At 72.1% G+C, this 115,343-nt stretch carries 88 protein-coding genes and 1 riboswitch (1 of these 89 running past the window's edge); of the genes, 56 read left to right on the top strand and 32 right to left on the bottom strand.

The features are described from left to right. The 9 genes from pyrH to ACH4C6_RS00425 form a co-directional block, all read left to right on the top strand. On the top strand, nt 1-240 hold the 3' end of the coding sequence (gene pyrH / locus ACH4C6_RS00465) for a UMP kinase (protein ID WP_398106329.1). Its footprint begins 519 nt before the window's first position; only the last 240 of its 759 coding nucleotides appear in the window; its start codon lies beyond the left edge, outside the window; its stop codon occupies nt 238-240. Nucleotides 241-402: 162 nt separating this feature from the next. Next, nucleotides 403-960 (top strand): ribosome recycling factor, encoded by a 558-nt coding sequence (gene frr / locus ACH4C6_RS00460; RefSeq protein WP_006136598.1) that lies wholly within the window; start codon nt 403-405, stop codon nt 958-960. Beyond that, on the top strand, nt 960-2,111 hold the full coding sequence (locus ACH4C6_RS00455) for a phosphatidate cytidylyltransferase (protein WP_398106327.1): 1,152 nt from the start codon (nt 960-962) through the stop codon (nt 2,109-2,111). Before frr ends, ACH4C6_RS00455 begins: the two co-directional genes overlap by 1 nt. A gap of 118 nt (nt 2,112-2,229) precedes the next feature. Continuing rightward, nucleotides 2,230-2,682 (top strand): SRPBCC family protein, encoded by a 453-nt coding sequence (locus ACH4C6_RS00450; protein ID WP_398106326.1) that lies wholly within the window; start codon nt 2,230-2,232, stop codon nt 2,680-2,682. A 203-nt stretch (nt 2,683-2,885) separates the two neighbouring features. Then, the gene (rlmN, locus tag ACH4C6_RS00445) at nt 2,886-3,992 is read left to right on the top strand and encodes a 23S rRNA (adenine(2503)-C(2))-methyltransferase RlmN (protein ID WP_398106325.1); all 1,107 of its coding nucleotides are present in this window, start codon (nt 2,886-2,888) and stop codon (nt 3,990-3,992) included. A gap of 24 nt (nt 3,993-4,016) precedes the next feature. Continuing rightward, nucleotides 4,017-4,121, top strand: a riboswitch (TPP riboswitch). Between the two features lie 76 nt (nt 4,122-4,197). Continuing rightward, a complete protein-coding gene (locus ACH4C6_RS00440; protein ID WP_398106324.1) occupies nt 4,198-5,283 on the top strand; it encodes a thiamine ABC transporter substrate binding subunit in 1,086 nt (361 codons plus the stop codon). Beyond that, on the top strand, nt 5,259-6,923 hold the full coding sequence (locus ACH4C6_RS00435; protein ID WP_398106323.1) for an ABC transporter permease: 1,665 nt from the start codon (nt 5,259-5,261) through the stop codon (nt 6,921-6,923). Before ACH4C6_RS00440 ends, ACH4C6_RS00435 begins: the two co-directional genes overlap by 25 nt. Next, nucleotides 6,923-7,942, top strand: coding sequence for an ABC transporter ATP-binding protein (locus tag ACH4C6_RS00430; RefSeq protein ID WP_398106322.1), 1,020 nt, complete (start codon nt 6,923-6,925; stop codon nt 7,940-7,942). The genes ACH4C6_RS00435 and ACH4C6_RS00430 overlap by 1 nt, the downstream gene beginning before the upstream one ends. Before the next feature lie 24 nt (nt 7,943-7,966). Continuing rightward, nucleotides 7,967-8,764 carry a maleylpyruvate isomerase family mycothiol-dependent enzyme gene (locus tag ACH4C6_RS00425; protein WP_398106321.1) on the top strand — a complete coding sequence of 266 codons (798 nt, stop codon included), beginning with the start codon at nt 7,967-7,969 and terminating at the stop codon, nt 8,762-8,764. A gap of 57 nt (nt 8,765-8,821) precedes the next feature. Here ACH4C6_RS00425 and ACH4C6_RS00420 read toward each other — a convergent pair whose 3' ends face one another. From ACH4C6_RS00420 to ACH4C6_RS00390, 7 genes are all read right to left on the bottom strand, one after another. Further along, nucleotides 8,822-9,538, bottom strand: a complete 717-nt coding sequence (locus ACH4C6_RS00420) for an LAETG motif-containing sortase-dependent surface protein (protein ID WP_398106320.1) — start codon at nt 9,536-9,538, stop codon at nt 8,822-8,824. 147 nt (nt 9,539-9,685) lie between these two features. Beyond that, nucleotides 9,686-10,807, bottom strand: a complete 1,122-nt coding sequence (locus tag ACH4C6_RS00415; RefSeq protein ID WP_398106319.1) for an LOG family protein — start codon at nt 10,805-10,807, stop codon at nt 9,686-9,688. A gap of 85 nt (nt 10,808-10,892) precedes the next feature. Next, on the bottom strand, nt 10,893-11,300 hold the full coding sequence (locus tag ACH4C6_RS00410) for a VOC family protein (protein WP_398106317.1): 408 nt from the start codon (nt 11,298-11,300) through the stop codon (nt 10,893-10,895). A 124-nt stretch (nt 11,301-11,424) separates the two neighbouring features. Beyond that, complete coding sequence (locus ACH4C6_RS00405) at nt 11,425-12,912, bottom strand: hypothetical protein (RefSeq protein WP_398106316.1); 1,488 nt, start codon at nt 12,910-12,912, stop codon at nt 11,425-11,427. Further along, nucleotides 12,894-13,643 (bottom strand): ABC transporter ATP-binding protein, encoded by a 750-nt coding sequence (locus ACH4C6_RS00400; RefSeq protein ID WP_398106315.1) that lies wholly within the window; start codon nt 13,641-13,643, stop codon nt 12,894-12,896. The genes ACH4C6_RS00405 and ACH4C6_RS00400 overlap by 19 nt, the downstream gene beginning before the upstream one ends. Before the next feature lie 204 nt (nt 13,644-13,847). Continuing rightward, nucleotides 13,848-15,215, bottom strand: coding sequence for an aspartate aminotransferase family protein (locus ACH4C6_RS00395; RefSeq protein WP_398107094.1), 1,368 nt, complete (start codon nt 15,213-15,215; stop codon nt 13,848-13,850). 13 nt (nt 15,216-15,228) lie between these two features. Further along, a complete protein-coding gene (locus ACH4C6_RS00390) occupies nt 15,229-15,768 on the bottom strand; it encodes an Lrp/AsnC family transcriptional regulator (RefSeq protein ID WP_306930355.1) in 540 nt (179 codons plus the stop codon). 163 nt (nt 15,769-15,931) lie between these two features. Between ACH4C6_RS00390 and ACH4C6_RS00385 the strand changes: the two genes are divergently transcribed. Together ACH4C6_RS00385 and ACH4C6_RS00380 are read left to right on the top strand one after the other, a co-directional pair. Next, entirely contained in the window at nt 15,932-17,371 is a 1,440-nt protein-coding gene (locus ACH4C6_RS00385; RefSeq protein WP_398106314.1) for a gamma-aminobutyraldehyde dehydrogenase, read from the top strand. Between the two features lie 110 nt (nt 17,372-17,481). Next, a complete protein-coding gene (locus tag ACH4C6_RS00380) occupies nt 17,482-18,006 on the top strand; it encodes a hypothetical protein (protein WP_398106312.1) in 525 nt (174 codons plus the stop codon). Between the two features lie 55 nt (nt 18,007-18,061). Here ACH4C6_RS00380 and ACH4C6_RS00375 read toward each other — a convergent pair whose 3' ends face one another. Next, nucleotides 18,062-18,763 (bottom strand): glycerophosphodiester phosphodiesterase, encoded by a 702-nt coding sequence (locus tag ACH4C6_RS00375; RefSeq protein WP_398106310.1) that lies wholly within the window; start codon nt 18,761-18,763, stop codon nt 18,062-18,064. Beyond that, nucleotides 18,760-19,878 (bottom strand): adenosine deaminase, encoded by a 1,119-nt coding sequence (locus ACH4C6_RS00370; protein WP_398107093.1) that lies wholly within the window; start codon nt 19,876-19,878, stop codon nt 18,760-18,762. The genes ACH4C6_RS00375 and ACH4C6_RS00370 overlap by 4 nt, the downstream gene beginning before the upstream one ends. A 154-nt stretch (nt 19,879-20,032) precedes the next feature. Here ACH4C6_RS00370 and ACH4C6_RS00365 point away from each other — a divergent pair, with 154 nt between their 5' ends. Next, on the top strand, nt 20,033-20,701 hold the full coding sequence (locus tag ACH4C6_RS00365; protein WP_398106309.1) for a DUF4190 domain-containing protein: 669 nt from the start codon (nt 20,033-20,035) through the stop codon (nt 20,699-20,701). Nucleotides 20,702-20,770: 69 nt separating this feature from the next. Further along, nucleotides 20,771-21,235: a DUF4190 domain-containing protein gene (locus ACH4C6_RS00360; protein ID WP_398106308.1), complete on the top strand. Its 465-nt coding sequence runs from the start codon at nt 20,771-20,773 to the stop codon at nt 21,233-21,235. Between the two features lie 71 nt (nt 21,236-21,306). On the opposite strand, the gene ACH4C6_RS00355 is transcribed toward ACH4C6_RS00360, so the two are convergent. Next, a complete protein-coding gene (locus ACH4C6_RS00355) occupies nt 21,307-21,882 on the bottom strand; it encodes an NADAR family protein (RefSeq protein ID WP_398106307.1) in 576 nt (191 codons plus the stop codon). Between the two features lie 200 nt (nt 21,883-22,082). Here ACH4C6_RS00355 and ACH4C6_RS00350 point away from each other — a divergent pair, with 200 nt between their 5' ends. The 7 genes from ACH4C6_RS00350 (at nt 22,083) to ACH4C6_RS00320 (ending at nt 29,828) form a co-directional block, all read left to right on the top strand. Next, nucleotides 22,083-23,618 carry a gamma-aminobutyraldehyde dehydrogenase gene (locus tag ACH4C6_RS00350; protein ID WP_398106306.1) on the top strand — a complete coding sequence of 512 codons (1,536 nt, stop codon included), beginning with the start codon at nt 22,083-22,085 and terminating at the stop codon, nt 23,616-23,618. A 58-nt stretch (nt 23,619-23,676) separates the two neighbouring features. After that, on the top strand, nt 23,677-24,924 hold the full coding sequence (locus ACH4C6_RS00345) for a spermidine/putrescine ABC transporter substrate-binding protein (RefSeq protein WP_398106305.1): 1,248 nt from the start codon (nt 23,677-23,679) through the stop codon (nt 24,922-24,924). Nucleotides 24,925-24,929: 5 nt separating this feature from the next. Further along, a complete protein-coding gene (locus ACH4C6_RS00340) occupies nt 24,930-26,075 on the top strand; it encodes an ABC transporter ATP-binding protein (protein ID WP_398106304.1) in 1,146 nt (381 codons plus the stop codon). Beyond that, nucleotides 26,075-27,004 (top strand): ABC transporter permease, encoded by a 930-nt coding sequence (locus ACH4C6_RS00335; RefSeq protein ID WP_398106303.1) that lies wholly within the window; start codon nt 26,075-26,077, stop codon nt 27,002-27,004. The genes ACH4C6_RS00340 and ACH4C6_RS00335 overlap by 1 nt, the downstream gene beginning before the upstream one ends. Beyond that, entirely contained in the window at nt 27,005-27,811 is an 807-nt protein-coding gene (locus tag ACH4C6_RS00330; protein ID WP_398106302.1) for an ABC transporter permease, read from the top strand. A gap of 12 nt (nt 27,812-27,823) precedes the next feature. After that, nucleotides 27,824-29,242 (top strand): NAD(P)/FAD-dependent oxidoreductase, encoded by a 1,419-nt coding sequence (locus ACH4C6_RS00325; protein WP_398106301.1) that lies wholly within the window; start codon nt 27,824-27,826, stop codon nt 29,240-29,242. Between the two features lie 130 nt (nt 29,243-29,372). After that, nucleotides 29,373-29,828 carry a hypothetical protein gene (locus tag ACH4C6_RS00320; protein WP_369193470.1) on the top strand — a complete coding sequence of 152 codons (456 nt, stop codon included), beginning with the start codon at nt 29,373-29,375 and terminating at the stop codon, nt 29,826-29,828. Here ACH4C6_RS00320 and ACH4C6_RS00315 read toward each other — a convergent pair. Together ACH4C6_RS00315 and gabT are read right to left on the bottom strand one after the other, a co-directional pair. Further along, on the bottom strand, nt 29,825-30,538 hold the full coding sequence (locus tag ACH4C6_RS00315) for a phosphatase PAP2 family protein (protein ID WP_398106300.1): 714 nt from the start codon (nt 30,536-30,538) through the stop codon (nt 29,825-29,827). The two genes, ACH4C6_RS00320 and ACH4C6_RS00315, sit on opposite strands and share 4 nt — an antisense overlap. Before the next feature lie 454 nt (nt 30,539-30,992). Continuing rightward, on the bottom strand, nt 30,993-32,327 hold the full coding sequence (gene gabT, locus ACH4C6_RS00310) for a 4-aminobutyrate--2-oxoglutarate transaminase (protein ID WP_398106299.1): 1,335 nt from the start codon (nt 32,325-32,327) through the stop codon (nt 30,993-30,995). A gap of 341 nt (nt 32,328-32,668) precedes the next feature. Between gabT and ACH4C6_RS00305 the strand changes: the two genes are divergently transcribed. From ACH4C6_RS00305 to ACH4C6_RS00295, 3 genes are all read left to right on the top strand, one after another. Beyond that, on the top strand, nt 32,669-35,065 hold the full coding sequence (locus ACH4C6_RS00305; protein ID WP_398106298.1) for an ATP/GTP-binding protein: 2,397 nt from the start codon (nt 32,669-32,671) through the stop codon (nt 35,063-35,065). A gap of 166 nt (nt 35,066-35,231) precedes the next feature. Continuing rightward, nucleotides 35,232-36,902 (top strand): PucR family transcriptional regulator, encoded by a 1,671-nt coding sequence (locus ACH4C6_RS00300; RefSeq protein WP_398106297.1) that lies wholly within the window; start codon nt 35,232-35,234, stop codon nt 36,900-36,902. Between the two features lie 121 nt (nt 36,903-37,023). Continuing rightward, the gene (locus ACH4C6_RS00295) at nt 37,024-38,469 is read left to right on the top strand and encodes an aldehyde dehydrogenase family protein (RefSeq protein WP_398106296.1); all 1,446 of its coding nucleotides are present in this window, start codon (nt 37,024-37,026) and stop codon (nt 38,467-38,469) included. A gap of 37 nt (nt 38,470-38,506) precedes the next feature. On the opposite strand, the gene ACH4C6_RS00290 is transcribed toward ACH4C6_RS00295, so the two are convergent. Then, nucleotides 38,507-41,431: a glycoside hydrolase family 3 C-terminal domain-containing protein gene (locus tag ACH4C6_RS00290; protein WP_398106295.1), complete on the bottom strand. Its 2,925-nt coding sequence runs from the start codon at nt 41,429-41,431 to the stop codon at nt 38,507-38,509. Nucleotides 41,432-41,765: 334 nt separating this feature from the next. On the opposite strand from ACH4C6_RS00290, the gene ACH4C6_RS00285 reads away from it, so the two are divergent. The 7 genes from ACH4C6_RS00285 to ACH4C6_RS00255 all read left to right on the top strand — a co-directional run bounded on the left by ACH4C6_RS00285 (nt 41,766) and on the right by ACH4C6_RS00255 (nt 52,686). Next, nucleotides 41,766-43,448 carry an extracellular solute-binding protein gene (locus tag ACH4C6_RS00285; protein ID WP_398106294.1) on the top strand — a complete coding sequence of 561 codons (1,683 nt, stop codon included), beginning with the start codon at nt 41,766-41,768 and terminating at the stop codon, nt 43,446-43,448. 26 nt (nt 43,449-43,474) lie between these two features. Next, on the top strand, nt 43,475-44,512 hold the full coding sequence (locus ACH4C6_RS00280; protein WP_398106293.1) for an ABC transporter permease: 1,038 nt from the start codon (nt 43,475-43,477) through the stop codon (nt 44,510-44,512). Then, the gene (locus tag ACH4C6_RS00275; RefSeq protein WP_398106292.1) at nt 44,509-45,459 is read left to right on the top strand and encodes a carbohydrate ABC transporter permease; all 951 of its coding nucleotides are present in this window, start codon (nt 44,509-44,511) and stop codon (nt 45,457-45,459) included. The genes ACH4C6_RS00280 and ACH4C6_RS00275 overlap by 4 nt, the downstream gene beginning before the upstream one ends. 109 nt (nt 45,460-45,568) lie before the next feature. Beyond that, nucleotides 45,569-47,773, top strand: a complete 2,205-nt coding sequence (locus tag ACH4C6_RS00270; protein WP_398106291.1) for a 1,4-beta-glucanase — start codon at nt 45,569-45,571, stop codon at nt 47,771-47,773. Then, nucleotides 47,773-49,740: a beta-galactosidase gene (locus tag ACH4C6_RS00265; protein ID WP_398106290.1), complete on the top strand. Its 1,968-nt coding sequence runs from the start codon at nt 47,773-47,775 to the stop codon at nt 49,738-49,740. Before ACH4C6_RS00270 ends, ACH4C6_RS00265 begins: the two co-directional genes overlap by 1 nt. Beyond that, nucleotides 49,737-51,932: a glycosyl hydrolase family 95 catalytic domain-containing protein gene (locus ACH4C6_RS00260; protein WP_398106289.1), complete on the top strand. Its 2,196-nt coding sequence runs from the start codon at nt 49,737-49,739 to the stop codon at nt 51,930-51,932. The genes ACH4C6_RS00265 and ACH4C6_RS00260 overlap by 4 nt, the downstream gene beginning before the upstream one ends. Nucleotides 51,933-51,972: 40 nt before the next feature. Continuing rightward, nucleotides 51,973-52,686: a hypothetical protein gene (locus ACH4C6_RS00255; protein ID WP_398106288.1), complete on the top strand. Its 714-nt coding sequence runs from the start codon at nt 51,973-51,975 to the stop codon at nt 52,684-52,686. Nucleotides 52,687-52,737: 51 nt separating this feature from the next. Here the strand turns inward: ACH4C6_RS00255 and ACH4C6_RS00250 are convergent, their stop codons facing one another. Then, nucleotides 52,738-54,789, bottom strand: a complete 2,052-nt coding sequence (locus ACH4C6_RS00250) for a TIM-barrel domain-containing protein (protein ID WP_398106287.1) — start codon at nt 54,787-54,789, stop codon at nt 52,738-52,740. Between the two features lie 94 nt (nt 54,790-54,883). Continuing rightward, on the bottom strand, nt 54,884-55,897 hold the full coding sequence (locus ACH4C6_RS00245; protein WP_398106286.1) for a LacI family DNA-binding transcriptional regulator: 1,014 nt from the start codon (nt 55,895-55,897) through the stop codon (nt 54,884-54,886). A gap of 336 nt (nt 55,898-56,233) precedes the next feature. Here ACH4C6_RS00245 and ACH4C6_RS00240 point away from each other — a divergent pair, with 336 nt between their 5' ends. From ACH4C6_RS00240 to ACH4C6_RS00210, 7 genes are all read left to right on the top strand, one after another. Continuing rightward, entirely contained in the window at nt 56,234-58,174 is a 1,941-nt protein-coding gene (locus ACH4C6_RS00240; RefSeq protein WP_398106285.1) for an acyl-CoA dehydrogenase family protein, read from the top strand. Nucleotides 58,175-58,275: 101 nt separating this feature from the next. Beyond that, complete coding sequence (dxr, locus tag ACH4C6_RS00235) at nt 58,276-59,532, top strand: 1-deoxy-D-xylulose-5-phosphate reductoisomerase (RefSeq protein WP_398106284.1); 1,257 nt, start codon at nt 58,276-58,278, stop codon at nt 59,530-59,532. An 8-nt stretch (nt 59,533-59,540) separates the two neighbouring features. Then, nucleotides 59,541-60,833 carry a M50 family metallopeptidase gene (locus tag ACH4C6_RS00230; RefSeq protein WP_398107092.1) on the top strand — a complete coding sequence of 431 codons (1,293 nt, stop codon included), beginning with the start codon at nt 59,541-59,543 and terminating at the stop codon, nt 60,831-60,833. Nucleotides 60,834-61,001: 168 nt separating this feature from the next. Further along, nucleotides 61,002-62,159 (top strand): flavodoxin-dependent (E)-4-hydroxy-3-methylbut-2-enyl-diphosphate synthase, encoded by a 1,158-nt coding sequence (gene ispG / locus ACH4C6_RS00225; protein ID WP_398106283.1) that lies wholly within the window; start codon nt 61,002-61,004, stop codon nt 62,157-62,159. 189 nt (nt 62,160-62,348) lie between these two features. After that, nucleotides 62,349-63,197: a GNAT family N-acetyltransferase gene (locus ACH4C6_RS00220; protein WP_398106282.1), complete on the top strand. Its 849-nt coding sequence runs from the start codon at nt 62,349-62,351 to the stop codon at nt 63,195-63,197. A gap of 80 nt (nt 63,198-63,277) precedes the next feature. Next, a complete protein-coding gene (locus ACH4C6_RS00215; protein WP_398106281.1) occupies nt 63,278-63,808 on the top strand; it encodes a GNAT family N-acetyltransferase in 531 nt (176 codons plus the stop codon). A 107-nt stretch (nt 63,809-63,915) separates the two neighbouring features. Then, a complete protein-coding gene (locus ACH4C6_RS00210; RefSeq protein WP_398106280.1) occupies nt 63,916-65,616 on the top strand; it encodes a proline--tRNA ligase in 1,701 nt (566 codons plus the stop codon). Nucleotides 65,617-65,652: 36 nt separating this feature from the next. Here the strand turns inward: ACH4C6_RS00210 and ACH4C6_RS00205 are convergent, their stop codons facing one another. From ACH4C6_RS00205 to ACH4C6_RS00195, 3 genes are read right to left on the bottom strand one after another with little or no spacing between them, the layout of a single operon-like run. Next, the gene (locus tag ACH4C6_RS00205; RefSeq protein WP_398106279.1) at nt 65,653-66,555 is read right to left on the bottom strand and encodes an aminoglycoside phosphotransferase family protein; all 903 of its coding nucleotides are present in this window, start codon (nt 66,553-66,555) and stop codon (nt 65,653-65,655) included. A 47-nt stretch (nt 66,556-66,602) separates the two neighbouring features. Further along, nucleotides 66,603-67,067, bottom strand: a complete 465-nt coding sequence (locus tag ACH4C6_RS00200; RefSeq protein ID WP_398106278.1) for a ferritin-like domain-containing protein — start codon at nt 67,065-67,067, stop codon at nt 66,603-66,605. Then, nucleotides 67,064-67,663 (bottom strand): hypothetical protein, encoded by a 600-nt coding sequence (locus ACH4C6_RS00195; protein WP_398106277.1) that lies wholly within the window; start codon nt 67,661-67,663, stop codon nt 67,064-67,066. The genes ACH4C6_RS00200 and ACH4C6_RS00195 overlap by 4 nt, the downstream gene beginning before the upstream one ends. Nucleotides 67,664-67,870: 207 nt before the next feature. On the opposite strand from ACH4C6_RS00195, the gene rimP reads away from it, so the two are divergent. From rimP to ACH4C6_RS00150, 9 genes are all read left to right on the top strand, one after another. Then, the gene (gene rimP / locus ACH4C6_RS00190) at nt 67,871-68,368 is read left to right on the top strand and encodes a ribosome maturation factor RimP (protein WP_398106276.1); all 498 of its coding nucleotides are present in this window, start codon (nt 67,871-67,873) and stop codon (nt 68,366-68,368) included. A gap of 2 nt (nt 68,369-68,370) precedes the next feature. Continuing rightward, on the top strand, nt 68,371-69,369 hold the full coding sequence (nusA, locus tag ACH4C6_RS00185) for a transcription termination factor NusA (RefSeq protein ID WP_398106275.1): 999 nt from the start codon (nt 68,371-68,373) through the stop codon (nt 69,367-69,369). Between the two features lie 102 nt (nt 69,370-69,471). After that, nucleotides 69,472-69,768: a YlxR family protein gene (locus ACH4C6_RS00180; RefSeq protein WP_398106274.1), complete on the top strand. Its 297-nt coding sequence runs from the start codon at nt 69,472-69,474 to the stop codon at nt 69,766-69,768. 145 nt (nt 69,769-69,913) lie between these two features. Then, nucleotides 69,914-72,991: a translation initiation factor IF-2 gene (infB, locus tag ACH4C6_RS00175; RefSeq protein WP_398106273.1), complete on the top strand. Its 3,078-nt coding sequence runs from the start codon at nt 69,914-69,916 to the stop codon at nt 72,989-72,991. Between the two features lie 185 nt (nt 72,992-73,176). After that, nucleotides 73,177-73,470, top strand: a complete 294-nt coding sequence (locus ACH4C6_RS00170; protein WP_369193440.1) for a DUF503 domain-containing protein — start codon at nt 73,177-73,179, stop codon at nt 73,468-73,470. A 44-nt stretch (nt 73,471-73,514) separates the two neighbouring features. Beyond that, nucleotides 73,515-73,967, top strand: coding sequence for a 30S ribosome-binding factor RbfA (gene rbfA / locus ACH4C6_RS00165; protein ID WP_398106272.1), 453 nt, complete (start codon nt 73,515-73,517; stop codon nt 73,965-73,967). Beyond that, nucleotides 73,964-74,869 (top strand): tRNA pseudouridine(55) synthase TruB, encoded by a 906-nt coding sequence (gene truB / locus ACH4C6_RS00160; protein WP_398106271.1) that lies wholly within the window; start codon nt 73,964-73,966, stop codon nt 74,867-74,869. The genes rbfA and truB overlap by 4 nt, the downstream gene beginning before the upstream one ends. A gap of 255 nt (nt 74,870-75,124) precedes the next feature. Beyond that, nucleotides 75,125-78,547, top strand: a complete 3,423-nt coding sequence (locus tag ACH4C6_RS00155; protein ID WP_398106270.1) for a trypsin-like peptidase domain-containing protein — start codon at nt 75,125-75,127, stop codon at nt 78,545-78,547. A gap of 169 nt (nt 78,548-78,716) precedes the next feature. Continuing rightward, a complete protein-coding gene (locus ACH4C6_RS00150; protein ID WP_398106269.1) occupies nt 78,717-79,679 on the top strand; it encodes a bifunctional riboflavin kinase/FAD synthetase in 963 nt (320 codons plus the stop codon). A gap of 40 nt (nt 79,680-79,719) precedes the next feature. Here the strand turns inward: ACH4C6_RS00150 and ACH4C6_RS00145 are convergent, their stop codons facing one another. The 8 genes from ACH4C6_RS00145 to eccE all read right to left on the bottom strand — a co-directional run bounded on the left by ACH4C6_RS00145 (nt 79,720) and on the right by eccE (nt 92,180). Continuing rightward, nucleotides 79,720-80,748, bottom strand: a complete 1,029-nt coding sequence (locus tag ACH4C6_RS00145) for an ABC transporter ATP-binding protein (RefSeq protein ID WP_398106268.1) — start codon at nt 80,746-80,748, stop codon at nt 79,720-79,722. Then, nucleotides 80,745-81,812, bottom strand: a complete 1,068-nt coding sequence (locus ACH4C6_RS00140) for an ABC transporter ATP-binding protein (protein ID WP_398106267.1) — start codon at nt 81,810-81,812, stop codon at nt 80,745-80,747. Before ACH4C6_RS00140 ends, ACH4C6_RS00145 begins: the two co-directional genes overlap by 4 nt. Then, a complete protein-coding gene (locus tag ACH4C6_RS00135) occupies nt 81,809-82,720 on the bottom strand; it encodes an ABC transporter permease (RefSeq protein WP_398106266.1) in 912 nt (303 codons plus the stop codon). Before ACH4C6_RS00135 ends, ACH4C6_RS00140 begins: the two co-directional genes overlap by 4 nt. Further along, complete coding sequence (locus ACH4C6_RS00130) at nt 82,717-83,763, bottom strand: ABC transporter permease (RefSeq protein ID WP_398106265.1); 1,047 nt, start codon at nt 83,761-83,763, stop codon at nt 82,717-82,719. Before ACH4C6_RS00130 ends, ACH4C6_RS00135 begins: the two co-directional genes overlap by 4 nt. Nucleotides 83,764-83,781: 18 nt before the next feature. After that, nucleotides 83,782-85,635: an ABC transporter substrate-binding protein gene (locus tag ACH4C6_RS00125; RefSeq protein WP_398106264.1), complete on the bottom strand. Its 1,854-nt coding sequence runs from the start codon at nt 85,633-85,635 to the stop codon at nt 83,782-83,784. A 297-nt stretch (nt 85,636-85,932) separates the two neighbouring features. Then, nucleotides 85,933-89,580 carry an SCO5717 family growth-regulating ATPase gene (locus ACH4C6_RS00120; protein ID WP_398106263.1) on the bottom strand — a complete coding sequence of 1,216 codons (3,648 nt, stop codon included), beginning with the start codon at nt 89,578-89,580 and terminating at the stop codon, nt 85,933-85,935. Nucleotides 89,581-89,967: 387 nt separating this feature from the next. Then, nucleotides 89,968-90,774 (bottom strand): hypothetical protein, encoded by an 807-nt coding sequence (locus tag ACH4C6_RS00115; RefSeq protein ID WP_398106262.1) that lies wholly within the window; start codon nt 90,772-90,774, stop codon nt 89,968-89,970. Between the two features lie 68 nt (nt 90,775-90,842). Continuing rightward, nucleotides 90,843-92,180 (bottom strand): type VII secretion protein EccE, encoded by a 1,338-nt coding sequence (gene eccE, locus ACH4C6_RS00110; RefSeq protein ID WP_398106261.1) that lies wholly within the window; start codon nt 92,178-92,180, stop codon nt 90,843-90,845. Nucleotides 92,181-92,364: 184 nt separating this feature from the next. On the opposite strand from eccE, the gene eccB reads away from it, so the two are divergent. Together eccB and mycP (ACH4C6_RS00100) are read left to right on the top strand one after the other, a co-directional pair. After that, nucleotides 92,365-93,888, top strand: coding sequence for a type VII secretion protein EccB (gene eccB, locus ACH4C6_RS00105; RefSeq protein ID WP_398106260.1), 1,524 nt, complete (start codon nt 92,365-92,367; stop codon nt 93,886-93,888). Between the two features lie 66 nt (nt 93,889-93,954). Next, entirely contained in the window at nt 93,955-95,193 is a 1,239-nt protein-coding gene (gene mycP, locus ACH4C6_RS00100) for a type VII secretion-associated serine protease mycosin (RefSeq protein WP_398106259.1), read from the top strand. A 27-nt stretch (nt 95,194-95,220) separates the two neighbouring features. Here the strand turns inward: mycP (ACH4C6_RS00100) and ACH4C6_RS00095 are convergent, their stop codons facing one another. Beyond that, nucleotides 95,221-95,514 carry a DUF397 domain-containing protein gene (locus ACH4C6_RS00095; RefSeq protein ID WP_398106258.1) on the bottom strand — a complete coding sequence of 98 codons (294 nt, stop codon included), beginning with the start codon at nt 95,512-95,514 and terminating at the stop codon, nt 95,221-95,223. Between the two features lie 230 nt (nt 95,515-95,744). Here ACH4C6_RS00095 and ACH4C6_RS00090 point away from each other — a divergent pair, with 230 nt between their 5' ends. Further along, complete coding sequence (locus ACH4C6_RS00090; protein ID WP_369193425.1) at nt 95,745-96,077, top strand: WXG100 family type VII secretion target; 333 nt, start codon at nt 95,745-95,747, stop codon at nt 96,075-96,077. A gap of 35 nt (nt 96,078-96,112) precedes the next feature. Next, a complete protein-coding gene (locus ACH4C6_RS00085) occupies nt 96,113-96,424 on the top strand; it encodes a WXG100 family type VII secretion target (protein WP_398106257.1) in 312 nt (103 codons plus the stop codon). 1,074 nt (nt 96,425-97,498) lie between these two features. On the opposite strand, the gene ACH4C6_RS00080 is transcribed toward ACH4C6_RS00085, so the two are convergent. From ACH4C6_RS00080 to eccCa, 5 genes are all read right to left on the bottom strand, one after another. Further along, nucleotides 97,499-99,688 carry a hypothetical protein gene (locus tag ACH4C6_RS00080; RefSeq protein ID WP_398106256.1) on the bottom strand — a complete coding sequence of 730 codons (2,190 nt, stop codon included), beginning with the start codon at nt 99,686-99,688 and terminating at the stop codon, nt 97,499-97,501. 1 nt (nt 99,689) lies between these two features. Beyond that, on the bottom strand, nt 99,690-100,106 hold the full coding sequence (locus ACH4C6_RS00075; protein ID WP_398106255.1) for a hypothetical protein: 417 nt from the start codon (nt 100,104-100,106) through the stop codon (nt 99,690-99,692). Between the two features lie 44 nt (nt 100,107-100,150). Beyond that, complete coding sequence (gene mycP / locus ACH4C6_RS00070) at nt 100,151-101,548, bottom strand: type VII secretion-associated serine protease mycosin (RefSeq protein ID WP_398106254.1); 1,398 nt, start codon at nt 101,546-101,548, stop codon at nt 100,151-100,153. Between the two features lie 1,635 nt (nt 101,549-103,183). Next, nucleotides 103,184-103,747 (bottom strand): hypothetical protein, encoded by a 564-nt coding sequence (locus ACH4C6_RS00065; RefSeq protein WP_398106253.1) that lies wholly within the window; start codon nt 103,745-103,747, stop codon nt 103,184-103,186. A 60-nt stretch (nt 103,748-103,807) separates the two neighbouring features. Then, nucleotides 103,808-107,764: a type VII secretion protein EccCa gene (gene eccCa / locus ACH4C6_RS00060; protein ID WP_398106252.1), complete on the bottom strand. Its 3,957-nt coding sequence runs from the start codon at nt 107,762-107,764 to the stop codon at nt 103,808-103,810. Between the two features lie 162 nt (nt 107,765-107,926). Between eccCa and eccD the strand changes: the two genes are divergently transcribed. The 6 genes from eccD to ACH4C6_RS00030 all read left to right on the top strand — a co-directional run bounded on the left by eccD (nt 107,927) and on the right by ACH4C6_RS00030 (nt 115,198). Next, complete coding sequence (gene eccD, locus ACH4C6_RS00055; protein WP_398106251.1) at nt 107,927-109,396, top strand: type VII secretion integral membrane protein EccD; 1,470 nt, start codon at nt 107,927-107,929, stop codon at nt 109,394-109,396. 340 nt (nt 109,397-109,736) lie between these two features. Beyond that, nucleotides 109,737-110,024 carry a 30S ribosomal protein S15 gene (rpsO, locus tag ACH4C6_RS00050; protein WP_286065081.1) on the top strand — a complete coding sequence of 96 codons (288 nt, stop codon included), beginning with the start codon at nt 109,737-109,739 and terminating at the stop codon, nt 110,022-110,024. A gap of 327 nt (nt 110,025-110,351) precedes the next feature. Further along, on the top strand, nt 110,352-112,571 hold the full coding sequence (locus tag ACH4C6_RS00045; protein WP_398106250.1) for a polyribonucleotide nucleotidyltransferase: 2,220 nt from the start codon (nt 110,352-110,354) through the stop codon (nt 112,569-112,571). Continuing rightward, entirely contained in the window at nt 112,568-113,947 is a 1,380-nt protein-coding gene (locus ACH4C6_RS00040) for a M16 family metallopeptidase (RefSeq protein WP_398106249.1), read from the top strand. Before ACH4C6_RS00045 ends, ACH4C6_RS00040 begins: the two co-directional genes overlap by 4 nt. Nucleotides 113,948-113,976: 29 nt before the next feature. Beyond that, nucleotides 113,977-114,729 carry a 4-hydroxy-tetrahydrodipicolinate reductase gene (gene dapB, locus ACH4C6_RS00035; RefSeq protein WP_398106248.1) on the top strand — a complete coding sequence of 251 codons (753 nt, stop codon included), beginning with the start codon at nt 113,977-113,979 and terminating at the stop codon, nt 114,727-114,729. Nucleotides 114,730-114,742: 13 nt separating this feature from the next. Further along, nucleotides 114,743-115,198, top strand: a complete 456-nt coding sequence (locus tag ACH4C6_RS00030; protein ID WP_398106247.1) for a hypothetical protein — start codon at nt 114,743-114,745, stop codon at nt 115,196-115,198. Nucleotides 115,199-115,343: the final 145 nt, after the last annotated feature.

Below are 115,343 nucleotides of genomic sequence, written 5' to 3'. Positions count from 1 at the left end.
GACGGGGTCTACGACTCCGACCCGAAGACCAACCCGGACGCGGTGAAGTTCGACCACCTCGGGTACGGCGAGGTCATCACCCGCGACCTCAAGGTCGCCGACGCCACGGCCGTGACGCTGTGCCGCGACAACAGGCTCCCGATCGTGGTCTTCGAGCTGCTCGCGGAGGGCAACATCGCGCGGGCCGTCAAGGGTGAGAAGATCGGCACGCTGGTGGGGGACGCCGGCAGCCGGGACTGAGGTCCCCGAGAACAACCCCGTCCGGGGGACGGACGGGACGGAGCCGGGCCGGGGGATGGACAATGTCCCGCCGGTCGGGAACCGTGCAGAAGAAGACGCGACGCAGCCGGCCGCCGCCCCTGAGGAAACGCAGCCGGGCCTACTCACACGCAGGAGCAAGTGGTGATCGAAGAGACCCTCCTCGAGGCCGAGGAGAAGATGGAGAAGGCCGTCGTGGTCGCCAAGGAGGACTTCGCCGCGATCCGCACCGGCCGTGCGCACCCGGCGATGTTCAACAAGATCGTGGCCGACTACTACGGCGCGCCGACCCCGATCAACCAGCTGGCCTCGTTCTCGGTGCCGGAGCCGCGCATGGCCGTGGTGACCCCGTTCGACAAGAGCGCGCTGCGCAACATCGAGCAGGCGATCCGCGACTCCGACCTCGGCGTCAACCCGAGCAACGACGGCAACATCATCCGTGTGGTGTTCCCCGAGCTGACCGAGGAGCGCCGCCGCGAGTACATCAAGGTCGCCAAGGGCAAGGGCGAGGACGCGAAGATCTCGATCCGCTCCGTGCGCCGCAAGGCGAAGGAAGCCATCGACAAGCTGATCAAGGACGGCGAGGTCGGCGAGGACGAGGGCCGCCGTGCGGAGAAGGAGCTCGACGACACCACCGCGAAGTACGTCGCGCAGGTGGACGAGCTCCTGAAGCACAAGGAAGCGGAGCTGCTCGAGGTCTGATGAACGACTCTTCCTGGGGGGCGCCGCCACAGGCCGGGTACTGGGGACCCACCGACCGGGGCCAGGGCCACGGGCCCGTGCAGGGCCCCGGTCATGGGTACGCCTACGGTCCCGGCCACGGACACGCCCCGGGGGCCGCTCCGGCGGGTCCCGCATACGATGCGTATGAAGCGCCTCAGACTCGCCCCATGCCCATCGTTCCCGGCGTGACCGAATCCGGCGGAAACCAGGACGACGACCGGGGGATCGCTCGGCCGAGCGGCCTCCCGGTCCGCGACGAGACCCATCCGGAGCCCATGCCCGACGCCTCGCAGCCGGCCCCCAAGCCGCAGAAGAAGAGCGCGGGTCGCGACCTGAGTGCCGCGATAGGGGTCGGGGTCGGTCTCGGAGCGGTGATCGTCGCGTCGCTGTTCATCGTGAAGGCCGTCTTCGTCGGCGTCGTCGCGGTCGCCGTCGTGGTGGGCCTGTGGGAGCTGACCAAGCGCCTCGACGAACGCAAGGGCATCCGGGCACCCCTCGTGCCGCTCGCGCTCGGCGGGGCCGCGATGGTCGTCGCCGGGTACGTCCGGGGCGCCGAGGGTGCCTGGGTCGCCATGGCGCTCACGGCGCTGGCGGTACTGGTCTGGCGCATGACGGAACCGCCGGAGAACTACCTCCGGGACGTCACAGCCGGTGTCTTCGCGGCGTTCTACGTGCCGTTCCTGGCGACGTTCGTGACGATGATGCTCACCGCGGACGACGGTCCGCAGCGGGTGCTCACCTTCCTGCTGCTCACCGTCGTCAGCGACACGGGCGCCTACGCCGTCGGCTGGCGGTTCGGCCGGCACAAGCTCGCGCCGCGCATCAGCCCCGGCAAGACCCGCGAGGGTCTGCTCGGCGCGGTCTCCTTCGCCATGGTGGCGGGCGCGCTGTGCCTGCAGTTCCTCATCGACGACGGGGCGTGGTGGCAGGGACTGGTCCTCGGCCTCGCGGTCGCCGTCAGCGCCACGCTGGGCGACCTCGGTGAGTCCATGATCAAGCGGGACCTCGGCATCAAGGACATGGGCACGCTGCTGCCGGGGCACGGCGGCATCATGGACCGGCTCGACTCGCTGCTGCCGACCGCTCCGGTGGTGTGGCTGCTGCTGGTGCTCTTCGTGGGTTCCGGCTGAGGCGAGCGGTACGACTCGGTGGGCCTCCGTCCGGCAGGGCGGGGGCCCACCGCCGTTCCGGGCGACTTCGCGGACCCGAGGTGGGACGATGCACCTGTACCTCCCGAAGGAGGCCGCCATGGCCGTCATCCGAGAGAGCATCGACGTGGACCGCCGTCCCGAGGAGGTGTACGCCTACGTCACGGACGCCCCGCGCATGCCGGAGTGGCAGCTGAGCGCCGTGTCCGCCGAGTGGCTGGACGAGGGGCCGGTGGGGGTGGGGACCCGGGTCCGGGTCAGGCGGCACGTCGGCCGCGACCGGATCGTGCCGATGACCATGGAGGTCACCGAGTACGACCCTCCGCACAGCTGGGGCATGCGCACGGTGGACGGCCCGGTCCGGGCCCGCGTGCACGGCGAGGTCGAGCCGCTCGACGAGGGGCGCCGCTCCCACGTCACGATCGACGTCGACTTCGAGGGCCACGGCATGGGCAAGGTCCTGGTCCCGCTCGTCGTCCGCGCCCAGGCCCGCAAGGAACTCCCGCGCAACGAACGGCTGCTCAAGGACCGGCTGGAGCGGCCCGGGGCGTGAGACGTCCCACGGCCCCGGCACCGCCGTGACCGCTCGCCGGGCGGGGCCGGGGACGCCCGTGCCCGGCCCTGGGCCGTCACCGGGCCGCCCGGGCCGTCCGGACCGCCCGGGCCGGCCGCCACCGGCGGTCGCCACCTGCGGATGAGTGCCCCCAGCCCGCTCGGGCCCGGCAACGGGAATCGATCTGCGACACTGGGGGAGTTATGCCTGCACCCGGAGAACTCACTTTCGTCGCCCCCCGCGGAGCCAAGAAGCCGCCGCGGCATCTCGCCGATCTCACTCCTGCCGAGCGCAAGGAGGCCGTCGCCGCGGTCGGGGAGAAGCCGTTCCGTGCCAAGCAGCTGTCGCAGCACTACTTCGCGCGGTACGCGCACGACCCGGAGCAGTGGACCGACATCCCCGCCGGCAGCCGTGACCGGCTGCGGGAGGCGCTGCTGCCCGAGCTGATGACCGTCGTGCGGCACCTGTCCACCGACGAGGGCACCACCCGCAAGACCCTGTGGCGGCTGTTCGACGGGACGCTCGTCGAGTCCGTGCTGATGCGCTACCCGGACCGGGTGACCATGTGCATCAGCTCCCAGGCCGGGTGCGGGATGAACTGCCCGTTCTGCGCGACCGGGCAGGCCGGTCTCGACCGGAACCTGTCCACCGCCGAGATCGTGCACCAGATCGTCGACGGCATGCGCGCCCTGCGGGACGGGGAGGTCCCCGGCGGTCCCGCCCGGCTCAGCAACATCGTGTTCATGGGCATGGGCGAGCCGCTCGCGAACTACAACCGGGTCGTCGGCGCCATCCGCCGCCTCACCGACCCCGAGCCGGACGGGCTCGGGCTGTCGCAGCGCGGCATCACCGTCTCCACCGTCGGCCTCGTCCCGGCCATCCACCGCTTCGCCGACGAGGGCTTCAAGTGCCGGCTGGCGATCTCCCTGCACGCCCCGGACGACGAGCTGCGCGACACGCTGGTGCCGGTCAACACCCGGTGGAAGGTGCGCGAGGTGCTGGACGCCGGGTTCGAGTACAGCGCCAGGTCCGGGCGGCGGCTGTCCATCGAGTACGCGCTGATCCGGGACATCAACGACCAGGCCTGGCGTGGTGACCGGCTCGGCCGGCTCCTTCGGGGCAAGCCGGTGCACGTCAACCTGATCCCGCTGAACCCCACGCCGGGCTCCAAGTGGACCGCCTCCCGGCCCGAGGACGAGAAGGCGTTCGTGGAGGCCATCGCCGCCCACGGTGTGCCGGTGACGATCCGGGACACCCGGGGTCAGGAGATCGACGGGGCGTGTGGTCAGCTCGCGGCCACCGAACGGTAGTCTGATCGCCGTATCCACATCTGCATATTCCGACAGGGGAGCGCCACAGCGCTGAGAGTGCGGCACGGCCGCAGACCCTCCGAACCTGGCCCAGGTCATTCTGGGTAGGGAGATCGGTCACCACTCGAGCTGTTGCGCCCTGCCCGGGACCACGGAAGTCCCGGGCAGGGCCGCGTCTTCTCCTGGTCACTCCAGGAGGAATGAAGTGAGCATCAACGCGAAGCGCCTGACGGCCGCGGTCGTCGGGCTCGGCCTGGCCGGCACGCTCGTGGCGTGCGGGTCCTCGGACGGGGGTCAGGGGTCGGGCGACTCCAGGACCGTCACGCTCGTCAGCCACGACTCGTGGGCCGCCTCCAAGGACGTCCTCGCGGCCTTCGAGAAGCAGTCCGGCTACCGGGTCAGGGTCCTGAAGGACGGCGACGCCGGGCAGGCCGTCAACAAGGCCATCCTCACCAAGGACAACCCGCAGGGCGACGTCTTCTTCGGCGTCGACAACACCCTGCTCTCCCGCGCCCTCGACAACGGCCTGTTCCAGCCGTACGAACCGAAGGGCTCGGACCGCATCGCTCCCGAGTACCGCGTCGACCGGGACGAGCACCGGGTCACCCCCGTCGACACCGGCGACGTCTGCGTCAACTACGACAAGAAGTACTTCGCCGAGCACGACCTCCGGCCGCCGCGGACCCTCGACGACCTGGCCGACCCCCGGTACAAGGACCTGCTGGTCACCGAGAACGCCTCGTCGTCCTCGCCCGGCCTCGGCTTCCTGCTCGGCACCGCCGCGAAGTACGGCGACCGGGGCTGGGAGGGCTACTGGAAGAAGCTCAAGGCCAACGGCGTGAAGGTCGTCGACGGCTGGGAGCAGGCCTACAACGAGGAGTTCTCCGGCTCGGCCGGCGGCCGGAAGGCCAAGGGCGACCGGCCGCTCGTCGTCTCCTACGCCTCCTCCCCGCCCGCCGAGGTCGTCTTCGCCGACCCGAAGCCGGACACCGCCCCGACCGGCGTCGCCGAGGGCACCTGCTTCCGGCAGGTCGAGTACGCGGGCCTGCTCGGCAACGCGCGGAACGCCGAGGGCGGCAAGGCGTTCCTCGACTTCCTCGTCGGCAAGCGGTTCCAGGAGGACATGCCGCTCAACATGTTCGTCCACCCGGTGCGCGAGGACGCCCAGGTGCCGCCGGAGTTCGAGAAGTACGGGCCGCAGGCGAAGGACCCGCAGACCATGGACCCGGCGAAGATCGCCGACCACCGTGACCAGTGGGTCAAGTCGTGGACCTCGCTCGTACTGAAGTAGCCGCCCGCAGGCGGGGCGCGGCGGCACGGTTCGGTCTGCTGGCCGTGCCCGTCGCGTTCTTCGCGGTCTTCTTCGCCTACCCCGTCGCCGCGATCGTCGCGCGCGGTCTGAAGACCGGCGGGGCCTGGCACCCGGCGCGGATCGGGGAGGTGCTCGGGCAGTCCGACGTGCGGCACGTGCTGTGGTTCACCACCTGGCAGGCGCTCGTCTCCACCGCGCTCACGCTGCTGATCGCGCTCCCCGGCGCGTACGTCTTCGCGCGCTTCGACTTCCCGGGCAAGCAGGTGCTGCGGGCGGTGGTGACCGTGCCGTTCGTGCTGCCGACGGTCGTCGTCGGGACGGCGTTCCTGGCGCTGGCCGGGCGCGGCGGGCTGCTCGACGAGCTGTGGGGCGTGCGGCTGGACACCACGGTGTGGGCGATCCTGCTCGCCCACGTCTTCTTCAACTACGCCGTCGTCGTGCGGACGGTGGGCGGGCTCTGGGCGCAGCTCGACCCGCGGCAGGAGGAGGCCGCGCGGATGCTCGGCGCCTCCCCGGCGACCGCCTGGCGGAAGGTGACCCTGCCCGCCCTCGCCCCGGCGGTGGCCGCCGCCGCGTTGATGGTCTTCCTGTTCACCTTCACCTCCTTCGGTGTCGTCCAGATCCTCGGCGGGCCCACCTTCTCCACCCTGGAGGTGGAGATCTACCGGCAGACGTCCGAGATCTTCGACCTGTCCACGGCGGCCGTGCTCACCCTGATCCAGTTCGCCGCGGTGGGCGCGGTCCTCGCCCTGCACGCCTGGACGGTGCGGCGGCGGGAGACGGCCCTGCGGCTCGTGGACGCGGCGGTGACCGCGCGCCGCCCGCGCGGGGCCGGGCAGTGGTCGCTGCTGGCCGGGGCGCTGGCCACCGTCGCCGTACTGATCGTGCTGCCGCTGGCCGTGCTGGTGCAGCGCTCCCTCGGCACCCCCGGGTTCGGCTACTACCGGGCGCTGACCCGCCAGGACGGCGGCATGTTCCTGGTCCCGCCGATCGAGGCGGTCGGCAACTCGCTGTCCTACGCCGTCGCCGCCACCGCCATCGCCGTGCTGGTCGGTTCGCTGGCCGCCGGCGCGCTGACCCGCCGGGACGCCGGGCGGTTCGTGCGCGGCTTCGACGCGCTGCTGATGCTGCCGCTCGGGGTGTCCGCGGTGACCGTCGGCTTCGGGTTCCTGATCTCCCTCGACGAGCCGCCGCTGGACCTGCGGTCCTCGTGGATCCTGGTGCCGCTCGCGCAGGCGCTGGTCGGGGTGCCGTTCGTGGTGCGCACCATGCTGCCGGTGCTGCGGGCGGTGGACGTGCGGCTGCGGGAGGCGGCCTCGGTGCTGGGGGCCTCGCCGTGGCGGGTGTGGCGGGAGGTGGACCTGCCCATCGTGCGGCGGGCCCTGCTGATCGCGGCCGGCTTCGCCTTCGCCGTCTCCCTCGGGGAGTTCGGGGCGACGGTCTTCATCGCGCGGCCCGACAACCCGACCCTGCCGGTGGCGGTGGCGCGACTGCTGGGACGGCCCGGTGACCTCAACTACGGCCAGGCGATGGCCCTTTCGACGATTCTGATGGTGGTGTGCGCCGTGGCCCTGCTGGTGCTGGAGAGGCTGCGCACCGATCGGACCGGGGAGTTCTGATGCTGCTGGCTCTGCACGAGGCGACGGTCCGTTTCGGCGGGCGGGCCGTGCTGGACGCGGTCGGCCTGGGGGTCGCCGAGCACGAGGTCGTGTGCGTGCTCGGGCCCAGCGGCAGCGGCAAGTCGACGCTGCTGAGGGCGGTCGCCGGGTTGCAGCCGCTGGACGCCGGGCGGATCCTGCTCGACGGGCGGGACCAGGCGGGGGTGCCGGCGCACCGGCGGGGCGTCGGGCTGATGTTCCAGGACCACCAGCTGTTCCCGCAGCGGGACGTCGGTGGGAACGTGGCGTTCGGTCTGCGGATGCACGGTGTGTCGAAGGCGCAGCAGGCCGAGCGGGTAAGGGAGTTGCTCGACCTCGTCGGTCTGCCGGGCGCGGCCCGGCGGTCCGTTGCCGCGCTGTCCGGCGGGGAGCAGCAGCGGGTGGCCCTGGCCCGGGCGCTGGCGCCCAACCCCCGGCTGCTGATGCTGGACGAGCCGCTGGGGCAGCTCGACCGGTCGCTCCGCGAGCGGCTCGTCGTCGAACTGAGGGAGCTGTTCGGCCGGTTGGGCACGACCGTGCTCGCCGTGACGCACGACCAGGGGGAGGCCTTCGCGCTGGCCGACCGGGTCGTGGTGATGCGGGACGGGCGGATCGCCCAGTCCGGTACGCCGCTGGAGGTGTGGCAGCGGCCGGCCGACGCGTTCGTGGCCCGCTTCCTGGGCTTCGAGAACGTCGTCGCGGCCACCGTCGGCGCCGAGGCCGCCGACACGCCGTGGGGCAAGGTGCCGGTGCCGCCGGACGCACCGCAGGGCAGCCGGACGCTGCTGGTGCGGCCCGCCGGTGTGCGGCTGGTGCCCGCCGGCCAGGGCCTGCCCTGCACGGTGGCCGCCCGTACCTTCCGGGGGACCCATGTCGCCGTCCACCTCCAGCCCGAGGACGCCCCGCGTCTGGAGGCGGCGTGCGCGCTGCGGGCGGCGCCCGCCGTGGGGGAGCGGGTCGGGGTGGAGTTCGACGGGGCGGAAATCGTGGTGCTCGACTGAACGCCGGCGCCTAGGGTCGTGGGCATGACGCCACTTCCGCACGAGCGCTACTGCGACGAAATCGCCTGTCAGGTGGGCCTGTTGAGGTCGGTGGTGACCTCCGGTACCGACCTGTCCGCCGCCGTGCCGACCTGTCCCGACTGGTCGCTGGAGGACCTGGTGCGGCACACCGGAGGCGCCCTGCGCTGGGCGGAGCTGCTGGTGCGCACCCGGGCCGAGGACGACGTCCCCGAGGAGCGGGTGCAGGGCGGCGGCGGACCCGGGCCGGCGGGGGACACCGCCGCGCTGGACGCCTGGCTGGCGGAATCCGGGGAGCGGCTCGTCGCCACCCTGCGCGAGGCCGGGCCCGACGCCAAGGTCTGGGGCTGGGCGGGGATCCTCACCTCGGGGTTCTGGGCCCGTCGCATGACCCACGAGATCACGGTGCACCGGGCGGACGCGGCCCTCGCGGCCGGGCTGCCCTACGAGGTCGCCCCCGACGTGGCGGCCGACGCGATCGACGAGTGGCTGGAGATCCTGCGCCACGCTCAGCGGACGCAGCCGGACGACCAGGTGGCCGACCTGCGCGGCGGAGGCCGGAGCATCCATCTGCACGCCACCGACACCGGGCCGGAGCTGAACGCCGAGTGGCTGATCGAACTCGCCGGGGACGGCGTCCGCTGGCGTCGGGGCCACGCGAAGGCCACGGTCGCCCTGCGCGGGCCCCTCACCTCCGTGCTGCTGGCCTTCTACCGCCGGCTTCCGCTCGACACACCGGAGGTGGAGGTGCTCGGCGACCGGGCGCTGCTGGAGTTCTGGCTGGAGCGGGCGAGCTTCCGCTGAACGGGCCGTGGCCCGCCCCCGGTCGGGGACGGGCCACGGCGTCGCGGTCTGCGGGCGTCAGCTGTCGCTCTTGGCCCGGCGGCGCATGCCGAGGAACACCGCGCCACCACCCACGACGACCAGGGCCGCCGCGATGCCGGCGATGAGGCCGGTGTGGGAGTCGGCGCCGGTCTCGGCGAGGTTGGACTCACCGGCCGGGGCGGGCGCGTTGCCCGCGGGCACGGGGCTGTCGCTCTCCGAGGGGTTCGGAGCCGGAGCCTCGGACTCCTCGGCCGGCTTCGAGGGGGAGGCCGACGGGGCCGACGGGCTCGGAGTGGCCGTGGCCGGCGTGGTCGCCGGGGGCTTCTCCTCCTCCTTCTTGCAGGCGGTGGCCGGGGTCACGAGGTTGGGCTCGATGTCCTCGTCGACGTAGGAAGCCGCCTTGACGTGGATGCGGTACTCGGCGTTCGGCTTCCACTCCTCGGCGAAGGTGATCGTGGTGCCCTTGCGGGTGCCCTTGACCACCTGCTCGCCGACCTTCTTCGCGTCGGCGCCGTTGTTCTGCAGGTACACGGTGACCGTGGCCGGTATGCCGGCGGGGTCGACGTCGGTGACGGCGATGACGCCCTTGTCACCGTCGCACTTGGCCTCGGCCGAGAACTCGTTGATGTTGCAGGCCAGCGCGTTGCCGGCGGCGCCGAACGCGAGCGTGGCGGAGGCCGAGACGACACCGAGGACACGCACGGTGCGTGCGCGGCGCGGGGACGTACGGCGGGATACGGACAGAACTGCCACGTTTGTCCTTTACAGGGTGCGTAAAGAGGGGGGTGGTGGGCGGTGTTGACTGAGCATCAGCACCACCGGGAGGCTCACAGGTCTATAAGCGGCTCATCAGCAGTGTCAACGCATATGCCACGTGCGGGGACCGGCTTTGCCTTCTTATTAACCGCCCAGACGTTTCAACGCCTCGGGTGCCTCCTCGATCCGCTCCACCAGAGCGATCCGCGACTCCATCGAGCGGCCCTCGGCCAGCGTGCGCAGCAGGGGCCAGGCGGGCAGCCTCCGCGTCCAGTGGTCCCGGTCGACGAGCACCATGGGCGTGGGCTCGCCGCGCGACTCGTAGTAGTTGGGCGTCGCGTTGTCGAAGATCTCCTGAAGGGTCCCGGCGGCGCCGGGCAGGAACACCACGCCCGCGTTCGAGCGGGCCAGCAGCCCGTCCTCCCGGGTGGCATTGGCGAAGTACTTGGCGATGTGGGAGGCGAACGCGTTCGGCGGTTCATGGCCGTAGAACCACGTCGGGATGCCGACGGAGCGGCCGCCGCGCGGGTGGCGGGAGCGGACCTCGAAGGCGGCCGTCGCCCATCGGGTGATCGACGGAGTGAAGTGCGGTTCCTTGCCGAGGAGTTCGAGCGACTCGGTGAGCATGCCGTCGTCGAACGGGGCGGCGTACGCACCGAGGTTGGCCGCCTCCATGGCGCCGGGGCCGCCGCCGGTGGCGACGGTGAACCCGGCCCGGGCCAGCTCCCGGCCGAGCCGCGCGGCGCCCGCGTACCTCTCGGTGCCGCGGGCCATCGCGTGGCCGCCCATCACGCCCACCACCCGGGCGCCGGTGAGGAGTTCGTCGAGCGCGTCCGAGACGGAGTCGTCGTGGACGGCGCGCAGCATCGAGGCGTGGATGTCCCGGTCGGCCCTCGTCCGCTGGAACCAGGCGTAGGCGAGGGCGTCGGGCGTGGCCTCGTAGCCGTCGGCCAGGGACGCGAACAGTTCCTCCGGCGAGTACAGCAGGCCGCGGTAGGGGTCGAAGGGCAGGCCCGGGACCGGCGGGAAGACCAGGGCGCCGTCCGCGCGGACCTTCGCCGCGGCGTCCTCGCGCATCGCGCAGCCGAGGAACACGGCCCCCGTCGTGTCCGTGCCGAGCAGTTCGCGCGTACGGTCCGTCAGGTCCACGGCCTGCACGCGGTGTCCCGCGAGGGTGCCGCGCGCCGAGACGGTCGCGTCGAACTCCTCGAGGGTCTCTATCTCACGGTCGTCGTGGTGGGCCGCATGGGCGGGCATCGTCTGCACCCTGCCCATGCTGGCACAGCCCCGGTCAGCCCTGGACGGCCGCCGTCAGCCCTGGACGGCCGCCGTCAGCCCTGGACGGCCGCCGTCAGCCCTGGACGGCCGCCGGATCCATCCACACGACCTCGAAGGTGTGGCCGTCCGGGTCGTCGAAGGCCCGGCCGTACATGAACCCGTGGTCCTGGGTCTCGCCGGAGACCGAACCGCCCGCCGCGACCGCCTTGTCGACCAGTTCGTCGACCTTCGCGCGGCTCTCGGCGCTCAGCGCGATCAGCACCTCGCTGGTCCGGGTCGCGTCCGCGATCTCCTTCTGGGTGAACTGGGCGTACTTCTCCTTGGTGTGCACCATCACGACGATGGTGTCGCTGATGACGACCGAGGCGGTCGAGTCGTCGCTGAACTGCTCGTTGATCGCGTAGCCGAGCTCGGTGAAGAACTTCTTGGAGGCGCCGAGGTCGGCGACGCACAGGTTCACGAAGATCATCTGCTGGTACATGCGAAGTCTCTCCCCGCGGGTTCGGTGGGTCGTTACGCGGGGATAGACCGGGGCCCGGTGCCGAACTCATCGCCGCGCGGAGACCTTTTTTCACGGGTTCTGCGACCGGCGCCCCCCGCGGCGGTCAGTGCGCCAGAGGCAGGGCCGCGAGCTCCGCGACCGTGAGGGTGAGCGGGCCGAACAGGGCGAGCAGGGCGCCGGCCCGCACCGCGGCGGCGCTGCGCAGCGTCGAGGCGGAGGCACCCAGCCGTTGCAGGGCCGCGGTGGTCTCGGCCCGGTCCTGCCGGGCCTCGACCGCGGCGGTCATGAGCGTGGCCAGTGTGCAGCCGGTCACCAGGGCCACGCCGAGGAGCGTCAGCGGACCGAGCGACAGCCCGTCCGGGGCGTGCAGCAGGGCCATGGCCCACAGGGCGGACATGACCGCGCAGACGACGCCGAGGGGACGGCCGATGCGGCCGGCCTCCGCCATGAGGATGCGCCCGGCCAACAGCCGCAGGGCGCCGGGGCGGGCCGACTGGAGGAGCCGTCCGCACAGGTGCGTCAGGCCGGGACCGGCCAGGGCCAGCCCCACGGCGGCCAGCACCCAGCCCGCCAGGACGCCGGGGGAGGCACCGGAGAAGGTGAGGTCGGGGGGCGCCGGGGCGGTACGGCTCGTGTAGGTCTCCACGGCCAGACCCGCGGCCAGCACGGTGATGCCCCAGGGCAGCCCCGAGGGCGCGGCGGTCGCCGGGCGCACGGGAGCGGGACGGTCCGGCAGGACCGCGTCGAGCGCGGCGCCGCCGGCGGCGGCCGCGGCCGGGGCGGCGGCCGGGTGCTGCACGGTGATGTCGCCGGCCGGCACGGCCGGCTGCGGGGGCTCGGCCAGCGCGCTCACCGCGCCGCCGCCGTTGCTCGCGGCGGCCGCCGCGACGGCCGGCTCGCCCGACCGGGCGGCGGGCGGGCCGCTCGGGGCGGCGGACCCGGGTGTGGAGGGGCGCGTGGGCCGGACGATCTGCCGGCCGAACCGGCCGTAGGCGCCGAAGGTCTCCCGTGCGGCGGTGCGGCGGTACGCGCCGAAGCGGCCGTAGGTCCGGGCCGCCCGGGTCCCCTCGGGCGGCGGGGTCTCGCGCGGGCGCAGCGTCAGCGCCGCCGCCACCGAGGCCGCGACGGGCACGATCGCCAGCAGGGTGAGGGTGCCCGGCAGGGGCAGCGGCCGGTTCCCGCCGAGGGACGCGGTGGCGGCGCCGTCGAAGGGCATGCCCGACAGGTCGCCCCGCAGGTGCAGGAAGACCAGCAGCGCCAGCATCGAGCCGAGGGTGCACGACAGGGCGGTGGTCGCCGTCGACACGGCCATCAGGCGCAGCGGGCCGAGGCCGATCGCGGAGAGGCCGGTGCGGGGCCGGGTGCCGGGGTCGGTGCGGGCCACGGCGACCGCGAAGTACACCGTCGAGGCCAGCGGGGCCGCGCACCAGGCCAGGCGCATCACCGAGTCACCGGTGGCCCCGGGGTGGGCCAGCGCGTGGCCCAGCGCGCACAGCAGCAGGAAGCCCGTGCCCGCCGAGGCGGCCGCGACCAGCAGACGGCGCAGTTGCAGGGCCGGGCGGGCGCCGCGGCTCAGACGGAGAGCGAGCACGCCGCCCGGCCTCCCGGCTCGGCACCCTCGCCCACGGGCGGCAGGTGCACGGTCTGGACCCGCCGCCCGTCGAGCAGGGAGACGGTGCGGTCGGCGAGGGCCGCGGTGTCCGGGTCGTGGGTGGCCAGCACCACGGTGATGCGGTGGGAGCGGGCCGCCGTGGTCAGGGTGCGCAGGACGTGCGCGCGGTCGGCGCGGTGCAGGGGCGCCGTGGGCTCGTCGGCGAACAGGACCGAGGGTGCGGGCGCCAGGGCGCGGGCGATGCAGACCCGCTGCCGCTCGGCGTGCACCAGCTGGTGCGGGCGCTTGCGGGCGCCGTGCCCGATGTCCAGGCGCTCCAGCCACTCCAGGGCGGCGGTCTTGGCCCGGCGCCGGCTGACGCCGCGCAGCATCAGGGGCAGGGCGGTGTTCTCCCAGGCGTTGAGCTCCGGGACCAGGGAGGGAAAGGGGTCGATCCAGGTGAAGCGGTCGCGGCGCAGCCGCTCCCGGGTGAGGGGACCCATGGTGTGCACGGGCACGCTGTTGAACCAGACCTCGCCGCGCCGGACGGGCACCAGTCCGGACAGGCACCGCAGCAGGGTGGTCTTGCCGCTGCCGCGCGGGCCGCCGACGGCGAGGATCTCGCCCTCCCGGACGCCGAGCGAGACACCGCAGAGCGCGGGTGAGCCGTCGTCGTGCTGGAAGTGCAGGGCACGTGCCCAGAGCACGTCGTTGTCCGGCGGGGCCTCCATGGGCGTACACCTCGGTTCAGATCCGTAGTTCCCGTGCCATCCCCCGTGCGGGGGAACGAAGGCAGGGCCGATCGGTCACTGGGCACGCTAGGCAGAAGGCGGCGGGACGCCGGACAGCACGCGGCCCCGGGCCGCCGTTTCTCACTCGAACGGGCGGCACCGGGGCCGGTGTTGATCATCCAGGCAGACGATCGGAGCGACGGGTCAGAGCTTGGTCCACGCCTCCGTGAGGGTGGCGCGCAGGATCTGCTCGATCTCGTCGAACGTCGACTGGTCCGAGATCAGCGGCGGGGCGAGCTGCACGACCGGGTCGCCGCGGTCGTCGGCACGGCAGTACAGGCCGTTGTCGTACAGCGCCTTGGAGAGGAAGCCGTACAGGACGCGCTCGGTCTCCTCGTCGTTGAAGGACTCCTTGGTGTTCTTGTCCTTCACCAGCTCGATGCCGTAGAAGAAGCCGTTGCCGCGGACGTCGCCGACGATCGGCAGGTCGTGCAGCTTCTCCAGGGTGGAGCGGAACGCGCCCTCGTTGTCCAGGACGTGCTGGTTGAGGTTCTCGCGCTCGAACAGGTCGAGGTTGGCCAGGCCCACGGCCGCGGAGACCGGGTGGCCGCCGAAGGTGTAGCCGTGCAGGAAGGTGTTGTCGCCCTTGTAGAACGGCTCGGCCAGGCGGTCGGAGATGATGCACGCGCCGATCGGGGAGTAGCCCGAGGTCATGCCCTTGGCGCAGGTGATCATGTCCGGCACGTAGTCGAACTTGTCGCAGGCGAAGTAGGTGCCCAGGCGGCCGAAGGCGCAGATGACCTCGTCGGAGACGAGCAGCACGTCATACTGGTCGCAGATCTCGCGCACGCGCTGGAAGTAGCCGGGCGGGGGCGGGAAGCAGCCGCCGGCGTTCTGCACGGGCTCCAGGAAGACCGCGGCGACGGTGTCCGGGCCCTCGAAGAGGATCTGCTGCTCGATCTGGTCGGCGGCCCAGCGGCCGAACGCCTCCGGGTCGTCGCCGAAGATCGGGGCGCGGTAGATGTTGGTGTTCGGCACCTTGTGCGCGCCCGGCACCAGCGGCTCGAAGGGGGCCTTCAGGCCCGGCAGGCCGGTGATGGACAGGGCGCCCTGCGGGGTGCCGTGGTAGGCGACCGCGCGGGAGATCACCTTGTGCTTGGTGGGCTTGCCGACCAGCTTGAAGTACTGCTTGGCGAGCTTCCAGGCGGTCTCGACGGCCTCACCGCCGCCGGTGGTGAAGAAGACCTTGTTCAGGTCGCCCGGGGCGTGGTGGGCGAGGCGCTCGGCCAGCTCGACGGCCTTGGGGTGGGCGTAGGACCACACGGGGAAGAACGCGAGCTCCTGCGCCTGCTTGAACGCGGTCTCGGCGAGCTCCACGCGGCCGTGCCCGGCCTGCACCACGAACAGCCCGGCGAGGCCGTCCAGGTAGCGCTTGCCCTGGTCGTCGTAGATGTAGGTGCCCTCGCCCCGGACGATGGTGGGGACGGGGGCCTTCTCGTACGACGACATGCGCGTGAAGTGCATCCACAGGTGGTCGTACGCGGACTGGGAGAGGTCCTTGCTCACGGCTATCGGGTCCTCACGATTATCGGGTTCCCCACATGTAGGTCTGCTTCTTGAGCTTGAGGTAGACGAAGCTCTCGGTGGAGCGCACTCCGGGCACCGCCCGGATGCGTTTGTTGATGACGTCCAGCAGGTGGTCGTCGTCCTCGCAGACGATCTCCACCATCAGGTCGAAGGACCCCGCGGTCATCACCACGTACTCGCACTCGGACATGGCCGACAGCGCGTCCGCGACCGACTCCACGTCGCCCTCGACGTTCACGCCGACCATCGCCTGCCTGCGGAAGCCCACGGTGAGCGGGTCCGTGACGGCGACGATCTGCATCACGCCCTGGTCGAGCAGCTTCTGGACGCGCTGGCGCACGGCCGCCTCGGACAGGCCCACGGCCTTGCCGATGGCGGCGTACGGCCGGCGGCCGTCCTCCTGGAGCTGCTCGATGATGGCGAGGGAGACGGCGTCCAGCTGCGGCGAGCTGCCGTTCCTGGACTCGCGGGAGGGCTCGCGGTGCTCCCGCGACCCCTTCTGGTCTGCGCTTCGACTGGCCACGAGGTCACTGTGCACGAGGTATCGACACTTCCGCAAGCCTGGATCGATGAAATCCGTTGTTTGAGTCCCCGAGTCCTGCGGATTCCGCACGAACGACGGGAGTGGGGGTGTTGAAAACGTGGGTCCGCCGACTAGGGTGGTGTCTCAATCAATGGACATCCGAACTGGAGGGCCGGCAGTGAGCACCGAGCTGCGTCGTCTGCGCAACTACATCGGCGGTGAGTTCCGGGACGCCGCCGACGGACGGACCACCGAGGTGGTCAACCCCGCGACGGGCGAGGCGTACGCGACCGCTCCGCTGTCCGGGCAGGCCGACGTGGACGCCGCGATGGCGGCGGCCGCCGAGGCGTTCCCCGGCTGGCGCGACACCACGCCCGCCGAGCGCCAGAAGGCCCTGCTGAAGATCGCGGACGCCTTCGAGGAGCGCGCCGAGGAGCTGATCGCGGCCGAGGTGGAGAACACGGGCAAGCCCGTCGGGCTGACCCGCTCCGAGGAGATCCCTCCGATGGTCGACCAGATCCGCTTCTTCGCGGGTGCGGCGCGGATGCTGGAGGGCCGCTCGGCCGGCGAGTACATGGAGGGCCTCACCTCCATCGTGCGCCGCGAGCCGGTCGGCGTCTGCGCGCAGGTCGCGCCGTGGAACTACCCGATGATGATGGCCGTGTGGAAGTTCGCCCCGGCCCTCGCCGCGGGCAACACGGTCGTGCTGAAGCCGTCCGACACGACCCCGGCCTCGACGGTCCTCATCGCCGAGATCATCGGCTCGATCGTCCCCAAGGGTGTCTTCAACGTCATCTGCGGCGACCGCGAGACCGGCCGCATGATGGTCGAGCACCCGGTCCCGGCGATGGCCTCCATCACCGGCTCGGTGCGCGCCGGCATCCAGGTGGCCGAGTCCGCCTCCAAGGACGTCAAGCGCGTCCACCTGGAGCTGGGCGGCAAGGCCCCCGTCCTGGTCTTCGAGGACACCGACATCCCCAAGGCCGTCGAGGACATCTCCGTCGCCGGCTTCTTCAACGCCGGCCAGGACTGCACCGCCGCGACGCGCGTGCTCGTCCACGAGTCCATCCACGACGAGTTCGTGTCCGCCCTGGCCAAGGCCGCGTCCGAGACGAAGACCGGGCAGCCGGACGACGAGGACGTGCTCTTCGGCCCGCTCAACAACCCCAACCAGCTCAAGCAGGTCGAGGGCTTCATCGACCGGCTCCCGGCGCACGCGCGCGTGGAGGCCGGTGGCAAGCGGGTCGGCGACAAGGGCTACTTCTACGCGCCGACCGTCGTCTCGGGCCTGAAGCAGGACGACGAGATCGTGCAGAACGAGGTCTTCGGCCCGGTCATCACCGTGCAGTCCTTCCGCGACGAGGACCAGGCGGTCGAGTGGGCCAACGGCGTCGAGTACGCGCTGGCCTCCTCGGTGTGGACCAAGGACCACGGCCGGGCCATGCGGATGTCGAAGAAGCTCGACTTCGGCTGCGTGTGGATCAACACCCACATCCCGCTGGTCGCCGAGATGCCGCACGGCGGCTTCAAGAAGTCCGGCTACGGCAAGGACCTCTCCTCGTACGGCTTCGACGACTACACCCGCATCAAGCACGTCATGACGTCGCTGGACGCGTAGGCACGCGGTACTCCCTCACGGCCCCGGGCGGCACGCGGCCTCGCCCGGGGCCGTTCCGCTGCCCGGAGACCTGTTTTTGAACATGTTCAACACAGGCGTAGAGTGCGGTCATGAGCGACAGAGCCGCCCTGGTGAGGGGCATCCGTGCCTGGTTGGTGTTCTTCGTCGTGTGCCTGGTGCTGAGCGGCGCCACGGCCTTCCCCCTGGTGCACGAACTGCGCTGGACCGAGGACCTGCTGCACGCGCTGTCCGTGGACCGGTACCTGCCCGGGCTGACGGACTGGATCGAGCGCGTGCGCGCCGGCCTGGACCGGGCCGACGCCGAGTACCCCTTCCTGCTCTACGGCACGGACTGGCTGGCCTTCGCGCACCTGGTGATCGCGGTCGCCTTCTACGGGCCCTACCGCGACCCGGTCCGCAACATCTGGGTCGTGGAGTTCGGGATGATCGCCTGCGCGGGCATCGTCCCGCTCGCCCTGATCTGCGGCCCGGTGCGCGGGATCCCGGTGTGGTGGTCGGTGATCGACATGGCCTTCGGGGTGTTCGGGGTCGTTCCGCTGTACGTCGTGCGGCGCAGGATCAAGCGGCTGGAGGCACTGACCGCTCCGGCGGCCACCCCGGTGCCCGCCGTCTGACGCCCGCCGGCCCGCCCCGGCTTTCCGGCCCTGGCCGGAAAGGCCCGGGCCGGGCCTACGACGGTGCGGTGGCCTCCGCGCGGGCGGCGCACAGGACGTCGACGCGGTTGGTCGTGATGGAGTCGACGCCCACCGCGAGCAGCCGCCGCATCGCACGGCGGGTGTCGGGCGTCCAGACGGACAGCAGACGGCCGTCGCGGTGGACCCGCTCGGCGAGTGGCCGGTCCACCAGCGTGAAGCGGTAGTTGAGCCAGCGCGGGCGGATCGCCTCCAGCAGGACGGGCCGGGGCGGGGCCAGGGTCGTCCGGGTGAGGGCGATCTCCGCGTCCGGGTCCGCCGCGCGCACCGCGAGCATGGCGTCGGCGCCCGCGCAGTAGTACACGCGCTCCGCCGCCCCCGCCTCCCGCACGACCCCCATGACGCGGCGCACCGCCCGGACGTCAGGCGAGCCGGGCAGGTCGATCATGACCCGGTGCCCCTCGGTCGCGGCCAGCGCCTCGGCCAGGTCCGGCACCCCGCCGCCGGTCAGCCCGTGCACCTCCTCCCACGACAGCGCGTGGACGGGCCGCTCGTGCCTCCAGAGCCTGCGCAGCGTCGCGTCGTGCAGCAGCACGGGCACGCCGTCGCGGGTGAGCCGCACGTCGATCTCCACGGCGTCCGCGCCCCGCCGGAGAGCGGAACGCAGCGAGGCCACGGTGTTCTCGCGCACCCGGTACGGGTCGCCGCGGTGGGCCACGGCGACCGGAGCGGGCGTCACCGCGTGAGCCACTGCGCGGTGTACGTGTCGATCTCGCCGGCGATCCGGGCCTTGCCCGCCGCGTCCAGGAAGGACGCCTCGACGGCGTTCTTCGCGAGCTCGGCCAGGCCCCGCTCGTCGAGGTCGAGGAGCCGGGCGGCGACCGCGTACTCGTTGTCGAGGTCGGTGCCGAACATCGGCGGGTCGTCGGAGTTGACGGTGACGACGACGCCCGCCCGCACGAACTCCCTGATCGGGTGCTCGTCGAGGGTGGCGACCGCGCGGGTGGCGATGTTCGAGGTCGGGCACACCTCCAGCGGGATGCGGTGCTCGGCCAGGTGCGCGAGCAGCTCGGGGTCCCGGGCGGACGACGTGCCGTGGCCGATGCGCTCGGCCCGCAGGTGCGTCAGCGCGTCCCACACCGTCTGCGGCCCGGTGGTCTCGCCGGCGTGCGGCACCGAGTGCAGACCGGCCGCGATCGCCCGGTCGAAGTAGGGCTTGAACTGCGGGCGCGGCACGCCGATCTCGGGGCCGCCCAGGCCGAAGGAGACCAGGCCCTCCGGCCGCAGCCGGTCGTCGGTCGCCAGCCGGGTCGTCTCCTCGGCGGCCTCCAGTCCCGCCTCGCCGGGGATGTCGAAGCACCAGCGCAGCACGGTCCCGAACTCCGCCTCGGCCGCCTTGCGGGCGTCCTCGATCGCCTCCATGAACGCCCGTTCGTCGATCCCGCGGCGCGTGGAGGAGAACGGCGTGATGGTCAGCTCCGCGTAGCGCACCTGCTGCCGGGCCAGGTCCCGTGCCACCTCGTAGGTCAGCAGCCGGACGTCCTCCGGGGTGCGGATCAGGTCGACGACCGACAGGTACACCTCGATGAAGTGGGCGAAGTCGGTGAAGGTGAAGTACTCGGCCAGGGCCCCGGGGTCGACCGGCACCTTCGAGTCGGGGTGCCGCGCGGCCAGTTCGGACACGATCCGGGGGGAGGCGGAGCCGACGTGGTGCACGTGCAGTTCGGCCTTGGGCAGTCCGGCGACGAACGCCGTGAGGTCGCGCGGGGCCTGGGGATCGACGAGGTGCTCGGTCAAGGGTTCCTCCCGGAACGGCGCCCCTGCCGGCGCGTGGCGCGGGCGGGCGCGGGTGATCGGCTGATCGGTGACGCGGACATCATCCTAGGCGGTGGCCCCGCGCCCCCGAGGAGCGCACGGACCCGGCGGCCGGCCGGTGCGGACCCGCACGGCGGCCCGCTCGGGGCGGCCCGTAGCATGGCGGGACGAACGACCCAGGGGGGATGCACAGATGACGGACCCGACGCAGCCCGGCGGCCACGACCCGTGGGCGCCCCCGGAGAGCAAGCCGTCGCTCGACAAGAACCAGCCGCCCGCCCAGGGGCCCGGCTCCGTGCACGACCAGGCGACGGTCACCTCGATGCCCGGATTCACCCCGCCCGCCGGCACGCCGCAGTACGACACCTCCGGCGCGGGAGCGGTCCCGCCGCCGCCCGTGGCCCCCACCGGCCCGGGCACCGCCGGGGGCTACGGCTACCCCGGCTACGGCCAGCCGGGACCCGACCAGTCCGCCTACGGCTCCCCGGGGTACGGCCAGTCGGGATACGGCTGGCCCGGCATGCCCCCGGCCCCGCAGAACGGCATGGGCGTCGCCGCGATGGTGCTCGGCATCGTCTCCTGCACGCTGTTCTGCCTGTACGGCGTGGTCTCCCTGGTGACCGGCATCCTGGCGATCGTCTTCGGCATCAAGGGCCGCAGGCGCGCCGAGGCCGGCGTGGCCACCAACCACGGGCAGGCCCAGGCCGGCCTGATCATGGGCATCATCGGGATCATCCTCGGCATCGCCGTCATCGTGCTGATCGCCGTCGGCATCACGGCCGCGATCAACAGCGACGAGCCGTACGACGACCCCTACTACGGTGCCGGGGTGCCCGCGGCCACCGCGCCGTTCCAGGGCTGAAACTCCCGCACGCCGGGCCTGACTCGGCCACTACGATTCCCTGGTCTGACAACGGAGGGGAGATCGTCCATGTCCAACACCAATCCCGCGCCCGGTGGCTTCGGCCCGCCGTCCCAGCCCCCGCAGCAGCCGGCGCCCGGCTACGGCTTCCCCCAGCAGACCGGCCCGGGTTACGGCTACCCGCAGGGCGGCCCCGGATACCCGGCCGCCCCGCCCGTGGGCTACCCCCAGGCGCCGGGCTATGCGATGCCCGCGCAGCCGAGCAACGGCATGGGCACCACGGCTCTGGTGCTGGGCATCATCGGCGTGGTGTGCAGCGTGACCTTCCTGCTGTGGTTCTTCGGCGTGATCCTGGGCATCCTGGCGATCATCTTCGGCGCGATCGGCCGCGGGAAGGCCACCCGCGGCGAGGCCACCAACAAGGGCGCGGCGACCGGCGGTCTGGTCTGCGGCATCATCGCCACGGTCATCCTGCCGCTGTTGGGCTTCCTGCTCTTCGCGAGCATCATGGGCGGGCTCGGCGCGGCCTCCTGAGCCAGGCGCGGCCTCCTGAGCCAGGCCCTGTTTTCCCCGTGGAGGGGCCGGTCCGCGGACCGGCCCCTCCCTCATGCCCCGGCCGAGCGCAGCCGCTCGCGCGCCTGCATGAGGGCGAAGCCCAACAGGTTCGGCCCACGCCACCGCTGCGGATCCAGTGCCGCGTCGTCGTCCGCGGCCAGGCCGATGCCCCACACCCGGTCCACGGGGCTCGCCTCCACCAGCACCCGGTCCCCGGTGCCCAGCAGGTATCCGCGCAGCTCGGGGTGGGCCGCGAACTTGTGGACACTGCCCTCGACGACGATCCGGAACCGTTCGCGGGCCCAGGTCGCCTCGTCGAAGGCACGCACCAGCCGCCCCGCCTTCTTGGCCTCGGCGGGATGCCCGGCGGCCAGGGCGGCGCGCTCCGCGTCCTCGTCGCCGAACAGGCGGGCCTTGGCCGCCATCATCCAGTGCTCGGCCGTCGCGTACTCCACGCCGTCCACCGTGAACGGCGCGGGCCACCACTGACTCAGGCAGCTCGGCCCGACCCGCCCGTCGGGACGGGGGCGGTGACCCCAGAAGAGCAGGTACTTCACCTGCGCCCCGGCGGCGACCGCCCTGATCAGGGCGTCCTGCGAGTCGAGCGTCCCCGTGATCTCCTTCATGCACGCGAGTCTGGCACGCACCACGGACACAGCGTCCTGCCTTTTCCCGGTGGACTCGACACCTGGTCGACAGATTCCGTCGCGTAACCAAAAATCAACAACGGAATCACTTGTTGGCGTGCCGTCCCTCTGTCAGGATCGGCACTCAAATCGAGCCTGAGCCACGCCGGCCCCCTTCGCGGGACACGGAGGAGAGCGACATGCACAATCCGGGCACTGCCCCCCCGGACCGATTCCCGGCCGAGGAGCGCTTCGCGCAGGGCGCGCAGTTCGTCGCGGGGCGCCTGACCCACGGCACCTCCGGCCGCACGCACACCGTCGTCGACCCGGCGTCGGGCGAAGAGGTCCTCACCTACGAGCTCGCGGGGACGGCCGACGTCGACCGGGCGGTCGCCGCCGCAGCAGCCGCCTTCCCGGGCTGGGCGGGAGCCACCCCGGGCGAGCGGTCCGACGCCCTGCACCGGTTCGCCGCGGTCCTGGCCGACCGGGCCGAGGACTTCGCCCGCGCGGAGTCGCTCCAGTGCGGCAAGCCGCTGAAGCTCACCCGCGAGTTCGACGTCCCGGGCACCATCGACAACACGGCCTTCTTCGCCGGGGCCGCACGCCACCTCCAGGGGCAGTCCGCGGGCGAGTACTCCGGGGACCACACCTCCTACGTCCGGCGCGAGCCCATCGGCGTCGTCGGGTCGATCGCACCCTGGAACTACCCGCTGCAGATGGCCGCCTGGAAGATCCTCCCGGCGATCGCCGCGGGCAACACCATCGTCCTCAAGCCCGCCGAACTCACCCCGCTGACCTCCCTGCTGTTCGCGCAGGCGGCCACCGACGCCGGGATCCCCGACGGTGTGGTCAACATCGTCACGGGCACCGGCCGGGAGGCGGGTGAGCACCTCGTCGGCCACCCCGACGTGGCGATGACCTCCTTCACCGGCTCCACCGCCGTCGGCAAGCGCGTCGCCGAGGTCGCCACCGCCACCGTCAAGCGCCTCCATCTGGAGCTGGGCGGCAAGGCGCCCTTCGTCGTGTTCGACGACGCCGACCCCGAGGCCGCCGCCCAGGGCGCGGTCGCCGGCGCCCTCATCAACACGGGGCAGGACTGCACGGCCGCCACGCGCGCGTACGTGCAACGACCGCTGTACGACGCCTTCGTCGAGCGGACCGCCGCACTCATGGAGACGGTCCGGCTCGGCGACCCCTTCGCCGCCGGCACCGACCTCGGCCCGCTGATCTCGCACGTGCAGCGCGACCGCGTGGCCGGGTTCGTCGACCGGGCACGGGCCTACGCGCGCGTGGTCACCGGCGGCGAGGCACCCGGGGGCGAACTCGCCAAGGGCGCCTACTACCGGCCGACGCTCATCGCGGACGCCGCCCAGGACAGCGAGGTCGTCCAGTCGGAGATCTTCGGCCCGGTCCTGGTCGTGCTGCCGTTCGACTCCGACGACGAGGGCATCGCCCTGGCCAACGACACCCCCTACGGCCTCGCCGCCTCCGCGTGGAGCCGCGACGTGTACCGGGCGAACCGGGCCACGCGCGAGATCAAGGCCGGCTGCGTGTGGGTCAACGACCACATCCCGATCATCAGCGAGATGCCGCACGGCGGCCACAAGTCCTCCGGCTACGGCAAGGACATGTCCGCGTACTCCTTCGAGGAGTACACCCAGATCAAGCACGTCATGTTCGACAACACCGCGGTGGCCGCCAAGGACTGGCACCGCACCGTCTTCGGGGACCGATAGCCGCACCCTCAGGCCGCCCGACCAACGGCCGCCCACCCCTCGAAAGGGCACCACGCGCATGGAGCAGTACGAGCCCGACCGCCTGTCCGCGGCCCAAGTGGCCGCCATGCGGCGCAGTCTCACCAACGGCAGGGCCGCCCTCACCCGGCGGTCCCTGCTGCGCGCCTCCACGGGCGGCGCGCTGGCGATCGGCGGACTGGGGACGCTGAGCGCCTGCGGCATCCCGGCGGCGGGTCGGTCGCAGGGCGGCGTCTCCGCCGAGGACCACTCGGCCAAGGAGAAGACGGTGAACTTCTCCAACTGGACCGAGTACATGGACGTCGACGACAGCGGCAAGCACCACCCGACCCTGGAGCAGTTCGCCCGGCGGACCGGCATCAAGGTCAAGTACAGCGAGGACATCAACGACAACAACGAGTTCTTCGGCAAGATCAAGCCGCAGCTCGCCGCGGCCCAGGACACCGGCCGCGACCTGATCGTCCTCACCGACTGGCTGGCCGCCCGCCTGATCCGCCTGGGCTGGGTGCAGAAGCTCGACCCGAGCAACCTGCCGCACGCCTACGCCAACCTGTCCGCCCAGTTCCGCAACCCCGACTGGGACCCGGGCCGCGCCTACTCCTACGTGTGGCAGGGCATCTCGACCGTCATCGCGTACAACAAGAAGGCCCTCGACGGCGTCGAGGTGAAGTCGGTCTCCGACCTGCTGGACAACCCCAGACTCAAAGGCAGGGTCGGCTTCCTGTCGGAGATGCGCGACAGCGTCGGCATGACCCTGCTCGACATGGGCAAGGACCCGGCCGACTTCACCGCCGACGACTACGACGCCGCCATCGCCCGGCTGCAGAAGGCCGTCGACAAGGGCCAGATCCGCCGCTTCACCGGCAACGACTACACCTCTGACCTCACCAGCGGCGACTTCGCCGCCTGCGTCGCCTGGGCCGGGGACGTCGTCCAGCTCAAGGCGGACAGCCCCGACATCGACTTCCTCATCCCGGACAGCGGCTACGTCACCTCGACCGACAACCTGCTGATCCCCAACAAGGCCCGTCACAAGACGAACGCCGAACGGCTCATCGACTTCTACTACGAGCCGAAGGCGGCCGCCGAACTCGCCGCGTACATCAACTACGTGTGCCCGGTCGACGGCGTGAAGACCGAACTCGCGAAGATCGACGAGGACGCGGCGAACAACCCGCTGATCCTCCCCGACAAGGCCATGGCCGCCAAGTCGCATGCCTTCCGCTCGCTGAGCTCGAAGGAAGAGACCGAGTTCGAGGCGAAGTTCGCGAAGCTGACGGGGGCGTGACCACCATGACGAACAGGAAAGACCCCAGCGGCGACGTCCGGCTCACCGGCATCGCCAAAAGCTACGGCTCCTTCACCGCCGTCCACCCGCTGGACCTGACCGTGCCGCAGGGCTCCTTCTTCGCCCTGCTCGGCGCGTCCGGCTGCGGCAAGACCACCACCCTGCGCATGATCGCCGGCCTGGAGGAACCCTCCGCCGGCACGGTGTTCCTCGGCGACCAGGACGTCACCGCGCTGCCGCCCTACAAGCGCCCGGTCAACACCGTCTTCCAGTCCTACGCGCTCTTCCCGCACCTGGACATCTTCGAGAACGTGGCCTTCGGGCTGCGCCGGCGCGGCCTGAAATCGGTGAAGAAGCAGGTCGACGAGATGCTGGAGCTCGTCCAGCTCGGCGAGCAGGCCCGCAAGAAGCCGCACCAGCTCTCCGGCGGCCAGCAGCAGCGCGTCGCCGTCGCCCGCGCGCTCATCAACCACCCGCAGGTGCTGCTCCTCGACGAGCCGCTCGGCGCCCTGGACCTGAAGCTGCGCCGCCAGATGCAACTGGAGCTCAAGCGCATCCAGACCGAGGTCGGCATCACCTTCGTCCACGTCACGCACGACCAGGAGGAGGCCATGACCATGGCCGACACCGTCGCCGTGATGAACGGGGGCCGCGTGGAGCAACTCGGCTCCCCGGCCGAGCTGTACGAGAACCCGCGCACCACCTTCGTCGCCAACTTCCTGGGCACCTCGAACTTCATCGAGGCCGAGGTCGACTCCAGGAGCGGAGGCGAGATCGTGCTGCGGGCGGGCGGCGGCAAGCTCGTGCTGCCCGAGAGCCGGTGCTCCGCGCCCGCGGACACCGGCGGCAAGGTGCTGGCCGGCGTCCGCCCGGAGAAGATATCCCTCACCCACGCGGACGACGCCGGCGAGATACCCACGGGCCGCAACCGCATCACCGGCCGCATCGCCGACTCCAGCTTCATCGGCGTCTCGACGCAGTACGTCGTCGACAGCCCGGTCTGCTCCGACTTCGAGGTCTACGCCCAGAACATCGACCGCGACCCCAGGCTGGTGCCCGGCGCCGAGGTCGTCCTGCACTGGAACCCGGCACACACCTTCGGCCTGGACGCCGCCCAGGACGCCGGCGCGGGCGTGGAAGAGGCGGCCTGATGCCGACACTCACCGAGGCGCCACCGCCCCTCGCGCCCCCCGCGCCCGAGGCCGCACCCCGCAGGCGCCGGGGCCGCTGGACGCCGTACTGGCTGCTGCTGCCCGGCATGCTGTGGCTGGTCGTCTTCTTCGCGCTGCCGATGGTCTACCAGGCCTCCACGTCCGTGCAGACGGGCTCCCTGGAGGAGGGCTACAAGGTCACCTGGCACTTCGCGGCCTACTGGGACGCCCTGTCCGCGTACTGGCCGCAGTTCGTCCGCTCGGTGCTCTACGCCGGCACGGCGACGATCCTGTGCCTGCTGCTCGGCTACCCGCTGGCCTATCTGATCGCCTTCCGCGCGGGCCGCTGGAAGAACCTGATCATGATCCTGGTGATCGCGCCGTTCTTCACCAGCTTCCTGATCCGCACCCTGGCCTGGAAGACGATCCTCGCCGACGGCGGGCCCGTCGTCGGCGCGCTCAACACGCTGCACGTCCTGGACGTCACCACCTGGCTCGGCATGACCGCCGGCGACCGCGTCCTCGCCACCCCCCTCGCGGTGGTGTGCGGTCTGACGTACAACTTCCTGCCGTTCATGATCCTGCCGCTCTACACCTCCCTGGAGCGCATCGACGGCCGGCTGCACGAGGCGGCCGGGGACCTGTACGCCCGGCCCTGGACGACCTTCCGCAAGGTCACCTTCCCGCTGTCGATGCCCGGGGTCGTCTCCGGGACGCTGCTCACCTTCATCCCGGCGGCCGGCGACTACGTCAACGCCGACCTGCTCGGCTCGACCGACACCCGCATGGTCGGCAACGTCATCCAGACGCAGTTCCTCAGGGTGCTCGACTACCCGACGGCAGCCGCGCTCTCCTTCATCCTCATGGCGGCCATCCTCGCCATGGTCACCCTCTACATCCGCAGGTCCGGGACGGAGGATCTGGTCTGAATGCCCTTCGTCAACTGGCTCAAGAGAAACCTCGTCGTCATCGCGGGACTTCTGACCCTCGGCTATCTTCTCCTGCCGAACGTCGTCGTCACCGTCTTCTCCTTCAACAAGCCCAAGGGCCGCTTCAACTACGAGTGGCAGCAGTTCTCCCTGGACGCCTGGAAGGACCCGTGCGGGGTCTCCGGGCTCTGCGGCTCGCTGTCCCTGAGCCTGCAGATCGCCTTCTGGGCGACGCTGGGGGCCACCCTCCTGGGCACCCTGATCGCCTTCGCCCTGGTCCGCTACCGCTTCCGCGCCCGTGGGGCCGTGAACTCGCTGATCTTCCTGCCGATGGCGATGCCCGAGGTCGTCATGGCCGCCTCGCTGCTCACCCTGTTCCTCAACATGGGCGCGCAGCTGGGCTTCTGGACGATCCTCATCGCGCACATCATGTTCTGCCTGAGTTTCGTGGTCACGGCCGTCAAGGCACGGGTGATGTCGATGGACCCGAAGCTGGAGGAGGCGGCGCGGGACCTGTACGCGGGCCCGTTCCAGACCTTCGTCCGGGTCACCCTGCCCATCGCGGCGCCGGGCATCGCCGCCGGCGCGCTGCTCGCCTTCGCCCTGTCCTTCGACGACTTCATCATCACGAACTTCAACGCCGGCTCGACCGTCACCTTCCCCATGTTCGTGTGGGGATCGGCCCAGCGCGGCACGCCCGTCCAGATCAATGTCATCGGCACGACGATGTTCGCCGTCGCCGTCCTGTTCGTCCTGGTCTCCATGGTGGTCGGAAACCGTCGCAACAGGCAGAAGGCACACCCGTAGGGAGTTGACATCATGGCCGCTGGAGCCATGAACCGGTTCACCCGCTCACTGTCCGACGCCCAGCCGGTCCCGTACTGGCTGGACGACCCCGGCCGGCCCCGTCCCGAACCCGCCCTCACCACCGCCGAGAGCTGCGACCTGCTGGTCGTCGGCGGCGGGTACAGCGGACTGTGGACCGCGCTGATCGCCAAGGAACGCGACCCGCAGCGCGACGTGGTGCTCGTGGAGGGCCGCGAGGTGGGCTGGGCCGCCTCCGGCCGCAACGGCGGATTCTGCGCCGCCTCCCTCACCCACGGCCTGCCCAACGGCCTGACGCGCTGGCCCGACGAGATCCACCGGCTCCAGCAGCTGGGCGACCGCAACCTCGACGAGATCGAGGCGGCGGTCGCCCGGCACGGCATCGACTGCGACTTCGAGCGCACCGGCGAGATCGATGTCGCCACCGAGCCGTACCAGGCCCGGGAACTGCGCGAGTGGCACGAGGAGACGACCCGCCTCGGGCTGGCCGAGGGCGTCGAGTTCCTGGACGCCGACGCCGTGCGCGAGCAGGTCGACTCACCCACCTTCCAGGCCGGCCTGTGGGACCGCCGGGGCGTGGCCATGCTGAACCCCGCCAAGCTCGCCTGGGGCCTGAAGCGGGCCTGCCGGGAGCTGGGTGTGCGCGTGCACGAGAACACGCCCGCGCTCGACCTCAAGCCCTACGGCGCGGGCATGGCCGTGCGCACCCCCTACGGCCGGATCCGCGCCCGCCGGGTCGCCCTCGGCACCAACATCTTCCCGAACCTGGTCAGACGGGTCCGCTCGTACACCGTCCCGGTCTACGACTACGCGCTGATGACCGAGCCGCTGACCGCCGATCAACTGGCCTCGATCGGCTGGAAGAACCGCCAAGGCCTCGGCGACAGCGCCAACCAGTTCCACTACTTCCGCCTGTCCGCCGACAACCGCATCCTGTGGGGCGGCTACGACGCGATCTACCCCTACGGCGGCCGCGTCCGCGCGGAGTACGACGACCGGCCGGAGACCTACGCCAAGCTCGCCGGGCACTTCTTCGGCTGCTTCCCGCAGCTGGAGGGCGTGCGCTTCTCCCACGCCTGGGGCGGCGCGATCGACACCTGCTCCCGCTTCTCGGCGTTCTTCGGCACCGCCCACCAGGGCAAGGTGGCCTACGCGGCCGGGTACACCGGGCTGGGGGTGGGCGCCACCCGGTTCGGCGCCGAGGTGATGCTGGACCTGCTGGCGGGGCAGCGCACCGAGCGGACCGAGCTGGAGATGGTCCGCAGGAAGCCGCTGCCGTTCCCGCCCGAGCCGTTCGCCTGGACCGGCATCGCCCTCACCAAGTGGTCCCTGGCCCGGGCGGACGCGCGGGGCGGGCGGCGCAACCTGTGGCTGCGGACGATGGACCGGCTCGGCCTCGGCTTCGACAGCTGACCCGCGGGTGTGAGCCGGTTCACTCCAACGGGGTGCCGGAACCCGCGTAATGACCCCCGGGAGTCCCCCTTCTCCCTCGTGACGTGCCGCGCGTGCGCGAGGCGCACGAGACAGAAGGGGGACTTCTTCGATGACAGGGGCGAAGACGGCGGTCGAATGGCTCGCGTCCGTGGCACCGGACCCGGAGGCCTGCCGCTGGGAGTGGGAGCGCAACCCGCTGGGTGTCGCACTGCTCCCGGCCGGCAGCGCCTGGGACGTGCTCATCCTGCCCGGCGACCTCGGGTACGCCACGCTGGACGTGCTCAGCCGCTTCCTGGACCAGCCCGGGCCCGTGCTCGTGGACTTCGGCGACGCGCGCATGGGCTTCTTCGTGCCGCCGGGCACCGCGGCCCGCTGGCTCGGCACGGGCATCCGCACGGCGGGCGCCGGCACCTGGATCGTCGTGCCGTACCCGGGGCGCGCCTCACCGGGCGGGGTGCGCTGGCTGGTTCCCCCGGACGGTACGGGCCTGCTGACCGACCCCGCCCTGCTGGAGCTCGCGATGCACGAGGCGGCCGCGGGCCTGGCGACGGAGCGCGGTGACTAGGAGCGCGGCCGGGCCGGTGACCGCGAGTCCTGGCGGGCCCTGCCCGCTGCGGGCCTGCCCCGCTGGAACAGCCACAGCGACGCCAGCAGCACCGCGCACAGGCACCAGCTGGCCACCACGTCCAGCGGCCAGTGGTAGCCGCGTCGGACCAGGCCGTAGCTCGCGCCGAGCACCAGCGCGGCGCAGACCCCGGCCAGGGCGCGGCGGGCGAGTGCGGTGGCCAGGCGGGGGAGGAGCAGCAGGGTGGCCGAGCCGTAGGCGACGGCGGCCGTGGCGGTGTGGCCCGAGGGGTAGTAGCCGGTGCCGGGCGGGACGGCCGCGGTGCCCGGGCGGTCGGTGAGTTCCTTGAGCGGCACGATCAGCGCCGGGACCAGGGCCATCAGCAGCACCGCCGCGGCCACCGGCGGCCACCGTCGCCCGTCACCGCCCGTGCGCACGACGACGTACCCGAGGACGAGGGCCAGGACCGGGACGGCGACCTGGACGTTGCCCAGATCGGCCAGGACCTCGGAGAGCCGGTCCGGGTGGACGAGCGCACGGCTGACGTCCTCGTCGAGCCCGACGAGCGGACCGTCGGTGACGACCTGCCAGGTGATCAGGGCGAAGAGCGCCGCGGGCAGGCCGAGCAGGAGGGCGGGCAGACCCGGGCCCGTCCGCCGCCGGCCCCGGACGGCGGGCTCGGTGGGTTCCTGGTGCGCGGGGATCGGCATGGGCCACAGCCTGCCACGGACGCGGACGCCCCCGGTCCCGCGGAGTGGCCGCACGGGAGGCGAGGGCGTGGAGAGAGGTCGGCCGCCCCGGAACAGGGGGGGTGGTTCCGGGGCGGCCGGCCGGACCGGAACGTCGCGCGCCCCGGGGGGTTTGGGGCGGGCGACCGTCCGATCGGTGAGGAGATCCGGAGCTCAGGCTCCGGTGGTGTGCGCGAGGGCACGACCAGGTCGAAGCCGGGGAAGCCGCGGCCTGGTGTCACCCACAGTCCCCTGCGGGCGGGGTGTATCTCTCATCTGGGTAGAACCTACGGCAGCAGCCGGGCGGAGGACAGGCCGCGGGGCCCGCTGTCATCCACCTCGCACACCTTCTTCACACGCTCTGCGAGCCGCAGGTGCGGACCGGAACCGGGGCGCGCGCCCCGCCCGACGGGAGCCGGACGCGCGCCCGGGCGGCTCAGATGCGGGAGAAGGCCTGCTCGATGATGTCGAGGCCCTCGTTCAGGAGGTCCTCACCGATCACCAGCGGGGGCAGGAAGCGGAGGACGTTGCCGTAGGTGCCACAGGTCAGGACCAGCAGGCCCTCGGCGTGACAGGCCTTGGCGAGCGCGCCGGTCGCCTCCGGGTGGGGCTCCTTGGTGGCGCGGTCCTTGACCAGCTCGATGGCGATCATCGCGCCGCGGCCGCGGACGTCGCCGATGATCTCGAACTTCTCCGCCATGGCGCCGAGGCGGGCCTTCATGATCGCCTCGATGTTCTTCGCCTTGGCGTTGAGGTCGAGCTCCTTCATCGTCTCGATGGAGCCGAGCGCGCCCGCGCAGGCGACAGGGTTGCCGCCGTAGGTGCCGCCCAGGCCGCCCGCGTGCGCGGCGTCCATGATCTCGGCGCGGCCGGTGACGGCGGCGAGCGGCAGACCGCCGGCGATGCCCTTGGCCGTCGTGATGAGGTCCGGGACGATGCCCTCGTCCTCGCAGGCGAACCACTGGCCGGTGCGGCAGAAGCCGGACTGGATCTCGTCGGCGACGAAGACGATGCCGTTGTCGTTGGCGAACTTCACGATCGCCGGCAGGAAGCCCTTGGCGGGCTCGATGAAGCCGCCCTCGCCGAGGACCGGCTCGATGATGATCGCGGCGACGTTGTCGGCACCGACCTGCTTGGTGATCATGTCGATCGCCTGCTGCGCGGCCTCGGGGCCGGCGTTCTCGGCGCCGGTCGGCCAGCGGTAGCCGTAGGCCACCGGCACCCGGTAGACCTCGGGGGCGAACGGGCCGAAGCCGTGCTTGTACGGCATGTTCTTCGCCGTCAGCGCCATGGTGAGGTTGGTGCGGCCGTGGTAGCCGTGGTCGAAGACGACGACGGCCTGGCGCTTGGTGTACGCGCGGGCGATCTTGACCGCGTTCTCCACGGCCTCGGCGCCCGAGTTGAACAGCGCGCTCTTCTTGGCGTGGTCGCCGGGGGTCAGCTCGGCGAGCGCCTCGGCGACCTCGACGTAGCCCTCGTACGGCGTGACCATGAAACAGGTGTGGGTGAAGTCGGCGAGCTGCGCGGACGCGCGGCGGACGACGGCCTCGGCGGAGGCGCCGACGGACGTCACGGCGATGCCCGAGCCGAAGTCGATCAGTCGGTTGCCGTCGACGTCCTCGATGATCCCGCCGCCGGCGCGCGCCGTGAACACGGGCAGCACGGAGCCCACGCCCTGCGCGACCGCGGCGGTGCGGCGGGCCTGCAGCTCCTGCGACTTCGGGCCGGGGATGGCGGTGACGACGCGACGCTCCTGCGGCAGTGCGCTCATGCGGGGCTCCTGGGGGGTGGTGCGGAGGGACTTGTACCGACCGTTGACTTCTTCTCTCGCAGGCTAGGGCGGGCGGAGGGGGGTGGGCATGCTCCATGTGGGCGTTGTCGGCGTGTCGTGTTGTCCGTGGTGGACATGGCGATGCGGGTGCGGCTCGAAGGAACAGGCGCGGACTGAGGAACGCCAGTCCGCGTCGGCCAGTGCCGCTTCCTGGCGGACGAGCAACGCGGCAATACCGGCTCTGCCTTCATCACGGCCGCGTAAGCGGTGAACTCCCCTTGCCTGCGCGTTAGATTGGCTGGCTGATGGTGGACGGAACGGCTGGTCAGGGGAAGAGGGCGATGAACAGCGACGGCACTCAGGACGCGAGGGGCACGCACGCCACTCCAGTGCCGCGCCCGGCGGCACCGCCGGACGCGCCCGCGGCACCGCCACGGCCCGCACACGCTCCGGGCATGTCCGTGGCCGACTGGCTCAACGTGGACCGGCCGGAGACCAGGCCCGGTATCTGGCGTTTCGGATACACGACGCCGAAGGCCGCGTCCGAGGGGGAGCGGATCCGTCCCGCGACCATCGTCGGCATGTTGATTCCCCTGGCCCTGGCTTTGGTGGTCTGGTCGTTCTGGCGGCGGGGCGCCATCCCGTATCAGTTCACGCTGCTGCGGCTCTTCACCCCGAATGACTGGTGGTGGGGCGGCACCCTTGCCAACCCCGCAAGGTTCGAGGGCCAGGCCATCGAGCAGCCAGGCAGCGAGGCTTTGGAGGTATACAGCGGCCTCTTCTTCGCTGCGCTCGTCTACACGGTCGGTCGGCTGGGGGGTTGGCCTGCTGTCATCCGCCACTTCCTGCACCGGAAACCTCAGCCCGCGCGTGCCCTGTATGCCGCAGTCGGCAGTCTCGTCACTCTGAGTTTCGTCTTCCCGGATGCGTTCCCCGGTGTCCACTGGGACGCCCTGCCCGTGGTGCAGCCGTTGTTCTCCCTTATCGCGCTGATGAGTGGGGGATACGAGATTTATGAATCCGCCTGGGCCACGAACCTGCTTTATGCCCTCGTGACCGCTCTTGTGCTCTGGCCCTTCACCCGGGTGGGAGGCTGGTGGGGCATCGCCAGAAGCCGGCTCGCCTCCCACGGCGGCGCAGTGCAGCCCGGGGGTGCTCAGCCCGTCGTCGCTCAGCTTCGGGCGCACTGGCCGGCGCTGCGCGAGGTGGGGCAGCAGCAGGTGGCGGACCTGCTCACCGGGGAAGTTCTTGCGCGGCGGATGAATGATGTGGATTGTGCACGCATCGAAGACAGCTGGAAACGGGCCCGTGCCAAGAATTGCGTCTCCGAGTTCGCCGACACGGTGCTGCGTCAGGGCGCCGCGGCCTTCCTCCACCCTTCCGGTTCCCGGGACCTGGAACGCCGCACCGTTCGTCATGACCTGCTCACTGGCCAGGTGCGCATCGGGCAGTGGGCTGCCGCTGAGCGCACACCGCCCGCATACGGCGGCGCCGGCGCGGCAATCGGACCGGAAACGCTGGCCACCTCGTTGCTAGTCGTCGGACCGTCGGGCTCCGGCAAGACCCGGCACGTGATCACTCCCGCGGCCGAGTCACTCACGCTGCAAGCCCTGACCAACAGGTGTGCCGTGGTCGTGGTGTGCAGCGCGGGTGCGGAGGTCGGGGAGGACTCGTCGTACGACGTGATCGTGCGCCTCGGCAATTCCGCGTCCGCCCATGATCTCGACCCCTATGCCGACTCCGACGATCCGGACGAGGTGGCGGGCTTCCTCGCCGAGGCACTGGCCGGTGACCTCGACACGGTGGGGTCCGAGCGCGCGACCACGACCCTGGCCCAACTGCTCGGTCCCTACAAAGCCGCGTACGGCCGCTTCCCCACCTTGCCCGTCCTGCGGAAGCTCCTGGAAGGGGACTCATCAGCACTTTCCGACCTGCGCGAGCGGCTCGTGGACGACAGGCATTCGGTATGGCGCCGCGAACTGGACGCCCGTACGCGGCACACCGGTACCCCCGGTGACGCCGCTCCGGTGCTCGCCGACCGGCTTGCACTGCTCGACCGGCCTGCCTTCTCCGACTTCTTCGGCGTGAACAGCGAGACCGTCCGCCCGTTCTCGCTCCGCGCCGTCTCCAGCCACCCCCTGCGTGTCCGCATCGACCTGCCGGAGCGTGCCCACGAGGAGGCATCTCGCCTCCTCTCGCGCTTGGTGCTGGCCCAGTTCACCGCGATCGTGCGGGACAGACCGCGAGCCCACTTCGCCAGCCTCGTCCTCGACGATGCCACGGGCACGGTTACCCAGGAATCCGTACGTCGCATCCAGCGGCTGCGTTCGCACAACGCCGGTGTCGTTCTCGCCCTGCGCACGGTGGCTGATGTTCCCGAGCCCCTCCACGGGCCCCTGTACGGAGCTGTCGGCTGCCGGATGGCCATGTCGGGAGTGACGACCTGGGACGGCAGCCGCTTCGCTGACACGTGGGGTACCGAGTGGGTGGAGATCAAGGACTTCGCTCAGCACACGGTGTTCGCTGATCAGCCCATGACCAGGGCAATGCATGCACTTCGGAAGTTGGTGACCGGCAAAGCGGCGACCACGGAGGCCGTCACCGTGCGGCAGGTGGAGCGCGAGCGGTGGTCCGCTTCCGAGCTGGCGCACGGGGTGCCGGCCGGGCACGCGGTGCTGTCCCTGACCACCGTGCAGGGCGAGCACGCGCCCCCGCTGCTGGTCGATCTGCGCAGCTGAGGGCGCCGGGGGCGGGGGCGGCCGGGCCCGCGCCCTCGTCGGGGCTGCCGGGGCACGCCGGTTCCGGTACGCCGGGACCGTACGGTGAGGCAGAATCGTCACAGGTCGTTCATACGCGGCGGCCAAATGACCACAGTGATCACACCGCCCCGACGCAGAAGGCCCCATGCCCCCGACGCTCGCCTCGCTCGTCCACCACTCCGCGCTGAAGCTGACCGTGCGGGCCGGCGGCGACCGCCTCGACGTGCCGGTGCGCTGGGCCCACGTCAGCGAGCTCGCCGACCCCGTCCCCTACATGGAGGGCGGGGAACTGCTGCTGATCACCGCCCTCAAACTGGACGCCGAGGACCCGGAGGCGATGCGGCGCTACGTGCGGCGGCTGGCCGGGGCCGGAGTGGTCGGGCTGGGCTTCGCCGTGGGCGTGAACTACGAGGAGATCCCCGAGGCGCTCGTCGACGCGGCGCGGGAAGAGGGCCTGCCGCTGCTGGAGGTGCCGCGCCGGACGCCGTTCCTCGCCATCAGCAAGGCCGTGTCCGCCGCGATCGCCGCCGACCAGTACCGGGCCGTCACGGCCGGTTTCGCCGCCCAGCGGGAGCTGACCCGCCAGGCCCAGACCGGCGGCCCGGAGGGGCTGCTGGCCGCCCTGGCCGCCCAGGTCGACGGCTGGGCGGCGCTGTACGACGCCTCCGGCGCCGTCGTCGCCACCGCACCCGAGTGGGCCGGCCGGCGTGCCGCGCGGCTCACCGGCGACGTGCAGCGGCTGCGGGACCGTCCCGCGCCCGCCTCGTCCGTGGTCGGCGGCCCGGAGAACGAGGACCGCGTCGAACTGCACACCATCGGCACCGGCCGGCGGCCCCGGGCGGCCCTCGCCGTGGGCACCGCCGCGGCCCTGGGCACCGCCGAGCGGTACGCCGTGCACGCGGCCATCGCGCTGCTGACCCTGACCACGGAACGCTCCCGCTCCCTGCAGGCCGCCGAGCAGCGGGTCGGCGCGGCCGTGCTGCGCATGCTGCTGGCCGGGGAGCCGGACCACGCCCGCGCCGTCGCCGGGGACCTGTACGGCGGGCTGCTGGACGCGCCGTTCCGGATGATGGTCGCCGAGCGGGCGCCGGTGTCGGCGTCGGCCGCCCTGGCCCGTGCCGAGGCCCGGCCTGCCGCCCCCGCCGACCGGCCGTCGGCCGCTGCGCTCGCCACGGCCGACACCGCCGGCGACCCGCTCGCGGCGCTCGCCGACGTCGTGGAGTCCGCCGCCGCCCGGGCCGGCGAGGCCGTGCTCGTTGTGCCGGAGGGGGAGCGGCTGGTGGTGCTGGCCGCGGACGGCGGCGCCGCCGCGGCCGCCTGCGCGCGGTACGCGGCCGCCCTGGAGGCGGCCCGCTCGGGTGCTCGCGAGAAGACGCCCGGCGGCGACGAGGACGACCTGGTCGTCGGCCTGTCGGCACCGGCCGGGCCGATCGCCGCGTCCGCCGCGTACAAGCAGGCCGAGCAGGCCCTGTCGGTGGCACGGCGCCGGGGGCGGGTGCTCGTGGAGCACGAGCAGATGGCGGCCGGTTCCGTGCTGCCGCTGCTCGCGGACGACGCCGTGCGGGCGTTCGCCGACGGCATGCTGCGCCCGCTGTACGAGCACGACGCCACGGGCCGCGGCGACCTGGTCGCCTCCCTGCGCGCCTGGCTGTCCAAGCACGGCCAGTGGGACGCGGCGGCGGCCGACCTCGGCGTCCACCGGCACACCCTGCGCTACCGCATGCGCCGCGTCGAGGAGATCCTCGGCCGCTCCCTGGACGATCCGGACGCCCGGATGGAGCTGTGGCTGGCTCTCAAGGCGACCGCCTCGGAATAGCCAATCCGTAGTGTCCCGGTCCGCCACTGCTACGTGCCGGACAAACACCGTCGGGCCGTGCCGCGCCTACCGTTGATCCGTCACACAGGATCACCCCCGACGCCGAAGGGCCGGAACCCACATGACCTCCACCCACGCCTTCTGGCTCGCCGGCCGCCAGGCCACCGGCGAGGACACCTTCGACGTCAGCTCCCCGTGGGACGGGCGGCTCGTCGGCAAGGTGAGCGTGCCGACGGACGCGCAGGTCGAGGAGGCCGTCGCCGCCGCGTACGCCGTGCGGGACGAGTTCGCCGCCACCCCCGCGCACGTGCGGGCCGCCGCCCTCGACCACGTCAGCAGGCGCCTCGCGGAGCGCACCGAGGAGATCGCGCTGCTGATCTCCGCCGAGAACGGCAAGCCCATGAAGTGGGCGCGCGGCGAGGTCGGCCGTGCCGTGTCGGTCTTCCGCTTCGCGGCCGAGGAGGCCCGGCGGTTCAACGGCGGCGAGGCCCAGCGCCTGGACACCGACCTCGGCGGCCAGGGCCGGCTCGCCCTCACGCGCCGCTTCCCCAAGGGCGTCGTGCTGGGCATCGCGCCCTTCAACTTCCCGCTGAACCTCTGCGCCCACAAGGTCGCCCCGGCCATCGCCGCCGGCGCCCCGATCATCCTCAAGCCGGCCCCCGCGACCCCGCTGTCCGGCCTGATCATCGGCGACCTGCTGGCCGAGACCGAGCTGCCCGCCGGCTCCTGGAGCATCCTGCCGGTCGCCAACGACAAGATGCCCGCCCTCGTGCAGGACGAGCGCCTGCCCGTGATCTCCTTCACCGGCTCCGAGAAGGTCGGCTACGCGATCATGGACTCGGTGCCGCGCAAGCACTGCACCCTGGAGCTGGGCGGCAACGGCGCGGCCGTCGTCCTCGCCGACTGGGCGAGCGAGGAGGACCTGGACTGGGCGGCGAACCGCATCGCCACCTTCTCCAACTACCAGGGCGGCCAGTCCTGCATCTCCGTCCAGCGGGTCATCGCCGACGCCTCGGTGTACGACCGGCTGCTGCCGCGCATCGTCGCCGCGGTCGAGGCCCAGGTCACCGGTGACCCGAGCGACGACAAGACGGACGTCGGCCCGCTGGTCAGCGAGGAGGCCGCCCGGCGCGTCGAGACGTGGGTCCGCGAGGCCGTCGACGCCGGAGCCCGGCTGCTCACGGGCGGCGAGCGTGACGGCGCCACCTACGCGCCGACCGTCCTGGCCGAGGTTCCGGCCGAGGTGACGATCTCCTGCGAGGAGGTCTTCGGGCCGGTCCTCACCGTGCAGAAGGTGGACGGCGAGGCCGCGGCCTTCGCCGCCGTCAACGACTCCAAGTACGGCCTCCAGGCGGGCGTGTTCACGCACGACCTGCAGACCGCCTTCCGGGCCCACCGGGCTCTGGAGGTCGGCGGCGTGGTCGTCGGCGACGTCCCCTCCTACCGTGCCGACCAGATGCCCTACGGCGGCGTCAAGCAGTCCGGTGTGGGCCGCGAGGGCGTGCGCTTCGCCATGGAGGACTACACCTACGAGCGCGTGATGGTCCTCACCGGCCTCAGCCTCTAGCCCGTTCCGGCTCCCCTCTGGCTCATGGGAACCATTTTCATATAGGGTCCGTGGAGAGGTCCGGCACCGATGCCTTCCGGAGCCGGGCCTCTTCCGTGCGCCCGGCCGCCCCGGACCCCCGGCCGGAGAAGCCGACGCGCGCGAGCCGCAGCGGACCGCGCAGCCTCAGGTGCACGTCGTGCACGCCCTGTGCCGCGACGGGCGCGCCGAGGCGGACGTAGTCGTACGGGCCCGCGGTGGGCTCCGTCGTCGACAGCACCGCGACGGCCGGACCGTCGTCCAGGCGCAGTTCGACCGTGCCCGCCCCGGACACCTCCACCGTCACCCCGGACGCCCCCGGCCCGAAGTCGCAGTCCCGGTAGAGCAGTTCGGCCGTACGGCCGCCCGCCGGCGTCACGGCGTCGCCGGACCGCTTCGTGCGGTCGACGATCTCGGCACCGCGCTGCTCGTCGAACGCGGCCGCGGCCAGCCCCCGCGCGAGGACCGCGCGGGGCAGGGCGGGCTCGCCGGCCGGCGTGAGCGTCGTCCGCAGCCGCACGTCCTCGCTGGAGGCGCCGGCCAGCAGCTCGTACGGGCCCGGCTCCACCCGCCACCGGTCCCGGGAGACGTCCCAGAACGCGAGGGCGGACAGCGGGACGCGGAAGTCCAGTCGTGCCGTCTCGCCCGGGGCGAGCGTGATCCGCCGGTGGCTCAGCAGCTCCCGGCGCGGCCGGGGCCGGGACGGGGCGACGGCCCGGCCGTAGAGCTGGGCGACCTCGTCGGCCGTGACCGCCCCGGTGTTGGTGACCGAGAAGGAGACCCGCACCTCCTCGCCCTCGGCCACCGCGCTCAGGCCGGTGTAGGAGAACGAGGCGTAGGACAGGCCGTGCCCGAAGGGGAACAGCGGGGTGCCCGCGAAGTAGAGGTAGGTCTGGCGGCTGCCGATGACGTCGTAGTCCAGCAGGTCCGGCAGGTCGGCGTCGGTGGCGTACCAGGTCTGCGGCAGGCGCCCGGCCGGGGAGACGTCGCCGGCCAGGACCCGGGCCAGCGCGGTACCGGCCGCCTGCCCGCCGTGCGCGCTCCACAGCACGGCGGGCAGCTCGTGCGGGTCGACGGCGTACGGATAGGCCGAGACCAGCGCAAGGACGGTGGCCGGATTGGCCGCGCGGGCGGCCCGCAGCAGCCGCTCCTGGTGCTCCGGCAGGCGCAGCGTCGTGCGGTCCTCGGTCTCGCGGCCGTTGATGTGCGGGTCGTTGCCCGCGACGACCACCACCACGTCGGCCGCGGCGGCGGCACGCGCCACTGCCTCCTCGCCGCGCTCGGCGACGACCAGGTCGAACACCTCGGGGTCCTCGTCGGCGACCTTCACGCCGTCGGCGCAGACACACACATGGCGACCCGTCCCGAGGTGCTTCAGGAGGTGCCCGTCCCCGTGCGGTTCCAGCCGGAACGTCTCCTGCACGACCCAGCCGCCGGGCCGGTCCGCGGAGGCGCGGAGGTACCCGTCGCCGACGACCGAGAGGTAGCGGCCGTCCGGGGCGCGCAGCGTGAGCACACCACCGCCCCAGTCGGTCAGGGCCAGTTCGGTGCCGGTGCCGGTGGCGTCGGCGGTCAGCGCGGGCAGGTCGGTGCGGCCCGTGAGCAGCGCCGGGTCGAGCGCGCCAGCGGCGTCCGGACCCCCGTACGCGGTGTCCCCGGCCGCCGGCACGCTCAGGAACGCGCCCCGGGAGGTTCTCAGCCGGACCCGGTCCACGCCCTCGGCGAAGGTGACCCGCTCCGCGCCGAACCGCTCGTGCAGCCCTTCCAGCGGGGTCGAGCGGTGCAGCAGTGTGCCGCTGTACCAGTCGAGCTTGCACTCGTCGGCGAGCAGCCCCACCACCGCGATCCGGGTGCCGGACGCCAGCGGCAGGACACCGTCGTTCTTCAGCAGCACGATCGCCTGCTCGGCGGCCTCCCGCGCGAGCTCCCGGTGCGCCGGGGTGTCGAACGCGGCCGTCGCACCGGCCTGTTCGTCCTCCGGGTCGAACTCGCCGAGCCGGAAGCGCACCGACAGCTGGCGGCGGACCGCCGTGTCGAGGTCGGCCTCCGTCAGCAGACCCTGCTCCAGGGCGCCGCGCAGCCGTGCGGTGATCGGCGAGGAATCCGTGCCGTGGTCGGTGAAGCTGTCGACGCCCGCGCGCAGGGAGGCGGCGACGGCCTCCTCGTGGGTGGCGAAGTAGTGCTCGGAGTCGACCAGGTTGCTCGGCGCGCCCGCGTCCGAGCAGACCAGCAGCTCCTGGTCCGTCCAGGTCCGCAGGTGCTCGGCCAGGTACGGGGAGACGTGGTTGGGGCGGCCGTTGACCAGGTTGTACGCCGGCATCACCCCGGCCACCGCACCCGCCTCGACGGTGGCGCGGAACGCCTTCAGGTCGTACTCGTGCAGCACGCGGGGACGCACCGAACTCGACGTCGTGGAGCGGTCGGTCTCGTTGTTGTGGGCCAGCCAGTGCTTCAGCACGGGCGCGGTGCGCCAGCGCGCGGGGTGGTCGCCGCGCAGACCGCGGGTGTAGGCGGTGGCGAGGGCCGAGGTGAGCACCGGGTCCTCGGAGTAGCCCTCCTCGTTGCGTCCCCACAGGGGGTGGCGCAGCAGATTGACCGTCGGGGCCCAGACGTTGAGGCCGACCCGGTCGTCCCGGGTGCGCATCGCGCGGGCCTCCCGGGAGACCGCGTCGCCGACCCGACGCACCAACTCCGGGTTCCAGGTGGCCCCGAGGCCGACCGCCTGCGGGAACACCGTGGCCGGGCCCATCCACGCCACCCCGTGCAGCGCCTCCTGGCCGGTGCGGAACGCGGCGATGCCGAGCCGTTCGACAGCGGGGGTGAACTGGTGCAGGAACGCCACCTTCTCGTCGAGGGTGAGCCGTCCCAGCAGGTCGTCGACGCGCTTCGCGAGCGGCAGCCGCGGGTCGCGGAACGGTGCGGCGGACAGCGGATCTGCGGTCACGTGGGGATCCCCCTGCACTTGATCGGCGCGGCGCTTTCGAAGCGCTTCGATGCTGGGATGAGGTCCGGTCGGGTGTCAAGGGAACGGTCCGCAATGCTCAAGCAGTGCACGCGGAAAGGCGCCCGCCTCGGCGCTGAGGAACTTCGGTGACGACCCTTGTGCGCCTTGGGGTGTTCACCTAACCTCGCAGCAACATCGAAGCGCTTCGACTAGGCACTGCACCGCCCGGCCGCCCGGGTTCGACAGCTCGCTTCCGCTCAGCCAGTTCCACTCGAGACACCGCAGCCGACGGCCTTCCGCCGGGTGTCCTGGTGCGCCATGAAGGGTTGACGCAATGACGCCGAACGCCGCCTCCGCCTCCTCGGGACAGAGCCGGAGAAGTTTCCTCGCCGCCACGGGCCTCGCCACCGCGGCCGTGGCCGGCGGGATGCCGCTGCTCACCGCCTGCGGCGGGTCGGACAGCGGCTCGAAGGACGGCACGACGTCCGGCAGGAGCGCCAGGAAGTTGCTGCCGGCCTACGTCGCGAGCAACGTGGTCTCCCCGGACATCCCGTCCAGGAACGGCTCGGCCATGGGCTTCACCGGCAGGCTCGACCTGGCCGACCTCAAGACCTCGGTCCCGAGGAAGCTCGGCAAGGGCAGCCGCATCAGGATCATGTCGCCGTTCTGGGGGACACCGCCGAAGGGCGACAACGCCTACTACCGGGCCATGAACGACCTGATCGGCGTCGACATCGCCTGGCAGAACCAGGACGGCAACACCTACGACGAGAAGCTGGGCGCGGTGCTCGCCTCCAGCGACCTGCCCGACGTCGTGGTCATCCCCAGCTGGAACATGGGCGGCAAGATACCCAGCGCCATCATCAGCAAGTTCGCCGACCTCGGCCCGTACCTGTCCGGGGACGCGATCAAGACGTACCCGAACCTCGCGGCCGTCCCGAGCGGGGCCTGGCAGTACTCCATCTTCGGCGGCAAGCTGCGCGGCCTGCCCCAGCCCGCCCCCGCCGTCCCCGGCATCGTGCCCTTCTACCGCAAGGACGTCTTCGACAAGGAGGGCTACGAACTCCCCAAGTCCCCGGACGAGTTCCTCGCCCTCGCCAAGGAGATCAGCCGGCCCAAGGCCAAGGTGTGGGCCTGCGACGACATGAAGTGGTCCGCCTTCCAGTTCTTCGGCGTGCTCTCCGGCAGCGAGAAGCCGCTCGGCTGGAACCTGGCCGGCGGGAGGATGGTCTACCGGGTCGAGACCGAGGAGTACCTCGAAGCGCTGGAGTGGGTACGCAAGCTGTACGCGGCGGGTGTGGTCCACCCCGACGCGAGGGCGGTCCAGGGCACCGCGGCGGACCGGTTCACCGCCGGCCAGGTGCTGATCTACAACGACAACATCTCGTCCTGGTGGGGCAAGATGGCCGAACAGGCGGGCCAGAAGACCGACTTCCGCATCTCCGGCATGGACATCTTCGGCGCCGACGGCGGCGACCCCGTCCTCTGGGCCGGCTCACCCGCGGGCATCTTCGCCTTCGTCAACAAGAAGGCCTCCAAGGCCGTCGTCGAGGACGTCCTGGCCGCGGCCAACGTCACCGCCGCCCCGTACGGCACCAAGGAGTACATGCTCACCAACTACGGGGTGGAGGGCACGCACTACACCGTCGAGGACGGGGTGCCCACCAAGAACGACAAGGGCAACCAGGAGGTCATCAACGCCTATGTGATGCTCGCCAGCCCCGCCCCGACCATCGCGCACCCGGACCTGCCGGACATCGCGAAGGAGCAGGTGGAGTGGCAGCAGCGGATGGGCGCCTTCACCAAGAAGTCCACCTTCTGGGGCATGCAGATCACCGAACCGGCGCGCTACACCAACCTCTCCAACGACTTCGAGCAGCTGGAGGACGACACCGTCCGCGGCCGCAAGAAGATCAGCGAGGTGCAGCAGGCCGTCTCCGACTGGAAGAAGCAGGGCGGCGACAAGCTGCGGGACTGGTACCGGAAGCTGCACGACACCAACGGTTCGGCGCAGTGACCCGGCGCTGAGGCAAGGAGAAATCCGTGTCCAACAGCACGGTGCCGCGCAGCAGGGCCGAGGCGGAGACCACCGAGACGGCTTCCCGGGCGGCGGACGCCACGGGGGAGCGGCCGGGCAAGAGCAAACTCTCCGGCAAGCTCAGCCTCCGGCTGCGGTTCCGCCGCGACCGCACGCTGATCCTGATGACCCTGCCGGCCGTCGCGCTGGTCCTGGTCTTCAACTACATACCGATCCTGGGCAACGTCGTCGCCTTCCAGGAGTACGACCCCTACGTCAGCGACAACGGCTTCGTCGCGATGCTGGAGAGCCCCTGGGTGGGCGTCGAGCAGTTCGAGCGGATCTTCGCGGACTCGGCGTTCTGGGACGCCGTACGGAACACGCTCGTGCTGTTCGGCCTCCAGCTGGTGCTGTTCTTCCCCATCCCGATCGTGCTCGCGCTGCTCATCAACAGCGTGCTCAGGCCCCGGATCCGGGCGGTGTCGCAGGCGATCCTCTACCTGCCGCACTTCTTCTCCTGGGTGCTGGTGATCACTGTCTTCCAGCAGATCTTCGGCGGGGCGGGCATCATCGCGCAGACCCTCCGACAGCACGGCTACGAGGGCTTCGACCTCATGACCGACCCGGGGATCTTCAAGTTCCTGGTGACGTCGGAGGGCGTCTGGAAGGACGCGGGCTGGGGCATCATCGTCTTCCTCGCCGCGCTCGCCTCCGTGAGCCCCGACCTCTACGAGGCGGCGGCCATGGACGGGGCCGGGCGCCGGCGCCGGATGTGGCACGTCACGCTGCCCGCGCTGCGGCCCGTGATCGCCCTGCTGCTGGTGCTGCGGGTCGGTGACGCGCTGACCGTCGGCTTCGAGCAGATCCTGCTGCAACGCGACGCGGTGGGACCGGGGGCGGCGGAGGTCCTCGACACCTATGTGTGGTGGAACGGCGTCCGCAACCAGGACTTCAGCTATGCGGCGGCGGCCGGCCTGATCAAGGGCCTGGTGAGCGTGGCGCTCGTCCTCGCCGCGAACAAGGTGGCCCACTTCATGGGCGAGCAGGGGGTGTACAGGAAGTGACCGCCGTCATCGACAGGGCCGCCCGCGACGCGGCGGCGCGCGCACCCCGCTTCTGGGAGGCCCCGCCGCGGCCCGTGTGGGAGGAGGAGCCCAGCAGGGCCGGGGTCGCGGGCAAGGGCATCGTCCTGGCCGGCGCCTGCCTCGCGGTGCTCTTCCCGCTGTGGATCGTCATCGTCACCAGCCTGTCCTCGAAACAGACCATCAACGCGGCCGGCGGCCTCGTGGTGATCCCGAAGGGCATCACCTTCGTCGCCTACCAGGAGCTGCTGAGCGGCGGGCAGGTGACCCGGGCCGCCGTCGTCAGTGTGTGCGTCACCCTCGTCGGCACGGTGTTCTCCATGACGGTGTCGGTGCTGGCCGCCTACGGTCTGTCCCGCAGCGGGTCGCTGGGGCACCGCTGGCTGCTGATGACCCTGCTCGCGACGATGTTCTTCGGGGCCGGTCTCATCCCGACGTATCTGCTGGTGCAGTCGCTGGGGCTGACCGACACCTATCTCGCGCTGATCCTGCCGAGTGCGGTCAGCGTCTTCAACATCCTGGTGCTGCGGGCATTCTTCATGGGGATCTCGCCGGAGCTGGTCGACAGCGCGCGGATCGACGGGGCGGGGGACTGGCGGATCCTCCGGCAGATCGTCCTGCCGCTCTCGCGCGCCGTCATCGCGGTGATCACGCTGTTCTACGCGGTGGGGTACTGGAGCGCCTGGTTCAACGCGTCGATCTACCTGAGCGACCAGGACATGATGCCGCTGCAGAACGTCATGATCCAGCTGGTGCAGAAGCAGGAGGCGCCGGTGGGCGTCAGCCAGGCGATCAAGAAGGGGCAGATCTCCGGGCTCGCGATCCAGATGGCCGTGATGGTGATGGCGCTGCTGCCGGTCGCCGTGGTCTCGCCGTTCGTCCAGAAGCACTTCAAGAAGGGCATGCTCACGGGCGCGGTGAAGGGCTGACCGCAGGCCGGCGCCCGCGCGCTGCGCTCCGTCGCCCGCCGCACGGTCCTCCCGCCCCGGAGGGCACCCACCCACCCCCGCGCAGGAACCGAGGAAACCGAGGTATGTCATGAGCACGTTCGGTTTGAGCAGGCGTTCCGTCCTCGCCGGGACCGTGGTCGCCGCAGCGGCCGCCTCCCTGCCGGCGGCGCAGGGGCGGGCGCACGCCGCCGCGCCCGACGCCCGCGGCGGATATCGCTGGCGCAACGTCGTCCAGGGCGGCACCGGATTCGTCACGGGCGTGCTGTTCCACCCCTCCGTCCGCGGACTGGCCTACCTGCGCACGGACATCGGCGGCGCCTACCGGTGGGAGGACCGGTCCGGCCGGTGGATCCCGCTGACCGACCACCTCGGCTGGGACGACTGGAACCTGCTCGGGGTGGAGGCCATGGCCGTCGACCCGGCCCACCCGGACCGGCTGTACCTCGCGCTCGGCGCCTACACGCAGCCCTGGGCCGGCAACGGGGCCGTGCTGCGCTCCGGGGACCGGGGCGCCACCTGGCAGCGCACCGACCTGACCGTCAGGCTCGGCGCGAACGAGGACGGGCGCGGCTGCGGGGAGCGACTGCTCGTCGACCCGCGCGACAGCGACACCCTCTGGCTCGGGACCCGGCACGACGGCCTGCTCAAGTCGACCGACCGAGGCGCAAGTTGGGCTCCTGCCGGTTTCCCGGCCACCCCCGGTGCCGCCGGGCAGGGCATCACCCTCCTCGTCGCCGCGGGCCGCACGGTCTACGCCGGCTGGGGCGACTCCGACGGCACGGCCGGCCGACCCGCCCTGTACCGCAGCTCCGACGGCACGACCTGGGAGGCCGTCCCCGGACAGCCCACCGGCGCGGCCGCCCGGGTACCGGTCCGGGCCGCGTACGACCGGCACACCCGCGAGCTGTACGTGACCTACGCCGACGCCCCCGGCCCCAACGGCCAGTCGGACGGCAGCGTGCACAAACTGCGCACGACGGACGGGAGATGGACCGAGGTCACGCCGGTCCGGCCCGGAGGCCGCACGGACGACGGGGGCAGGGACACCTTCGGCTACGGCGGCGCCGCCGTCGACGCCCGCCGCCCCGGCACCGTGGTCGTGTCCACCAACAACCGCTGGGCCCTGGTCGACACCGTCTTCCGCACCACCGACGGCGGCCGGACCTGGACGTCCCTGAAGGACCGGGCCGTCCTCGACGTCTCGGAGACGCCCTACCTCGAGTGGGGCGGTGCCGCGCCCAAGTTCGGCTGGTGGATCCAGGCCCTCGGACTCGACCCGTTCGACTCCGGGCACGTCGTCTACGGCACCGGGGCGACCCTCTACGGCACCCGCGACCTCAGGCACTGGGCCCCGCAGATCCGCGGCGTGGAGGAAGCGTCCGTCCGGCAGCTGCTCTCCCCGCCCGCCGGTGAGGCCCATCTGCTCAGCGGCTGCGGGGACGTCGGCGTCATGTACCACGAGCGGCTCACGGCCTCACCGTCCCGCGGCATGGCCACCGACCCGGTGTTCGCCACCTCGACCGGGCTCGCCCTGGCCCCGGCTCGGCCCTCCTACGTGGTCCGGGCCGGGTGGGGCGACCACGGCAACGGCGCCTTCTCGCACGACGGCGGGCAGACGTGGGCGCCCTTCGCCTCCCAGCCGGACGCGGCCCGGACCGCGCCCGGCCCGATCGCCACCGGGGCCGACGGCGGCGTGCTGCTGTGGTCCTTCGGCACCGCCCACCCCGCCCACCGCTCGGCGGACAACGGCCGCACCTGGGCCGAGGTGCCCACCTTCCCCCGGGGCGCCACACCGGTAGCCGACCCGGTCGACCCGGCCCGCTTCTACGCCTTCGACACCACCACCGGCACCCTGCACGCCAGCACCGACGGCGGCCTGACGTTCTCCGCCCGGGCGTCCGCACCGAGCGCCGGCGACAGCGAGTACCAGCTGGCAGCCGCCCCGGGCCGCTCCGGCGACCTGTGGCTGAGCCTGAAGTGGAACGGGCTGTACCGCTCGACCGACGGCGGCACGAGCCTGCGCAAGGTGGACAGCTGCTGGGCCGCCTACACCCTGGGCTTCGGCAAGGCGGCCGAGGGCGCCTCCTACCCGGCGCTCTACCTCGTCGGCGCCACCGGGACGACCACCGCGGTGCACCGCTCGGACGACGAGGCGAGGACCTGGGTGCGCGTCAACGACGACCGGCACCAGTGGGGCTGGATCGGCGCCACCGTCACCGGCGACCCGCGCGTGTACGGCCGGGTCTACGTGGCGACCAACGGGCGGGGCGTGCAGTACGGGGAGCCCGTCTGATGCCCGGCCTGGAGGACGTCACCCGGGGCCGCCTGCTGTTCGGCGGCGACTACAACCCGGAGCAGTGGCCCGAGGAGACCTGGCGCGAGGACGTCCGGCTGATGAAGGCCGCCCGCGTCAACTCGGTCACGCTCGGCGTCTTCTCCTGGTCGAAGCTGGAACCCGAGCCGGGCGCACGGGAGTTCGGCTGGCTGGACACACTGATGGACCTGATGCACGAGCACGGCATCGGTGTCGTCCTCGCCACCCCGACCTCCTCGCCCCCGCCCTGGCTGGGCCGGCTGCACCCCGACACCCTGCCCGTCACCGAGGACGGGCGCACCGAGTGGTGGGGCGGCCGGCAGCACTTCTCGCACTCCAGCGCCACCTACCGCCGTCACGCGGCCGCCATCACCGAGGACCTGGCCGCCCGCTACGGCGGCCACCCGGCCCTCACCCTGTGGCACATCAACAACGAGTACTGCACGGCCGACCACGGCGACCAGGCAGCCGCCGCCTTCCGGCGGTGGCTGCGCGCGCGGTACGGCACCCTCGACGCCCTCAACGAGACCTGGGGCACCGCCTTCTGGGGCCAGCACTACGACACCTGGGACGGCATCCTGCCGCCCCGCCTGCCGCACTACCTGCGCAACCCCGGCCAGGTGCTGGACTTCCGCCGCTTCACCTCCGACATGCTCTTGGAGTGCTGCACCGCGGAGCGGGACATCGTCCGGCGGCACTCCCCGCACGTGCCGGTCACCACCAACTTCATGCCGCTGTGGTCCGGGGTGGACGCCTGGCGCTGGGCCCGGGAGGAGGACGTCGTCTCCGTCGACCTCTACCCCGACCCGCGCGACCCGCTCGGCGCCCAGCACGGCGCGCTGGTGCAGGACATGACCCGCTCCCAGGCGCGCGGGCCGTGGGTGCTGATGGAGCAGGCCGCGGGCCCGGTCAACTGGCGCGGGGTGAACCACCCCAAGCCCCGGGGCCTGAACCGGCTGTGGTCGCTCCAGGCGGTCGCCCGGGGCGCCGACGCGGTCTGCTACTTCCAGTGGCGGCAGTCCCGGCAGGGCGCCGAGAAGTTCCACTCCGGGATGCTCGGCCACGCCGGTGAGGAGGGCCGCACCTTCCAGGAGATCACGCGGCTCGGCGCCGACCTGGAGCGGATCGCGCCCGCCGTGACCGGACGGCCCGTCCCCGCGCGGGTGGCCGTCCTGCACGACTGGCACGCCTGGTGGGCCGGCGACCAGGACGGCCGCCCGTCCGGCCGGGTGGAGTACCCGGACGTGCTGAGCGCCTGGCACCGGGCCCTGTGGCAGGCCCACCTGACGACCGACTTCGCCCACCCCGAACACGACCTGACGCCGTACGCGCTGGTCGTCGTGCCCCAGTTGTACGCGCTCACCGACGCGGCCGTCGGCAACCTCCTGGCCTACACGCGGCAGGGCGGCACCCTGGTCTGCGGCTTCCTCACCGGGGTCGCCGACCAGGACGACCGGGTGCGACCCGGCGGGATGGACGCCCGGCTGCGGCGGCTGTTCGGCATCCGCACCCTGCACGAGTGGTGGCCGCTGGAGGCGGGGGAGACCGTGGCCTGCGAGGGCTTCCGGGGCACCCTGTGGTCCGAGGAACTGGAGGGCGACGGCACCGCCGAGGAGACCGTGCCCTACCGGGGCGGTGAGCTCGACGGGCTCCCCGCGGTCCTGCGCAGGGGCCGGGCCTGGTACTTCTCCACGCTCCCGGAGCCCGGGCCGCTGCGGGACCTGCTGGCGTCCGTCGCGCGGGAGGCGGGTGTGCGCCCGGTGCTGGACGGGCTGCCCGACCGGGTCGAGGCCGTGCGCCGGGGCGAGCTGCTGTTCGTGCTGAACCACGGCCGCGAGCCGGTGACGGTCGAGGTGCCGGGCACCCACCACGACCTGCTGACCGGCGCGGACGTCACCGGCCGGGTCACCCTCGGCCGCTACGGGGCGGCGGTGCTCCGGCCATGACCCACGCAGCCCCCGTGCACGGCACCTGGGAGCCGCGGCCCGCCGCCCGCTGGGAGGACGGCTTCCTGAGCGGCAACGGCCATCACGGCGCCCTCGTGTTCGGTGAACCGGACGCCGAACGGGTCGTCGTCACCCATCACACCCTGGTCCGGCCGGGCGAGGGCGGCACCCGGCCGCCCGAGCTGGCCGCGGCCCTGCCCGGGGTGCAGGACCGGCTGCTGGCCGGCGACAGCGGCGCGGCCGAGGGCTTCACCGACGGCCGTCCCCTCCGGTGGGTACGGGCGTTCCACCCCGCGTTCCAGATCCGGCTGGACCGGCCGGCCGGCGCCGGGCAGGGCTACCGCCGTGAGGTCGACTTCGCCACCGGCACCGTCCGTACGTCCTGCGACGGCTGGACCAGCCGGGTCTTCGTCTCACGCGCCGACGACGTGATCGTCCAGCACGTCACCGGGCCGGGCACCGCCCTCCGCGTCGACCTGGACCACCGGCTGCCCGGCGCCCCGGTCGCCCTGGCCGTCGGGCACGGAGCCGTCCTGACCGCCGACGGTGCCCTGCTGAGCGTGCATCTGCGTCATCCGGGCAGCGACCTCGCCTGCACCGGCGTCACCCGGATTGCCGTCACGGGCGGCCGGACGACGCTCGTGGCGCCGGGCGTGCGCGTCGAGGGCGCCGCCTCGGTGCTGCTCCTGACCCGGGTGCGACGGCACACCGGTGAGCTGGACGTGGTCGACGAGGGCCGGGCCCTGCGCGACCTGCCCGCCGACCCGGACGCACTCCTCGACCGCCACCTCGACCGGCACCGCACCGCCTACGAGCGCGTCACCCTCGACCTCGCCGCCGACCCCGCCGAACGCGCCCTGCCCGGCTCGGCGTTGCTGAAGCGGCCCCGCAGCGCGGCCCTGCTGGAGCGGCTGTTCGCCGCCGGCCGCTACCACCTGCTCAGTGCGAGCGGCCTGTTCCCGCCGCGCCTGACCGGACTGTGGACCGGCGACTGGAACATCGCCTGGTCGGGCGCGTTCACGCACGACGCCAACCTCAACCTCCAGATCGCCTCCGCCGCCGCGGCCGCCCTGCCCGAGGTCACCGAGGCCCATGCCCGCCTGGTCCACGGCCAGTTGCCCGACTGGCGCGACAACGCCCGCGCGATCTTCGGCGCCCGGGGTGTGGTGGCCCCCGCCCACAGCGACGGGGAGTGCGGGCACGCGTACCACTTCAGCCGCGAGTACCCCCTGCACCTGTGGACCGCCGGCGCCGACTGGCTGCTCAAGCCGCTCGTCGACCACGACGAGACCCACGGCACCCGCGACCCGCGCACGGCCGCCGCACTGGCCGAAGTCGCCCTCTTCTACGAGGACTTCCTGACCCGCACCGACGGCGACGGCCACCTCGTCGTCGTCCCGTCGTACTCGCCGGAGAACCGCCCCGCCAACGCGAGTTGGGGCACCCTCAACGCCGCCATGGACCTCTCGGCGGCCCGCCACGCCCTGCGCACGGCCGCCGCCCTCCACCCCGGCACCGCGCGGGCCAGCCGCTGGACGGCCCTGGCCGACCGGCTCCCGCCGCACAGGATCAACGCGGACGGGGCGCTGGCCGAATGGGCCTGGCCGGGGCTGGAGGACACCTACGACCACCGCCACCTCAGTCACCTCTACGGCGTCTGGCCGCTGGAGGAGATCACCCCCTACGACACCCCCGCACTGGCGGCGGCGGCCCACCGCGCGCTGGAACTGCGCGGCGTCGGCAACGCCTCCGCGCACGGCCACCTGCACCACGCGCTCGTGGCGGCCCGGCTGCGGGACGCGGTCGGCGTCGCCCGTGCTCTCGGCCGCATCCTGGAGGGCGACTTCTTCCACGCCTCCCTGATGAGCGCGCACTACCCCGGCCGGGACGTCTACAACGCCGACGCGGCGCACACCCTGCCCGCGGTGCTGATCGAGACGCTCGTGCAGTCCACCCCCGGCCGGCTGGTGCTGTTCCCGGCACTGCCGGCGCACCTCACGGCCGGCGCGCTGCGCGGCGTGCGCACCCGGTTCGGGGCCGGTCTCGACCTCGTCTGGCACCCGGACGGCGAGGCCAGGGCCGTGCTCCGGCCGGACCGCACCGTCCGCGTCGACCTCAGGACTTCCTCCGGTGCCGAGCTCCTCGACCTCGTCGCCGGGGAGGACCGCGTCCTCACCCTGAGAGCGCGGTGATCCCCCTCCCGCGCATCCCCCCACCCATGGAAGGGACACCATGGCATCACGCATCCCGAGCAGGATCATCAAGGCGCTGACGGCCCCGGCCCTCGCGCTCGGCGTCACCGTCGGCCTCGCCGCCGCCCCCGCCTCCGCGGCCGTCTGGAACTCCTGCGACCAGTGGGGCAACACCGGCCTGAACGGCTACACGCTCTACAACAACATCTGGGGGTCCGGCGCCGGCCGCCAGTGCGTCTGGGCCAACTCCGGCACCAACTGGGGCGTCTGGGCCGACCACCCCGGCACCGGCGGCATCAAGTCCTACCCCAACTCCAAGAAGGTGATCAACAGGACGATCACCTCCCTGTCCTCGCTCAGCAGCTCCTACGACGTCACCGTCCCGGCGGCCGGCGCGTACAACTCCTCGTACGACATCTGGGACACCGACCACGACTACGAGATCATGCTCTGGGTGAACCACCACGGTGCCGTCGGGCCGCTGGGGACCTCCCAGGGCACCGTCGGCCTCGGCGGCCACACCTGGAACGTCTACAAGGGCAGCAACGGCGCCAACGAGGTCTTCTCGTTCCTGCGCACGTCCGACTCCACCGCCGGCAGCGTGAACATCCTGCCGATCCTGAAGTGGATCAAGGACACCAAGAAGTGGATGGGCAACGAGACCATCGGCGACGTGCAGTTCGGCTACGAGATCACCTCGTCGTCCGGCGGGCTGGACTTCACCACCAACAACCTCACGGTCAGCAGCAGCTGATCGCGCGGCCGGTGCGGTGGGCCGGCCTCCCCGCCCGGGGAGGCCGGCCCTTCAGCCCGCCTGCTCCGCGATCGGCAGCCGCGCGCCGTCCCGCAGGAACAGCGGGATGCGGTCCAGCGGGGCGTCGACGGTGACGGCCTCACCGCCCTGGTACGTCTCACCGGTCCACGCGTCGGTCCAGGCGGCGCCCGCCGGGAGGTACGCCGTCCAGGCGGTGGCGCCCGGCTCCAGCACCGGCGCGACCAGCAGGTCGGCCCCGAGGAGGTAGGCGGTGGAGACCTGCCAGGCGAGCGGGTCCCGCGGGAACTCCAGGAACAGCGGCCGCATCACCGGCAGCCCCTCCTCGTGCGCCGCGCGCATGACCTGCATGACGTACGGCCTCAGCCGCTCCCGCAGCCGCAGGTACTTCTCCAGGACCGCACCGGCCTCCTCGCCGTAGGACCACACCTCGTTGGGGCCGCCGGTCATGTCCGGCCCCAGGGGCATCCCCGGGTCGCGGAAGCCGTGCAGGCGCATCAGCGGGGACAGCGCGCCGAACTGGAACCAGCGGACCATCACCTCCCGGTAGGCCGGGTCGTCCGGGTCGCCGCCGTGGAAGCCGCCGATGTCGGTGTTCCACCACGGGATGCCGGACAGGGCCGTGCTGAGCCCGGCCGCGATCTGCCGGCGCAGGGTCGGGAAGTCCGTGCCGATGTCACCCGACCACAGGGCGGCCCCGTAGCGCTGACTGCCCGCCCAGGCCGAGCGGTTGAGGGTGACGATCTCCTCCTCGCCGGTGGCGGCCAGACCCTCGTGAAAGGTGCGGGCGTTCTCCGCCGGGTACAGGTTGCCGACCTCCAGGCCCGGGCCCGCCCAGTAGCGCAGGTTCTCCTGGAAGCCCGGCTTCAGCTCCGGCTCGCAGGCGTCCAGCCAGAACGCCGTGATGCCGTACGGGTCCAGGTAGTTCTCCTTGATCCGCGACCACACGAACGCCCGGGCCTCGGGGTGGGTGGCGTCGTAGAAGGCGACCTGGACCGTGGAGGCGACCTCCTTGTCGGGCCAGTCGGCGTGCGCCACCGGGCCGTACTGGGTGCCGATGAACCAGCCGCGCTGCTCGAGCACCGGGTGGTTCTCGCTCAGCGGTGACACCGACGGCCAGACGCTCACCACCAGCTTGACGCCCAGGTCCGCCAGCTCGCGCACCATCGCCGCCGGGTCCGGCCACTCCTTCGGGTCGAACTTCCAGTCGCCGAGGTGTGTCCAGTGGAAGAAGTCGCACACGATCGCCGACAGGGGCAGGCCCCGGCGCCTGTACTCCCGTGCCACCGCCAGGAGTTCGTCCTGGGTGCGGTAGCGCAGCTTGCACTGCCAGAAGCCGGCCGCCCACTCGGGCAGCATCGGGGACCGTCCGGTCACCGCGCTGTAGCGGCGCTGGCCGTCGGCCGGACTCCCGGCGGTGATCCAGTAGTCGATCTGCCGGGCGGAGTCGGCGACCCACCGGGTGCCGTTGTGCGCCAGCTCCACCCGGCCGATCGCCGGGTTGTTCCACAGCAGGGTGTAGCCCCGGCTGGAGGTCAGCACCGGGATGGTGACCTCGGCGTTGCGCTGCACGAGGTCCAGCACCAGGCCCTTGTGGTCGAGCCGCCCGTGCTGGTGCTGGCCGAGGCCGTACAGCTGCTCGTCGTCGTAGGCGGCGAAGCGCTGCTCCAGCCGGTGGTGGCCGTTGCCGACGGCGGTGTAGAGGCGCGGGCCGGGCCACCAGAAGTGGGCCCGCTCCTCGGCGAGCAGCTCGCCGCGGTCCTCGGTCCGCAGGAAGCGGACCAGGCCCTCGCCGTTCACCTCGGCGGTGAGCGAGCCGACCGTGAGCCGCCCGGTGCCGTCCTCGATCTTCACGGTGGACGCCGTGGCCGGCGCCTCGTCGAGCAGGGCGCCCGGCAGCCGGTCGAGGACCGGGCCGCCGAGTCGGGCCCGCACCCGCACGGCGTCCGGGCCCCACGGTTCGATCCGCAGGGTCTCCTGGCGGCCGCTCCACTCCAGCGCGCCGTCCCGCTCGCGGAAGACGCCGACGGTGGGGGAGGACTGCGCCAGGCTCACCTGGGGCTGGGTTTCGGCAGACTGGTTCACGCGGGCTCCTGTGCTCCTGGAGGAGTGCGGACATGGCGGCCCCCCCCGGGAGGAGGCGGGCTGCTGAGGGCGGCGAGAACGGGGGCGGGTGCGCCTAGGCGCGGCTCGGCGCCGGTCCCGTGCTCGCGCGGACGGTCAGTTCCGGAGGGAGCAGCACGACCTCGTCGCCGTCCTGCCCGCCGAGCTTGGCGACCAGGTGCTCCACCGCGCGCCGGCCCATCTCCTGGGCGGGGACGGCGACCGACGTCAGCCGCACCGAGGACTGCGTGGCCACCTGGTCGGGGCAGATCGCGACCACCGACATGTCCTCGGGCACGGCCCGGCCCTGCTGGCGCAGCAGGGCGAGCAGCGGTTCGACCGCGGACTCGTTCTGCACGACGAGCCCGGAGGTGCCCGGGCGCTCGTCGAGGATCCGGGCGAGCGTCACGGCCACCGCGTCGTACCCGCCCTGGCACGGCCGGTGCAGCAGCCGGACGTCCAGTTCCCGGGCGCGCGAGCGCAGTCCGTCCAGCGTGCGCTCGGCGAAGCCGGTGTGGCGTTCGTAGACGGCCGGAGCCTCCCCGATGACAGCGATGTCACGGTGCCCCTGTGCGGCCAGGTGCTCCACGCACAGCGCGCCCGTCGCCCGGAAGTCCAGGTCGACGCAGGTCAGCCCGGCCGTCTCGGCGGGCAGCCCGATGAGCACCGACGGCTGGTCCGCCGCCTGGAGCAGCGGCAGCCGCTCGTCGTCGAGCTCGACGTCCATGAGGATCATCCCGTCGGCGAGCCCGCTCCCGGCGACCCGGCGCACCGCGTCCGGGCCCTCCTCGCCGGTGAGCAGCAGCACGTCGTAGCCGTGGGTGCGCGCCGAGGTCGCCACGGCGATGGCGATCTCCATCATCACGGGCACGTACAGGTCGGTGCGCAGCGGGATCATCAGCGCGATGATGTTCGACCTGCTGCTGGCCAGGGCACGCGCGCCGGCGTTCGGGTGGTACCCGAGCTCGCGGATGCTCAGCTCCACCCGGTGCCGGGTGGCCGCGGAGATGGACCGCTTGCCGCTGAGCACATAGCTCACCGTGCTCGCCGAGACTCCGGCGTGCTGGGCGACCTCGGCGAGGGTGACCATCCGGCTCTCCAGGGTTGTGAAGCGCTTCGACAGTGCGCCGGGCCGGCGCGGGCAGGTGAGGGTGGTTCGACAGTAGCTGCGGCGGGAGTGGGTGTCCATAGGTTGTCGAAGCGCTTCGATGAAGGGTTTCCCGGAGCGCTCCGCGTCCCGGTCCACCCGGCGACGCCACACGGGCGGCGCACGCCCGGTCGGGGCGGCGTCCGCCCCGGGGCCGCTTCGGCCGAACGGACGCGCGAGGACTGGTGGGGGCGTCCGCTTTCGGGTACCAACGATCCCGTAGCACCGGTCGGTAACGAAACGATCCTTCCTCCACCTACATGCGGCGAGGTGCCCCTCATGTCCGCTTCCACCACCCCCTCCTCCCGTCCCGCCGTCACCGAGCGCGAGGCCCGCGCGGTGGCGGAGGCCGCCCGGGAACAGCACTGGCGCAAGCCCAGCTTCGCCAAGGAGCTGTTCCTCGGCCGCTTCCGTCTCGACCTCATCCACCCCCACCCCGTGCCCGAGGAGGAAGCGGCCCAGCGCGGCGAGCAGTTCCTCGCCAAGCTCCGCGACTTCGTCGAGACGAAGGTCGACGGCGCCCTCATCGAACGCGAGGCCCGCATCCCCGACGAGGTGATCGACGGCCTCAAGGAGCTCGGCGCCTTCGGCATGAAGATCGGCACCAAGTACGGCGGCCTCGGCCTCGGGCAGGTCTACTACAACAAGGCCCTCGCGCTCGCGGGCTCCGCCAGCCCCGCCATCGGCGTGCTGCTCTCCGCGCACCAGTCGATCGGCGTGCCGCAGCCGCTGAAGCTGTTCGGCACCGAGGAGCAGCGCGAGCGCTTCCTGCCGCGCTGCGCCCGCACCGACATCAGCGCCTTCCTGCTCACCGAGCCCGACGTCGGCTCCGACCCGGCCCGCCTCGCCACCACCGCGATCCCGGACGGCGACGACTACGTCCTGGACGGCGTGAAGCTGTGGACCACCAACGGCGTCGTCGCCGACCTGCTGGTCGTCATGGCCCGGGTGCCGAGGAGCGAGGGGCACCGCGGCGGCATCACCGCCTTCGTCGTCGAGACCAACGCGCCGGGCGTCACGGTCGAGAACCGCAACGCCTTCATGGGCCTGCGCGGCATCGAGAACGGCGTCACCCGCTTCCACCAGGTGCGCGTCCCCGCCGCCGACCGGGTCGGCGAGGAGGGTCAGGGCCTGAAGATCGCCCTGACCACCCTCAACACCGGGCGGCTGTCGCTGCCCGCGTCCTGCGTGGCGGCCGGCAAGTGGTGCCTGAAGATCGCCCGGGAGTGGTCGGCGGCCCGCGAGCAGTGGGGCAAGCCCGTCGCCCACCACGAGGCGGTCGGCTCCAAGATCTCCTTCATCGCGGCGACCACCTTCGCCCTGGAGGCCGTGACGGACCTGGCCGCGCAGATGGCCGACGAGGACCGCAACGACATCCGCATCGAAGGCGCCCTCGCCAAGCTCTACGCCTCCGAGATGGCCTGGACGATGGCCGACGAACTCGTCCAGATCCGCGGCGGACGCGGCTTCGAGACGGCCGACTCGCTCCGGGCGCGCGGCGAGCGCGGTGTCCCGGCCGAGCAGTTGCTGCGCGACCTGCGCATCAACCGCATCTTCGAGGGCTCGACCGAGATCATGCACCTGCTGATCGCACGCGAGGCCGTCGACGCCCACCTCTCCGTCGCCGGTGACCTCATCGACCCGGAGAAGTCCCTGGGCGACAAGGCGAAGGCCGGCGCGAACGCGGGCGCCTTCTACGCCAAGTGGCTGCCGAAGCTGGTCGTGGGCCCGGGCCGGCTCCCCACCTCCTATGCCGAGTTCAAGCACGGCGTGGACCTCTCCGGGCACCTGCGCTACGTCGAGCGCACCTCCCGCAAACTGGCCCGCTCCACCTTCTACGCCATGTCCCGCTGGCAGGGCCGCATGGAGTCCAAGCAGGGCTTCCTCGGCCGGATCGTCGACATCGGCGCCGAGCTGTTCGCCATGAGTGCGGCCTGCGTGCGCGCCGAGCACCTGCGCGCCCGGGGCGAGAACGGCCGCGAGGCCTACCAGCTCGCCGACGTCTTCTGCCGCCAGGCCCGCATCCGCGTCGAGGAACTGTTCACCCGGCTGTGGACCAACACCGACGACCTCGACCGCAAGGTCGTCAAGGGCGTGCTGTCCGGCACCTACGAGTGGCTCGAGCAGGGCATCGTCGACCCGTCGACCGACGGGCCCTGGATCGCGGACGCGACCGCGGGGCCCTCGCAGCGGGAGAACGTCCACCGGCCGATCCGCTGACCCTGACCCGGACCCCATGGGGGCGCGAACCAATACGGCGCGCGCCCCCATGGAGGGGATGCGCCGTCCTCACACGCGGCGCTTACGGCAACAATGGAGGGATGAGCGACAGTCCAGCCCCTCTCGCCGACCCGCACCTCGTCTACGACCCCGTCGCCGGCGACGGCCCCAAGGACGTGGTGATCCTCGGCTCCACCGGGTCCATCGGCACCCAGGCCATCGACCTCGTGCTGCGCAACCCCGGCCGCTTCCGGGTCACCGCCCTCTCGGCCAACGGCGGCCGGGTCGCCCTCCTCGCCGAGCAGGCCCACCGGCTGCGGGTGCGCACCGTCGCCGTGGCCCGCGAGGACGTCGTACCGGCCCTGCGCGAGGCGCTCTCCGCGCAGTACGGCCCGGGCGAGCCCCTCCCCGAGATCCTCGCCGGCCCCGACGCGGCCACCTCGGTGGCCGCCTCCGACTGCCACACCGTGCTGAACGGCATCACCGGCTCCATCGGACTGGCCCCCACCCTCGCCGCCCTGGAGGCGGGCCGCACCCTCGCGCTCGCCAACAAGGAGTCGCTCATCGTCGGCGGCCCCCTGGTCAAGGCCCTGGCCAAGCCCGGCCAGATCATCCCGGTCGACTCCGAGCACGCCGCCCTCTTCCAGGCCCTGGCCGCCGGCACCCGCGCCGACGTCCGCAAACTCGTCGTCACCGCCTCCGGCGGTCCCTTCCGCGGCCGCACCAAGGCCGAGCTGGCCGGCGTCACCGTCGAGGACGCCCTGGCCCACCCCACCTGGGCCATGGGCCCGGTCATCACGATCAACTCCGCGACCCTCGTCAACAAGGGCCTGGAGGTCATCGAGGCGCACCTGCTCTACGACATTCCCTTCGACCGCATTGAGGTCGTCGTGCATCCCCAGTCGTATGTGCACTCGATGGTTGAGTTCACGGATGGATCGACACTGGCCCAGGCGACCCCGCCCGACATGCGCGGGCCCATCGCCATCGGTCTCGGCTGGCCCGAGCGCGTCCCCGACGCCGCCCCGGCCTTCGATTGGAGCAAGGCCTCCACCTGGGAGTTCTTCCCGCTCGACAACGAGGCCTTCCCCTCGGTGAACCTCGCCCGGCACGTCGGCGGGCTCGCGGGCACCGCCCCGGCGGTGTTCAATGCCGCCAACGAGGAGTGCGTGGAGGCGTTCCGCCGGGGCGCACTGCCGTTCAACGGGATCATGGACACCGTCACCCGGGTCGTCGAGGAGCACGGCACCCCGCGGACGGGAACCTCGCTCACCGTGTCGGACGTCCTCGAAGCGGAGACCTGGGCGCGGGCCCGGGCCCGGGAACTGGCGGCACAGACGGCGGAGGCCCGTGCATGACGACCCTGATGTTCATCCTCGGCATAGTCCTCTTCGCGGTCGGCCTGCTGTTCTCGATCGCGTGGCACGAGCTGGGGCACCTGTCCACCGCCAAGCTCTTCGGCATCCGCGTCCCGCAGTACATGGTCGGCTTCGGCCCGACGCTCTTCTCCCGCCGCAAGGGCGAGACCGAGTACGGCGTCAAGGCCATCCCGTTCGGCGGCTACATCCGCATGATCGGCATGTTCCCGCCCGGCCCCGACGGCCGCCTGGAGTCCCGCTCCACCTCCCCGTGGCGCGGCATGATCGAGGACGCCCGCTCCGCCGCCTACGAGGAGCTCCAGCCGGGCGACGAGAAGCGGATGTTCTACACGCGCGCCCCCTGGAAGCGCGTGATCGTGATGTTCGCCGGGCCCTTCATGAACCTGATCCTGGCGGTGGTGCTGTTCCTCACCGTCCTGATGGGCTTCGGCATCACCCAGCAGACCACCACCGTCGGCTCCGTCTCCCAGTGCGTCATCGCCCAGAGCGAGAACCGCGACAAGTGCGAGAAGGGCGATCCGGCCGCCCCGGCCGCCGCCGCCGGCCTCAAGGCGGGCGACAAGATCGTCTCCTTCGCCGGCACCCGCACCGACGAGTGGAACGAGCTGTCCGACCTGATCCGCGCCAACCCCGGCAAGGACGTGCCGATCGTCGTCGAGCGGGACGGCCGCGAGGTCACCCTCCACGCGGAGATCGCCACCAACCAGGTCGCCAAGAAGGACTCCGGCGGCCGGATCGTCGAGGGCGAGTACGTCCAGGCGGGCTTCCTCGGCTTCAGCGCCGCCACCGGCGTGGTCAAGCAGGACTTCGGCCAGTCCGTGACCTGGATGGGCGACCGGATCGGCGAGGCCGTCGACTCCCTCGCCGCGCTCCCCGGCAAGATCCCGGCCCTGTGGAACGCGGCCTTCGACGGCGCCGAACGCGAGGCCGACTCCCCGATGGGCGTGGTCGGCGCGGCCCGCGTCGGCGGCGAGATCTTCACCCTCGACATCCCGCCCACCCAGCAGCTGGCCATGGCCCTGATGCTGGTCGCCGGCTTCAACCTCTCCCTGTTCCTGTTCAACATGCTGCCGCTGCTGCCGCTCGACGGCGGCCACATCGCGGGCGCCCTGTGGGAGTCGCTGCGCCGCAACCTCGCCCGGCTGCTGCGCCGCCCCGACCCGGGCCCCTTCGACGTCGCCAAGCTCATGCCGGTCGCGTACGTCGTCGCCGGGATCTTCATCTGCTTCACGATCCTCGTCCTGATCGCGGACGTGGTGAACCCGGTGAGGATCTCCTAGCCGCACGGAGTTCCGGGCGGCCCGGAGGTTTTCCCGCCGGGCCGCCCCCCATCGGGTGGTGCCGCGGGTGGGATGTGCCCGCGCCCGCGCCGGTGCCGTAATCTCGAAGCTCGGGGCCCGCTGCTCACGGGACCGGACCTTGATCCACGACTTGGGGTTGCACAGCAGATGACTGCGATTTCTCTCGGCATGCCGTCCGTTCCGACCAGGCTCGCCGAGCGCCGCAAGAGCCGGCAGATCCAGGTCGGGTCCGTGGCGGTCGGCGGGGACGCCCCCGTCTCCGTGCAGTCGATGACCACGACCCGCACCTCCGACATCGGCGCCACCCTCCAGCAGATCGCCGAACTGACCGCCTCCGGCTGCCAGATCGTGCGCGTCGCGTGCCCGACTCAGGACGACGCCGACGCCCTCGCCACCATCGCCCGCAAGTCCCAGATCCCCGTCATCGCCGACATCCACTTCCAGCCCAAGTACGTCTTCGCGGCGATCGAGGCCGGCTGCGCGGCGGTCCGCGTCAACCCGGGCAACATCAAGCAGTTCGACGACAAGGTCAAGGAGATCGCCAAGGCGGCCCGCGACCACGGCACCCCGATCCGCATCGGTGTCAACGCCGGCTCCCTCGACCGCCGCCTGCTGCAGAAGTACGGCAAGGCCACCCCCGAGGCCCTGGTCGAGTCGGCTCTGTGGGAGGCGTCCCTCTTCGAGGAGCACGACTTCCGCGACATCAAGATCTCCGTCAAGCACAACGACCCGGTCGTCATGATCGAGGCCTACAAGCAGCTCGCCGAGCAGTGCGACTACCCGCTGCACCTCGGCGTCACCGAGGCCGGCCCCGCCTTCCAGGGCACCATCAAGTCGGCCGTCGCCTTCGGCGCCCTGCTCTCCCAGGGCATCGGCGACACGATCCGGGTGTCCCTGAGCGCGCCGCCCGCCGAGGAAGTCAAGGTCGGCATCCAGATCCTGGAGTCCCTGAACCTCAAGCAGCGCGGCCTGGAGATCGTCTCCTGCCCGTCCTGCGGCCGCGCCCAGGTCGACGTCTACAAGCTGGCCGAAGAGGTCACCGCCGGCCTCACCGGCATGGAGGTCCCGCTGCGCGTCGCCGTCATGGGCTGTGTCGTCAACGGCCCCGGCGAGGCCCGCGAGGCCGACCTCGGCGTCGCCTCCGGCAACGGCAAGGGCCAGATCTTCGTCAAGGGCGAGGTCATCAAGACCGTCCCCGAGTCCAAGATCGTGGAGACCCTCATCGAGGAGGCCATGAAGCTGGCCGAGCAGATGGAGAAGGACGGCGTGACCTCGGGCGAGCCGTCGGTGGCCGTCGCGGGCTGAGGACGGGACCCCGCCGCGCCCCGCAGCGGGCGCGGCGCCGGGCCGGCATGCGGCTGCGCCGCACAGGGGCGGCACGCCGCGGACGTCCCGCGCCCCCCGGCGACGCAAGCCCCCGGCTCCCAGACGCCCCGCCCCGGCAGCGCAGCTATAGTGCGGGGACAGCCGACCCCAGTGTGTGAGGCCCCGCACGTGTTGACCCAGACCACCTCACGGGTCCTCGAACCGAGCGACCTGGACGCCGCGCTCGCCGTACTCGACCGCGAGCCGGTCGCGAACGCCTTCGTGACGTCCCGGGTGCAGATCGCCGGACTCGACCCGTGGCGGCTCGGCGGCGAGATGTGGGGCTGGTACGAGGACGGCGTCCTGACCTCCCTGTGCTACGCCGGCGCCAACCTCGTGCCGATCTGCGCCACCCCCCGCGCCGTCCGCGCCTTCGCCGACCGCGCCCGCCGGGCCGGCCGCCGCTGCTCCTCCCTCGTCGGACCGGCCGACGCCACCGCCGACCTGTGGCGGCTGCTGGAACCCCACTGGGGACCGGCCCGCGAGGTCCGCCGCCACCAGCCTCTCATGGTCGCCGACCGCCTCCCGGCCGACGTCACGCCCGACCCGTACGTCCGCCGCGTCCGCAAGGACGAGATGGAGACGATCATGCCGGCGTGCGTGGCGATGTTCACCGAGGAGGTCGGCGTCTCCCCGCTGGCCGGCGACGGCGGCCTGCTCTACCAGGCCCGCGTCGCCGAACTCGTCGGGTCCGGCCGCGCCTTCGCCCGCTTCGGCCCGGACGGCAAGGTGGTCTTCAAGGCCGAGATCGGCGCCGCGACGGACCGCGCCTGCCAGATCCAGGGAGTGTGGGTGGCCCCCGAGTACCGCGGGACCGGCCGGGCGGCCCCCGGCATGGCGGCCGTCCTGCGCTACGCCCTGGCGGACGTCGCCCCCGTCGTCAGCCTCTACGTCAACGACTTCAACACCGCCGCCCGCCGCACCTACCGCCGGGTGGGCTTCGAAGAGGTCGGCGCCTTCATGAGCGTGCTGTTCTGACCCGCCCCGCCGGGCGCCCCCACCGGTGCGCCCCGCAGCCACCCGGACGGCGACCGGCGACCCCCTGTAGGCTCCCCGCCATGGACCTGGTGATCGGCCCCCTCGACCTGTCCGCCCACGTGGACGAGGCCCTGGCTGTCCAAGCCGTGGCCTTCGGCCTCGGCCCCGACGAAGTCGCCGTCCGCCGCCAGATCGTCCTGCGCCACATGACCTACCCCGGCGCCCGCGCCCTGGGCGCCACCGCCGACGGCGCCCTCGTCGGATTCGTCTACGGCATGCCCAACGACCGCACCCACTGGTGGTCCACCGTCGTCGAGCCCTACCTCCGCGCGAACGGCCACGACCACTGGCTCGACGACTCCTTCGTCATCACCGAGCTGCACGTCCACCCCGCCCACCAGAACCGCGGACTGGGCCGCTCCCTGATCACCACGATCACCGACGGCGCCGACGAACCCCGCTCGATCCTCTCCGCGATCGACACCGACAGCCCCGCCCGCGCCCTGTACCGCTCCCTCGGCTACCAGGACCTGGCCCGCCAGGTCCTCTTCCCGAGCGCGCCCAAGCCGTACGCCGTCATGGGCGCCCCGCTCCCGCTGCGCCGCCGTTAACCGATTTCCACCGCCCCCTGCCGCCCGGCTAACCTCCTGCCATCACCCTCTCCCGCAGCCGGGCCCGCCCGGGCGGGGGAACCCACGTCAGCAGGAGCAGAAGAACCATGGCGAACGCACCGGTCCAGCGCATGTCCCAGTTGATGGCGAAGACGTTGCGCGACGACCCGGCGGACGCCGAGGTCCTCAGCCACAAGCTGCTCGTACGCGCCGGGTACGTGCGCCGCACCGCCGCCGGTGTCTGGAGCTGGCTGCCGCTCGGCAAGCGCGTCCTGGCCAACGTCGAGCGCATCGTCCGCGAGGAGATGGACGCCATCGGCGCCCAGGAGGTCCTGCTCCCCGCCATCCTGCCCCGCGAGCCCTACGAGGCGACCGGCCGCTGGGAGGAGTACGGCCCCGAGCTGTTCCGGCTCCAGGACCGCAAGGGCGGCGACTACCTCCTCGGCCCCACCCACGAGGAGATCTTCACCCTGCTGGTGAAGGACCAGGCGTCCTCCTACAAGGACCTGCCGGTCATCCTCTACCAGATCCAGAACAAGTACCGCGACGAGGCCCGCCCCCGCGCCGGCATCCTGCGCGGCCGCGAGTTCCTGATGAAGGACTCCTACTCCTTCGACACCGAGGACGAGGGCCTCGCGAAGTCCTACGCCCTGCACCGCGAGGCCTACCAGCGGATCTTCGCCCGCCTGGGTCTCGACTACCGCATCTGCGCCGCGACCGCCGGCGCCATGGGCGGCTCCAAGTCCGAGGAGTTCCTCGCCCCGGCCGAGGCCGGCGAGGACACCTTCGCCGACTGCCCGAACTGCGACTTCGCCGCCAACACCGAGGCGATCACGTACGAGCTGAAGCCCGTCGACGGCGCGGACGTGCCGGCCGCCGAGGACATCCCCACCCCCGACACCCCGACCATCGAGACCCTCGCCGCCCACCTCGGCGTCCCGGCCTCCGCCACGCTGAAGAACCTCCTCGTGAAGGTCGACGGGGAGATCGTCGCCGTCGGCGTCCCCGGCGACCGCGAGGTCGACCTGGACAAGGTCGAGGCGCACTTCGCCCCGGCCGCCGTCGAGCTGGTCACGGAGACGGACTTCGCGGCCCGCCCCGACCTGGTCCGCGGCTACGTCGGGCCGCAGGGCCTGGACAAGGTCACCTACATCGCCGACCCGCGCGTCGCCCCGGGCACGGCCTGGATCACCGGCGCCAACAAGCCCGGCACGCACGCGAAGAACGTCGTGGCGGGCCGCGACTTCGAGGTCGACCGGTACGTCGACGTCGTGGTCGTCCAGGAGGGCGACCCCTGCCCCAAGTGCGGCACGGGCCTCGTCCTCGACCGCGCCATCGAGATCGGCCACATCTTCCAGCTGGGCCGCAAGTACGCCGACGCCCTCAAGCTCGACGTCCTCGGCCAGAACGGCAAGCCGGTCCGCGTCACCATGGGCTCCTACGGCATCGGCGTCTCCCGCGCGGTGGCCGCCCTGGCCGAGCAGACCGCCGACGACAAGGGCCTGTGCTGGCCCGCCGAGGTCGCCCCGGCCGACGTCCACGTGGTCGCCGCCGGCAAGGCCCTCCAGACCGAACTGGCCCTGGAGATCTCCGGGAAGCTGGCCGCGGCCGGTGTCCGCGTCCTCGTCGACGACCGCCCCGGCGTCTCCCCGGGCGTGAAGTTCACCGACTCCGAGCTGATCGGCGTGCCGCAGATCCTGGTGGCCGGGCGCCGCGCGGCCGACGGCGTGGTCGAGCTGAAGGACCGCCGCACCGGCGAGCGCGAGGAGCTCACGGTCGAGGAGGCCGTCGCCCGCCTCACCGCGTAGGGCCCGCGGCGGCTGTGAGCGCCCGGGCCGGGGCGCTCACAGCCAGCTCGCGAACTCCAGCAGCAGCTCCGCGTCGCGCGGCCGGCCCACACGGCCGGCCCGCACACCCGACTCCACGGCCCGGAACAGCGTCCAGCCGCGCAGCCGGTCCTGGTCCACCTCCAGCGACTCCGCCAGCCGCTTCACCCGGCGCCGGGTCGTGGCCGCCCCGGACGGCTGGGCGACCAGGTCCTCCACCCGGTCGCGGACCAGCCGGGCCAGGTCGAAGGCCCCCTCGCCGACCACCGGGTCGGGCCCCACGGCCAGCCACGGCATCCGCTCCCCGGCCAGCACCTTGCTCTGCCGGAACGTCCCGTGCAGCAGCAGGTGCTCGGGCGGCGCGGCCAGCAGCTCCTCGCGCGCCGCGAGCGCGGTGTCCACCAGCGGGGCCACCTCGGCGTCCACCCGGGCACGCGCCCGCATCGCCTCGGCCTGCCGCCCGGTGCGCTCGGCCACCGTCTCGAAGGGGAAGCCCGCCGGTGCCTCGACCCACAGCCGCCGCAGCGTCCCCGCGGCCTCCAGCAGCGCCTTCGCCTCCGGCAGCGACCGCACCGACACGTCCGGGTGCAGCCGCTCCAGCAGCAGCACCCCCTCGGCCGACGGGGGAGGTTCGAGCAGCTGGACCGCGCCCCGCCCGCCCCAGTGCGCCAGCGCGGCCCGCTCCGCCTCCGGCCGGGCCCGCCCGGGCGCCAGCTTGAGCACGGCCGGTGTGCCGTCGGCCGTGCGCACCAGCACCACCAGGCTGCTGCGGCCGCCCGGCAACTGGACCCGCTCCACGGTCAACTCGCGTAGCGCGACGGCCTGCCGAGCCGCCTCCGGCAGCTTCTCCAGCCAGTCGTCACCGTCCGGTGCCGTCTCGCCGAGCGCTCTGACCAGGCGCTGCGGCGGTTCGAAAACCATGCGCGAGTCGTTCCCTTCCTGCTGTCCGCGGTGCGCGCCCTCCCGGGTCACGCCGTGGGCGCCGCCGAGGGCGAGGCCTGTCCGGCCCGCTCGGCGAGCCCAGGGAAGGCTACGCTCTCGCCGCGCCAGCGCACCGCCCGCACCGCCGCCTCCCGCAGCGCCCCGGCGGCCAGGGCGCGCCGCCCGCCGTCGCCCGCGCGCACCAGGTCGGCGTAGACCGCGGCCACCCGGTCCTCCAGCTCGGCGGCCAGCCGGACGGCGGCCGCCGCGTCCGGCACCTGGAACGGCAGCGCGTAGCCGGCCGCCGCGGCCACCGGCCTGCCGCCCAGGTCCCTCACCTCGCGCGCCAGCGCGTCCCGGCGGGACCGGTGCGCGTCGTACGCCGTCCGCGCCTCCGCGCGCAGGTCGTCGCCGATCCGCCCGCCCACGACGCCGTAGCCGTACACCGCCGCGTGCTCGGCCGCCAGCGCCGCCTGCACCGCCCGCAGCTCGCGGTCCTCCGCCTCGCTCACGCCTTGCCCTCCGTCAGCAGGTACACGTGCGCCGCTCCCGACGCGGCCACCGACGCCAGCAGCCGTGCCAGCTCGCCGGGCACGCCGAGCAGTGCCTTGGTCCGCCGGTCGGCCAGCTCCCGCTCCGCGGTCGCGAGGGCGGCCAGGGCGTCCTTGTCGTTGCCGGGCACCCCGGGACCGGGGGAGGCGCTCGCCGTGCCCGCCGACGCGGACGGGGAGGCGGGCGAGGCCGACGCGGACGGGGAGGCGGGCGAGGCCGACGCGGACGGGGAGGCGGGCGAGGCCGACGGGGACGCCCCGCGGCCGCCGCCGAAGGCCCGTGCGTGCCGGACGGTCTCCTCGCGCAGCGGCCGCAGCCGCTCCGCGAGCGCCGGGCGGGCGGTGATCACCGCGTCGTAGCGCGCCGCCAGCTCCTCGCTGTCGCGGGCCGCACGCACGCGTGCGGCGCGCTCGGCCGCCGTGGTGCCGTCGCCGGCGCCGGTCCCGTCACCGGAGCCGGTGGTGCATCCCGCGAGGGCGAGGGCCGCCGGAGCGGCGGCGAGCAGGCTCCTTCTGCGCGGCCCCGAGCGGGCGCGCGGCGATGAGGGGAACGGCACGTCAGACGTCCTCGGGGGGCTCGTGGCGAGAAAGAAGCGGCTTCCAGGGCTGCACGCCCGTGATCACGGTACCCGGGCCCCGGGCCCCGACCACTCAGCGGCACCGTTCGTGACCGGGTGGACGGCAACACTCCCTGCGACCGGATACCCTTTGACCAGACACGCGACCCATCCCACAACAGCACACGCGGCCGAGGAGTCACCCGGATGAGCACCACCCAGAGCGAGAGGCTGCGAGAGCTACTGGAACCGCTCGTCGCCTCCCAGGGCCTGGATCTCGAAGAGATCGAAGTGGACTCCGTCGGCCGCAAGCGTGTGCTGCGCGTCGTCGTCGACTCGGACACGGGTGCGGACCTGGACCAGATCGCCGATGTGAGCCGCGCGCTCTCGGCGAAGCTCGACGAGGACGACGCGATGGGCGAGGGCGAGTACACCCTCGAGGTCGGCACCCCGGGCGCGGAGCGCCTCCTCACGGAACACCGGCACTACGTCCGCGCCACGGGCCGGCTGGTGAAATTCCAGCTGGCCGAGGACGGCGAGCTGGTCGCCAGGATCCTGACGGTCGACGACGAGGGCGTCGACACCGAGGTGCCCGGGGTCAAGGGCCGCAAGCCCACCGCGCGCAGGCTCGCCTTCGACGAGATCGTCAGGGCCCGCGTGCAGGTCGAGTTCAGCCGCAAGGACAAGAAGGAAGAGGAGGCGTAGCCGTGGACATCGACATGAGTGCCCTGCGGGGCTTGGTTCGGGAGAAGGAGATCTCCTTCGACCTGCTGGTCGAGGCGATCGAGTCGGCCCTCCTCATCGCCTACCACCGCACCGAGGGAAGCCGCCGCCACGCGCGCGTGCAGCTCGACCGGGAGACCGGCCATGTGACCGTGTGGGCGAAGGAGGACCCGGACGACCTCGAGGAGGGGCAGGAGCCCCGCGAGTTCGACGACACCCCGTCCGGCTTCGGCCGTATCGCCGCCACCACGGCCAAGCAGGTCATCCTGCAGCGCCTGCGCGACGCCGAGGACGACGCGACGCTCGGCGAGTACGCCGGCCGCGAGGGCGACATCGTCACCGGAGTGGTCCAGCAGGGCCGCGACCCGAAGAACGTGCTGGTCGACATCGGCAAGCTCGAGGCCATCCTGCCCGTGCAGGAGCAGGTGCCGGGCGAGACCTACCCGCACGGCATGCGGCTGCGCTCCTACGTCGTCCGGGTGGCCAAGGGCGTCCGCGGCCCGTCCGTGACGCTGTCGCGCACCCACCCCGCCCTGGTGAAGAAGCTCTTCGCCCTGGAGGTGCCGGAGATCGCCGACGGGTCCGTGGAGATCGCCGCGATCGCCCGCGAGGCCGGTCACCGCACCAAGATCGCCGTACGGTCCACCCGGTCCGGGCTGAACGCCAAGGGCGCCTGCATCGGTCCGATGGGCGGCCGGGTCCGCAACGTGATGGGCGAGCTGAACGGTGAGAAGATCGACATCGTCGACTGGTCGGAGGACCCGGCCGACATGGTGGCGAACGCGCTCTCCCCGGCCCGTGTCTCCAAGGTCGAGATCGTCGACATGGCGACCCGCTCGGCCCGGGTGACGGTGCCCGACTACCAGCTGTCCCTGGCCATCGGCAAGGAGGGGCAGAACGCCCGCCTCGCGGCCCGGCTGACCGGCTGGCGGATCGACATCCGGCCGGACACCGAACCCGCCGGTGAGGGCTCCGGGGAATAGATCCGGACCGCGCGCCGTTCAGTTCACGACAGGTTTGTGCGCGGCAACTGTTCGAATCCTGCCCCAAAGGGGTGAGGAGCGTACGGGGAGGTAGACTTAGCAGTGTCTGGCCGGACGCGCGCCCGCGCATGCCCTGAACGCACCTGTGTGGGGTGTCGGGAGCGAGCGGCCAAGGCCGAACTGCTGCGGATCGTGGCGATCGAGGGTGAATGCGTCCCCGATCATCGCGGTACGCTGCCCGGCCGGGGTGCGTACGTTCACCCCGCGACGGTCTGTCTCGACCAGGCGGTACGCCGCCGGGCGTTCACGAGGGCACTGCGCGCCCCGGGAGCGCTCGACACAAAGGCGTTGCGCCACTACGTCGAGCAGACGACAGTTGCCGAGCAGGCAACACCGTAAGACGTGCCGTACGGAACCCCGTGCGGCTAGGTACCTCGCGAGTCGAAAGCAGGTCGAGATTGCGATGAGCACTCGATGAGTACGCGATGAGTACGCCCATGAACTAGCGACGGTCCGGACGCAACCCGGACCTCAAAGGAGCGAAGTGGCTAAGGTCCGGGTCTACGAACTCGCCAAGGAGTTCGGTGTCGAGAGCAAGGTCGTCATGGCCAAGCTCCAGGAACTCGGTGAATTCGTCCGTTCGGCGTCTTCGACCATCGAAGCGCCCGTTGTACGCAAGCTGACGGACGCCCTCCAGCAGGGCAACGGCGGCAAGTCCGCCCCCGCCCGCAAGGCTGCCCCGGCGAAGCCGGCAGCCCCCTCCCCGGCGCAGGCAGCCCGTCCGGCCGCCCCGCGCCCGCCGGCGCCCAAGCCGGCCGCCGCCGAGAAGCCCGCGGCCCCCGCCGCGCCGGCCTCTTCCGGCCCCCGTCCCACCCCGGGCCCGAAGCCCGCGCCGCGGCCCGCCCCGGCGTCCCCGGCTCCGGCCGCGCCCGAGTTCACCGCGCCGCCGTCGGCCCCCGCCGCTCCGGCCCAGGGCTCCGGCCCGCGTCCGGGCGCCCCGCGTCCGGCCGGCCAGTCGCCGCGTCCGGGTGCTCCGCGTCCGGCCGGTTCCGGCCAGGGCGGCCAGGGCCGTGGCGACCGTCCCGGCGCTCCGCGTCCGGGCGGCGGCGCTCCGCGTCCCGGCGCCCGTCCGGCGGGTCCCCGTCCGGGCAACAACCCCTTCACCTCCGGTGGCTCCACCGGCATGGCGCGCCCGCAGGCGCCCCGTCCCGGCGGCGCCCCGCGTCCGGGCGGCCCCGGTGCCCCCGGCGGCGCCCCGCGCCCGCAGGGCCAGGGCCAGGGCGGTCCCCGTCCCCAGGGTGCGGCGGGCGGTCCCCGTCCGCAGGCTCCGGGCGGCGCGCGTCCGACCCCGGGCGGCATGCCCCGTCCGCAGGGCGGTCCGCGTCCCGGCGGCGGCCCCGGCGGCCCGCGTCCCAACCCCGGCATGATGCCGCAGCGTCCGGCTGCCGGCCCGCGTCCCGGCGGCGGTGGCCCCGGCGGCCGCGGTCCCGGCGGCGGCGGTCGTCCCGGTGGCGGCGGCGGTCGTCCGGGTGGCGGCGGCTTCGCCGGCCGTCCCGGCGGTGGCGGCGGCGGTTTCGCCGGTCGTCCCGGTGGCGGCGGTGGCGGTGGCGGTTTCGCCGGTCGTCCGGGTGGTCCCGGCGGCGGTGGCCGTCCCGGCTTCGGTGGCCGTCCCGGCGGTCCCGGTGGCCGTGGTGGCACGCAGGGTGCGTTCGGCCGTCCCGGCGGTCCGGCGCGTCGTGGCCGCAAGTCGAAGCGGCAGAGGCGCCAGGAGTACGAGGCCATGCAGGCCCCGTCGGTCGGCGGTGTGATGCTGCCTCGCGGCAACGGCGAGACCATTCGCCTGTCGCGCGGTGCCTCGCTCACCGACTTCGCCGAGAAGATCAACGCCAATCCGGCGTCGCTCGTCGCGGTCATGATGAACCTCGGCGAGATGGTCACGGCCACGCAGTCCGTCTCCGACGAGACGCTGCAGCTCCTCGCCGACGAGATGAACTACACGGTTCAGATCGTCAGCCCCGAGGAGGAGGACCGCGAGCTGCTCGAGTCCTTCGACCTGGAGTTCGGCGAGGACGAGGGCACCGAGGAAGACCTCGTGGTCCGTCCGCCGGTGGTGACCGTCATGGGTCACGTCGACCACGGTAAGACCCGACTGCTCGACGCCATCCGCAAGACGAACGTCATCGCGGGCGAGGCCGGCGGCATCACCCAGCACATCGGTGCCTACCAGGTCGCGACCGAGGTCAACGAGGAAGAGCGCAAGATCACCTTCATCGACACCCCGGGTCACGAGGCGTTCACCGCCATGCGTGCCCGTGGTGCGAGGTCGACCGACATCGCGATCCTGGTGGTCGCGGCCAACGACGGTGTCATGCCGCAGACGGTCGAGGCGCTCAACCACGCCAAGGCGGCCGACGTCCCGATCGTCGTCGCGGTCAACAAGATCGACGTCGAGGGCGCCGACCCGACCAAGGTGCGCGGTCAGCTCACCGAGTACGGGCTGGTGGCCGAGGAGTACGGCGGCGACACCATGTTCGTCGACATCTCCGCCAAGCAGGGTCTGCACATCGACTCCCTGCTGGAGGCCGTGATCCTCACGGCCGACGCCTCGCTCGACCTGCGGGCCAACCCGAACCAGGACGCGCAGGGCATCTCGATCGAGTCCCGCCTCGACCGCGGCCGTGGTGCCGTGTCGACGGTCCTCGTCCAGCGAGGCACCCTGCGGGTCGGCGACACCATGGTGGTCGGCGACGCGTACGGCCGCGTCCGGGCGATGCACGACGACAACGGCAACAGCGTCGCCGAGGCAGGCCCCTCGACGCCGGTCCAGGTCCTGGGCCTGACCAACGTCCCGGGTGCCGGCGACAACTTCATCGTGGTGGACGAGGACCGTACGGCCCGTCAGATCGCGGAGAAGCGTGCCGCCCGCGAGCGCAACGCGGCCTTCGCCAAGCGCACGCGCCGTGTCTCGCTCGAGGACCTGGACAAGGTGCTCAAGGCCGGCGAGGTCCAGCAGCTCAACCTCATCATCAAGGGTGACGCTTCCGGATCCGTCGAGGCCCTGGAGTCCTCCCTGCTCCAGCTGGACGTCGGCGAAGAGGTCGACATCCGCGTCCTGCACCGCGGCGTCGGTGCGGTCACGGAGTCCGACATCGACCTGGCCATGGGCTCGGACGCCATCGTCATCGGCTTCAACGTGCGCGCCGCCGGGCGTGCGCAGCAGATGGCCGAGCGCGAGGGTGTCGACGTCCGGTACTACTCGGTCATCTACCAGGCGATCGAGGAGATCGAGGCGGCCCTCAAGGGCATGCTCAAGCCGGAGTACGAAGAGGTCGAGCTCGGTACGGCGGAGATCCGCGAGGTCTTCAAGTCGTCCAAGCTGGGCAACATCGCGGGTGTTCTCATCCGCTCCGGCGAGGTCAAGCGGAACACCAAGGCCCGCCTCATCCGCGACGGCAAGGTGGTCGCGGAGAACCTCAACATCGAGGGCCTGCGTCGCTTCAAGGACGACGTCACCGAGATCCGCGAAGGGTTCGAGGGCGGTATCAACCTCGGCAACTTCAACGACATCAAGGTCGACGACGTCATCGCGACGTACGAGATGCGCGAGAAGCCGCGGGCGTAACGCCCACGGTGTCCTGACCGGCCGACGCGGCACCGCCGCGTCGGCCGGCTGGCCGTTGGGGCGGTGTGCGCACCGGGAAAACCCGATCGAGCCCCCGGGCCGTTCGCGGTAACGTTCCTGGTGTCCCTGCCGTCCCGACGGCGCAGGGCCATCCGATCCCGTACCGGCGGGTCATCCGGACACACATGTACGTGGGGACTCTGTCCTTCGACCTGCTTCTCGGCGACGTACGGTCGCTGAAGGAGAAGCGCTCCGTCGTCCGCCCCATCGTCGCCGAGCTCCAGCGCAAGTACGCGGTGAGCGCGGCCGAGGTGGACCACATGGACCTCCATCGCAGAGCCGCCATCGGCCTCGCGCTGGTGTCCGGCGACGCAGGGCACCTCAGCGACGTGCTCGACCGGTGCGAACGGCTGGTGGCCGGGCACCCCGAGGTGGAGTTGCTGTCCGTCAGGCGGCGCTTCCACGGCGAAGACGACTGACGAACCGAGAACGAACCGGACAGGAAAGAACGGGAGACGGACCAGTGGCCGACAACGCGCGTGCCAAGAGGCTGGCGGACCTCATCCGAGAGGTGGTGGCCCAGAAGCTGCAGCGCGGGATCAAGGACCCGCGGCTCGGCTCGCACGTCACCATCACGGACACCCGGGTCACGGGTGACCTTCGGGAGGCGACCGTCTTCTACACGGTGTACGGGGACGACGAGGAGCGCGCGGCGGCCGCCGCCGGCCTGGAGAGCGCCAAGGGCGTGCTGCGCTCCGAGGTCGGCCGGGCCGCCGGTGTGAAGTTCACGCCGACCCTCACCTTCGTCATGGACGCCCTCCCGGACACCGCCCGGAACATCGAGGACCTCCTCGACAAGGCGCGCCAGTCCGACGAGAAGGTGCGCGAGGCGTCTGCCGGGGCGACGTACGCCGGTGGCGCGGACCCGTACCGCAAGCCGGACGAGGACGACGAGACGGACGACACCGCCGAATGACCCAGAAGCACACCACGCCCGACGGCCTCGTCATCGTCGACAAGCCGTCGGGCTTCACCTCGCACGACGTGGTGGCCAAGATGCGCGGCATCGCCCGGACGCGACGCGTCGGGCATGCCGGCACCCTGGACCCGATGGCCACGGGCGTCCTCGTCCTCGGCGTCGAGAAGGCCACCAAGCTCCTCGGCCACCTCGCACTGACCGAGAAGGAGTACCTGGGCACCATCCGGCTCGGGCAGAACACCCTCACCGACGACGCCGAGGGGGAGCTCACCTCCTCCACCGACGCCTCCGGCATCACCCGCGAGGCGATCGACGCCGGCATCGCCGAGCTGACCGGCGACATCATGCAGGTGCCGTCCAAGGTCAGCGCCATCAAGATCAACGGCGTGCGGTCGTACAAGCGCGCCCGGGAGGGCGAGGAGTTCGAGATCCCCGCCCGCCCGGTGCGGGTGTCCTCCTTCGGCGTGCACGACGTGCGGGACGCCGTCGCGGAGGACGGCACGCCCGTGCTCGACCTGGTCGTCTCCGTCGTCTGCTCCTCCGGCACCTACATCCGGGCCCTGGCCCGCGACCTGGGCGCCGGGCTCGGCGTCGGAGGGCACCTCACCGCCCTGCGCCGCACTCGCGTCGGCCCCTACAAGCTGGACGCCGCGCGCACGCTCGACCAGCTCCAGCAGGAGCTGACCGTGATGCCGGTGGCCGAGGCCGCCGCGGCCGCCTTCCCGCGCTGGGACGTCGACGCCCGGCGCGCCAAGCTGCTCGGCAACGGCGTGCGGCTGGAGATGCCCGACGAGTACGCCGGTCGCGGTCCCGTCGCCGTCTTCGACCCGGAGGGCCGCTTCCTCGTCCTCGTCGAGGAGCAGCGCGGCAAGGCCCGGAGCCTGGCCGCCTTCGGCTGACGGACGCCGGGAGACACCCGTCCGTGGAGCGGCGGCCACGGGGTACCTCCACCTCCGCCGCTCCACGGTCCCCCTCGGTTCCCCCACCCCTAGGGTGTATCCACCCGCCCTCCTCCATTCACCCGTCCGTGCCAGCGCTCGGAGTGAACCGGGGGAGCGGAAGGGGGCGCTTTCGCAAGGTGATCTGTCCCGCCGATCTTCGCCGCCCTACTGTCGAACACAAGGGCACGGGTGTACGGCGGGGAGGCTCGGACGATGGCGTCGCGAAACCGGTCCCGGGAGGCGGAGGACGGCTCACGGGACTCGCGGGAGCAGCCCGGCGCAGCCGGGCACGACGACCGGGCGTTCCCCCGGAACGCCCTGGTCCGCATCCACGACCTCGCCGGCCGCCCGCGCGGCACCGGCTTCCTGGCCGACCACCACGGCACGCTGATCACCAGCCACGAGGCCGTCGACGGTCTGCCCCGGCTCGTCCTGCACGGCGCCGGGGACCGCCGCCGGGTCGTCGACGCCGACGCCGTCACGCCCCTGCCCGCACGGAACCTGGCCCTGGTGCGCACCGAGGGGCTCGGGGTGCCGCCGCTGCCCGTCACCGTGCGGGAGGAGATCGGCACCGGCGCCTATGTGCACATCCCCGCCGGCGGCTGGCGCGAGGCCCGGGTCCTGGGCCGCACCCCCGTGACGTACGCGGCGACCGACCGCTTCCACCGGCTGGACGACGCCCTGGAGCTCGCCGTCGGGACGGCGGGGCGCGACGCGCTGCGCCTGGGCGGGGGAGCGGCCGGCGGCCCGGTCCTCGACGCCGCCACCGGAGCCGTGGTCGGCGTGCTCGGCACCGCGCTCAGCTCCGGCCACAGCGAGGTGGGGTTCGCCGTGCCGCTGCACACCGGTGTCGCCGACCGGACGGGACCGCTCGGCGCGCTGCTGGCCGAGAACGCGGCGACGGTGCCCGCCTACGGCGCCGACCTCAACCTGGCCGGTGTGCTGGCCCTGACGACGACCTCCGCGGGCCTGGACGGCCCGCCGCCCGGCGGCACCGACGCCCCGGACCCTGTCGAACGGCCGGACGTCGCGGCCGCGCTCGGCGCCTCCACGGCCCGACGGACGCCCGTCCTCGGGCTCGTCGGGCCGCCCGGCAGCGGCCGGACCACGGAACTCGCCGCCCTCGCCGCCCGCCGCCGGGCCGACCGGCACCCCACGCTCCTGCTGCGCGGCTGCGACCTGCACGACGAGGACACCTCGGTCGCGGAGGCCGCCCGCCGGGCGCTCGCCCGCTCCGCCCCGGTCCTGGCCGCGGCCCGGGACCCGCTCCCGGCCGATCCCGCGGACAGCACACCCGAACGGCTCGCCCGGATCGCCGCCGGGCTCGGCCGGCCCCTGCTGCTGGTGCTCGACGACCCTCAGGAGATGCCGCCCGCCCTGGCCCGCCGGACGGCCGGCTGGGCGGAGGCGACGGTGCGGTGGCTGCGCGACACCGGGGCACGGCTCGTGGTCGCCTGCCGGGAGGAGTACTGGGAGCAGGCCGCACCCCTGCTGGACTCGTCCGGCTGCGTCCGCCTCGGCGACCTCACCGAGGCGCAGGCCCGGGAGGCCCGCCTGCGGCACGGCATCGCCGACGGTGCCCTCGCCGCGGCCGACGCCCGGCACCCCCTGACCCTGCGGCTGCTCGCCGAGGTCCACGGCGCCCTGCCCGGCGGCCCGGACCTCACCGGGGCCGCCCTCGACCGGCACGAGGTCCTCTCCGCCCACCTCGACCTGATGTCCCTGCGCGTCGCCACCCGCCTGGCCGCCCCCGGCGGCCTGCACGGCACCGCGGTGCGCCGGCTGGCCGCGCGGGTCGCCGGACGGGTGCACGAGGCCGCCCGGCGCAGCCTCGGCCCCGGCCACGGTGACCTGGACCGGGAGGCGTTCGAGGCGGTGTTCCCCTGGGGGCCCGCGCCCGCCCCGCCCGGCGGCACCGGCTGGGCGCCGGCCGTGCTCGCCGAGGGCCTGCTGGTCCCCGCCGGATCCGGCTACCGCTTCGCGCACGAGGAGTTCGCCGACTGGCTCCAGGGCCTGCACCTCGATCTCGACGAGGCGCTGCACGCCCTCGTCCACCGGGGTGGGCGGACAGCGCCCGAACCGGTCCCGCACCACCGCGCCGGACCCGTCGTCCAGGCCCTGCTGCACCTGGCCCGGCAGCAGGGCGGCGCCCGGCTCGCCTCCCGACTGGCCGACCTCGTGCACGCCCTGGACGCCGACCCGGGCTCCTGGTGGGCCGCCCGGCTCCTCACCGGCACGCTCGCGGCCGTGCCCGACGCGACGCCGTACACCGAGGTGCTGCGGCTGCTCGCCGACCGGATCGTGGCCTGGCGGCGCCAGGAGCGTCCGCTGCCCGCGGAGGCCGGCCCCGCCTTCTGGACCGGCCTGCGGCTGCCGCAGGACGTGCGGTGCGCCCTGCTCCGACGGCTGGTGCACGCCGACGGGCCGCCGTGCGAGGCCGGACCGCGCTTCCTCGACGCCGTGGCCGCACTGCTCGAGGCCGACCCGGTCGCCGTGCAACCGCAGCTCACCCGCTGGTTCGACGACGAGCAGCCGCTGCCCGCCACCCCGCACGCGACCGTCGCCACGGCCGCCCAGGCCCTGCTGCACACCCACCGCCACCGCGCCCCGGACGAGTTGGCGGACGCCCTCGCCGACCGCGGCCACCCCCGGGCCGACGAACTGCTCGCCGTCCTGGCCGAGGAGGAACCCTCGGCGATCTGCCGGGCCGTCGAGCGCTGGGCCCGCGACGAGCGGCCCGAACGCAGGATCGCCGCGGTCGAGCACGGCCTGCGCGTCGCACCCCGGGCCGGCAAGTCGGGTGACCGCGCCCTGCTGCGCTTCACCGCCCTCACCCTCCTCGCCCGCCCCGCGGACGCCGCCCTGCACGGTGGCGCCCTCGCCCTGCTCGTCCAGGACCCGCAGACCCGACCCCGCCATTTGCCGCGGGCACTGGAGCACTTCGCCGCGGGCGACCCCCGGTTCCCGCCGGACGCGCTGACCGGCGCCCTGGCCAGTCACCCCGAGCCGGTGCTCGACGCCTTCGCCCGGCGGCTGGAGCGCCCCGACGCCGAGGAACCGCTGCGGGCCCTGGCCGACGCCACCCCGCCCGGCCTCGCCCACCGGGTCGCCGCCCTCCTCGGGGAAGCCGCCGAGCGCCGCCCGGACCTCGCCGGGCCGGTCGCCGCCTGCGTGGACCGGCGGCTCGACCGGGGCGCCGCCGCCCGGGCCGTGCTCCTGCCCCTGGTCACCGGCCTGCTGGAGACCGGCGGCGTACGGCTGCGCTGCGCCCTGGCCGCCGTCCTCACCCCACCCGGCATCCCCGCCTCCCGGCCCGTGCGCCGCGAGCTGCGCGACGCGCTCCTCGCCCGCGAGCAGGACACCGACGTCCTGGACGCGCTGCTGCACGCGGCGGCCCGGGACGCGGGCGAGGACCTGCGCGACCTCGCCCACCGGATCGGCCTGCGCCTGGCCCGCACCCCGGAGGGCGCCACCCGCTTCGACCGCGCTCTGGTCGACCTCGGCCGGCACGTGCCGGGTTTCGCCGCACGCGTGGCGGGCTGGCTCACCGACGAGCCGGGGGAGTGGGCCGCCCTCGTCGGACCCAGTGCGCGCCGCACGATCGAGGGCCTGGCGGGCCTGCGCGTGCCCGCCTGAGCGGCGGGCCGGTCACCGGGACGTGCCGCCGTGCCGTGCGCCCTGTCACAGCGCCCATGCCGATGCGGGCAGGCGGCACCCGGCATGGCACCCTTAGACCTGCGCACGAGGCAATCACGGACGACCGACCGACACGGGTTCGACGAGCTTTCGACAAGGAGCAGGCACAGTGCAGCGCTGGCGTGGCTTGGAGGACATCCCCCAGGACTGGGGGCGTAGCGTCGTCACCATCGGCTCCTACGACGGAGTCCACCGCGGACACCAGCTGATCATCCGGCATGCCGTCGACCGGGCCCGGGAGCTCGGCGTGCCCGCCGTCGTCGTCACCTTCGACCCGCACCCCAGCGAGGTCGTCCGCCCCGGCAGCCACCCCCCGCTCCTCGCCCCCCACCACCGCCGTGCCGAACTCATGGCCGAGCTGGGTGTGGACGCGGTGCTCATCCTCCCCTTCACCACCGAGTTCTCGAAGCTGTCGCCGGCCGAGTTCGTCGTCAAGGTGCTCGTCGACAAGCTGCACGCCAGGGCCGTCGTCGAGGGCCCCAACTTCCGCTTCGGCCACAAGGCCGCGGGCAACGTGGAGTTCCTGGCCACCCAGGGCAAGACCTACGACTTCGAGGTCGAGGTCGTCGACCTGTACGTGACGGGTGAGGCGGGCGGCGGCGAGCCGTTCTCCTCGACGCTGACCCGGCGCCTGGTCGCCGAGGGCGACGTCCGGGGCGCCGCGGAGATCCTCGGCCGTCCGCACCGGGTCGAGGGCGTCGTCGTCCGGGGCGCCCAGCGCGGGCGCGAGCTCGGCTTCCCCACCGCGAACGTCGAGACCCTGCCCCACACCGCGATCCCGGCGGACGGCGTGTACGCCGGCTGGCTGCACGCCCAGGGCGAGGCCATGCCCGCGGCCATCTCGGTCGGCACCAACCCCCAGTTCGAGGGCACCGAGCGGACGGTGGAGGCGTACGCCATCGACCGTGTCGGGCTCGACCTGTACGGGCTGCACGTCGCGGTCGACTTCCTGGCGTTCGTGCGGGGGCAGGCCACGTTCGACACGCTGGACGCCCTGCTCGAGCAGATGGGGCGGGACGTGCAGAGGTGCCGGGAGCTGGTGGCGGCCGAAGAGGCCGGTCCGTCCGCCTGAGGGCCGTCCGCCTGAGGTCCGTCCGCGGCACCGCGGGGGCCTAGTCCCGCGGTTCCCCGCGCCCCTGGAGGGTCGTCGCCCAGTGGCAGGCGACCTGCGACTGCCCGCTGCCGCTCAGCACCTCCGGGTCCCGGCCCCGGCACGCGTCCGACACGCCCGCCCGGTCCGCCTCGCCGCTCGCCAGGACCTGGCAGCGCGCGTGGAAGCGGCAGCCCGGCGGGACCCGTGAGGGGTCCGGGGGTTCCCCCGTGAGCACCACCGGGTCGCCCGGGGCCTCCGGGAGGACGGACAGGAGGGCCTGGGTGTAGGGGTGCCGCGGCGCCGTCAGGACCTGCTCCACCGGGCCCGTCTCCACGATCCGGCCCAGGTACATCACCGCGACCCGGTCGGCGATGTTCCACGCCAGGCCCAGATCGTGCGTCACGACCAGGGCGGACAGGCCGAGTTCGGTGCGCAGGCGCAGCAGCAGCGAGAGGATCTCGCCGCGCACGGAGGCGTCGAGCGAGGCCACCGGCTCGTCGGCGACGAGGAGTTCGGGCTGGAGGACCAGCGCGCCCGCGATGACCACGCGCTGACGCTGCCCGCCGGACAGTTCGTGCGGGTAGCGCAGGAAGAAGCGCTCCGGTGGCCGCAGGCCGGCGCGGGAGAGCGCCTCGGCCACGGCCGCCCGCTCGTCGCCGCCGTGGCCGTGGATGCGCAGCCCTTCGGCGACCGCGTCGTACACCGTGTGCCGCGGGTTGAGGGAGCCGCTCGGGTCCTGGAGGACCAGCTGGACGCGCTTGCGGTACGCCTTCAGGGAGCGGCCCGAGTACCGCAGCGGGCGGCCGTCGAAGGAGACCTGCCCCGACGTCGGCTCGACCAGGCCCAGCAGGCTGCGGGCCAGGGTCGTCTTGCCGCAGCCGGACTCGCCGACCAGCGCGACGATCTCGCCGGGCCGGATGTCCAGGTCGACGCCGTCCACCGCGCGCGCCGGCGGTCCGCCGTGCCGGCCGGGGAAGGTGACGTACAGGTCCCGGGCGCTCAGCAGGGGTGCCATGGTGACCCCGGGGGCCGTGGGGGAGAGGGTCATGGTGTGCCGGGCCTCGCTTCCTCCAGGGCTTCCGGGTCCCCGGCCGGTTCGCCGGGCGCCCCCGGGGGCCGCCCGGTGCGGCCCTCGGACCGCTCCCGGCCGGTCGCCGCTTCCGGCGGGCCGGCCAGCACGCAGGCCGCCCTGCGGTCGGGAGCCGTCGCGCGCAGCGCCGGGTCCTGCTCGGTGCACGAGTCCAGGGCCACGGGGCAGCGCGGATGGAACGTGCACCCGGTCGGCAGCGCGGCCGGGTCGGGCGGGTCGCCCGCCAGGCCCCGGGGCGCGAACCGGGACGCGGGGTCGCCGATCCGCGGGAACGCCGCCGACAGGGCCCGGGCGTAGGGGTGCCGGGCGTCCCCGTACACCTGGGCGGCCGGGCCCTCCTCCACCACGCGGCCCGCGTACATCACCGCGAGCCGGTCGCAGGTGTCCGCCAGGACCGCCAGGTCGTGGCTGATCATGATCAGGCCGAGGTCCTGGTCCGCGACCGACTGCTCGATGAGGCGCAGGATCTGCGCCTGGATCATCACGTCCAGGGCGGTGGTCGGCTCGTCCGCGATGACCAGCCGCGGGTCGCACGCCAGCGCCATGGCGATCATCACCCGCTGGCGCTGCCCGCCGGACAGCTCGTGCGGGTAGGCGTGCGCGCGGGCCGCGGGCAGGCCGACCTGCTCCAGCAGCTCGCCGGTCCTCTTCCTCGCCCCGGCCGGTGTGGCCTTGCGGTGCAGCAGGATCGGCTCGGCGATCTGGTCGCCGACGCGGTGCACGGCGTTCAGGGAGTGCATCGCGCCCTGGAAGACGATCGAGGCGCCGGCCCAGCGGACCGCCCGGACCCGGCCCCACTTCATGGTCAGCACGTCCTCGCCGTCGAGGAGCACCTCCCCGGTGATGCGGGTGCCCGCGGGCAGCAGCCGCAGCAGGGCCAGCGCCAGGGTGGACTTGCCGCAGCCCGACTCACCGGCGATGCCGAGTTTGCGGCCGGCCTCCAGGCGCAGGTCCACCCCGCGCACGGCGGCCGATCCGCCCGGGTACGTGACCGTCAGGTTCCTGACGTCGAGCAGACTCAACGCGACACCCCCAGCCTGGGGTTGAGGACGGACTCCACGGCCCGCCCGCACAGTGTGAAGGCCAGCGCCACCACGGCGATGGCGATGCCCGGCGGCACCAGGTACCACCAGTCGCCCGCGCTGACCGCACCCGCCTCGCGGGCGTCCTGCAGCAGTCCGCCCCACGACACGACCGTGGGATCGCCGAGGCCGAGGAAGGCGAGGGTCGCCTCGGCGAGGATGGCCGAGGAGATGATCAGGGTCGTCTGGGCGAGCACCAGCGGCATCACGTTGGGCAGGACGTGCCGGGACATGACGTGCCAGTGCCCGCCGCCGAGCGCCCGCGCCCGCTCGATGTACGGCCGGGTCTCCACCGCCAGGGTCTGCGCCCGCACCAGACGGGCCGTGGTCGGCCAGGTGGTGACGCCGATGGCGACGACGGTCGTGGTGAGCGAGCGGGACATCACGGTCGCCAGCGCGATGGCCAGCACCAGCGTCGGCATCACGAGGAACCAGTCGGTGATCCGCATCGTCACCGTCGCGTACCAGCCCTTGAAGTGCCCGGCCGTCACGCCGATCAGCGTGCCGATGGCCACCGACAGCACGGCCGCGAGCAGTCCGACCAGCAGCGACACCCGCGAGCCCCAGATCACCAGGCCCAGCAGGTCCCGCCCGAACTGGTCCGTGCCGAGCGGGAACGCGGTGCTCGGGCTCTGCATCGGACGCCCCGGAGCCTGCGTCACGCTGCTCACGTCGGAGCCGACGAACAGCGGGGCGAACAGGGCCAGCAGCGCGCACAGGGCCAGTACGGCCAGTCCGTACAGGCCCGCCCTCTCGGCACGGTAGCTCCGCCAGAAGCGGGCGGCGGAGGCCCGGCGGCGCTGCCGGGCGAGGGCGCGCGGGTCCGGAGCCGGCTGGGTCGTCGTCATCGTGCCACCCGGGGGTCCAGCAGGGGATAGACCAGATCGGCGAGGGTGTTCATCACGATCACCGCGGCGGCGAACACGAAGAACAGTCCCTGCACCAGCGGCAGGTCGGGCACGCTCAGCGCCTGGTAGAACAGGCCGCCGAGACCCGGCCAGGAGAACACCGTCTCCACCAGGATCACGCCTGCCACCGTCCGGCCCAGGTTGATGAAGATCAGGGTCACGGTCGGCAGCAGCGCGTTCGGCACGGCGTGCCGGCGGCGCACGAGGTCGTCGCGCAGGCCCTTGGCCCGTGCGGTCGTCAGGTAGTCGCTGCCCATCTCGTCCAGCAGCGCGGACCGGGTGACCAGCAGCGTCTGCCCGTACTCCACGGCCACCAGCGTCACCACCGGCAGCACCAGGTGGTGGGCCACGTCGAGGACGTGGGCGAAGCCCTCCTCGCCACCCGACTCCATGCCGCCGGTGGGGAACATGCCGGGGATCGGCCCGATCCCCACCGACAGCACGATGATCAGCAGCAGCCCGAGCCAGAAGGACGGGATGGAGTACAGCGTCAGCGCCAGGCCGGTGTTGACCCGGTCACCGGTCCCGCCCCGCCGCCAGGCCGAGCGGGTACCCAGGAGGATCCCGAGCGCCGTGTACAGCACGAACGCGGTCACCGTCAGCAGCAGCGTGTTCGGCAGCGCCTCGGTGATCTTGTCGACGACGGGGGCGCGGAACTGGTACGACGTCCCGAGGTCGCCGGTGAGCGCCTTGCCGCAGTAGTCGGTGAACTGCCGCCACAACGGCAGGTCGAGCCCGAACTCCGCACGGTAGGCGGCCAGTTGCTCCTCGGAGACCTGGCGGCCGCCCGTCATGGTCTTCACCGGGTCGCCCGGGATCAGCCGGAAGAGGAAGAAGCTGGTCACGAGGACGGCCAGCAGCGAGACCAGCGCACCGGCCACCTTGCCGGCCAGGTACCGCGGGTACGCCGAGCCCCTGCGTACCCGCGGCCCGGCCGCCGTCTGCCTGTCCTCGACCAGCGCGGGGGTCGCGTCAGCGGTCATGAGTGCCCGTTCGCCCGTCTACTCGCGGTCCTCGGCGGTGGCCCGCCGGCGCATCGCCGCGAAACCGCCGAGCGCGGCGAGGACCACCACACCCGCGACGATCCCGACCACGACGCCGGTGGAGGACGCGTTGTCCGAGGACCCGCCCGCATCGGCGGGGACCGCCGACCACCAGCTCCAGTAGCCGTCCTGGCCGTAGATGTTGCCCGCCTTCGCGGGCATCGTCGTGATCGACTCGATGTGGTCCGTCCGGTAGGCCTCGACCGCGTTCGGATACGCCATGACGTTCATGTACCCGAGGTCGTACAGCCGCGACTCCATCTGCTGGACGATGTCCGCCCGTTTGGCGGGGTCGTACTCGGCGCGCTGCCGGGCGTAGAGCTCGTCGTACTTCTTGTCGCAGATGAAGTTGTCCGTCGCGCCGGTGTCCTTCGGGGTCGCCGGGAGCGCGCCGCAGGTGTGGATCGACAGCACGAAGTCCGGGTCGGGGTTGACCGACCAGCCGTCGAAGGCCAGGTCGTACTTTCCGGCGAGCCAGGGGTCGGTCACGTTGTCCAGGCAGTCGAGGCGGACGCCGATGCCGAGGTCGCCCCACCACTCCTGGAGGTACTTGCCGACCGCCTTGTCGTTCGGGTCGGTGGCGTGGCACAGGACGCGGTAGGTGAGGGGCTTGCCGTCCTTGCCGACGCGTTTGCCGTCGCCGTTCTTCCTGTAGCCGGCCTCGTCGAGCAGCCGGGCCGCCTTCGCCGGGTCGTACGCCAGCTTCTGGCGCGCGGACGGCTTCCAGAAGTAGTCCTGGAAACGGGGCGGGATGTAGCCCTCGCCCTCGACGGCGTGGCCGCGGAACACCTTGTCGATGACGGCCTCGCGGTCGACCGCCATGAACAGGGCGTTGCGCACCCGCTGGTCGAGCAGGGAGGGGTGGCCGTCGCCGAACTTCTCGCCGTTCTTCGCCCGGGCGCCCGGGTTGGTGGCCAGGGCGTAGAAGCGGCGGCCGGGAGCGTCGTTGACCTGGATGTTCTCCGCGCCCTTGAGCGACTCCGCCTGAGCGGGTGTCAGGGACGGCGACCCGGCGACGAAGGACACCTCGCCCTTGCGCAGCGCCGACACGGCCGCGTCCTGGTCCTTGTAGTAGCGGAACACCAGTTCGTCGAACTTGGGCGCCCCGCGCCAGAAGTCCTTGTTGGCCTTCAGCCGTACGTAGCTGTCGGCCTTGTACCCGGTCAGCACGAACGGGCCGTTGCCGACCACGGGGAAGGTCTTGTCGTTGTTGAACTCGGAGAAGTCCGAGACCTTCTCCCACACGTGCTTCGGCACGATCGGCACGTCCAGCGCCGTCATCGTGGCCTGCGGCTTCTTCAGCTCGATGACCAGCTTCGTGGGGCTCGGGGCGGTCACCTTCCGGAAGTTCCCCACGTAGCTGCCGTTGGCCGTGGCGGCGCCGTCGTCGGTCATCATCTTGTGGAACGTCCACGCCGCGTCCTCGGCGGTCGCCCGCCGCCCGTCCGACCACGTGGAGTTCGAGCGGATCGTGTACGTCCAGGTCAGCTTGTCCGGCGAGGACTCCCACTTGGTGGCCAGGCCGGGGATGGCCCGGTTGTCCTTGGGGTCGTAGGTGGTCAGGTACTCGTACATGAGCCGGTGGATGCTCGTGCTGAGCAGCCGGACCGCGAGGAAGGGGCTGAGCGAGTCCACGCTCTGCGCCACCGCGACGGTCAGCACCTGCTTGCCGTCGCCGGCCGCCCGGGCCTGCCGGGGTGCCGGGTCGAGCGGGGTCGCGAGACCGGCGGTGAGGGTGAGCGCGGCCGCCCCGGCGACGGCGACGAGCCGGAGGCCGCGCGGGAGGCTGCGTTTCTGATCGTTCGTGCCCATGGACGGACCTCGCGTCATCGCTCGGACGGGAAGGACGGGTTGATCAGCTGTCAGGGGGTTGATGTGTGTGTATCAGCGGCCGTCTCCGCCCGTCAACGGCGCGTTCACCCCTTGTGGCCTGCGGAAATAACGAATTGACGAGCGTTTTACGCCCATTGGTCGAGACCACTGACGCGCCGCTGGCCAGGGCCTGGCAACGGATTTCACCCCGGAACGCGCCGGGGCCCGCGCCGGGTGGGAACGGCACGGGCCCGACAGGCGAACGGCCCCTCGAAAGGGGCCGATCGGGTGAGGCGGTTACTGCGCGGGGGGTGGCGGGGTCCGGTCCTCCGGGTGACCGGGCTGGGGCTGCGGCCCGGGGGCGCCGGGGTGTCCCTGTCCTGCTCGGTCCGGCTGCGGGTAGCCGTAGCCGGGCTGCGGGGGAGCGGCGGGCGGCTGGCCGGGGTGGCCCGGCTGGCCCTGGTGCGGGTAGGGCTGGGCGGGCTGTCCGGGCTGGGGCTGCTGGCCCGGGTGGCTCGGGTGCGCTGGCTGTCCCGGCAGTCCGGGTTGTGCCGGCTGTCCCGGCTGGCCCGGCTGGGCGTAGGGCTGCTGATGTGCGGCCTGCGGGTAGGGGTGGCCGGGCTGGGCCGGGGGCTGTCCCGGGTGGGCGTAGGGCTGGCCGGGGTGCGGATACGGCTGCCCGGGGTGGGGCTGCGGCTGTTGCTGCGGGTACGGGCCAGGCTGGCCCGGGGCCTGCTGGCCGGGGAAGGGCTGCTGCGGCTGCCCGGGGTGGGGCGCCTGAGCCGGGACCTGGCCGGGGATCTGCTGGTGCGGCGGCATCTGGTGGCCCGGCGGCATCTGGTGGCCGGGCGGCATCTGGTGGCCGGGCAGCGGAGGGGCGGCGACCGGCGGCGGGTTGCCGTCGGAGGTCCACAGCCCGTGCGACTGCTGGTGCCGGACGAAGTCCTCGGCGACCATCGCGGCCAGGTTGAAGTACGCCTCGCGCACCTTCGGCCGCATCATGTCGAGGTCGACCTCGGCCCCGGCGGCGAGGTGCTCGTCGAACGGCACGACGATGACGCCCCGGCAGCGCGTCTCGAAGTGCGACACGATGTCGTCGACCTTGATCATCTTGCCGGTCTCGCGCACCCCGGAGATGACGGTGATGGACCGCGAGACCAGGTCGGCGTAGCCGTGCGCGGACAGCCAGTCCAGGGTCGTGCTCGCGCTGCTCGCGCCGTCCACCGACGGCGTGGAGATGATGATGAGCTGGTCGGCGAGGTCGAGCACACCGCGCATGGCGCTGTACAGCAGGCCCGTCCCCGAGTCCGTGAGGATCACCGGGTACTGCTTGCCGAGCACGTCGATCGCGCGCCGGTAGTCCTCGTCGTTGAACGTCGTGGACACGGCCGGGTCGACGTCGTTGGCGATGATCTCCAGCCCCGACGGGGCCTGCGAGGTGAACCGCCGGATGTCCATGTACGAGTTGAGGTACGGGATCGCCTGGACGAGGTCGCGGATGGTCGCCCCGGTCTCCCGCCGCACGCGGCGCCCGAGGGTGCCCGCGTCCGGGTTGGCGTCGATCGCCAGGATCTTGTCCTGCCGCTCGGTGGCCAGGGTCGAGCCGAGGGCCGTGGTGGTGGTCGTCTTGCCGACACCGCCCTTGAGGCTGATCACCGCGATCCGGTAGCAGGACAGCACGGGCGTACGGATCAGCTCGAGCTTGCGCTGCCGCTCGGCCTCCTCCTTCTTCCCGCCGAGCTTGAAGCGGCCGCCGCCGCCCACCGGACGGCTGCTCTTCGCCTTCTGCCGCTTGCTGTTGAGCAGCCGGTCGGACGACAGCTCGACGGCGGCGGTGTAACCGAGCGGCGCGGCCCCGGGGTTGGTCGGCTGCCGCTGGTCGTGCTGGATCGGCTGCGGCCAGGCGGCGCCCGTGCGCGGGTCGACGGGGGGCTGCGGCTGCCCGGCGCCTTCCTGCCGCTGCGGCGGCTGGGCCTGCGGCGGGACGCCCGGCTGGGGGAAGCCGTAGCCGCCCTGCGGATCGGGGGCGGGTGCGGCGGGGGCGCCCTGCTGCGGGAAGCCGTAACCGCCGGGCTGCGGTGCGGGCTGCGCCGACGGCTGGTGCGGCGGCGCGGGAGCGGGCTGCTGGTTCCAGGCGGCGGGCGCCGGCTGCGGAGCCTGCGGCTGGAACGGCGGCTGGACCTGAGCCGCCCCGGGCTGGGGCTGGGCGTGCGGGTCCACCGGCTGGGCCGGAGGCTGGACGGGCGGCTGGGGCTGGGCCGACGGCTGGTACTCCGACTGCTGTGACTGCTGCGACTGCGCGGGCCACTGGCTCGCAGGCGCGGGAGCGGCCGGCTGGTACGACGGCGGCAGGGGCGGCACGCCCTGGGGGGCCGGGGGTGTCCAGGCCGGCTGCCCGTCCGTGGCACCGGCGTCGGCGGGAACGGGCTGAGCGGCGTCGCGCTCCGGGGCGTCGGGCTGAGCCTCATTCTGGGGCGCGCCACTCCCGGGGCGGTCCTCGGACGGCGCGGCGTCGGACGGCACCTCGTCGGCGGGCTCGGCGGCGGGCACAGCAGGACGGGCCTGTGCGCCGGCGTCCCCGACAGGGCCGTCAACGGGCCCGTTCGCCGCTGAGGCCGCGTCGGCCGTGACGGGGTCCGCGTCGTCCGTCGCACCGCCGTCCGTGGCCGGTGTCCCCGCCGCGGATGCGGCGTCCAAGGAGTCACCGTCCTGCGGGGCACCCGGCTCGGGGTCGGCCCCGGGCGTCCGGTCCGCCGGGACCGGCTCACTGCCCCGGCCGGTGCCCGTGGCATCCGCGTCCGGGGTCTCTCCGTCTCCGTCACCGGACGAGGTGACGCCCTCGGGCGCGGTCGTCCCCGAGGTCCTGGCGGCTCCGTCAGCGGACGGGCCGGCGCTGTCACCCTCGCTCGCGCCATGCGTCACACCGGCGTCACCCGCACCCGCGTCATGCACGTCACCCGCGTCGGCGGAAGGCGTGGCGTCCGCGCTCGCACGGTCGCTCCGGTGCTCCTCCGGGCCCCGGTCCGCCGAGCCGGGGGACCGGTCGTCCGCCGCGGAGGCACGCTCGGCCGCGATCTCCCGCTTCAGAGCGACCGCGGAGAAGCGCATGGTGGCGCCGCTCTCCAGATCACCGTTGCCGGGCTCCTCCTCGGCGGAGGCAGTGGGCGCGGCGGGTGGTGAGGTGGGCGATGCCGGAGCGGTCGTCGGGACGGCCGGTGCCGCCTCAGGTGCGCTCTGGGGCGGCCACTGCCCCTGCGGCGGCACACCCGGCTGCGCGCCCTGCGGCTCGAACCCGCTGCCCGTCGGGAGCTTGGGGACCCCGGGGGAGGCCTCGGCGTCGACGGGCGGCCCCGGCGGTGCCGCCGGCGTGAAGGGCGCGCTCGGCGGAGGAGCAGGAGGAGAGAATGGGGCAGAGGGCGGCGTGAAGGGAGCGGGCGGCTGCCCAGCAGGCGTGAAAGGCACGCCGGGCGCTGGTACCTGCCCCGATGCGGCGGCGGGGGGAGTGGCCTGCCCGAACGGCTCGGCTGCGGGGGGAGAGCTCTGCCCGAACGGCTCGGCGACATGCGGAGCGGCATGTCCGTACGGCTCGGCGGTCCCGTGCGCAGGAAGGGGACCGGCCTGCGGCGGTACAGACCCCTCCGGCGCTGTGTGCGTCCCCGGGCCCGAAGTGCCACCGGGCACTCCGGGTCCGTGCGGCGGCGCCGCGAGGCCACCGGGAACCGCGGGCTCCTCGGGCTCCTCGGGCGCCACCGGGGCACCGGCCCCACCGGACGTCTCCGGGCCCTGCCCGGACCCGGAACTCCCCGAGGCGTTCTGCGTGTACCAGGCGGGCGGCGCGTAGTCGATGGTGAACTCGCCCGTCATCTCCACTGCGGACTCCGCGTCGGGCTGGTCATCGCCGGGTGTCGCCCAGCCCCCGCGGTTCCCGTCCCGATCGCTGCTCACAGTGTTCCTCCTGGTGTGGTCGAGCACCCTCATGCCGTGCTGGGGCGACCCTTGCTTCTGTCTGCTGTGTCGTCCGCAGTGGTTCGAACGACTCCGCGGCCGTCCGGGGCAGCACGGTGCATCGGCTCCCCCGCTCTTCCCTCGCAACACCGCCGCCGGGCCACGGGTCGTGACGTCGTGCCCGTCCCCAGCCTAATCACCACATGCCCCGCCCCGGCAGCCCCGCCCGTCCGCCGCCTCGGGCCCCGCGGGTCACAAAACACACGGAACCGGAGGACTTTCCCATCACGCCGACAACCCCATCAGCCGACGACGGCGACGAAACGGTCGGAAAGCCGCTTCGAGCCCCACGGGCTTGACACTTGGACGGAACCGGCCCTGGCCCTCTCAGTCCATCCGGCGAGGGTTGCCCAGGAGCCCGATCTCGGCGTCCGTGGGCCGGGTCAGCACGTAGCGGCGGTCCCGGTCGGCGCACCACAGGGTCATCCCGTCGGCGAGGGTGGGCAGCGACTCCACCTGCTCGGCCGTCAGAGCCATGCTGCGGCCCAGTTCGGCGGCCTCGTCCGGCGAGACGCGCTGGATGCCGACGAGCCGCGCCTGCCGGAGGAGGCGGGGCGCCACCGGGCTCAGGTACGGCAGGAGCGTCAGCACCGACTGCCACGGCCCGGAGACGACCCGTCCGCGCGGAGGCCGCATGCCGCAGTCGCGCACGACCAGCACCGGGGTGCCGGCGGAGGCGCCCTGCGGCGGTACCCGCCCCACTTCGTGCACGGACAGGCCGTTCTGCGCACCTCCCATGGCGTGCACCATCTGCTGCCAGGCCTGCGGGCGGCCCGTCTCCACCGCGACGTGCGCGCCGGTGGCCGTGGCCCGCAACGCCAGCACCTGCGCGGTCCACAGGCCCCCGATGAGCACCACGTCGTACGGCGTCGGCCGGTTGACCCCGAGGACCGCCGGCTGCCCCGCGCCGTCCACACCGGCCACCACGCCGTCGTCCCCGAGGGGCAGGGCGAGGGCGTCCAGATGCTCGGCGCTGAGCGTGTGCCGTCCGTGGCGGGGCCCGGCCAGGCCGAAGCCCTTGCGCAAGCGCTCGATGACCTGGCCGGCCGCCGAGGGCGTGCCCCCGGACCGGCCGGGGGCACCGGCGGCGGCGCGCGCGCCTCCGGTGACACCGGCCGCCGTGCCGCTGGACACCGGCGTACCGGCAAGCGTCGGTGTACCGGTGGGCGTCGCCGTACCGGCGGGTGTCGGAGCCGGATGCGTCACCGGGCACCTCCGAGGGGGAGCGTGGCGAGTACGCCGGGCAACTGCTCACGGTCCAGTCTGGTCAGTCCGGCACCGGCTTCCCGCGCGGACTCCTCCAAGGCCCGGCGTGCGGCCACGAGTTCGTCGTCGCTGCGGCCCGTCACCCGTACGTGTCCCGTCAACGACAGCTCCTGACCGTCGTGGTGGGCCAAGGTGAGACTGAAGGTCGTGGCCAGAGCGGGCACGGCCGTGAGCCGGGCGACGAACTGCGGCAGCGTCGGGCCACCGGTGCCCGAGAGCCGCGGCCAGGAGCGGACCCAGTAGGTGGTGTGCCGGCGGTTGTCGCAACGCCAGTTGCGCGGTGACTCCATGGTCCGCCGCTGACGCGCCTCGGTCCGTCCCGCCTCCGCCGTGACCAGTGGGTTGGCGCACACGGACGTGGCCAGCGCGGCCACCAGCTCGTCCTCGTCCAGCACGGTGACGCGGAAACCGGCACCCGTCAGCCGGCTCGCCAGGTGGTGCGCCGCACGGACGACGCACCGCTGCGCCCCCACCGCCCCGCCCCCGCGCGCGGCCACGGCCTCCGGACACAGCTCCGGGTCGAGCTTCAGCGCGACCCAGGTGATGCGCACCGCGGGTGTGCCCGTCTGGGCTTGCAGCGGCGCGTAGTTGGCCACGGCCACCGACTGCTGCGGCAGATGCAGAGCGGGGGCGGGCTGGGTGTGCGACACGACCTGGGCCGACTCCAGCGTGATCCCGTCCAGCTCGAGGGCGTCGCGGATCAGCCCGAGCGGCAGCGGCTGACGGCCCCGCTCGGCACGCAGCGCCGACGGGGCGGCCTCCACCTGCACCACCGCCGTCACGAACGTGCCGTCCCCGACGATGCCGACCGGACGCCCGTCGCGCACGCTGTACGACCCGGTGCGCAGGGCCGGTTCGCACTCCAGGGCCGGCACCAGACCCGGCTCGGTCCCCGGCGGTATCTCCAGGGCGGCGGCACGCTTCTGCCGGTTCCGCAGCGCCCACGCGGTGGCGCACCAGTCGGGCACGGAACGCCCCCGACGCCGTACGAAAGCGAGCGCCAGCAGTCCCGCCGCGAGCACGGCGGCCACGACCAGACCGACGGTCCCGACGACCCAGCCCACCAGCACCACCGCGGCGGCCAGTTCGACCAGGACGACCCGTTGCAGCCGGGACGAACCCCCGGGACCGCGGCGCAGGCGGAGCTGCGGTGCACCCGGCGCAGGAGCGGGCGCCACCGTCGCGCGCGCGTCCGGTTCGGGCGCCGCGCCCGTCGCCCGGGAAGCCTGGGGGCGGGCGCGGCCACGCGCGCGCACCCGTGTTGTGGAAGCCATCCCCGAGTCCCCCGATTCCCCCGCGTCGGCAGCAATGACGGCACCGCGCCGGGCTCTTGACGGTCCGGCTACCGTACCCGCTCCGGCAGCCCGCGCGATCACCAGGCATAGTAGGGGGCCGGTCTGACAGCGCAGGGCGGGGGACGACGACCTCCGAGGCCGACACGGGGAGAGACGGTCACTGATGGCATCACGGCGGGACGAGCTCAACGCCTACACGTTCGCGAAGCGGCGCCTGCTGGCGGCCTTCCTCCAGCCCTCCCCGACCGGGACGGAAGAGGGAGCTCCGAAGCCGCTGAGAGCGGTCGTGCCGAGCCTGGTCGCCGGAGCCCTGACCCTGGCGGTCTTCGGCGCCTGGGGCATGTTCCAGCCCACAGCGCCCTCCGGCTGGGACAAGCCCGGCACCCGGGTGATCGTGGGCAAGCAGTCGACCACCCGCTACGTCGTCCTGAAGACGGACGGGACCACCCGGCTGCACCCCGTCCTGAACCTGGCCTCCGCCCGGCTGCTCATGAACGACGCGAGCTACCAGGTCATCCAGGTGAGTGACGACATCCTCGACGCCGGGAAACCCCCGCGCGGACCGATCCTCGGCATCCCCTACGCGCCCGACCGGCTGCCCTCCGCCGAGGAGGCCGGCAAGGCCAAGCGCTGGGCGGTCTGCGAGCAGCCCGGCGGCAAGGGCGACACCGTCCAGGAGGCGACGTTCGTCCTGGCGTCCGGGGAGGCGGCGAAGACGGACGGCCGCAACCGGCTGACCGGCGGGGACGCGCTGTACGTGAAGACCCGGACCGGCCGGCGGTACGTGGTCGCCTCCGGGGGGAGCGCCTACCCCGTGACGGGCACCGAGTCCGACCCGCTCACCGAGACGCTCGTCGGGTCGCGCGAGCCGCAGCTCGTCACCAAGGAGTGGCTGGCGACCCTGCACGCGGGCGACGCGATCGCCTTCCCGCGGCTGCCCTCCGGCGTAGGGTCCCCGGCGAACGTCCCGGGCGCCCTGTCGGACGACGAGAACCGCGTCGGGATGGTGCTGGAGACCGAGACGGGCGAGGGCACCAGGTTCTACGTCGTACTGCCCGGCAAGGTGCAGCCCGTCAGCGAGTTCACCGCCTGGCTGCTGATCAACTCGCCCGAGACCGCCCGCCTGGACATGAACGGCAAGGCCCGCAGCGTCGGTCTCCAGGACTTCACGGCCGACCCCGAGCCCTTCGAGGGCCAGCGCGCGAACTGGCCGGACCGCCGCCTCCACCAGGTCAACTCCGCCGCCGGGACCGGCCGCGACACGGTGTGCAGCGTCCTGCGCGCGGTGGGCGAGGACGGCGGCACCACGCTGAGCACCTGGGCCGGCGAGGACTACCCGGCCCGCATCACCTCCGACGGCACCAGCACCTATGCCACGCCTGGAACGGGCCTGCTCTACACCCAGATCCAGGGCTCCGCGACGGACGCGGGCGCACTCTTCCTCGTCACCGACACGGGTCTGCGCTACGCGGTGCAGGCCAACGGCGACAGTGACGCGGACAAGTCGGAGATCGGCGCCGACCGTGACCGCAAGCCGTCGGACGGCAGCCCCGAGCCGAGCGAGGCCCAGGTCAAACTCGGTTACCAGAACGTCCGGCCCGCCAAGGTGCCGCTGGTGTGGTCGGAGTTCCTCGCCAAGGGCCCCCGGCTCGACACCAACAGCGCCCGCCAGCCGCAGGGTTCGTGACCCGTGCCGTCCCGCCTCGACGGCGTGCCCTCCCGCCGGACACCGACGAACAGGAGCTCCGAACCGGTGCGGCCCACCAAGTCCCTGCTGCTCACCGCGGCGCTCGCGCTCACCGCCCTGAGCGGCTGCACACCCGCACCCGACCCCGTCGCCCTCGCGCAGGACGGGTTCCGCGTGCCCACGAAGCTGACGGGCAGCGGTGCGTGCACGTTCCCCAGCGAGCAGCAGTTCAAGGCGCGCCCCTGGTCGTTGCAGCGCGTGCTGCTGGACGAGCTGTGGGAGGGCACCGAGAAGGGGAAGGGGGTGCGGGTCGCCGTCATCGACACCGGAGTCGACGACAGGAACCGGCAGTTGGCCGGCGCCGTCGACAAGGCGGCCGGGCGGGACCTGCTGGGCAAGGGCGGGGACCCCACCAAGGACGAGGTGGGGCACGGCACCAAGGTGGCCGGCATCATCGCCGCCCGTCCGGCCGAGGGCACCGGCTTCGTCGGCCTCGCCCCGGCGGCCACCATCATCCCCATCCGGCAGAACGACGCCGACAGCAACGGCGACTCGGACACGATGGCCAGGGCCATCGCCCACGCGGTCGCCCAGGGCGCCGACGTCATCAACATCTCCCAGGACACCACCAAGCCGCTGTCCGGGGACTCCACGCTGGCCCGGGCCGTGCGCAAGGCCCTCGCCGCGAAAGTGGTCGTGGTCGCGTCCGCGGGCAACGACGGCCTCGACGGCAAGCCCAAGGAGACCTACCCGGCCGCCTTCGACGGCGTCCTCGCCGTCGCGTCCTCGGACCGGAACAACGAACGCGCGGCCTTCTCCCAGTCCGGCAGCTTCGTCGGGGTCGCCGCACCGGGCGTCGACATCGTCTCCACGGTCCCCGGCGGCGGGCAGTGCACCGACAGCGGTACGAGCTTCTCGGCGCCGTTCGTCGCCGGGGTGGCGGCCCTGCTGAAGGAGAAGCACCCGGCATGGTCACCGGCGCAGATCGTCACGCAGATCGAGCGCACCGCCGAGCGGTCCGTCAACGGCCATGACGACTTCGTCGGCTGGGGCGTGGTCGACCCCGTCCGCGCCGTCCAGGAGTCCGACCTCGCCGACCCGCCGTCGTCCCCGGCCCCCGACCCGGGCATGGCCAGGGCCGAGGCGCCGGACGTGGCACCCTTCTCCCTGGCCGAGACCCCGGCGGAACGCGACGAGCGGTACGCCACCTACGCCCTGGGCGTCGCCGTGACCCTGGTCGTGGTGGTCACGGGCGCGGCCGTCGTCCTGCGCGATCTGCGCCGGCGCCGCCGCGGCGGTCCCTGACGCGGGGCGCAGGGCCGGTACGCGCCGTCAGGAGGCGGTGACGCCGCCGCCCGGCGCCGACTCCAGGTCGAACTCGCCGTCGCGGGCCCCGAGCACGAAGGCCCGCCACTCGGCCTCCGTGTACCGCAGCACCGTGTCCGGGTCGAGCGACGAGCGCATGGCCACGGCGCCGTGGGGGAGATACGCGATCTCCACACGTTCCTCGTGCGCCTCCGTTCCCGGAGCGCAATGCCACTCCACACCGGAGATGTCGAGCCCGTACAGCTCGTCCCGCTCCCGCTCCTTGCGTGCTTTGACGTCCTCGTCCGGCACACCGACCATGGCGGAGATCCCTTCGACTGCTCAGCAACGATCGCCAGTCACCTTACTGGCCACGAACTGGCCCTGGCCTGCTTTGCAGTTGGAACCCTCGAACCGAGTGACTAGAGTGCTTCCAGGTGCCACATGTGTGGTACTGCACGGGGGCGGTGCGACGCTGCGACCACGCGTCGCGCGGGAGTCGGAGCGGTTCTTGCCCGCCAGGCGGTGTTTCTACAGGAGGGCAAGAGACCATGAGCGTCGATTACAGCGACCAGGATCTGACAGACCTCGCCGACAAGATCCGAGACTTCCACCGGGACGTGAGCAGCCGCGTGACCTCGCTCAACACCGTGGTGGACATGATCCAGGCGGGCTGGCAGGGCGCCGCGGGCAAGGAGTTCGACGCCGTGCAGCGCGGTGTGAACCAGCACCTGAGGAAGCTGCAGGACAACCTCGTCGACCTCGAGGACGTCATGCGGATGAGCGTCAAGGGCTTCAGCGAGCACGAGCAGTCGCGCGTCTCGGAGATCCGCAAGGTGGACAACTCGTACCAGGTCTCCAGCCGCATCACCGACCTCGCCTGACGACCACGCCTCAACGCCACCAAGGAGCCCGCACCATGAGCGTCAACTACGACCGCACCGCCGTCAATTACGACACGGTCACCCATGCCGCGATCGACGTCCGCAAGACCGCGCGCGAGCTGAACGAGGGCCTCGAGACCCTGATGCGCAAGGTCAAGGCCGTCGCCGAGACCTGGGAGGGCGAGGCGAAGACCGCCTACGGCGAGATCCAGCGCAGCAGCAGCACGGAGATGGACCAGATGTGCCAGAAGCTGGCCCGCATCGCCCAGCTCCTGGACGACTCGGTCCTCGGCTACCAGGACACGGACAAGGGCAACGCGGCCCGCTTCCGCATGCTGATGAGCTGACCCGGGGCACATCGCGCCGAACGGCGAAGGGCGGCCGGCCTCGGGCGGCCGCCCCTCCCGCACATGCGCTCGACCCAGGCCCTGGCGGACGGCCCTGCGCAGAGACATATACATCGCTCGGCGGCTCATCAAAGGTGATGCTTGGTGAAGGACCAAGGGCTGCAGCCATTCTTTGGAAGTCCGCTGACTGTCGACACCGTGATTACCCGGCGATGACTGCTGCCCTCTTGCCGTAACCCGCTGCTGCGCATATCACAGCGGCACCGCACATGACGACCGACCGTCTACACCGTCCCGCCCCACGCCCGCCGCAGTCCAGGCCCCTAGGTGTGAGGACTATGGACGCATCACCGAGCGGGCCGGGCGACCACTGCCCACCGACGCTTTCATAAACTCGACCGGACGACGGGGGCGATCATTCGTTCCTCTACCGAGGTCTTGCATTTGAGAGGTCCGCCGGAAGGGATAGACGTTCCCGGCACTCACCAGCTCGATACGCATGCTTAGTGATGGCGTACGCGAAATCGGTAACGGCTCGACGCAGGTCGTCTCCCATTGCACGAGTCTCCCCGATCGTCCGCGCCTCGGTGATGAGGGCATAGGCCTGAGTTGCCTTGTCGGAACCAAGCTGCGGAGGGGTGCAGGGCACATATACGCTTACCAACCCGTCAGGCAGGGACATGGCCTGCACTGGCCCCTTCTTGACTCGTACCAGCTCATCACCCCCGCGCTTCTCCTCGTAGAACTTGACCCAGGCGGTCACAGAGGAATCGGCGGCGTGGGATTCACCGGACAGAGTGGATTCATCTCCTGCGTAGACGTAGCACGAGAAGAAGAAGTGCCGGCCGGGGCTGCCGCTCCTGTCTCCTTCTTCTGCTTTTGAAGCAGGTGGGAGCGCCCGAATGGCGATTTCCCTATCTACTGCGCCGGAGCACACTTTCTGCGGGAGTTGCTCCAACCCGTTCGTGAAGAGGTAACGGTATCCGGCTACTCCTCCCACGAGAAGGAGGCATCCCGTACCAACGGACAGCAGTACTCTGGCATTCCTTTTCATACTTCCATCACCGTCGCAGCTCAGGCGCTGGGGCGCGCGTGTGTGTCTTCCAGTGCGCTATCGCTGCGATTCCATCCGTCGTTCACCGAGGCGCGGATCAAATCTTTGGTGGAGCCCTCGGGAAGTGACGAATTGTGTGCTGCGACAGCATCGAGCGCGGACCACTGCGTCTGCTGCACGACAGAATCCTGAGCCCTGTTGAGATCTGTTCCTGTTCGATAGAGGGAGTCATCCAGCGCCCCATCGAGCTGCTTACCATCGTAGAAGCGATCGATCGCCATACCGGAAACGCCGGAGAAGAAGCCACCCGCAGTGGCAGCGACTAGCGGGGAGACGGTCGGGAACGAACTCGCACCAACTCCGATTCCGGTGGCCACGATGGTCTTGATCAGGTCTCCCTGTTTCTTGATAGCATCGTTGTATTCTTTTTCGGTGCCGACGGCACTCCCAATCCCGGCGTCTGCTGTCGAGTGAGCCACAATCCCTTGGATTTGGCCCGCGTTATAGGCAACGGTTCTGATCGCATTTTCTGTGTTGCCGTCGTACAGGGAGGGATCGGCTACATGCGCCTCAAGAAGGCTAGCAGTGTAGATGCTTTCACCGTACTGGATTGCCGCTTTCCCGTCGGGGTCCCGGGAGACTTCGTAAAGGAAGCGCGTGACGTCCGTCCGGTCGAGCCCTCCGGGCGCGGCGCTGGTCGTCAGAAGAGCCGATTCGGCTCCGGGACCAGCCAGAGAGTGACTTATTTCCGGCATGTACGCCGAGGCAATGTGGCCGAAGCTCTCACCCAAGCCCGCCTTGGAAACGAAGCTCTCCCCGCCACCGGGTTGCGCGACCGCATGAACGACGTTCTGAACGATCTCCACTTGTTCCCGACTATGACGCGGAGCTTCGCGGACCGGCTCGCCTGGTGCAACCCCAGTCACTGCAGATTCCAAGGCCTTCCCCAAGGATTCACCCCGGTCTGTGAACTTGCTGCTCTCGAGCAAGTGGGTGAGATCCGACTTACTCGAAAGGGTGTGTACAGCAGCCTCTGGATTATGGGACAGGGCGTCCAGATAGCCGTTCAGCGGGTCTCGGCCGGTTTCCTTCCCGAAAACGAGATCAGCGCCTCTTCGCCATACCTCGTCCGTGTACTTTCCTTCGCCTGTCGGGGCCTTATCTACTGTGAGAAGAGATTTCCCGTAGTCGTCAAGAAAGTCGGTATCATACCTTCCGTTGCTCATCAGGCTGCTCATCACCTGGAAGCCGACGGCCCCTGGAGGACGATAAATGGGGTCCTTGGAGGACGGGTGGAAACTGATGTTTCCCGCGTCGATCACTCCCTGCTTCCACTGCTGCATGGCCCGAGAATCGGAGTGAGTCGCGTTGGCCAAATTGGTGCTGATTTGGTCCTGAAACCCTTTCAGGTCTTTCAGGTCTGCCCCTTGCGCCCCGGCATGCGCTTCCGACAGGTCGACCCAGAACTGCAGCGTTCCTTTTGCGCCGAGGGAAGTCGCGAACTTCTCATTGAACAGTGGATCTCCCTCGTGCTCCGCGAAGACGCCCCGCATACGTCGCACCTGGGCCACGGAGAGGTCACTCCCGCTGCGGGCGAGTTCGACCATCGCCTTCGCGTCCTGGAGAGCCTCCTTCCTTCGCTGTTTCGCGTCTTTCAGCGAGCTCGCGACATCGGTATTGAAACCGCGGGCATCTCCGTTGGGATCCGAAGTCAACGCGTAGTGCAAAGCCAAGTCGGCGTCGTCGGCGTCCTTGAGGGCCGATTCGATCTTTTTGTTGCAGTCCTGTACGACGTTGAAGTAGCCCTTACTCACTGATTCACGGTGCTCCTGCGGCGCGGCGGAAGTATCGCACGAGACGCGCCCGTCGGAGGTGATTTTGAGATATTTGTCTTCAGCTACGTACTTCTCGATCTTCTTCAGTTCATTCTTGGCTGCCTGAAAGGCTTCCAGTGTGCTACGCAACAGGGTGTGGACATCGTGAGCCTCATCCGAAGCCGCCTTCATCTGTTTCTCGATAAGGTCGAACTTCTCAAGAGCTTCGGTGGCTGTCTCACCCTTCCAGTCCGAGTCTCTGAGCCCTTTGGTGACAGTACTGCCGAAGGAACGGGCGATGATGTCGAACTGTCCTGGCAAGCGCCGCCACGCGTCCACTGCGTCCGACAGCGACGAAAGATCGGCGGTGCGCAACTGTTGATAGGTGATAGCCATGTCAGTTTCTCCCCCCGCCGTTTCCTGTCCGCTTCACGTCGCTTAGTCGTTTAGCCTCTTCGGCTTTAAATTCTGCGGCTGACGCCTGCAGGTTCCCCTTGACCCCTTTTTCAAGCAGGTTCTCCAAATGCTGCATCTGAGAACGCCAACGCTTCTGGAATACGGCCAGAGCCGAGTCGGACTTGAACCCTTTAAGGCTGATGCCACTTGTTGCGCTCATCGCTTTGTCGTCGGCATCCATGAGGTTCTTGCGAACGGTCTCCGCGTTCTTCGCTCTTCCTTCGAGTACGGAGGCGTCCACGTGCAGGTGAGGTTGGGCCGAACCGCCCGCGGCGGGCAACTGGTTCAGCTGCATGCTGCTCTGCTGCCGGGCCGCGGCGGTGTTGCGGGCCTGCCCCCACATTTCATCGAACGACACGTTGGTTCCTTGATCCGTCGGCTGACTGGCCGGCTCGCGCCGTTTCAGCCGTGCTGGTCCGGGCCGTGGGCTCCACCGCGAGGGAAGAGTTCGGCGGCATGACCCGGGGGCGGGTTGTAGGGCGGGTACTGCTGCGGATGGTGACCGTATGGGGAGTACGGCGGCAGTGGCGGCAGTGGCGGCGCTGTCAGGGTCGCTCGCCGGCGGCGTGTGCGCAGGACGGCGAGGGTGACCGCTATGCCGATGACGACGGCTGCTGCGGCTCCCGCAGCGACCCACCACGTGACGTTCTTGTCGTCGCCCTCCCCGGAAGCGGCCCTTTCCGTGTCACCCGCACCCGCGGGCGGCGTCGTGGAATTGCTGGGGGCGGAAGCTTCCGCTGAGGGAGACGCGGCGGACGCGGCAAGGTCGGGCAAGGGGTACTCGTCCGCCGGACCTGGGTCACCCGGAGTCTTGAGAGCCACGCGAGGCCGCACAGTGCCGTAGCCGATGGAATCGGTGCGCTCGTCGCCGTTCTTGGGCTTGCCCGCCGTGTTCAGCAGGACTCGGAGCACCTGATGGTTGGTCCAGTCGGGGTGCATGGACCAGACGAGGGCTGCGGAAGCAGAGACCAGGGCTGAAGCTGCACTCGTACCGCTCCCGATACAGATCTGAGTGCCACCGGCACAAGCATTGACGATGTCACCCCCGGGAGCCATCAGGTCGACCTGTGGCCCCCTTTGCGAGATGGGAAGCGCCTTGGCTTCCTTGTCGGAGGCACCCACACCTACGACGCCGGGAGTTGCAGCAGGGTATTCGAAAAAGTTGGATGTATTGCCCGTGTTGCCGACAGCCGCAAAGATCAATTTGCCTTGGTCGATGGCGTACTTGACTGCCGCTGACAGCTCCGGTGTTGAGACGTTGCGGCGGCCGGAGGAATTGGGTGCGCCCATGGAGATGTTGATGATCTGGGCGTCGGAGTCAGCCGCGTAACGGATCGCCTTGGTCAAGACGCGTGAGTACTCTGCTCCGCCGTCGACCTGCCCGAATTTCTCCGTCCAGTATCTCATGCGGATGGGGAGGATCTTGGCGCCTGGAGCCAGACCGAATGACCCGTTCAGCGATCCACGCGCACCAGTTGCTGCGATGAGCGCCGCCATCCCCGTGCCGTGCCCCTCCAAGTCGGTGTGCTCGTCGCCGCGCAGCTCGGAGTAGTCCCTGCCGTCCAGCACCTGCCCCCTCAGGTCGGCCACCGAGTCGTCGACACCAGAGTCGATGACTGCAACGGTGACGCCGCGGCCGGTGCTCACCTTCCACATCTCTTGCGCACGCATGGCATCCAGGTGCCACTGCTTGGCGCGGACCGACTCAGCGTGGGCCGGCATCGCGGAGATACCCACCAGCAGCATGCCGAGGACGGTTGCTGCGGCCGAACGCCCTGAACGCGTACCGCTGGTGGGCATAGAGCTTCCTTAACGCGGGGGAGTGAACTGATCAGTCGACGACACGGGGTACAGGGCGAGCATCGGACCGTACCCAAGTCTCAAGCTCTTCGGTCACGTAGTCCGGCCGCTGGCTGCGTTCTTCGCCTTGAAGGTCTCTGCGCGGGGTCGAAGGCTGGCCGACACGTGTGCCGATGGCAGCGCGGCTTGACGTTGATCCCCTGTGAGGTTCGTCGGATGCCGTCGTGCGTACCAAACCCGACCCGCCGGGCGTGAATGGCCGAGCGCCCCCGTGGCCAGGCTGAAGCGGGCGGCTGCCGACTACGCCGCCGGTTTCCGAGGTCAGACGCCTACCCCCCGCGAGACCGTTCTGGCCGGTAACGGCGTTACCGCCTGTCGCTACGCCAGGGGAACCAACTCGGCCCGTGGGCGTTTGGTTCTGACCACTCCGTCCTTGGGCGTTCTCGGTACCGATGACTGTCCCCCGAGGCACGCCAGGCTTCGTGGCGTTGGAGCCGGGCGACACCGGGCGCCCCCCCACGATCCCGGCGCTCGGCGTTCTTGTGGTGCCGCCCAGCCCGCCTGTGCCGCCTTGCCCAAGCCCTTGCCCCGGCAAGTGCGCACCGCGCGCTGCTGAGGAGCCAGAGGGCGGTGGCAGGAGCACTTGCGTTCGCAGCCCCGGGCGGCCTGCAGGGGCCGAAGCAGGTGGTACCGGCAAGGTGGGAAGGAACGATTCCGGACGGGAGACGCTAGCGGCGGGTGGCATTGCTGTGGTGTTACCTGCGTGAGGCGTTTCCGGCGCGAGCGTTGCGGCATCAATATTCATTGACACAGGACGTGAGGCAACGGACTGATCGGCTTCCCACGGAGAGGTGGCCGGTTCTGTGCCTGCAAGGGCAGCTCCCCCAGGGGCACGGCGCGCATGGGACACCCCTCCCTCGGCCGGTGGTTCGTAGGAAGGACCGGCCGCGGTCGACCCTGATCCGGTCGGTGAACTGCCGGAGAGATAGGTGCCGGGGAGCCGCCATTCCGGGCCCTCGAGGTGCCGCGCCGGCGGCGAGAACGTAGGCGGTTCCACCCCATTCACCTGCTGCGCCGAATACTCATACGTCTGCGCCAGCTTCCGCAGCTGCTGGATCGCCTCCGCCCGCGCCGCCTCCATGCGCTGCTGCGCCGCCGTCGCGTCGGACTGGGCCGTCCGCGCGAGCTTGCGGGCGTCGGGGTCGTTGCGTGCGCCCGGCTCCTGCGTCGTGGCGAACGCCTTCCGCGCGTCGGCCAGGTCCGCCTTGGCCTGGGTGGTCTCGGACGTGGCCGGCATGGCCGCCTTGGCCTCGGCCACCGCCTGGGCCACCGTGGCCATCCAGCGGGAGGCGACCTCCGCGTACTGGCCCAGGCGCAGGGTCGCGGCCGCGCTCTGCCCGCCCCAGTCGCGGAAGGCGTCGCCGCCCTCGCCCTGCCACTCCAGTCCCTTGACGTACGTCATGAGGTCGTCGCCGATCTTCGTGATCGTCGACGAGGCCTTGGCGAGCTTCGTCGCGAGCTGGGACGCGCCCGCCGAACTTGCCGATTCCAGCAGCGCCGCCAACTGCTCGTGCGTCATGGACTCGAAGTCCGTACGCCCCGGCTGCGGCGTCCCGCGGCCCGTCTGCCCAGCCATCAGTACTCTCCCCCCTCGGTGGTGGAGGGCTCCGGCGTGCCGGCCGCGCCACCCGTACCGGTCCCGCCGGTACTACCGGCCCCATCGGCCGCGCCACCCGTACCGGCCGGTCGTTCCGCGTAGGGGTCCCGCCCCGCCACGTAGTACTTCTCCGCCTCCGCGTTGACCGCCCTCATCCGTGCCTTGATGTCCGCGTCGAGGTTCTCGTAGCCCACCCGCGACGCGTGCACCGCCAGGCCCATGCTCTCGATCTGCGTGCCCAGGGCCTTGGACAGCTTCTCCAGTTCGTCGTGGACGACGGCGTACGAGTCGTAGAGGAACTGTGCCTCCTTGAACTCGGCGGCGCCCAGCTGGGCGCGCTGCAGGCGGTCCTGGCCGACCTTGGCCGGTGCCGCCTCCGACTCGTCCAGTTCCCGCAGCAGGGCGTCGACGCGCTTCTTGAAGCCCGCCATCGCCTTGTGCTGGATGTCCAGCGCCATCGCGGGGTTCACCCCGGACAGCGTGTCGAACGCCTGGCCCGTGTCCGGCGCCCCGCCCGTGCCGCCGCCCCCGTGCGAACTCACCTCTGCAACCTCCCCGTTCCCTTCCGGACGCCCCCGTCTCCGCGCCCGGACCCGATCACCCTAGTGCCGTTGCGGTAGCAAGCCCACTTGAATCAGCGGCGTCCCGCGCTTGCGTGACACGAACACGCCACGTCCGGGAGGCATGGGACGCGCTCGCACGTTGCCCAGGATGTCGCCCTCGCTCGGATCACCCGAAAGGATCACGCCCTGCGCGCCGAGCTCCTTCAGCCGCTGCAGGAAGGACTCGTACATCGCCCGCGAGGCGCCCGCCGAGCTGCGCGCGACGATGAACTTGACGCCCACGTCACGGGCGAACGGCAGGTGCTCCACGAGCTGCGCCATCGGGTTGCCGGAGCCCGCGGCGACGAGTTCGTAGTCGTCGACGACGACGAACAGCTGGGGGCCGCTCCACCAGCTGCGGTCCCGCAGCTGCTGCGGCGTGATGTCCGGCTTGGGCGCGCGCCGCTCCATGAACTGGCCGATGGCGTCCATGTGCACCTGCATGGCCGACGCCATCGGCGCGTACTCCAGCAGGTGTTCCTCCGACACCGCCTCCAGCATGGTGCGCCGGTAGTCCCCGACGACGATGCGCGCCTCGGCCGGGGTGTAGCGCTCGGCGATCTGCTTGGCGATCAGGCGCAGCAGGTTGGTCTTGCCGGACTCGCTGTCACCGAACACGAGCAGGAACGGGTCCGTGTCGAAGTCGACGAAGACCGGTTCCAGGCCGGCCTCGTCGATGCCGATCGCAATGCCGTGCTGCGGGAACTCGAACCCCTTGGGCAGCTGGTCGGCGGGCAGCTTGCGCGGCAGCAGCCGTACCGCCGGGGCCGGCGGCCCCTGCCAGCCGCCGCGCACCGTCCGCACGAGATGAGCCGTCGCCTCGGTCAGGCTGTCGGCCTCGGACAGCGAGTCGATGCGCGGCAGTGCGGTCATGAAGTGCAGCTTCTGCGGGACCTGGCCGCGTCCCGGCACGCCCGCCGGCACGTTCAGCGCGACCTTGCGGTCGAACTCGGAGTCCATGGCGTCGCCCAGCCGCAGCTCCAGCCGGCCCAGGATCTGGTCCTTCAGGGCCGCGCGCACCTCCATGTAGCGCGAGGCGGACAGCACGACGTGCACGCCGTAGCCCAGGCCGCGCCCGGCGATGTCGTGGACGACGCCTTCCAGGCCTTCGTAGTCGTTGCGGAAGGCGCCCCAGCCGTCGACGACCAGGAAGACGTCGCCCCAGGTCTCGCCGGGCAGTTCACCGGCCGCGCGGCGGCGCCGGTAGGTGGCGATCGAGTCGATGCCGTTGCTGCGGAAGAACCGCTCGCGCCGGTTGAGGATGCCCGCGACCTCCGCGACCGTCCGCCGCACCCGCTCGGGATCGAGCCGGGACGCCACACCGCCCACGTGCGGCAAGTCGTTCACCGCGGTGAGGCCGCCCCCGCCGAAGTCCAGGCAGTAGAACTGCACTTCGTGCGGTGTGTGGGTGAGCGCGAACGACGAGATCAGCGTGCGCAGCAGGGTGGACTTGCCCGACTGGGGGCCGCCCACCACCATCATGTGCCCCGCCGCACCGGAGAAGTCCTGGAACAGCACGTCGCGTCGCTGCTCGTACGGCTTGTCGATCAGTCCCAGCGGAACCGTCAGCCCGCCCAATCGCGTGTACTCGGCGGCGTGCGCGCCGCGTTCGTGGGTCACGGCCAGCGCGGGCAGCAGGTCGTTCAGCGCCGGTGCCCGCTCCAGCGGTGGCAGCCACACCTGGTGCGCCGGCACGCCCTGCCCCTCCAGGCGCTGCACGATCACGTCGAGCACGGTGTCGGCGAGGGCGTCGTCCTCCCCGCGCGGCTGCGGGTCCTGCCCCGGTTCGGGCGCCGCGTACGTCACCGGCACGGCAGCCGCCGTGAACAGCGCGGGCCGCCGCTCCACGGGCAGCCGGCCGGCCGAGGCCTCCGGGCCGCCCGTGCGGTACACGCCGGACACGTAGGCGGCCTTGAACCGCACCATCTCGTCCGTGCCGAACTTGAGGTAGCCGGAGCCGGGCACGGACGGCAGGTGGTAGGCGTCCGGCACACCTAGCGCGGCACGGGACTCCGCGGCCGAGAAGGTGCGCAGGCCGACGCGGTACGACAGGTAGGTGTCCAGGCCGCGCAACCGGCCTTCCTCCAGCCGCTGGGAAGCCAGCAGCAGATGGACTCCCAGCGACCGCCCGATGCGGCCGATCTGGATGAACATGTCGATGAAGTCGGGCTTGGCGGTGAGTAGTTCGCTGAACTCGTCGATCACCAGGACGAGGGACGCGAGCGGCTCGAGCGGGGCTCCGGCGGCGCGTGCCTTCTCGTAGTCGTGGAGGTTCGCGTAGTTGCCGGCCGACCGCAACAGCTCCTGCCGGCGCTGCAGTTCGCCGCGGATGGCGTCGCCCATGCGGTCGACCAGGGTCAGGTCGTCGGCCAGGTTGGTGATGACCGCGGCGACGTGCGGCATCTGGGCCATGCCGGCGAAGGTCGCGCCGCCCTTGAAGTCCGCCAGCACGAAGTTGAGCGTCTCGGACGAGTGCGTGACCGCCAGTCCCAGGACGAGGGTGCGCAGGAGCTCCGACTTGCCGGAACCCGTGGCGCCCACGCACAGTCCGTGCGGCCCCATGCCGTCCTGGGCGGCCTCCTTCAGGTCCAGCATCACGGGCCGGCCGTCCTCGCCCACACCGATCGGCACGCGCAGCCGCTCCGGCGTGGACCGGGGCCGCCAGGTGCGCTGGACGTCCACGGAGGCGGCGTCGCCCAGTCCGAGCAGGTCCGTGAAGTCCAGGTTGGACAGCAGGGGTTCGTCGTCGTCACCGCCGCCCATGCGCAGGGGGGCGAGCTGGCGGGCCAGCGCCTCGGCGGCGGCCGGCGACAGCGTGTCCGGCGTGCCCTCGTAGGCGATGCCGCCACCGGAGTCCAGCCACAGGCGGTCCGGGCGCACCACGACGGAGAGGTCACCGCGCGGCTGGTCCAGGTCACCGGCGACGACCTCCACCACGGTGACGCCCTGGAGACCCTCGGCGGCGGCGAAGGCCGAGGTGGGCGGCACCATGCCGCCGTCCAGCACCACCAGCACGTGCGGTTGGTCCAGGAGCGGGCGGCCGTCCCTGCTGAACCTCGGACGGCCCTCCAGCCGGGGTGCGAGCAGCGCCTCCAGCTCTCCGAGGTCGTCGCCGAACAGCCGCCGGGTGCCCGCCCCGTCCACCTGCCCGGCCACCTGGTTGTGCGGCAGCCACTTGGTCCAGTCCCAACGCTCCACCGCCGCGGGCGCGGCGACCACGGCGACCAGCAGGTCGTCAGGGGAGTGCAGGGTGACCGCCTGCGCCACCAGCGCGCGGGCCGTGGACCGGGCGCTCTCCGGTTCACCCGACACCGTGACGTGGTAGAAGGCGCGCAGCGACACCGCCACCGGCAGGGCGTCCAACTGGCCGTGCACGGTGAGGAACCGCTGCATGGCCCCCGCGCACAGCGGCTCCAGTTCGTCGACCGGCGCGGTGTCCGGCGCGACCAGGGGCGTGGCCAGTTGCTGCGGCCCCAGGCCGAGCCGCACCTGTCCGAAGTCGGCGTCACCGACGCGTCGTTCCCACACCCGGCTGCCCTCGGCGACCACGGCCCACAACTGGTCGGGGGCGGGGTGCAGGTACAACTGGGCGTCGCGCTGGCGCAGTGCGGTCCGCCGGATCCGGCGGCGCGTCTGGGCCAGGTACCGCAGGTAGTCCCGCCGCACGTCGGCCATTTGCCCCTGCGTACCGCGGCGGTAGCGGACGATCTGCGCGACCACCATGGCGGCCGTCGACACCAGCATCACCACGCCCATGATCCGCATGAACGGATGGGCGTTGGGGGAGGCGAAGTAGAACACCACCGACGAGCCCATGCCCAGCGTCGGCAGCACCTGCATGAGCACGCCCTCCTGCTGCCCGCGCGGCAACTCGGGAGGAGCTTCCAGTTGCAGTTCTTCCGAGGGCACTTCGGGCGGCAGCGCACGAGGCGGACGCTTGACGACGATCTGGCTCACCGAGGCCAATCCCCCTGCTCCGACGGGCGATTGCCCACCGGCACCCCCGTGGTACCGGCCGTCCCGCGCTGCCCGGTGATCCTACTCGGCACGACCGACGGCGCTTGTCGGTAGGGTGGCGCACCGCAGCGTACGCATCCGCGAAGCAGGGGGTCAGTGAAGGTGAGTACGACCACGGCAACAGGGTTCTGCCGAGTCACCGTCGTCGCGCCCGACAGTCGCATCGACGTGGCGCTTCCGGTGGACCTGGCCGTGGCCGAGGTCTACCCGGAGATCCTGCGTCTGACGGGCCAGACCCAGCCCGCCGGCACGCCGACGGGCTATCACCTGGTCCGCCGCGACGGCCGGGTGCTGGACGGGGCGCGCACCCTGGCCGACGAACGCGTCCTGGACGGTGAGGTGCTGAGCCTGCGCCCCTTCGCCGAGTCGCTGCCGCCGGCCGTCTACGACGACGTCTCGGACGCCGTCGCCTCGGCCGTGGTCCGCGACCGCCACCTGTGGAGCGACGACCTGCTGCGCGCGGCCGGGCTGGCCGGCGGCGCACTGCTGGTGCTGCTGTGCGGGTTCGTCCTCTGGTACGCCGACCCGGTGCGCCACGACATGAGCGGACTGCCCGGCATCCTCGCCGGTGGCGTCGGCCTGCTCCTCACCGCGTTCGCCGGCGTCCGCACCCGCGTCTACGCGGACCGGGCCTCGGCGGCGGCCCTGGGACTCTCGGCGCTGCCGCTGCTGATGATCGCCGGCACCGGCATCGTCGGCCCGCAGGCCGGCCACGGACCGGGCAAGCTCCAGTTCATGCTGGGCTGCGTGACCGTGCTGGTGGCGTCCGTGGTGCTGGCCGCGCTGTCCCCGGCCTCGGACGCGCCCTTCGTGGCGGCCACCTTCCTCGCGGCGGTCGGGTCGCTGGTCACGTTCGTCGCCATCGTCGCCGGCGCCTCGGCCACGGCGGCCGCCGCCGTGTGCGCGCCCGCCGCGATCGGCCTGGTGGCCTTCCTGCCCGGCATGTCGGCGCGGTTCGCGCGCCTGCCCATCGGCTACGCCTCACCCCGCTCGGCCGCACAGGACGACTTCGACCCGGACCCCGGGCAGGGCCCCGACGAGGAGCCGCTGGACGCGGAGCGGATCGCGGCGCAGGCCAGGCGCGGGCACGAGATGCTGCTGGGACTGGTGGCCGGCACGGCGGCCGTCGTCATCGCCTCCGCGGCGGTCCTGGGCTTCTCGGACGACGTCTGGGGCCAGCTGCTGGCGCTGGCCGCCGGCCTCGCCATGCTGATCCGGGCACGGCTGTTCCGCTACACCTCCCAGGTGGTGTGCGTGTTGGTGGCGGGCATCGCGGCGATCGCCCTGCTGCTGCTCGGCCTCGCCCTGAACCCCCCGGCGGCGGCCCTGACCGAGTTCGTGCTCCACGGCGACCGCGGGGCGCTGGACGCCCGTACGGTCTGGCTGACCGCGGCCGTCGCGGCGGGCGCCGCACTCGTCACCGCCGTCGGGCTCGTCGTCCCCCGCAAGGGCCTGTCCCCGTTCTGGGGCCGGTTCCTCGACCTGGCGGAGGGGGCCGTACTGCTCTCCCTGGTCCCGCTGTGCCTCGCCGTCCTGGGCGTCCTCACCGACGTCCGGTCCATGACCGGCTGACCTGAGACGATGTGCCGGGCGGCGGCCGGGGCCGCCCGGGGGGTCCGCCACTGGTCCGCCGGGCCTTGCGGGAAGGCGCCCGGCCCACCCCGGCCACCTGCCCGGCCCCGGCCACCCGCCCGGCCCCGGTCACCTGCACGCACCCGGCCACCTGCCCGGCAAAGCCGCCCCTCACCGCCTGCTACCCTGGTCGACGGCCGTTTGTGTACGCACCCCCGGAGCGATCCCTCGCCCTGGAGGCCGCGCCCAGCGGATCCCCGCCTTCCGAGTCACGGAAGCTCCCCCGAGATGCAGACCGGGGGCACTCGGTGGCCCATCACAGACCTAATGAGGAGTACGCGTGCCGCTCGACGCCGCTACGAAGAAGCAGATCATCACCGAGTTCGGCCAGAAGGAGGGCGACACCGGCTCCCCCGAGGTCCAGGTCGCCATGCTCTCGCGCCGCATCTCGGACCTGACCGAGCACCTCAAGACCCACAAGCACGACCACCACTCGCGTCGTGGCCTGCTGATCCTGGTCGGTCAGCGTCGCCGCCTCCTGCAGTACCTGGCGAAGAAGGACATCCAGCGCTTCCGTGCGCTGGTCGAGCGCCTCGGCATCCGCCGCGGTGCGGCGGGCGCCAAGTAAGACGCCGTGAGGGGAGCGGTTCCCGGCAGGAAAAGGGAACCGCTCCCTTTGCCGTACGTGCGCAGTGTCACCCCTGCTTTGTAGTGTGGTAGCACGACGCAAGATGCGACACAGCGTGATACGTCCTCACCTCGGTGGGTACGGCGTATCACGTAAGACGAACGAGGAGAGGCGCACCGAGCCGCCGCCGGTCCTCGGTAGTGGCCCCCGGGAGAAGAGATCCCCGGGTGCTTCGATCGAAGACCGGCCCGCACAGCACCGTGCGCTTCTCCGCAACCGTCCCCCTGCCACACGGGCAGCCGGGACGAAGACGAGGAGACATCACTAGTGGAGAACGAGACCCACTACGCCGAGGCCGTCATCGACAACGGCGCATTCGGCACCCGCACCATCCGCTTCGAGACGGGCCGCCTGGCCAAGCAGGCCGCCGGCTCCGCCGTGGCGTACCTGGACGACGACACCATGGTGCTGTCGGCCACCACCGCCTCCAAGAACCCCAAGGACCAGCTCGACTTCTTCCCCCTCACGGTGGACGTCGAGGAGCGGATGTACGCCGCCGGCAAGATCCCCGGCAGCTTCTTCCGCCGTGAGGGCCGTCCCTCCGAGGACGCCATCCTCACCTGCCGTCTGATCGACCGCCCGCTGCGCCCGTCCTTCAAGAAGGGCCTGCGCAACGAGATCCAGGTCGTCGCCACGATCATGGCGCTCAACCCCGACCACCTGTACGACGTCGTCGCGATCAACGCGGCCTCGGCGTCCACGCAGCTGGCCGGCCTGCCCTTCTCCGGCCCGATCGGCGGCGTCCGCGTCGCGCTGATCCGCGGCCAGTGGGTGGCCTTCCCGACGCACACCGAGCTCGAGGACGCCGTCTTCGACATGGTCGTCGCGGGCCGCGTCCTGGAGGACGGCGACGTCGCGATCATGATGGTCGAGGCCGAGGCCACCGAGAAGACCATCAAGCTGGTCGAGGGCGGCGCCGACGCGCCGACCGAGGAGGTCGTCGCGGCCGGTCTGGACGCCGCGAAGCCCTTCATCAAGGTCCTGTGCAAGGCGCAGTCGGACCTCGCCGCCAAGGCCGCCAAGCCCACCGGCGAGTTCCCGATCTTCCTGGACTACCAGGACGACGTCCTCGAGGCGCTCACCGCCGCCGTCCGCCCCGAGCTGGCCCAGGCGCTCACCATCGCCGGCAAGCAGGAGCGCGAGGCCGAGCTCGACCGCGTCAAGCAGCTCGCCGCCGAGAAGCTGCTGCCGGAGTTCGAGGGCCGCGAGAAGGAGATCTCCGCCGCGTACCGCTCGCTGACCAAGACCCTGGTCCGTGAGCGCGTCATCAAGGAGAAGAAGCGCATCGACGGCCGCGGTGTCACCGACATCCGCACCCTGGCCGCCGAGGTCGAGGCCATCCCGCGGGTCCACGGCTCCGCCGTGTTCGAGCGCGGCGAGACGCAGATCCTGGGCGTCACCACGCTGAACATGCTCCGCATGGAGCAGCAGCTGGACACGCTGTCGCCGGTGACGCGCAAGCGCTACATGCACAACTACAACTTCCCGCCGTACTCCACCGGCGAGACCGGCCGCGTCGGCTCCCCGAAGCGCCGCGAGATCGGCCACGGCGCCCTCGCCGAGCGCGCCCTGGTCCCGGTCCTGCCGACGCGCGAGGAGTTCCCCTACGCGATCCGCCAGGTCTCCGAGGCGCTGAGCTCCAACGGCTCGACGTCCATGGGCTCGGTCTGCGCCTCCACCATGTCGCTGCTGAACGCCGGTGTGCCGCTGAAGGCCCCCGTCGCCGGTATCGCCATGGGCCTGATCTCCCAGGAGATCGAGGGCGAGACCCACTACGTCACCCTCACCGACATCCTCGGTGCGGAGGACGCCTTCGGCGACATGGACTTCAAGGTCGCCGGCACCAAGGACTTCGTGACCGCCCTCCAGCTCGACACCAAGCTGGACGGCATCCCGGCCTCCGTCCTGGCCGCGGCCCTGAAGCAGGCCCGTGACGCCCGCCTCCACATCCTCGACGTGATGATGGAAGCGATCGACACCCCGGACGAGATGTCCCCGAACGCCCCGCGGATCATCACCGTCAAGATCCCTGTGGACAAGATCGGCGAGGTCATCGGCCCCAAGGGCAAGATGATCAACCAGATCCAGGAGGACACCGGCGCCGAGATCACGATCGAGGACGACGGCACCATCTACATCGGTGCCGCCGACGGCCCGGCCGCCGAGGCCGCCCGCGCCACGATCAACGGCATCGCCAACCCGACGATGCCCGAGGTCGGCGAGCGCTACCTGGGCACGGTCGTGAAGACGACCACCTTCGGCGCCTTCGTCTCCCTGCTCCCCGGCAAGGACGGTCTGCTGCACATCTCGCAGATCCGCAAGCTCGCCGGCGGCAAGCGCGTGGAGAACGTCGAGGACGTCCTCGGCGTGGGCCAGAAGGTCCAGGTCGAGATCGCCGAGATCGACTCCCGCGGCAAGCTCTCCCTGATCCCCGTGATCGAGGGCGAGGAAGGCGACGAGACGAAGAAGGACGACGCCGACCAGTGACGTCCCGTGGCTCCCAGGCGACGGCCCGCACCACCTCGGAGGCGCGGGCCGTCGCCCGTACCCAAACCCTCATCAAGGGCGAGAACGGCATCGGCACCGTGCGCAAGACCACCCTCCCCGGTGGCCTGCGCATCGTCACCGAGACGCTGCCCTCGGTCCGCTCCGCGACCTTCGGCATCTGGGCGCACGTCGGCTCCCGCGACGAGACCCCGGCGCTGAACGGCGCCACCCACTACCTCGAGCACCTCCTCTTCAAGGGCACCCGCAAGCGCAGCGCCCTCGACATCTCCTCCGCCCTCGACGCGGTCGGCGGCGAGATGAACGCGTTCACGGCGAAGGAGTACACGTGCTACTACGCGCGCGTGCTCGACACCGACCTGCCGCTCGCGATCGACGTCGTCTGCGACATGCTGACCGGCTCGCTCATCCGCGAGGAGGACGTCGACGTCGAGCGCGGCGCCATCCTCGAAGAGATCGCCATGACCGAGGACGACCCGGGCGACTGCGTGCACGACCTGTTCGCGCACACGATGTTCGGCGACAACGCCCTCGGCCGCCCGGTCCTCGGCACGGTCGACACGGTCAACGCCCTCACCGCCGACCGCATCCGCCGCTTCTACAAGAAGCACTACGACCCGACCCACCTGGTCGTCGCCTGCGCCGGCAACGTCGACCACGCCAAGGTCGTCCGCCAGGTACGCGCCGCCTTCGACAAGGCCGGGGCCTTCCGGGACCTCGCAGCCGAGCCCGTCGCCCCGCGCGGCGGCAGTCGCGCGCTGCGCACCGCCGGCCGGGTCGAGCTGGTCGGCCGCAAGACCGAGCAGGCGCACGTCGTGCTGGGCATGCCGGGCCTGTCCCGCACCGACGAGCGGCGCTGGGCCCTCGGCGTGCTGAACACCGCCCTCGGCGGCGGCATGTCCTCCCGCCTGTTCCAAGAGGTCCGCGAGAAGCGCGGCCTGGCCTACAGCGTGTACTCGTACACCTCGGGCTTCGCCGACTGCGGCCTGTTCGGCGTCTACGCCGGCTGCCGGCCCTCCCAGGTCCACGACGTGCTGAAGATCTGCCGCGACGAGCTCGACCAGGTCGCCGAGCACGGCCTCCCGGACGACGAGATCGCACGTGCCGTCGGCCAGCTGCGCGGCTCCACGGTCCTCGGTCTGGAGGACACCGGTGCGCTGATGAACCGCATCGGCAAGAGCGAGCTGTGCTGGGGCGAGCAGATGTCGGTCGACGACATGCTCGCGCACATCGCGTCGGTCACCCCGGACGACGTGCGCGCGGTCGCCCGCGAGATCCTGGGACGGCGGCCCTCCCTGTCGGTCATCGGCCCGCTGAAGGACAAACAGGCGGCCCGCCTGCACGACGCCGTCGCCTGACCCTCCCCCTGGTGAAAGAAGCACAAGAGATGAGCAAGCTGCGCGTGGCGGTCCTCGGCGCCAAGGGCCGGATCGGTTCGGAGGCCGTCCGGGCCGTCGAAGCCGCCGAGGACATGGAACTGGCCGCCGCCCTCGGCCGGGGCGACGCACTGGAGGCGCTCACCGACTCCGGCGCCCAGGTCGCGGTGGAACTGACCACCCCCGACTCGGTCATGGCCAACCTGGAGTTCTGCGTCGGCCACGGCATCCACGCCGTCGTCGGCACCACGGGCTGGAACGACGAGCGCCTCGCGCAGCTGAACGGCCTGCTGGAGAAGTCCCCGGGGACGGGCGTGCTCATCGCGCCCAACTTCTCCATCGGGGCCGTGCTGACCATGAAGTTCGCCCAGCTCGCCGCGCCGTACTTCGAGTCGGTCGAGGTCGTCGAGCTGCACCACCCGAACAAGGTGGACGCCCCCTCCGGCACCGCCACGCGCACCGCGCAGCTCATCGCCGAGGCCCGCCGGGCGGCCGGCACCGCCCCGGCACCCGACGCCACGGCCACCGCCCTGGACGGCGCCCGCGGCGCCGACGTCGACGGCGTCCCGGTGCACGCCGTACGGCTGCGCGGCCTGCTCGCCCACCAGGAGGTCCTGCTGGGCGGCGAGGGCGAGACCCTCACCGTCCGGCACGACTCGCTCCACCACAGCAGCTTCATGCCGGGCATCCTGCTCGGCGCCCGCCGCGTGGTGACCACTCCGGGCCTGACCTTCGGCCTGGAACACTTCCTGGACCTGAACTGAGCCCCTGACCCTCATGCGCGCGAAGCTCACCTACGCCCTCACGGCCGCCGTCCTGGTCGTCTACTTCGTCCTGGTCGGGAGCCGCGGCGTCCTGCTCATCGAGACCGGCACGCCCCTCACCGTCACCTTCGGGGTGGCGGTGCTGATCCTGCCGGGCATCGGCCTGTGGTTCCTGTGGAAGAACACGCAGTTCGTCCGCCGGGCCAACGCCCTGGCGGCCGAACTCGACGCCGAGGGCGGGCTGCCCGTCGACGAGCTGAGGCGGACCCCCAGCGGGCGCGTCGACCGGGACTCGGCCGACGAGGTCTTCGCCCGGCGCAAGGCGGAGACCGAGGCCGCGCCCGAGGACTGGCGCACCTGGTTCCGTCTCGCCGTCGCCTACCACGACGCCCGCGACACCCCGCGGGCCCGCAAGGCGATGCAGCGCGCGATCGCGCTGCACGACGGCAAGCAGCCGGAAGCGGCCTGACCGCCACACCCCCCACATGCCGACACACCCCCCACACGCCGGCGGGGGGGGGCCCCCCCCCCGCCCCGGCCCCCCCGCCCGGCAAGGGGGGGGCGGGCGGGCCGGGCGCGGCGGGCCCGGCCCCCCCCGGGGGCGCCCCCCCGGC

Source organism: Streptomyces sp. NPDC017943 (assembly GCF_044328425.1).
GTDB lineage: Bacteria > Actinomycetota > Actinomycetes > Streptomycetales > Streptomycetaceae > Streptomyces > Streptomyces djakartensis_A.
Note: the sequence above shows the minus strand (reverse complement) of the source record. Positions and strands in the feature narration are given on the sequence as shown.

Bases quoted from the DNA above. Each gene is read 5' to 3' on its own strand.
- ACH4C6_RS00455 (WP_398106327.1), top strand. From the start codon at position 960: ATGAACGACTCTTCCTGGGGGGCGCCGCCACAGGCCGGGTACTGGGGA.
- ACH4C6_RS00450 (WP_398106326.1), top strand. From the start codon at position 2,230: ATGGCCGTCATCCGAGAGAGCATCGACGTGGACCGCCGTCCCGAGGAG.
- rlmN (WP_398106325.1), top strand. From the start codon at position 2,886: ATGCCTGCACCCGGAGAACTCACTTTCGTCGCCCCCCGCGGAGCCAAG.
- ACH4C6_RS00430 (WP_398106322.1), top strand. From the start codon at position 6,923: ATGCTGCTGGCTCTGCACGAGGCGACGGTCCGTTTCGGCGGGCGGGCC.
- ACH4C6_RS00425 (WP_398106321.1), top strand. From the start codon at position 7,967: ATGACGCCACTTCCGCACGAGCGCTACTGCGACGAAATCGCCTGTCAG.
- ACH4C6_RS00410 (WP_398106317.1), bottom strand. From the start codon at position 11,300: ATGTACCAGCAGATGATCTTCGTGAACCTGTGCGTCGCCGACCTCGGC.
- ACH4C6_RS00400 (WP_398106315.1), bottom strand. From the start codon at position 13,643: ATGGAGGCCCCGCCGGACAACGACGTGCTCTGGGCACGTGCCCTGCAC.
- ACH4C6_RS00380 (WP_398106312.1), top strand. From the start codon at position 17,482: ATGAGCGACAGAGCCGCCCTGGTGAGGGGCATCCGTGCCTGGTTGGTG.
- ACH4C6_RS00365 (WP_398106309.1), top strand. From the start codon at position 20,033: ATGACGGACCCGACGCAGCCCGGCGGCCACGACCCGTGGGCGCCCCCG.
- ACH4C6_RS00360 (WP_398106308.1), top strand. From the start codon at position 20,771: ATGTCCAACACCAATCCCGCGCCCGGTGGCTTCGGCCCGCCGTCCCAG.
- ACH4C6_RS00355 (WP_398106307.1), bottom strand. From the start codon at position 21,882: ATGAAGGAGATCACGGGGACGCTCGACTCGCAGGACGCCCTGATCAGG.
- ACH4C6_RS00350 (WP_398106306.1), top strand. From the start codon at position 22,083: ATGCACAATCCGGGCACTGCCCCCCCGGACCGATTCCCGGCCGAGGAG.
- ACH4C6_RS00345 (WP_398106305.1), top strand. From the start codon at position 23,677: ATGGAGCAGTACGAGCCCGACCGCCTGTCCGCGGCCCAAGTGGCCGCC.
- ACH4C6_RS00340 (WP_398106304.1), top strand. From the start codon at position 24,930: ATGACGAACAGGAAAGACCCCAGCGGCGACGTCCGGCTCACCGGCATC.
- ACH4C6_RS00335 (WP_398106303.1), top strand. From the start codon at position 26,075: ATGCCGACACTCACCGAGGCGCCACCGCCCCTCGCGCCCCCCGCGCCC.
- ACH4C6_RS00330 (WP_398106302.1), top strand. From the start codon at position 27,005: ATGCCCTTCGTCAACTGGCTCAAGAGAAACCTCGTCGTCATCGCGGGA.
- ACH4C6_RS00325 (WP_398106301.1), top strand. From the start codon at position 27,824: ATGGCCGCTGGAGCCATGAACCGGTTCACCCGCTCACTGTCCGACGCC.
- ACH4C6_RS00320 (WP_369193470.1), top strand. From the start codon at position 29,373: ATGACAGGGGCGAAGACGGCGGTCGAATGGCTCGCGTCCGTGGCACCG.
- ACH4C6_RS00315 (WP_398106300.1), bottom strand. From the start codon at position 30,538: ATGCCGATCCCCGCGCACCAGGAACCCACCGAGCCCGCCGTCCGGGGC.
- gabT (WP_398106299.1), bottom strand. From the start codon at position 32,327: ATGAGCGCACTGCCGCAGGAGCGTCGCGTCGTCACCGCCATCCCCGGC.
- ACH4C6_RS00305 (WP_398106298.1), top strand. From the start codon at position 32,669: ATGAACAGCGACGGCACTCAGGACGCGAGGGGCACGCACGCCACTCCA.
- ACH4C6_RS00300 (WP_398106297.1), top strand. From the start codon at position 35,232: ATGCCCCCGACGCTCGCCTCGCTCGTCCACCACTCCGCGCTGAAGCTG.
- ACH4C6_RS00295 (WP_398106296.1), top strand. From the start codon at position 37,024: ATGACCTCCACCCACGCCTTCTGGCTCGCCGGCCGCCAGGCCACCGGC.
- ACH4C6_RS00285 (WP_398106294.1), top strand. From the start codon at position 41,766: ATGACGCCGAACGCCGCCTCCGCCTCCTCGGGACAGAGCCGGAGAAGT.
- ACH4C6_RS00270 (WP_398106291.1), top strand. From the start codon at position 45,569: ATGAGCACGTTCGGTTTGAGCAGGCGTTCCGTCCTCGCCGGGACCGTG.
- ACH4C6_RS00265 (WP_398106290.1), top strand. From the start codon at position 47,773: ATGCCCGGCCTGGAGGACGTCACCCGGGGCCGCCTGCTGTTCGGCGGC.
- ACH4C6_RS00260 (WP_398106289.1), top strand. From the start codon at position 49,737: ATGACCCACGCAGCCCCCGTGCACGGCACCTGGGAGCCGCGGCCCGCC.
- ACH4C6_RS00255 (WP_398106288.1), top strand. From the start codon at position 51,973: ATGGCATCACGCATCCCGAGCAGGATCATCAAGGCGCTGACGGCCCCG.
- ACH4C6_RS00245 (WP_398106286.1), bottom strand. From the start codon at position 55,897: ATGGTCACCCTCGCCGAGGTCGCCCAGCACGCCGGAGTCTCGGCGAGC.
- ACH4C6_RS00240 (WP_398106285.1), top strand. From the start codon at position 56,234: ATGTCCGCTTCCACCACCCCCTCCTCCCGTCCCGCCGTCACCGAGCGC.
- dxr (WP_398106284.1), top strand. From the start codon at position 58,276: ATGAGCGACAGTCCAGCCCCTCTCGCCGACCCGCACCTCGTCTACGAC.
- ACH4C6_RS00230 (WP_398107092.1), top strand. From the start codon at position 59,541: ATGTTCATCCTCGGCATAGTCCTCTTCGCGGTCGGCCTGCTGTTCTCG.
- ispG (WP_398106283.1), top strand. From the start codon at position 61,002: ATGACTGCGATTTCTCTCGGCATGCCGTCCGTTCCGACCAGGCTCGCC.
- ACH4C6_RS00215 (WP_398106281.1), top strand. From the start codon at position 63,278: ATGGACCTGGTGATCGGCCCCCTCGACCTGTCCGCCCACGTGGACGAG.
- ACH4C6_RS00210 (WP_398106280.1), top strand. From the start codon at position 63,916: ATGGCGAACGCACCGGTCCAGCGCATGTCCCAGTTGATGGCGAAGACG.
- ACH4C6_RS00205 (WP_398106279.1), bottom strand. From the start codon at position 66,555: ATGGTTTTCGAACCGCCGCAGCGCCTGGTCAGAGCGCTCGGCGAGACG.
- rimP (WP_398106276.1), top strand. From the start codon at position 67,871: ATGAGCACCACCCAGAGCGAGAGGCTGCGAGAGCTACTGGAACCGCTC.
- ACH4C6_RS00170 (WP_369193440.1), top strand. From the start codon at position 73,177: ATGTACGTGGGGACTCTGTCCTTCGACCTGCTTCTCGGCGACGTACGG.
- truB (WP_398106271.1), top strand. From the start codon at position 73,964: ATGACCCAGAAGCACACCACGCCCGACGGCCTCGTCATCGTCGACAAG.
- ACH4C6_RS00155 (WP_398106270.1), top strand. From the start codon at position 75,125: ATGGCGTCGCGAAACCGGTCCCGGGAGGCGGAGGACGGCTCACGGGAC.
- ACH4C6_RS00145 (WP_398106268.1), bottom strand. From the start codon at position 80,748: ATGACCCTCTCCCCCACGGCCCCCGGGGTCACCATGGCACCCCTGCTG.
- ACH4C6_RS00135 (WP_398106266.1), bottom strand. From the start codon at position 82,720: ATGACGACGACCCAGCCGGCTCCGGACCCGCGCGCCCTCGCCCGGCAG.
- ACH4C6_RS00130 (WP_398106265.1), bottom strand. From the start codon at position 83,763: ATGACCGCTGACGCGACCCCCGCGCTGGTCGAGGACAGGCAGACGGCG.
- ACH4C6_RS00125 (WP_398106264.1), bottom strand. From the start codon at position 85,635: ATGGGCACGAACGATCAGAAACGCAGCCTCCCGCGCGGCCTCCGGCTC.
- eccE (WP_398106261.1), bottom strand. From the start codon at position 92,180: ATGGCTTCCACAACACGGGTGCGCGCGCGTGGCCGCGCCCGCCCCCAG.
- eccB (WP_398106260.1), top strand. From the start codon at position 92,365: ATGGCATCACGGCGGGACGAGCTCAACGCCTACACGTTCGCGAAGCGG.
- ACH4C6_RS00095 (WP_398106258.1), bottom strand. From the start codon at position 95,514: ATGGTCGGTGTGCCGGACGAGGACGTCAAAGCACGCAAGGAGCGGGAG.
- ACH4C6_RS00090 (WP_369193425.1), top strand. From the start codon at position 95,745: ATGAGCGTCGATTACAGCGACCAGGATCTGACAGACCTCGCCGACAAG.
- ACH4C6_RS00085 (WP_398106257.1), top strand. From the start codon at position 96,113: ATGAGCGTCAACTACGACCGCACCGCCGTCAATTACGACACGGTCACC.
- ACH4C6_RS00080 (WP_398106256.1), bottom strand. From the start codon at position 99,688: ATGGCTATCACCTATCAACAGTTGCGCACCGCCGATCTTTCGTCGCTG.
- mycP (WP_398106254.1), bottom strand. From the start codon at position 101,548: ATGCCCACCAGCGGTACGCGTTCAGGGCGTTCGGCCGCAGCAACCGTC.
- dapB (WP_398106248.1), top strand. From the start codon at position 113,977: ATGAGCAAGCTGCGCGTGGCGGTCCTCGGCGCCAAGGGCCGGATCGGT.
- ACH4C6_RS00030 (WP_398106247.1), top strand. From the start codon at position 114,743: ATGCGCGCGAAGCTCACCTACGCCCTCACGGCCGCCGTCCTGGTCGTC.